General features: G+C 71.5%; 98 protein-coding genes, 5 tRNA genes, 1 other RNA gene, 3 pseudogenes and 1 riboswitch (2 of these 108 running past the window's edge). Of the genes and pseudogenes, 59 read left to right on the top strand and 48 right to left on the bottom strand.

Annotated features, from left to right (window positions below; genetic code table 11):
- The 8 genes from purF to purS all read right to left on the bottom strand — a co-directional run.
- Positions 1–147, bottom strand: partial view of an amidophosphoribosyltransferase gene (gene purF / locus R2B67_RS16790; RefSeq protein ID WP_030574482.1) — the beginning only. The gene continues 1,380 nt to the left of window position 1, outside the view; only the first 147 of its 1,527 coding nucleotides appear in the window; the start codon lies at positions 145–147; its stop codon lies beyond the left edge, outside the window.
- 353 nt (positions 148–500) lie between these two features.
- Entirely contained in the window at positions 501–1,391 is an 891-nt protein-coding gene (locus tag R2B67_RS16795; protein ID WP_317819187.1) for an META domain-containing protein, read from the bottom strand.
- Positions 1,392–1,463: 72 nt separating this feature from the next.
- Positions 1,464–2,267 (bottom strand): maleylpyruvate isomerase family mycothiol-dependent enzyme, encoded by an 804-nt coding sequence (locus R2B67_RS16800; protein WP_317819189.1) that lies wholly within the window; start codon positions 2,265–2,267, stop codon positions 1,464–1,466.
- 10 nt (positions 2,268–2,277) lie between these two features.
- Positions 2,278–3,132, bottom strand: a complete 855-nt coding sequence (locus R2B67_RS16805; RefSeq protein WP_317819190.1) for a M23 family metallopeptidase — start codon at positions 3,130–3,132, stop codon at positions 2,278–2,280.
- Between the two features lie 54 nt (positions 3,133–3,186).
- Positions 3,187–3,699, bottom strand: a complete 513-nt coding sequence (locus tag R2B67_RS16810; RefSeq protein ID WP_030574494.1) for an ArsR/SmtB family transcription factor — start codon at positions 3,697–3,699, stop codon at positions 3,187–3,189.
- Positions 3,700–3,824: 125 nt separating this feature from the next.
- The gene (gene purL / locus R2B67_RS16815; protein WP_317819191.1) at positions 3,825–6,074 is read right to left on the bottom strand and encodes a phosphoribosylformylglycinamidine synthase subunit PurL; all 2,250 of its coding nucleotides are present in this window, start codon (positions 6,072–6,074) and stop codon (positions 3,825–3,827) included.
- Complete coding sequence (gene purQ, locus R2B67_RS16820; protein WP_018513563.1) at positions 6,071–6,751, bottom strand: phosphoribosylformylglycinamidine synthase subunit PurQ; 681 nt, start codon at positions 6,749–6,751, stop codon at positions 6,071–6,073. Before purQ ends, purL begins: the two co-directional genes overlap by 4 nt.
- Complete coding sequence (gene purS, locus R2B67_RS16825) at positions 6,748–6,999, bottom strand: phosphoribosylformylglycinamidine synthase subunit PurS (RefSeq protein WP_010056446.1); 252 nt, start codon at positions 6,997–6,999, stop codon at positions 6,748–6,750. The genes purQ and purS overlap by 4 nt, the downstream gene beginning before the upstream one ends.
- A gap of 421 nt (positions 7,000–7,420) precedes the next feature.
- On the opposite strand from purS, the gene R2B67_RS16830 reads away from it, so the two are divergent.
- The 8 genes from R2B67_RS16830 to R2B67_RS16865 all read left to right on the top strand — a co-directional run bounded on the left by R2B67_RS16830 (position 7,421) and on the right by R2B67_RS16865 (position 12,317).
- The gene (locus R2B67_RS16830) at positions 7,421–7,756 is read left to right on the top strand and encodes a histone-like nucleoid-structuring protein Lsr2 (RefSeq protein WP_317819193.1); all 336 of its coding nucleotides are present in this window, start codon (positions 7,421–7,423) and stop codon (positions 7,754–7,756) included.
- Positions 7,757–8,009: 253 nt separating this feature from the next.
- Positions 8,010–8,081, top strand: a tRNA-Gly gene (locus R2B67_RS16835).
- Positions 8,082–8,160: 79 nt separating this feature from the next.
- Positions 8,161–8,233: transfer RNA gene (locus R2B67_RS16840), tRNA-Gly, on the top strand.
- Between the two features lie 145 nt (positions 8,234–8,378).
- Complete coding sequence (locus tag R2B67_RS16845; protein ID WP_317819195.1) at positions 8,379–9,401, top strand: ABC transporter ATP-binding protein; 1,023 nt, start codon at positions 8,379–8,381, stop codon at positions 9,399–9,401.
- Positions 9,398–10,210: an ABC transporter permease gene (locus R2B67_RS16850; protein ID WP_317819197.1), complete on the top strand. Its 813-nt coding sequence runs from the start codon at positions 9,398–9,400 to the stop codon at positions 10,208–10,210. The genes R2B67_RS16845 and R2B67_RS16850 overlap by 4 nt, the downstream gene beginning before the upstream one ends.
- Before the next feature lie 26 nt (positions 10,211–10,236).
- Positions 10,237–11,562 (top strand): sensor histidine kinase, encoded by a 1,326-nt coding sequence (locus R2B67_RS16855; RefSeq protein WP_317824884.1) that lies wholly within the window; start codon positions 10,237–10,239, stop codon positions 11,560–11,562.
- Entirely contained in the window at positions 11,559–12,218 is a 660-nt protein-coding gene (locus tag R2B67_RS16860; RefSeq protein WP_317819199.1) for a response regulator, read from the top strand. Before R2B67_RS16855 ends, R2B67_RS16860 begins: the two co-directional genes overlap by 4 nt.
- 23 nt (positions 12,219–12,241) lie before the next feature.
- A tRNA-Gly gene (locus tag R2B67_RS16865) sits at positions 12,242–12,317 on the top strand.
- A 64-nt stretch (positions 12,318–12,381) separates the two neighbouring features.
- Here R2B67_RS16865 and R2B67_RS16870 read toward each other — a convergent pair.
- The 6 genes from R2B67_RS16870 to ffs all read right to left on the bottom strand — a co-directional run bounded on the left by R2B67_RS16870 (position 12,382) and on the right by ffs (position 20,996).
- Positions 12,382–13,296 carry a phosphoribosylaminoimidazolesuccinocarboxamide synthase gene (locus R2B67_RS16870; RefSeq protein ID WP_317819200.1) on the bottom strand — a complete coding sequence of 305 codons (915 nt, stop codon included), beginning with the start codon at positions 13,294–13,296 and terminating at the stop codon, positions 12,382–12,384.
- Between the two features lie 131 nt (positions 13,297–13,427).
- Positions 13,428–14,882, bottom strand: coding sequence for a N,N-dimethylformamidase beta subunit family domain-containing protein (locus R2B67_RS16875; RefSeq protein WP_317819201.1), 1,455 nt, complete (start codon positions 14,880–14,882; stop codon positions 13,428–13,430).
- 167 nt (positions 14,883–15,049) lie between these two features.
- The gene (locus tag R2B67_RS16880) at positions 15,050–16,714 is read right to left on the bottom strand and encodes a M48 family metalloprotease (RefSeq protein ID WP_317819203.1); all 1,665 of its coding nucleotides are present in this window, start codon (positions 16,712–16,714) and stop codon (positions 15,050–15,052) included.
- 334 nt (positions 16,715–17,048) lie between these two features.
- Entirely contained in the window at positions 17,049–18,299 is a 1,251-nt protein-coding gene (gene purD, locus R2B67_RS16885; RefSeq protein WP_317819205.1) for a phosphoribosylamine--glycine ligase, read from the bottom strand.
- A gap of 166 nt (positions 18,300–18,465) precedes the next feature.
- Entirely contained in the window at positions 18,466–20,754 is a 2,289-nt protein-coding gene (locus R2B67_RS16890) for a DNA polymerase III subunit gamma and tau (protein ID WP_317819207.1), read from the bottom strand.
- Between the two features lie 145 nt (positions 20,755–20,899).
- Positions 20,900–20,996: signal recognition particle sRNA small type (ffs, locus tag R2B67_RS16895), an RNA gene on the bottom strand.
- Positions 20,997–21,127: 131 nt separating this feature from the next.
- Between ffs and R2B67_RS16900 the strand changes: the two genes are divergently transcribed.
- A tRNA-Ser gene (locus R2B67_RS16900) sits at positions 21,128–21,215 on the top strand.
- Positions 21,216–21,382: 167 nt separating this feature from the next.
- Here the strand turns inward: R2B67_RS16900 and R2B67_RS16905 are convergent.
- From R2B67_RS16905 to R2B67_RS16925, 5 genes are all read right to left on the bottom strand, one after another.
- A complete protein-coding gene (locus R2B67_RS16905; RefSeq protein WP_317819208.1) occupies positions 21,383–21,970 on the bottom strand; it encodes a class IV adenylate cyclase in 588 nt (195 codons plus the stop codon).
- Positions 21,971–21,990: 20 nt separating this feature from the next.
- Entirely contained in the window at positions 21,991–22,644 is a 654-nt protein-coding gene (locus tag R2B67_RS16910) for a class I SAM-dependent methyltransferase (protein ID WP_317819209.1), read from the bottom strand.
- Positions 22,562–23,206 carry a P-loop nucleotide/nucleoside kinase family protein gene (locus R2B67_RS16915; RefSeq protein WP_317819210.1) on the bottom strand — a complete coding sequence of 215 codons (645 nt, stop codon included), beginning with the start codon at positions 23,204–23,206 and terminating at the stop codon, positions 22,562–22,564. The genes R2B67_RS16910 and R2B67_RS16915 overlap by 83 nt, the downstream gene beginning before the upstream one ends.
- Entirely contained in the window at positions 23,199–24,101 is a 903-nt protein-coding gene (locus tag R2B67_RS16920; protein WP_317819211.1) for a radical SAM protein, read from the bottom strand. The genes R2B67_RS16915 and R2B67_RS16920 overlap by 8 nt, the downstream gene beginning before the upstream one ends.
- A gap of 107 nt (positions 24,102–24,208) precedes the next feature.
- A complete protein-coding gene (locus R2B67_RS16925; RefSeq protein WP_317819212.1) occupies positions 24,209–24,901 on the bottom strand; it encodes an HAD family hydrolase in 693 nt (230 codons plus the stop codon).
- A 98-nt stretch (positions 24,902–24,999) separates the two neighbouring features.
- Between R2B67_RS16925 and R2B67_RS16930 the strand changes: the two genes are divergently transcribed.
- Together R2B67_RS16930 and R2B67_RS16935 are read left to right on the top strand one after the other, a co-directional pair.
- The gene (locus R2B67_RS16930) at positions 25,000–25,773 is read left to right on the top strand and encodes an XRE family transcriptional regulator (RefSeq protein WP_317819214.1); all 774 of its coding nucleotides are present in this window, start codon (positions 25,000–25,002) and stop codon (positions 25,771–25,773) included.
- The gene (locus R2B67_RS16935) at positions 25,760–26,227 is read left to right on the top strand and encodes an NUDIX hydrolase (RefSeq protein ID WP_317819215.1); all 468 of its coding nucleotides are present in this window, start codon (positions 25,760–25,762) and stop codon (positions 26,225–26,227) included. Before R2B67_RS16930 ends, R2B67_RS16935 begins: the two co-directional genes overlap by 14 nt.
- Here the strand turns inward: R2B67_RS16935 and R2B67_RS16940 are convergent.
- Positions 26,215–26,778: an HD domain-containing protein gene (locus R2B67_RS16940; RefSeq protein WP_317819217.1), complete on the bottom strand. Its 564-nt coding sequence runs from the start codon at positions 26,776–26,778 to the stop codon at positions 26,215–26,217. The two genes, R2B67_RS16935 and R2B67_RS16940, sit on opposite strands and share 13 nt — an antisense overlap.
- Positions 26,779–27,046: 268 nt before the next feature.
- Here R2B67_RS16940 and R2B67_RS16945 point away from each other — a divergent pair, with 268 nt between their 5' ends.
- Positions 27,047–28,261: a PIN-like domain-containing protein gene (locus R2B67_RS16945; protein WP_317819219.1), complete on the top strand. Its 1,215-nt coding sequence runs from the start codon at positions 27,047–27,049 to the stop codon at positions 28,259–28,261.
- A gap of 323 nt (positions 28,262–28,584) precedes the next feature.
- Here the strand turns inward: R2B67_RS16945 and R2B67_RS16950 are convergent, their stop codons facing one another.
- Positions 28,585–29,847: a competence protein CoiA family protein gene (locus tag R2B67_RS16950; RefSeq protein ID WP_317819220.1), complete on the bottom strand. Its 1,263-nt coding sequence runs from the start codon at positions 29,845–29,847 to the stop codon at positions 28,585–28,587.
- 151 nt (positions 29,848–29,998) lie between these two features.
- Here R2B67_RS16950 and R2B67_RS16955 point away from each other — a divergent pair, with 151 nt between their 5' ends.
- Positions 29,999–31,498, top strand: a complete 1,500-nt coding sequence (locus R2B67_RS16955; RefSeq protein WP_317819224.1) for a hypothetical protein — start codon at positions 29,999–30,001, stop codon at positions 31,496–31,498.
- A gap of 45 nt (positions 31,499–31,543) precedes the next feature.
- Here the strand turns inward: R2B67_RS16955 and R2B67_RS16960 are convergent, their stop codons facing one another.
- Positions 31,544–32,101: a hypothetical protein gene (locus R2B67_RS16960; RefSeq protein ID WP_317819225.1), complete on the bottom strand. Its 558-nt coding sequence runs from the start codon at positions 32,099–32,101 to the stop codon at positions 31,544–31,546.
- Positions 32,102–32,238: 137 nt separating this feature from the next.
- Between R2B67_RS16960 and R2B67_RS16965 the strand changes: the two genes are divergently transcribed.
- A complete protein-coding gene (locus tag R2B67_RS16965; protein ID WP_317819229.1) occupies positions 32,239–32,823 on the top strand; it encodes a TetR/AcrR family transcriptional regulator in 585 nt (194 codons plus the stop codon).
- Positions 32,824–32,841: 18 nt separating this feature from the next.
- Here the strand turns inward: R2B67_RS16965 and R2B67_RS16970 are convergent, their stop codons facing one another.
- Positions 32,842–33,789, bottom strand: coding sequence for an FAD-dependent oxidoreductase (locus R2B67_RS16970; protein ID WP_317819232.1), 948 nt, complete (start codon positions 33,787–33,789; stop codon positions 32,842–32,844).
- Between the two features lie 90 nt (positions 33,790–33,879).
- The gene (locus R2B67_RS16975) at positions 33,880–34,242 is read right to left on the bottom strand and encodes a helix-turn-helix domain-containing protein (RefSeq protein WP_317819236.1); all 363 of its coding nucleotides are present in this window, start codon (positions 34,240–34,242) and stop codon (positions 33,880–33,882) included.
- A gap of 190 nt (positions 34,243–34,432) precedes the next feature.
- Between R2B67_RS16975 and R2B67_RS16980 the strand changes: the two genes are divergently transcribed.
- From R2B67_RS16980 to R2B67_RS17035, 12 genes and pseudogenes are all read left to right on the top strand, one after another.
- Complete coding sequence (locus R2B67_RS16980; RefSeq protein WP_317819238.1) at positions 34,433–34,792, top strand: Rossmann-fold NAD(P)-binding domain-containing protein; 360 nt, start codon at positions 34,433–34,435, stop codon at positions 34,790–34,792.
- A gap of 278 nt (positions 34,793–35,070) precedes the next feature.
- Positions 35,071–36,910, top strand: a pseudogene (locus R2B67_RS16985) (lysyl oxidase family protein).
- A 444-nt stretch (positions 36,911–37,354) separates the two neighbouring features.
- The gene (locus tag R2B67_RS16990) at positions 37,355–38,065 is read left to right on the top strand and encodes a Crp/Fnr family transcriptional regulator (protein WP_128847014.1); all 711 of its coding nucleotides are present in this window, start codon (positions 37,355–37,357) and stop codon (positions 38,063–38,065) included.
- A 150-nt stretch (positions 38,066–38,215) separates the two neighbouring features.
- Positions 38,216–38,983: a nucleotidyl cyclase domain-containing protein gene (locus R2B67_RS16995; RefSeq protein WP_317819243.1), complete on the top strand. Its 768-nt coding sequence runs from the start codon at positions 38,216–38,218 to the stop codon at positions 38,981–38,983.
- Positions 38,984–38,985: 2 nt separating this feature from the next.
- Entirely contained in the window at positions 38,986–41,529 is a 2,544-nt protein-coding gene (locus R2B67_RS17000) for a hypothetical protein (RefSeq protein WP_317819245.1), read from the top strand.
- Positions 41,522–42,643: a hypothetical protein gene (locus R2B67_RS17005; RefSeq protein WP_317819247.1), complete on the top strand. Its 1,122-nt coding sequence runs from the start codon at positions 41,522–41,524 to the stop codon at positions 42,641–42,643. Before R2B67_RS17000 ends, R2B67_RS17005 begins: the two co-directional genes overlap by 8 nt.
- Positions 42,640–43,206, top strand: coding sequence for a Pycsar system effector family protein (locus R2B67_RS17010; protein WP_317819249.1), 567 nt, complete (start codon positions 42,640–42,642; stop codon positions 43,204–43,206). Before R2B67_RS17005 ends, R2B67_RS17010 begins: the two co-directional genes overlap by 4 nt.
- 138 nt (positions 43,207–43,344) lie before the next feature.
- Positions 43,345–45,627 (top strand): vWA domain-containing protein, encoded by a 2,283-nt coding sequence (locus R2B67_RS17015; RefSeq protein ID WP_317819251.1) that lies wholly within the window; start codon positions 43,345–43,347, stop codon positions 45,625–45,627.
- A gap of 109 nt (positions 45,628–45,736) precedes the next feature.
- Positions 45,737–49,288, top strand: coding sequence for a tubulin-like doman-containing protein (locus R2B67_RS17020; RefSeq protein WP_317819253.1), 3,552 nt, complete (start codon positions 45,737–45,739; stop codon positions 49,286–49,288).
- Positions 49,285–52,011, top strand: coding sequence for a hypothetical protein (locus R2B67_RS17025; RefSeq protein WP_317819254.1), 2,727 nt, complete (start codon positions 49,285–49,287; stop codon positions 52,009–52,011). The genes R2B67_RS17020 and R2B67_RS17025 overlap by 4 nt, the downstream gene beginning before the upstream one ends.
- Positions 52,008–54,053: a hypothetical protein gene (locus R2B67_RS17030; RefSeq protein WP_317819255.1), complete on the top strand. Its 2,046-nt coding sequence runs from the start codon at positions 52,008–52,010 to the stop codon at positions 54,051–54,053. The genes R2B67_RS17025 and R2B67_RS17030 overlap by 4 nt, the downstream gene beginning before the upstream one ends.
- Positions 54,050–55,927: a hypothetical protein gene (locus R2B67_RS17035; protein WP_317819256.1), complete on the top strand. Its 1,878-nt coding sequence runs from the start codon at positions 54,050–54,052 to the stop codon at positions 55,925–55,927. Before R2B67_RS17030 ends, R2B67_RS17035 begins: the two co-directional genes overlap by 4 nt.
- Here the strand turns inward: R2B67_RS17035 and R2B67_RS17040 are convergent.
- Both R2B67_RS17040 and cobN read right to left on the bottom strand, forming a co-directional pair.
- Positions 55,920–57,068 (bottom strand): hypothetical protein, encoded by a 1,149-nt coding sequence (locus R2B67_RS17040; protein WP_317819257.1) that lies wholly within the window; start codon positions 57,066–57,068, stop codon positions 55,920–55,922. The two genes, R2B67_RS17035 and R2B67_RS17040, sit on opposite strands and share 8 nt — an antisense overlap.
- A 79-nt stretch (positions 57,069–57,147) precedes the next feature.
- Entirely contained in the window at positions 57,148–60,753 is a 3,606-nt protein-coding gene (cobN, locus tag R2B67_RS17045; protein ID WP_317819258.1) for a cobaltochelatase subunit CobN, read from the bottom strand.
- Positions 60,754–60,872: 119 nt separating this feature from the next.
- Positions 60,873–60,958: riboswitch (cobalamin riboswitch) on the bottom strand.
- A gap of 222 nt (positions 60,959–61,180) precedes the next feature.
- Here cobN and R2B67_RS17050 point away from each other — a divergent pair.
- From R2B67_RS17050 to R2B67_RS17060, 3 genes are read left to right on the top strand one after another with little or no spacing between them, the layout of a single operon-like run.
- On the top strand, positions 61,181–62,494 hold the full coding sequence (locus tag R2B67_RS17050) for a ferredoxin-like domain-containing protein (protein ID WP_317819259.1): 1,314 nt from the start codon (positions 61,181–61,183) through the stop codon (positions 62,492–62,494).
- A 45-nt stretch (positions 62,495–62,539) separates the two neighbouring features.
- Complete coding sequence (locus R2B67_RS17055) at positions 62,540–63,166, top strand: precorrin-8X methylmutase (protein ID WP_161264625.1); 627 nt, start codon at positions 62,540–62,542, stop codon at positions 63,164–63,166.
- A gap of 3 nt (positions 63,167–63,169) precedes the next feature.
- Complete coding sequence (locus tag R2B67_RS17060) at positions 63,170–64,702, top strand: precorrin-2 C(20)-methyltransferase (RefSeq protein WP_317819264.1); 1,533 nt, start codon at positions 63,170–63,172, stop codon at positions 64,700–64,702.
- Here R2B67_RS17060 and R2B67_RS17065 read toward each other — a convergent pair.
- On the bottom strand, positions 64,687–65,454 hold the full coding sequence (locus tag R2B67_RS17065) for a cobalt-precorrin-6A reductase (protein WP_317819269.1): 768 nt from the start codon (positions 65,452–65,454) through the stop codon (positions 64,687–64,689). The two genes, R2B67_RS17060 and R2B67_RS17065, sit on opposite strands and share 16 nt — an antisense overlap.
- A gap of 30 nt (positions 65,455–65,484) precedes the next feature.
- Here R2B67_RS17065 and R2B67_RS17070 point away from each other — a divergent pair, with 30 nt between their 5' ends.
- Entirely contained in the window at positions 65,485–66,594 is a 1,110-nt protein-coding gene (locus R2B67_RS17070; RefSeq protein WP_317819271.1) for a cobalt-precorrin-5B (C(1))-methyltransferase, read from the top strand.
- A gap of 13 nt (positions 66,595–66,607) precedes the next feature.
- Here the strand turns inward: R2B67_RS17070 and R2B67_RS17075 are convergent, their stop codons facing one another.
- The 4 genes from R2B67_RS17075 to R2B67_RS17090 form a co-directional block, all read right to left on the bottom strand.
- Positions 66,608–67,828: an oxidoreductase gene (locus R2B67_RS17075; RefSeq protein ID WP_317819273.1), complete on the bottom strand. Its 1,221-nt coding sequence runs from the start codon at positions 67,826–67,828 to the stop codon at positions 66,608–66,610.
- Between the two features lie 381 nt (positions 67,829–68,209).
- A complete protein-coding gene (locus tag R2B67_RS17080) occupies positions 68,210–69,271 on the bottom strand; it encodes a hypothetical protein (RefSeq protein ID WP_317824885.1) in 1,062 nt (353 codons plus the stop codon).
- Between the two features lie 241 nt (positions 69,272–69,512).
- The gene (locus tag R2B67_RS17085; RefSeq protein ID WP_317819275.1) at positions 69,513–69,884 is read right to left on the bottom strand and encodes a hypothetical protein; all 372 of its coding nucleotides are present in this window, start codon (positions 69,882–69,884) and stop codon (positions 69,513–69,515) included.
- Positions 69,885–69,899: 15 nt separating this feature from the next.
- Positions 69,900–71,153: an NsdA family TPR-like regulatory protein gene (locus R2B67_RS17090; RefSeq protein ID WP_317819277.1), complete on the bottom strand. Its 1,254-nt coding sequence runs from the start codon at positions 71,151–71,153 to the stop codon at positions 69,900–69,902.
- A gap of 409 nt (positions 71,154–71,562) precedes the next feature.
- On the opposite strand from R2B67_RS17090, the gene R2B67_RS17095 reads away from it, so the two are divergent.
- The 4 genes from R2B67_RS17095 (at position 71,563) to R2B67_RS17110 (ending at position 74,056) form a co-directional block, all read left to right on the top strand.
- Positions 71,563–71,889 carry a hypothetical protein gene (locus tag R2B67_RS17095; RefSeq protein ID WP_317819279.1) on the top strand — a complete coding sequence of 109 codons (327 nt, stop codon included), beginning with the start codon at positions 71,563–71,565 and terminating at the stop codon, positions 71,887–71,889.
- Positions 71,877–72,995: a radical SAM protein gene (locus R2B67_RS17100; protein ID WP_317819281.1), complete on the top strand. Its 1,119-nt coding sequence runs from the start codon at positions 71,877–71,879 to the stop codon at positions 72,993–72,995. Before R2B67_RS17095 ends, R2B67_RS17100 begins: the two co-directional genes overlap by 13 nt.
- Positions 72,992–73,129, top strand: a complete 138-nt coding sequence (locus R2B67_RS17105; protein WP_317819283.1) for a hypothetical protein — start codon at positions 72,992–72,994, stop codon at positions 73,127–73,129. Before R2B67_RS17100 ends, R2B67_RS17105 begins: the two co-directional genes overlap by 4 nt.
- 105 nt (positions 73,130–73,234) lie before the next feature.
- Positions 73,235–74,056 (top strand): aminoglycoside phosphotransferase, encoded by an 822-nt coding sequence (locus R2B67_RS17110; protein WP_317819285.1) that lies wholly within the window; start codon positions 73,235–73,237, stop codon positions 74,054–74,056.
- Positions 74,057–74,158: 102 nt separating this feature from the next.
- Here R2B67_RS17110 and R2B67_RS17115 read toward each other — a convergent pair whose 3' ends face one another.
- From R2B67_RS17115 to cbiE, 5 genes are all read right to left on the bottom strand, one after another.
- Complete coding sequence (locus R2B67_RS17115) at positions 74,159–76,345, bottom strand: tetratricopeptide repeat protein (protein ID WP_317819287.1); 2,187 nt, start codon at positions 76,343–76,345, stop codon at positions 74,159–74,161.
- The gene (locus tag R2B67_RS17120) at positions 76,342–76,767 is read right to left on the bottom strand and encodes a hypothetical protein (RefSeq protein WP_317819289.1); all 426 of its coding nucleotides are present in this window, start codon (positions 76,765–76,767) and stop codon (positions 76,342–76,344) included. The genes R2B67_RS17115 and R2B67_RS17120 overlap by 4 nt, the downstream gene beginning before the upstream one ends.
- A 453-nt stretch (positions 76,768–77,220) precedes the next feature.
- Positions 77,221–77,925: a class I SAM-dependent methyltransferase gene (locus R2B67_RS17125; RefSeq protein WP_317819291.1), complete on the bottom strand. Its 705-nt coding sequence runs from the start codon at positions 77,923–77,925 to the stop codon at positions 77,221–77,223.
- Between the two features lie 127 nt (positions 77,926–78,052).
- On the bottom strand, positions 78,053–78,802 hold the full coding sequence (gene cobM / locus R2B67_RS17130; protein ID WP_317819293.1) for a precorrin-4 C(11)-methyltransferase: 750 nt from the start codon (positions 78,800–78,802) through the stop codon (positions 78,053–78,055).
- Positions 78,799–80,079 (bottom strand): precorrin-6y C5,15-methyltransferase (decarboxylating) subunit CbiE, encoded by a 1,281-nt coding sequence (gene cbiE / locus R2B67_RS17135; protein WP_317819294.1) that lies wholly within the window; start codon positions 80,077–80,079, stop codon positions 78,799–78,801. The genes cobM and cbiE overlap by 4 nt, the downstream gene beginning before the upstream one ends.
- Positions 80,080–80,318: 239 nt before the next feature.
- Between cbiE and R2B67_RS17140 the strand changes: the two genes are divergently transcribed.
- From R2B67_RS17140 to R2B67_RS17155, 4 genes are all read left to right on the top strand, one after another.
- Positions 80,319–80,726, top strand: a complete 408-nt coding sequence (locus R2B67_RS17140; protein WP_018513613.1) for a YciI family protein — start codon at positions 80,319–80,321, stop codon at positions 80,724–80,726.
- Positions 80,727–80,839: 113 nt separating this feature from the next.
- Complete coding sequence (locus R2B67_RS17145) at positions 80,840–82,072, top strand: RNA polymerase sigma factor (protein WP_317824886.1); 1,233 nt, start codon at positions 80,840–80,842, stop codon at positions 82,070–82,072.
- A 127-nt stretch (positions 82,073–82,199) separates the two neighbouring features.
- A complete protein-coding gene (locus R2B67_RS17150; RefSeq protein ID WP_317819295.1) occupies positions 82,200–82,886 on the top strand; it encodes an HhH-GPD-type base excision DNA repair protein in 687 nt (228 codons plus the stop codon).
- Positions 82,887–83,084: 198 nt separating this feature from the next.
- Complete coding sequence (locus R2B67_RS17155) at positions 83,085–84,623, top strand: M28 family metallopeptidase (RefSeq protein ID WP_317819296.1); 1,539 nt, start codon at positions 83,085–83,087, stop codon at positions 84,621–84,623.
- A gap of 79 nt (positions 84,624–84,702) precedes the next feature.
- Here R2B67_RS17155 and R2B67_RS17160 read toward each other — a convergent pair whose 3' ends face one another.
- On the bottom strand, positions 84,703–84,876 hold the full coding sequence (locus R2B67_RS17160) for a CsbD family protein (protein WP_076967709.1): 174 nt from the start codon (positions 84,874–84,876) through the stop codon (positions 84,703–84,705).
- Positions 84,877–85,012: 136 nt separating this feature from the next.
- Complete coding sequence (locus R2B67_RS17165) at positions 85,013–85,333, bottom strand: hypothetical protein (protein WP_317819297.1); 321 nt, start codon at positions 85,331–85,333, stop codon at positions 85,013–85,015.
- 245 nt (positions 85,334–85,578) lie between these two features.
- Here R2B67_RS17165 and R2B67_RS17170 point away from each other — a divergent pair, with 245 nt between their 5' ends.
- Together R2B67_RS17170 and R2B67_RS17175 are read left to right on the top strand one after the other, a co-directional pair.
- Entirely contained in the window at positions 85,579–85,875 is a 297-nt protein-coding gene (locus R2B67_RS17170) for a type II toxin-antitoxin system VapB family antitoxin (protein ID WP_003967677.1), read from the top strand.
- A gap of 185 nt (positions 85,876–86,060) precedes the next feature.
- On the top strand, positions 86,061–86,690 hold the full coding sequence (locus R2B67_RS17175; protein ID WP_317824887.1) for a LytR C-terminal domain-containing protein: 630 nt from the start codon (positions 86,061–86,063) through the stop codon (positions 86,688–86,690).
- A gap of 96 nt (positions 86,691–86,786) precedes the next feature.
- On the opposite strand, the gene upp is transcribed toward R2B67_RS17175, so the two are convergent.
- A complete protein-coding gene (gene upp / locus R2B67_RS17180) occupies positions 86,787–87,422 on the bottom strand; it encodes a uracil phosphoribosyltransferase (RefSeq protein ID WP_018513622.1) in 636 nt (211 codons plus the stop codon).
- Between the two features lie 102 nt (positions 87,423–87,524).
- On the opposite strand from upp, the gene R2B67_RS17185 reads away from it, so the two are divergent.
- The 4 genes from R2B67_RS17185 (at position 87,525) to R2B67_RS17200 (ending at position 89,373) form a co-directional block, all read left to right on the top strand.
- Positions 87,525–87,767 carry a hypothetical protein gene (locus tag R2B67_RS17185; protein WP_317819301.1) on the top strand — a complete coding sequence of 81 codons (243 nt, stop codon included), beginning with the start codon at positions 87,525–87,527 and terminating at the stop codon, positions 87,765–87,767.
- Between the two features lie 241 nt (positions 87,768–88,008).
- Positions 88,009–88,611 (top strand): tRNA adenosine deaminase-associated protein, encoded by a 603-nt coding sequence (locus R2B67_RS17190; protein ID WP_317824888.1) that lies wholly within the window; start codon positions 88,009–88,011, stop codon positions 88,609–88,611.
- 178 nt (positions 88,612–88,789) lie between these two features.
- Entirely contained in the window at positions 88,790–89,218 is a 429-nt protein-coding gene (gene tadA / locus R2B67_RS17195) for a tRNA adenosine(34) deaminase TadA (RefSeq protein WP_317824889.1), read from the top strand.
- 67 nt (positions 89,219–89,285) lie between these two features.
- A tRNA-Ser gene (locus tag R2B67_RS17200) sits at positions 89,286–89,373 on the top strand.
- Between the two features lie 959 nt (positions 89,374–90,332).
- Here R2B67_RS17200 and R2B67_RS17205 read toward each other — a convergent pair.
- The 3 genes and pseudogenes from R2B67_RS17205 to R2B67_RS17220 all read right to left on the bottom strand — a co-directional run.
- A pseudogene (locus R2B67_RS17205) lies at positions 90,333–90,764 on the bottom strand (tyrosine-type recombinase/integrase); the annotation flags it as partial.
- A gap of 140 nt (positions 90,765–90,904) precedes the next feature.
- Entirely contained in the window at positions 90,905–92,008 is a 1,104-nt protein-coding gene (locus R2B67_RS17210; protein ID WP_317819303.1) for a methyltransferase domain-containing protein, read from the bottom strand.
- 343 nt (positions 92,009–92,351) lie between these two features.
- Positions 92,352–92,651 (bottom strand): hypothetical protein, encoded by a 300-nt coding sequence (locus R2B67_RS17220; protein ID WP_317819311.1) that lies wholly within the window; start codon positions 92,649–92,651, stop codon positions 92,352–92,354.
- Between the two features lie 414 nt (positions 92,652–93,065).
- Here R2B67_RS17220 and R2B67_RS17225 point away from each other — a divergent pair, with 414 nt between their 5' ends.
- From R2B67_RS17225 to R2B67_RS17235, 3 genes are all read left to right on the top strand, one after another.
- Positions 93,066–94,184 (top strand): helix-turn-helix domain-containing protein, encoded by a 1,119-nt coding sequence (locus R2B67_RS17225; protein ID WP_317819316.1) that lies wholly within the window; start codon positions 93,066–93,068, stop codon positions 94,182–94,184.
- A 12-nt stretch (positions 94,185–94,196) separates the two neighbouring features.
- Positions 94,197–94,778, top strand: a complete 582-nt coding sequence (locus tag R2B67_RS17230) for an HD domain-containing protein (protein ID WP_317819320.1) — start codon at positions 94,197–94,199, stop codon at positions 94,776–94,778.
- A 522-nt stretch (positions 94,779–95,300) separates the two neighbouring features.
- On the top strand, positions 95,301–96,311 hold the full coding sequence (locus R2B67_RS17235; RefSeq protein ID WP_317824890.1) for a MarR family transcriptional regulator: 1,011 nt from the start codon (positions 95,301–95,303) through the stop codon (positions 96,309–96,311).
- A gap of 78 nt (positions 96,312–96,389) precedes the next feature.
- Here R2B67_RS17235 and R2B67_RS17240 read toward each other — a convergent pair whose 3' ends face one another.
- Together R2B67_RS17240 and R2B67_RS17245 are read right to left on the bottom strand one after the other, a co-directional pair.
- Positions 96,390–97,664, bottom strand: a complete 1,275-nt coding sequence (locus tag R2B67_RS17240) for an APC family permease (RefSeq protein WP_317819321.1) — start codon at positions 97,662–97,664, stop codon at positions 96,390–96,392.
- A gap of 155 nt (positions 97,665–97,819) precedes the next feature.
- Positions 97,820–98,355, bottom strand: a pseudogene (locus tag R2B67_RS17245) (P-type ATPase); the annotation flags it as partial.
- A gap of 404 nt (positions 98,356–98,759) precedes the next feature.
- On the opposite strand from R2B67_RS17245, the gene R2B67_RS17250 reads away from it, so the two are divergent.
- The 5 genes from R2B67_RS17250 (at position 98,760) to R2B67_RS17270 (ending at position 102,570) form a co-directional block, all read left to right on the top strand.
- Positions 98,760–98,924 carry a hypothetical protein gene (locus tag R2B67_RS17250; RefSeq protein WP_018513651.1) on the top strand — a complete coding sequence of 55 codons (165 nt, stop codon included), beginning with the start codon at positions 98,760–98,762 and terminating at the stop codon, positions 98,922–98,924.
- A gap of 19 nt (positions 98,925–98,943) precedes the next feature.
- Complete coding sequence (locus tag R2B67_RS17255; protein WP_030562785.1) at positions 98,944–99,237, top strand: Dabb family protein; 294 nt, start codon at positions 98,944–98,946, stop codon at positions 99,235–99,237.
- A gap of 279 nt (positions 99,238–99,516) precedes the next feature.
- A complete protein-coding gene (locus R2B67_RS17260) occupies positions 99,517–100,452 on the top strand; it encodes an RNA polymerase sigma factor SigF (RefSeq protein ID WP_381074371.1) in 936 nt (311 codons plus the stop codon).
- A 234-nt stretch (positions 100,453–100,686) separates the two neighbouring features.
- Positions 100,687–101,553, top strand: coding sequence for an RNA polymerase sigma factor SigF (locus R2B67_RS17265; RefSeq protein ID WP_018513654.1), 867 nt, complete (start codon positions 100,687–100,689; stop codon positions 101,551–101,553).
- A 504-nt stretch (positions 101,554–102,057) separates the two neighbouring features.
- The gene (locus R2B67_RS17270) at positions 102,058–102,570 is read left to right on the top strand and encodes a hypothetical protein (protein WP_317819325.1); all 513 of its coding nucleotides are present in this window, start codon (positions 102,058–102,060) and stop codon (positions 102,568–102,570) included.
- A gap of 92 nt (positions 102,571–102,662) precedes the next feature.
- On the opposite strand, the gene R2B67_RS17275 is transcribed toward R2B67_RS17270, so the two are convergent.
- Positions 102,663–102,878, bottom strand: coding sequence for a hypothetical protein (locus R2B67_RS17275; protein ID WP_018513656.1), 216 nt, complete (start codon positions 102,876–102,878; stop codon positions 102,663–102,665).
- A 244-nt stretch (positions 102,879–103,122) separates the two neighbouring features.
- Between R2B67_RS17275 and R2B67_RS17280 the strand changes: the two genes are divergently transcribed.
- The 5 genes from R2B67_RS17280 (at position 103,123) to R2B67_RS17300 (ending at position 108,758) form a co-directional block, all read left to right on the top strand.
- A complete protein-coding gene (locus R2B67_RS17280; protein ID WP_317819327.1) occupies positions 103,123–103,635 on the top strand; it encodes a MarR family winged helix-turn-helix transcriptional regulator in 513 nt (170 codons plus the stop codon).
- Between the two features lie 31 nt (positions 103,636–103,666).
- On the top strand, positions 103,667–106,177 hold the full coding sequence (locus tag R2B67_RS17285; RefSeq protein WP_317819328.1) for an MFS transporter: 2,511 nt from the start codon (positions 103,667–103,669) through the stop codon (positions 106,175–106,177).
- A 270-nt stretch (positions 106,178–106,447) separates the two neighbouring features.
- Positions 106,448–107,263, top strand: a complete 816-nt coding sequence (locus R2B67_RS17290) for a YceI family protein (RefSeq protein ID WP_317819330.1) — start codon at positions 106,448–106,450, stop codon at positions 107,261–107,263.
- A gap of 62 nt (positions 107,264–107,325) precedes the next feature.
- Positions 107,326–107,796, top strand: a complete 471-nt coding sequence (locus R2B67_RS17295; RefSeq protein ID WP_317819331.1) for a PPOX class F420-dependent oxidoreductase — start codon at positions 107,326–107,328, stop codon at positions 107,794–107,796.
- A 5-nt stretch (positions 107,797–107,801) separates the two neighbouring features.
- Entirely contained in the window at positions 107,802–108,758 is a 957-nt protein-coding gene (locus R2B67_RS17300) for an NAD(P)-dependent oxidoreductase (RefSeq protein ID WP_317819333.1), read from the top strand.
- 11 nt (positions 108,759–108,769) lie between these two features.
- Here the strand turns inward: R2B67_RS17300 and R2B67_RS17305 are convergent, their stop codons facing one another.
- Both R2B67_RS17305 and R2B67_RS17310 read right to left on the bottom strand, forming a co-directional pair.
- On the bottom strand, positions 108,770–109,645 hold the full coding sequence (locus tag R2B67_RS17305) for a TetR/AcrR family transcriptional regulator (protein ID WP_317819334.1): 876 nt from the start codon (positions 109,643–109,645) through the stop codon (positions 108,770–108,772).
- A 90-nt stretch (positions 109,646–109,735) separates the two neighbouring features.
- On the bottom strand, positions 109,736–111,265 hold the full coding sequence (locus R2B67_RS17310; protein WP_317819335.1) for an MFS transporter: 1,530 nt from the start codon (positions 111,263–111,265) through the stop codon (positions 109,736–109,738).
- A 174-nt stretch (positions 111,266–111,439) separates the two neighbouring features.
- Between R2B67_RS17310 and R2B67_RS17315 the strand changes: the two genes are divergently transcribed.
- Entirely contained in the window at positions 111,440–112,279 is an 840-nt protein-coding gene (locus R2B67_RS17315) for an endonuclease/exonuclease/phosphatase family protein (RefSeq protein ID WP_317819336.1), read from the top strand.
- 214 nt (positions 112,280–112,493) lie between these two features.
- Entirely contained in the window at positions 112,494–113,735 is a 1,242-nt protein-coding gene (locus R2B67_RS17320) for a serine hydrolase domain-containing protein (protein WP_317819338.1), read from the top strand.
- Positions 113,736–113,772: 37 nt separating this feature from the next.
- Here R2B67_RS17320 and R2B67_RS17325 read toward each other — a convergent pair whose 3' ends face one another.
- A protein-coding gene (locus R2B67_RS17325; RefSeq protein WP_317819340.1) for an ArnT family glycosyltransferase crosses the window boundary here: on the bottom strand, positions 113,773–115,078 show its 3' portion. 860 nt of this gene lie beyond the right edge of the window; 1,306 of the gene's 2,166 nt are visible here — the last part of the coding sequence; the start codon falls outside the window, past its right edge; it ends in the stop codon at positions 113,773–113,775.

A 115,078-nucleotide genomic window follows, 5' to 3' on the forward strand; every position in this document is an offset into this window, starting at 1 on the left:
GCGGTGCTGCAGGGCATACAGTCCGAAATAGGTGAGCTTGGCGACCTCTTCACCCGGAGCCCAGACACCGAAGACGCCACAAGCGTCCTGGGGGCCTTTCTCTCCGGGGAGCAGGTCGTGGTTGAGTCGTCCATCACCACGGGGCACGAAACCGAGTGTAGGCGAGATCGACCACTGGTCCGAATTGGGTACCGGTCGGCAAAGCAGGTACGGAACACGGGGAACGGTTCGACGGGACGCGGAGGTGACGCGGGGAACGGGTGATTCGCGGGGCTTCGGGTGGTCACGTTGCGTGATCGCCGGATGGGCGCCACGGACCCCGCCGAGCGGGTGCGGCGCTCACTGCCGGGCCCGGAGGCCGGTTACCGGCAGGTAGGGGCGGTGGGCGGGGACCCGGCGGCGGCCGTCCGGCCGTGGCGCTCGGTGAACCCGCCCCGAACCCGCCCCGGCCGTCGGCCGAACGCTCGTTTCGTGGTGAGCCTCACACCGAGGGGCCGGATTCAGCCGTGCTCCTGGGTGCCCTCGGTCGACGGTGTGCCCTCGGTCGACTGTGTGCCCTCGGTCGTCGTGGGGGTGGCCGTGGCGCCGATGCCCTTGCCGTCCTTCGACGTGACGGTGAGCGTGGAGCCCTTGATCGTGTACGTCGCCGGGCCGTCCAGGGCCGCGAGGACCGCGCGCTCCGTCTCCATCTCGGCCTCCGGGCACATCTTCCGGGTGCCGGCCGGCGGGCCGAAGGTGATCGTGGAGCCCTTGACCTCGGCCTTGCCGTGGAAGGAGTTGCAGCCGGAGTTGCCGTGCACGGTGCCGTCCTCGCCGAAGGTCAGGTGGGGCACCCGGTCCTTCGGGAGGCCGGCGGGCACGGAGGCCGCCGTCTCGCCGCTGAGCAGGGTGGTCACCGCCCACCGGGTGCCGGCCAGGGCGGCCGGCTTCTCCTCGCTGAGCGCGAAGGTGTCGCCGCCCTCGGTGGCGAGGGTCAGCTTCTCGCCGGAGAGCTTTGCGGTGACCTCGCCGTCCATCGCGGCGAGGGCGGCCTTCTCGGCCTTCTCGGTGGCCTCGTCGCACGCCATCTGCGTGGAGACGGGCTTGCCGAAGGTGATCCGGTCGCCCTTGACCTGGGCGTCCGCGCTGATGTGGTTGCACCCGAAGCCGGCCTTGGCCCGGCCCTTCGGGTCGAACTCCAGCCGGGAGCCCTCCGGGACCTCGGTCTTCTTCCCGTCGACGGTGAGGGAGTCGACGCTCCACGCCACACCCGTGACGGGCACATCGCTCTGCACGGTGTCGCTGCCGTCCCCGCCGTCGCCGCCGGAGCCGGAACCCGGCTCCGTACCGCAGGCGGCGAGGGTGAGGAGGGCCAGGACGCTGACGCTGACTGCCATACGTTGTGTGCGCATGGCGATGTGACGGGACGGGCCCCCGATCCGGTTCCGTCGCCTCCAGTTCCGTCGCTTGCGCTACGAGGCGGCTCAGCCCATCAGGGGTAGCAGCTCCGCCAGATCGGCGCGCTCGCCGCTCGCGCTGACCTCGGCGTCCGCCAGGGCCCGCGCCCACTCCGTACGCCCGGTGGCGAGCCGGATCCAGGTCAGGGCGCCGGTCTCCACGACGTTGGGCGGGGTGCCCCGGGTGTGCTTGGGGCCGCCGATGCACTGGACCACCGCGAACGGCGGGACGCGCACCTCGACCGAACCGCCGGGCGCCCGGTCGGCGAGGGTGTCCGCCAGCAGCCGGACGCAGGCCGCCAGCGCCTGCCGGTCGTACGGGATCTCCAGGCCGAGCGCCTCGTTCAGGTCGTCCGTGTGGACGGTCAGCTCGACGGTCCGGGTGACCAGGAAGTCGGCCAGCCGCATGGACCCGACCCGGGTGGTCAGCAGCCGGTCCCCCGTGCCGGAGGCCGGGACGTCCGCGAGGAAACCCGCCTCCACCTCCGCGTACAGCGCCGCGAGATCGGGGCGCCCGGTCGCCAGGTCCTCGACGTCCTCGTCGATCCGGGCGGCGTACGCGGAAGTGGCGGGCGGCCACTGGAGGAGGGTGAGCCCGGGCTTCGGTCCGGGCGGCTCCGGCAGGGCCAGGGCCCGGCTCACCCCGCCCAGGACCATCGCCACATGCGCGGCGAGCTCGCGCACCGTCCAGTCGCCGAGCCGGGTCGGCTGGGCGAGCTGCTCGGGCGTCAACGCGGCGACGGCGTCGCGGACATGGGCGAACTGGGCGAGAACCGCGGTCCGGGTCCTGAAGTGGTCGTAGGCGCGCGGGCGCTTCTTGGCCGGGGGCATGGGGGCGAGACTAACCGGCCGCACCGACATCGGTGCCGACGGTGAACGTCTCCCCGTTCGCGGGTACTCCGACGCCCCGCCAGGTGAACGGGACACCCCGGGCGTCATCGGGGTCGGGGCCGTCCATCAGGTGGAAGTGGAGGTGGGGCTCGGTGGTGTTGCCGGAGTTGCCCACGCGCCCGATCTCCTGGCCGGCGCGGACCCGGTCACCGGCAGCCACCTTCAGCGAGCCGCGCCGGACGTGGGCGTAGGCCGCGTACGTACCGCCGCCGAGGTCCAGGATCACGTGGTTTCCGAGGACGCGGTGCACGCCGAGGACCGAGCGGACGCTGCCCTCGATGACCATCAGATAGGCGAGGGCGGGCAGCGAGGTGCGGCTGAAGTGGTCCCGCTGTCCGTCGCTCGCCCGGACGACCGTCGCGTCGGCCACCGCGAGCAGCGGGGCGCCGAAGGCCGGGAAGGCGCGGTTGCGGCGGAAGAGCGGCCACACCCAGCGGAATGGCGGCCGGGCGGGGGGCTCCCCATCCCCAACCTCGGGCTCGGCCACGATGTCGATCGCGTACGCCTGCCCGTACACGTGTACCCCGTGGCTCGGGACCTTGTCGGCCGGGCTGTTGAGGGCCGTCCAGCGGCCGGTCACCGGCGGGGCGACCTCGACCGGGTCACGCGGCTCGCCCCGGGGCGCTCCGGCCCCGGCCTGGAGCGCGAGCACCGCCATCAGGAGGAAGAAGGCCAGCGCCGCCGGCAGCACCGTGGTCACCCAGCCCGGGCCGGGCAGGTCCACGAAGAACTCGGCGACCACCAGCGCGATCAGCACCATCCAGGCGATCCGGTGGGCCTTCTCCACAACAGTGCGGACGGACATGTCTCCCCCATGGCGTCGTGTCGGTCGTTCATGGCGTCGTGTCGGTCTCTGCGGTCAGGGCCGCGCCGCCGTCAGCACCACCAGCAGCGGCACGACCCGGGCGGGCGGCACCTCGTACCTGCCTCGTCCGGCCGCGTGCAGCCAGCCCGCGCCGGTCAGTTGGCGCAGGTGGTGGTAGATCTGGCCGGTGGTGCCGGCCCCGTCGAGCGCGGCCAGTTCGGCGGCCGTCCTCAGGCCGCCGAGGATCTCGCGGAGCAGGCGCAGCCGGACCGGGTGGCCCAGCGCGGCGAACGACTCGGCGGCGTCCGCCCAGTCCCCGTCGAACAGGGCCTCGGTGAAGGCGCCGTACTGCCACCCGTACTGCTCACCGGTGGGCAGCCGGACCGAGCCCGTGTAGAGCACTCCCCCGTCGGCCCCGGCCTCCCCGGCGTCGGCGAGCTGCTGTTTCAGCCCTTCCAGCGCCCAGAAGTCGCCGTCTCCCAGGCGGGGAGACGCGGACTCCGGGTCCTGCCGCTCCAGTGCCGTGAGCCGCCTCTCCAGCTCGGCGACACGCTGCTCCAGCTCCATGACACCAACCTTACGTAATTACGTAATTTGCATCAAGAGGTCCGTCAAGGGGGTTCGGGGGAAGGCCGAAGCCCCCGCCCGGACGGCCCGGGCGGGGGCTTCGCAGACGCCGGTCGGCGCGCGGCTCAGGCGAGCAGCGCCGGGATCGTCGCCTCGTGCGCCGTACGGAGCTCGCTCAGCGGGATGGCGAACTCGCCCTGGAGCTCGATCTCCTCGCCGTCCACGACACCGATCCGGGCGACGGGCAGACCCCGTGCGCCGCACATGTCGTTGAAGCGGAGCTCCTCGCTGCGCGGGATCGAGACGACCGCGCGCCCCGCCGACTCGGAGAAGAGGAACGTGAACGCGTCCAGGCCGTCCGGCACGACCAGCCGGGCACCCTTCCCGCCGCGCAGGCAGGACTCGGTGACCGCCTGGATCAGGCCGCCGTCGCTCAGGTCGTGCGCGGCGTCGATCATGCCGTCGCGCGAGGCGGAGATGAGGATCTCCGCGAGCAGCTTCTCGCGGCCGAGGTCCACCTTGGGCGGCAGGCCGCCGAGGTGGTTGTGGACGACCTCGGACCAGGCCGAGCCGCCGAACTCCTCGGCCGTGTCGCCCAGCAGGTAGAGGAGCTGGCCCTCTTCCGCGAAGGCGACCGGCGTACGCCGGTTCACGTCGTCGATCACACCGAGCACGGCCACGACCGGCGTCGGGTGGATCGCCGTCTCACCGGTCTGGTTGTAGAGCGAGACGTTGCCGCCGGTGACCGGGGTGCCCAGCTCCAGGCAGCCGTCCGCGAGACCACGGGTGGCCTCGGCGAACTGCCACATGACGTCCGGGTCCTCGGGGGAGCCGAAGTTGAGGCAGTCCGAGATGGCGAGCGGCTTGGCGCCGGAGGCGGCGACGTTGCGGTACGACTCCGCCAGCGCGAGCTGCGCGCCGGTGTACGGGTCGAGCTTGGCGTACCGGCCGTTGCCGTCGGTCGCCATCGCCACGCCCAGGTTCGACTCGGCGTCGATGCGGACCATGCCCGCGTCCTCGGGCATCGCCAGCACGGTGTTGCCCTGCACAAAGCGGTCGTACTGGTCGGTGATCCACGCCTTGGAGGCCTGGTTCGGGGAGGCGACCAGCTTGAGGACCTGGTCCTTCAGCTCGGCGCCGTTCTGCGGCCGGGGCAGCTTGCCCGCGTCGTCCGCCTGGAGCGCGTCCTGCCAGGACGGGCGGGCGAACGGGCGGTGGTAGACCGGGCCGTCGTGGGCGACCGAGCGCGGGGGTACGTCCACGATCTGCTCGCCGTGCCAGAAGATCTCCAGCTGCGAGCCGTCGGTCACCTCACCGATGACGGTGGCGATGACGTCCCACTTCTCGCAGATCCCCAGGAAGCGGTCCACGTGCTGCGGCTCGACGATCGCGCACATGCGCTCCTGCGACTCGCTCATGAGGATTTCCTCGGGCGAGAGGGAGGAGTCGCGCAGCGGCACGGTGTCCAGCTCGACGCGCATGCCACCGGAACCGGCGGAGGCCAGCTCGCTGGTGGCGCAGGAGAGCCCGGCGCCGCCGAGGTCCTGGATGCCCGCGACGAGCTTCTCCTTGAAGATCTCCAGGGTGCACTCGATGAGGAGCTTCTCCTGGAACGGGTCACCGACCTGGACCGCCGGACGCTTGGCGGGGCCGGTGGACTCGAAGGTCTCGCTCGCCAGCACCGAGACGCCGCCGATGCCGTCGCCGCCGGTACGGGCGCCGTACAGGATGACCTTGTTGCCGGGGCCGGAGGCCTGCGCGAGGTGGATGTCCTCGTGCTTCATCACGCCGATGCAGCCGGCGTTGACCAGCGGGTTGCCCTGGTAGCAGGCGTCGAAGACGACCTCGCCGCCGATGTTGGGCAGGCCCAGGCAGTTGCCGTAGCCGCCGATGCCCGCGACGACGCCCGGCAGGACGCGCTTGGTGTCGGGGTGGTCGGCCGCGCCGAAGCGCAGCGGGTCGACGACCGCGATCGGGCGGGCGCCCATGGCGAGGATGTCGCGGACGATGCCGCCGATGCCGGTGGCCGCGCCCTGGTAGGGCTCGATGTACGAGGGGTGGTTGTGCGACTCGACCTTGAAGGTGACCGCGTACCCCTGGCCGACATCGACGACGCCGGCGTTCTCCCCGATGCCGACGAGCATCGCGTCGTTGGCGGGGACCTTCTCGCCGAACTGCTTGAGGTGGACCTTGCTGCTCTTGTACGAGCAGTGCTCCGACCACATCACCGAGTACATGGCGAGTTCGGCGCCGGTGGGACGGCGGCCCAAGATCTCGCGGATCCGGGCGTACTCGTCCTCCTTGAGGCCGAGCTCCTTCCAGGGCTGCTCGGCGTCCGGGGTCTCGGCCGCGTGCTTGACCGTATCCAGGCTCATGCGTTGACCAGCTTCTTGATGATCGAGGTGAAGAAACCGAGGCCGTCGGTGCGGCCGGTGCCGATGAGCGGCTCGACGGCGTGCTCCGGGTGCGGCATCAGGCCGACGATGTTGCCCGCGGCGTTGGTGATGCCCGCGATGTCGCGGAGCGAGCCGTTGGGGTTGCCGTCCAGGTAGCGGAAGGCGACGCGGCCCTCGGCCTCCAGCTCGTCGAGCGTGTGCTCGTCCGCGGTGTACCGGCCGTCCATGTTCTTGAGCGGGACCTTGATCTCCTGGCCGGCGCTGTAGTCCGAGGTCCAGGCGGTCTCCGCGTTCTCCACCCGCAGGCTCTGGTCGCGGCAGATGAAGTGCAGGTGGTTGTTGCGCAGCATCGCGCCGGGCAGCAGGTGCGCCTCGGTCAGGATCTGGAAGCCGTTGCAGATACCGAGGACCGGCATACCGGCCTTGGCCTGTTCGATGAGCGGCTCCATCACCGGCGAGAAGCGCGAGATCGCGCCGGCCCGGAGGTAGTCCCCGTAGGAGAAGCCGCCGGCCAGGACGACCGCGTCGACCTGGTGCAGGTCCTTGTCGCGGTGCCACAGCGATACGGGCTCCGCGCCCGCGATGCGGACGGCGCGCAGGGCGTCCTGATCGTCGAGGGTGCCGGGAAAAGTGACGACGCCGATACGGGTGGTCACTTCTCCTCCTCCACCTTCACGACGAAGTCCTCGATGACGGTGTTGGCGAGGAAGGTCTCGGCCATCTCGTTAATACGGGCGAGGGCGGCGTCGTCCACCGGCCCCTCGACCTCCAGCTCGAAACGCTTTCCCTGACGAACGTCCGCGATTCCCTCAAAGCCGAGACGGGGCAGCGCACGCTGCACCGCCTGTCCCTGCGGGTCGAGGATCTCCGGCTTGAGCATGACGTCGACTACGACGCGTGCCACTGGCACTCCCGGTGTGGTGGTGTGGTGCGGCTGTCTCTCCGGGGGGTTCCCCAGACCCCCGCGGGTCCACTCAGCGTACCTGGCCGAAAATTCTACGCGGGTAGATATCGGACGGAACGGACGCGGCGGCAAGAGGGCGGGGGCTCGGCGCAGATCACGCCGGGATATCGGCCGCGACAACGTGCGGGAAAAGTCCTGGGAAAAAATCATGCGCCGGATTGCGCACGGACACGCGGATGTAATTGGCTGGGCTTCACAATGCGGTACCTACCGCTGTACAAATGATTACCGGGGAAAGCAGCATTGCCCCGGGAACACCGGAACAGTCGACTCCAGTCGATCCGTATCCGCCTAACAGCCGGAAGGCCGGCCCATCGGCGCACGCCCGACGCGCCGACGCCGTAGGAAAGGACCGATATCCGTGGCCCAGCGCGTAGTGGTTACGCTCTCCGACGACATCGACGGGGGAACAGCGGCGGAAACGGTCACCTTCGCCCTGGACGGGAAGACGTACGAGATCGACCTCAATCCCGCCAACGCGAAGAAACTGCGGAAGGCTCTGGCCCCTTACGTGGCGGCCGGCCGAAAGCAGACAAATGCCGGTAAGCACGGCAGGACCCCCGCGTCGTACCACCACACCTCCCTCGCCCCGGACCCCGCGGCCGTCCGCGCCTGGGCCCGCTCGCACCGGATGGAGGTGCCGGCCCGCGGCCGGATCCCGAAGAAGGTCTACGAGGCGTTCAACGCGGCGGGCTGAGCCGGGGCGCCTCCTGGGGCGCGGCCCGGGGACGCACCCTGGCGGCGCGGGCGTCCGTCCGGCGTGCGGCGGACGCTCCGTCAGGCGGGGTGCGGGCAGGGTGCGCAGGAGCGGGACGGGGGTGCGGACGGCCGCCTTCCGCCCCCTCCGGCGAGACCCGCCGGGAGCCGACTTGCGCGACACCCCCGCAGGTCGGCTAGAGTCTGGAGCACGCCGAGGGGCGAGGCCGAAAGGCCGGAACCCCGAGCCGCGTGCGGGTGTAGTTCAGTAGTAGAACATCCCCCTTCCAGGGGGAAGGCGCAGTGTGCAATTCCTGTCACCCGCTCTGCACGACTCTTCAGACCACTCCGTTGGATCAGGTAGAGTAGTGCTCGCTCCACCGGTGAAAGCCGAGTGGGTGCACTGCGGACGTAGCTCAGTTGGTAGAGCGCAACCTTGCCAAGGTTGAGGTCGCCAGTTCGAACCTGGTCGTCCGCTCAGCAGATACAAAGGCCCTGATCGATTTCGATCAGGGCCTTTGTCGTTCGTCCGGCTTCCGCTCACCACTGCTCATGACGTTTGTCATGAGCAGTGGTGACAGCGCGCACTGCTCGCGGGCCCGCTCCGGCGGAAAACTCGAAGCATGACCAGCGACGACTTTCTCAGCGACCGAACGACAGGTGGCACGGCAGACGCGGAGACGGTGATCGCGGCGGACGGGGTCCACCGCAGCTACAAGGACGGCTTCGAGGCCGTTTCCGGGGTCTCCTTCTCCGTGGCCCGCGGCGAGCTGTTCGCCCTGCTCGGGACGAACGGCGCGGGCAAGACCTCCACCGTGGAGCTCCTCGAAGGGCTGGCGCTCCCGACCGCCGGGACCATCAAGGTCCTCGGCCACGACCCGTACCGCGAACGCGCCGCCGTCCGGCCCCGGACCGGGGTGATGCTCCAGGAGGGCGGCTTCCCCTCCGATCTCACGGTGCTGGAGACCGCGCGGATGTGGTCGGCGTGCACCACCGGCGCCCGCCCCGCCGCCGAGGCCCTGGAGATGGTCGGCCTCACGAGCCGGACGGGGGTGCGGGTCAAGCAGCTGTCCGGCGGGGAGAAGCGGCGCCTGGACCTGGCGCTGGCCCTGACCTCGCGGCCCGAGGTGCTCTTCCTGGACGAGCCGACGACGGGGCTGGACGCGGAGGGGCGGCGCGACACCTGGGACCTGATCCGGGCGCTCCGGGACGGCGGCACGACCGTACTGCTGACCACGCACTACCTGGAGGAGGCCGAGGCGCTCGCGGACCGGCTGGCGATCATGCACCAGGGGCAGATCGTGACGGCCGGGACGACCGCCGAGGTCACCGCGTCGCAGCCCGCCAGGATCCGGTTCACGCTGCCCGACGGCGTACCGGCAGGGCACCTTCCGCTCTCGCTGCGGGCGGCGGCGGAGGGGCAGCGCATCGAGATCCGTACCTCCGGACTCCAGGAGTCGCTGCACGAACTCCTCGGCTGGGCACGGGAGTCGGGCGTGCAGCTGCTCGGTCTTGACGCCCGTTCCGCCTCCCTGGAGGAGGCGTTCCTCCAGATCGCGAACACCCAGCTCCGCTCCCGCGCCGACGACCCGCGCCGGGCGGGGACCAAGCCCACGGACGACACGAAGAAGAAGGTGGCGGCATGACGACCACGACCGTCCTCACCGGCCCCCGCAAGTCCCCCTCGAAGGCCTCCGCGTCCGCACGGCGGCTCACCGCACTCGCCCGCGCCGAGCTGATCCTGCTGCTCCGCAACCGGTCCGCGATCTTCGTCGCGCTGGTGCTGCCGGTCGTGATGATCTTCTCGATCCGGGCCTCGCTCCAGCAGATCGACCTCGCCAGCACCGGCCTCTCCATCGCGGGCGCCGCCCTCACCGGCGGTATCGGCATCGTGCTGGTCCAGGTCGTCTACATGACCCTCGTCACCGGGTACGTCACCCGGCGCGAGGAGCTCGTCCTCAAGCGGCTGCGCACCGGCGAGGTCACCGACCGCGAGATCCTGGCCGCCAACGCGCTGCCCGCCGTCGCGCTGGCGCTCCTCCAGGTCGTGCTGCTGGTCGCGGCCGGCGCGGTCGCCTTCGACCTGAGCGCGCCGAAGCGGCCCGAGATCTTCCTCGCGGGGCTGCTGGTGGGTCTCGTGATGATGTCCGGCCTGGCCGCCGCGACCTCCGCGGTGACCCGGACGGTCCAGACCTCGCAGCTCACCACGTTGCCGCTGTTCTTCGTCTCGCTCTTCGCCTCCGGGATCTTCGTCCCGCTGGAGATCTTCCCGGACGGCCTGGCCTCGGTCTTCGAGCTGCTGCCGCTGACCGGCGTGATGACCCTCGTCCGGCACGGCTGGCTCGGCGGTGTGGAGGGCGGCGACCTGCTCACGGCCACCGTGGCGGCGCTGGCCTGGACCGCGTTCGCGGTGTTTGCTGTGCAGCGGTGGTTCCGCTGGGACCCGCGGGGCTGAACGCGGCGGTGCGCCACGGGGACGACATGAAGGAGCTGGACGAGGTGATCGGGCGAGTACGGGGCTGGCGGCGCGGCTGGACGGAGCGGACCAAGCTCCAGCGCATCGACCTCTACACCCGCCTCACGCTCTGCGCGCTCCCCTGGGTCTTCCTCGTGACCTGGGGCCTGCTCCCGCTCGGCAAGGCCTTCGGCCAGGGCCCGCTGCCGGTGTCCCTGGCGGCGGCTTTCCTCGCGGTGAACGCCGCCCAGTGCGTGCTGAGCAACCGGAACGTGGACCCCGCCTTCGCTCACTACCGGGGCGTGGAGCCGTTCCCGCTGCGGCGGCTGCGGCTCCCCGCCGTGCTGCTGGCGGTGCTGACCGGCCTGCTGGTGGCCCTCGCGGCGGTGGGCGGGGTCGAGGACGCGGGGCTGAGCCTGCTGGTGCTGGACCTGCCCCTGGCGTTCGTGACGCCGTACGTGCTCCTCGTCCCGGTCCGGACGTACCTGCTCCGCTGCGCGGCCTGCGCGGTGGCGGTGGTGGCGCTGCTGGCGGCCGTCGGGGTGCCCGGCCGCACGCTGTTCGGGTCGGCCGTCTCGCTGCTCGTCGGCACCGTGCTGGTGCTCGTCTCGACCCGGCCGAGCGCCTGGAGCCTGTCCGTGATGTGGCAGGCGGAGGAGGCCCGGGACATGCAGGCGCGGCTGGCGGTGGCGGAGGAGCGGCTGCGGTTCGGCCGGGACATGCACGACGTGCTGGGCCGGAACCTGGCGGTGATCGCGCTGAAGAGCGAGCTGGCCGTGGAGCTGGCCCAGCGCGGGAACGCGACGGCCGTGGACCAGATGGTCGAGGTGCAGCGGATCGCCCGCGCCTCGCAGCAGGAGGTACGTGATGTCGTACGGGGCTACCGCGAGGCCGACCTGCCCACCGAACTGCTCGGCGCCAGGGGCGTGCTGGAGGCCGCCGGGATCACCTGCACCGTCGAGGGCGCCGATGGCCCGGCGGGCATCGGGGCACCCCCGGCCGTCCAGGCGGCCCTCGGCTGGGTGGTCCGTGAGGCGGCGACCAACGTCCTGCGCCACGGTGATCCGCGGGTGTGCGTGATCCGGCTCCGGACGGTGGCGGGTTCGGTGGTCCTGGAGGTCGAGAACGACGGGGTGGCCGAGGACGACCGGGTGGCCGGGAACGGCGGGGCGGGGGCGGCCCTCGCCGGGGAGGGCGGCTCGGGTCTCGCCGGGCTGCGGGAGCGGCTCGCGGCCCTCGGCGGGTCGCTGGAGGCCGGGGCGGCCGGGGACGGCCTGTTCCGGGTCACGGCGACGGTCCCGCTGACGGCCCCCCGTAACCGCTCCGACGCCGCTTCTTCGGACGAACGATGACCACCGAGGGGAACATGACCACCGAAGACTCCGAAGGCCTTGAAGGTCGGCCCCTGCGGGTCCTGCTCGCCGACGACGAGCACCTGATCCGGGGCGCCCTGGCCGCGCTGCTCGCCCTGGAGGACGACCTCGTGGTGGTCGCGGAGGCGGCGAGCGGCCCCGAGGCGCTCGCGATGGCCCTCGCGCACCGGCCCGATGTCGCCGTCCTCGACCTCCAGATGCCGGGCGCGGACGGTGTGAAGGTCGCCACATCGCTCCGCAGCGAACTGCCCGGCTGCCGCACCATGATCGTGACCAGTCACGGCCGCCCCGGGCACCTCAAGCGGGCGCTGGCCGCCGGCGTACGCGGGTTCGTGCCGAAGACCGTCAGCGCGCGGCGGCTCGCCGAGATCATCCGTACCGTCCACGCCGGAAACCGTTACGTCGACCCGGAGTTGGCGGCCGACGCGATCTCCGCCGGGGACTCCCCGCTGACCGCCCGGGAGGCCGAGGTGCTCGAACTGGCGGCGGACGGGGCACCGGTCGCGGAGATCGCGGAGCGGGCCTCGCTCTCGCAGGGGACGGTCCGCAACTACCTCTCCTCGGCCGCCTCCAAGATCGGTGCGGAGAACCGGCACACGGCGGTGCGTCTCGCCCGCGAGCGGGGTTGGGTATAGTGAGCATCGCGCTTCGGCGCAACGCGGACGTAGCTCAGTTGGTAGAGCGCAACCTTGCCAAGGTTGAGGTCGCCAGTTCGAACCTGGTCGTCCGCTCCAGATGATCAGAAGGCCCCGGTCGATACCGACCGGGGCCTTCTGCGTACCTGCTACTGCATCTCTCCTACGACCAGTTGGAGCCGGTCAGGACCTCGTACGCCTCGATGTACTTGGCGCGGGTCGCGTCCACGATCTTCTGCGGCAGCGCCGGCGGCGGCTGCTCGCTCGCGCGGTCCCAGCCGGAGGCCGGCGAGGTCAGCCAGTCCCGGACGAACTGCTTGTCGTAGGACGGCTGCGCGCTCCCCGGCTTCCAGGTGGCGGCGGGCCAGAAGCGCGAGGAGTCCGGCGTCAGCACCTCGTCGGCGATGATCAGCCGCTCGCCGCCGTCCTCGGTGGACTCGAAGCCGAACTCGAACTTGGTGTCGGCCAGGATGATCCCGCGCTGGTGCGCGATGTCCCGGGCCCGGCGGTAGACGTCGAGCGTCGTCCGCCGCAGCTCGGCGGCGGTCTCCACGCCGACCTCGCGGGCGATCTCCTCGTAGCTGACGTTCTCGTCGTGGTCGCCGACGGCCGCCTTCGTGGCCGGGGTGAAGATCGGGCCGGGCAGCTCGGAGCCGTCGACCAGGCCCTCGGGGAGGCCGATGCCGCACACCGTACGGGAGGCGTTGTACTCGGTGAGCCCGGAGCCCGTCAGATAGCCGCGGGCCACGCACTCGACCTGGACCATCCGCAGGGACTTGCAGATGAGGGTGCGGCCCTCCCAGTCCGCCGGAGCGCCGGGGGGCAGCTCGGTGGAGAGGACGTGGTTGGGCACCAGGTCGGCGAGCTGGTCGAACCACCAGAGCGAGAGCTTGGTGAGGACGCGGCCCTTGTCGGGGATCTCGGTCGGCAGGACCCAGTCGTACGCGGAGATACGGTCGCTGGCGACCATGACGAGGTCGCCCGCCTCGTTCCGGTACAGGTCACGCACCTTGCCGGTGTGCAGGTGGGTGAGGCCCGGAACCTGTACGGGCTCGGGCTTTTCTACAAAACCGGACACGGTGCCTCCGCGTAGATTGATCCAGGAGCGGTTCCGATTGTCCCGTATCCGCGGCCCGGTCTTCGCCCGGGGCCCGGCCTGATGTCCCTCGCGGTGTACGGGCCCTGGGTCGATCCCTCTTGCAGATGCGGTCAGTCGCGCTTGCAGATCCGGTCGAGGAGGTTGGCCGTGGCCCGCTGGATCCGGGGGTCCGTGTGCCCGGGGCGGTCCAGGGCCGGGGACCAGGCGAAGGTGCCGGAGGCGAAGACGAGCGCGCCGGAGGGGGCCTGGTAGAGCGAGGTCTCCTGGTGGCGGACGGCGCCCTCGGAGTCCTGGTACGGGGAGTGGGCGAGCAGGATGCGGTTGTCGTGCTCCGGCAGGCTCGTACGGGGGAAGTAGCGGTCGGCCTCACCGGCGACCAGGCCCGGGACCTCGTCGCCGTCGGCCGCGCCCGTGGCGTCCCAGAGCCAGTGCTCGGCGTTGCGCACGACCAGCGGGCGGGGCTCGGGCACCCGGCCCGCGTACTGGATGCCCAGGAGCTGCTGCTCGGGCCGGTCCACCTCGCGCCAGAGCGCGGACTTTCCGGGCCCCCGGCGCTTGCGACAGGTCAGCAGGCGGTCGGGGATGCCGGAGGCGGAGGGGGCGAGGCCCACCTGCCAGTACATGGTGTTGGCGGAGAGGAAGACCAGCGAGGTGCCGCAGTCGCGGGCGCGCTCGGCGGCCCGGCGCATGGGCGTCGACCAGTACTCGTCGTGGCCGGGGAAGACCAGGCCCCGGTAGCGGCTGGGGTCGATGCGGCCCGCGTGCAGGTCGCGGGCGTCGGCGTAGGCGAGGTCGTAGCCGTATCTCTCGGCCCAGCGGATGAAGTCGTACGCGTGCCCGACGTGCAGCGGGAGCCCCGCCCCGGCGTACGGGCGGTCGAAGGAGATCGTGACGGCGGCGTCCTCCTCGCCGAGCAGCCGCCCCCGCTCGTCCCACGCGTGGTAGAGGCTGGCGCCGGTGCGGCCGTCCTCCGGATAGAGGTTGTACGCCTGCCAGGTGATGTCCGGGAGCAGGAGCAGCAGGTCGGCGGGGTGGTCGTGGCGGACGGTGAACGGGATGTGCGAGCGGTACCCGTCGGCGGTGGTCAGGACGGCCACGTACGCGCCGACCGACCAGTAGCTCGGGATCTGGAGCCGCCAGGACATCCACCAGTGGTGGCAGGAGACGGTCCGGTCGGCGGCCAGCGGCGGCGGCTGGACGATGCCGGAGAGGCGCGGGCTCGTGGTGATCTTGGCCGCGCCGTCGCCGCCGTAATGACCGATCCGGTAGACGTCCACGGAGAACTGCTGGGGCGGGTCCACGGTGATGTGGAAGTCGATGGCCTCGCCGGGGGCCGCCGCTCCGGGCGAGACGAAGCCCTTGATCTGCCGGTGGACGTCGTCGGCGGTGCGGGTGCCGCCGCCGGTGGAGCGGGCGAGGTCGGCGTACCAGGGGACGACCTGGCCGGTGTCGTCGAAGTAGTTCTCACTGCCGCGCAGCCAGGGCAGCGGGCCCTGCCCGAAGGGGTCGCTCACCGCATGCGCGAGGGCGCCCGACTCCCACCGGCGAATCTGCTCCGCCCCCATGCCGCGCCCCTCCCTCAGATCCCCCGGACAACTCCGGCGCGCACGATGTCAGCGCCGGTCCCCAGCACATCACATAACGCACGCACTCCGTCACCCTTCGTCGCTAATTGACGTGAACGGAACCACCCCTTCCGGCTCGTGCATGTCCTGTCTTCAGGTCTTCAGGGTCACACCAGCCGTACGGGCTTGTCGGAGCGGACGCCCACCTCGGCCAGCCAGGACCGCAGCGGGTCCGGGTCGCCGTCCTCGACCAGGCTGAGGACCGGCACCGCGAGGTCCGCCCGGCGCTCGCCGTCGACGAGCAGCGCGGGACCGTCCAGCCAGTCGAGGCCGGGGGCCGCTCCCGCCGTGTCCACGGCCGCGCAGCAGACCATGGCGGCGACGTGGTCGGCGAGCAGCTCCGTGCCCGTACGCGGCGGCTGAAGCGGGAAGAGGGGGAGCGGGTCGGGACCCCAGAGGTCGAGGGTGTCGGCGCCGGCGGCGGATGCCGTCTGCTGGGCCGGTCCTGGCGCCGGGGCCTGGGCGTCGTCGCGGGCGACCGCCGCCCCGATGCCCGCCGCGAGCTCCTCCCCGGGCCCGCCGGGTCCGCCGGGACCGGCCAGGTGCTCCATGACGCGGGCCAGGGTGGGCACCGCCGGATCGGCCACGGAGGCCGGGGGGACGCCCATGGCGTCGAGCACCCGGTGCAGCCGGGCCGCCTCCGTACGCCACTTCCGGTCGACGACCTCGTCCGGATACTGCTGCCAGTCCACCGGCGCCCAGTCCGGACCGCTCTCCGCCGGGCCGCCGTGGAAGAGGCGGGCGGCGAGGAGGGAGGTGGCCTCGTCGGCGATGCCGGGCTCCTCCAGCAGGTCGCAGGCCGGGCGTTCGCCGAGGCGCGAGGTGAAGCCGTCGGCCAGCCGGTCCCGGCGGGAGAGCTCGGTGAGGGCGGAGACCACTCCGGCGTCCAGCCGGGAGGGCCAGCGGCCCATCCGCCAGGCGGGCAGCGCGACCCGGGTCAGCAGCCGGTCCCAGCCCGCGTAGGCGAGGCCGACCTGCTCCTGGGCGGCGATGCGGAGGGCGTAGTCGACGCCCTGGGCGCGCATGGAGGCCGTGGCCGCCACGCACCGCTCCATCTCGGCGGCGTGCTCCCGGCAGGCGCGCAGCAGCAGCCGGGCGACCCAGCCGGTGAAGGCGGCGGGGACGGCGCGGAGGGCGCCCCGGCCGGGGGCGGCTCCGTCGGCCACGGCGGCGTCCAGACCGCGGACGAAGCGCCGGGCGGCGGCTATGTCGGGGTGCGCGGACGAGTCGGTGCCCGCCACGACGGGGGCGAGGACGGCGCGGAGCTCGGCGACCCGCATCCACCACAGGAAGGGGGAGCCGATGACCAGGACGGGGGCGGTGTTCCTGGCCTCCCGCCCGGCTCCTCCCCGGTGGGCGCGGTGCGTACGGTCCTCCAGCCAGCTGTCGCAGTCCGGGGTGAGCGCTATGGCCGAGGGCGCGGGGACGCCGAGCCGGTCGGCCAGGTCCCGGACCAGCCGGTAGAGATCGGGGGCCCCCTCCTCCGCCACGGGGACGGTGGGGCTCACGGCGGGCCGGGCCCGGGCGACGGCCACCGCGACGGCGGCGGCCACCAGCAGGACCACGACGGCGACCCCGAGCACCGCCCAGCGGACGCCGTCCCAGACGGGCCCGCCGAGGTGCCCCTGGGCGCCCGCGGCGAACAGCACGACCGCCACGGCCGCGGGCGTGATCACCACGGCCAGTGCCCTGCTGCGGATCCGCAGCAGGGCGAGCGCTCGGGCCTGTGCGGCCCGTGCACCCAGCTCCTCACCCACGTCGATACCGGACACGGCCGGATGTCACCCCCTCTGCCCTCTTGGCTCTCGCGGCGGTGTTGCTCACTCCCCCACTGTGGCACCCGCCACCGACATCGCAATGCCGGTGGGCCAAGTGCCGGAACGCTTGCGCCGCACCCTAGTTGGGGCTTCGGCGGGCGTCATCCGTCTGGCCCAGTCGTCACCCGATGGAATGGCTTTGGGCAAAGCTGCTGACGTGTCCGCGTCCGTAGGGCAGGGCTGCTGCTACGCGCCCCGCACGGGACCGGCCCCTCGCGCCTGCCCCGCGTACGCCGGTGGCGTTCGGGGGCGGCGTGAGGGGCCGGGTGGAGCGTGTCCGACCGGCGGATCAGCCTCCGGCGGCCTTCAGGGCGATGTCCGTCCGGTGCTGGGAGCCGTCGAGGCGGATGCGGCCGAGCGCGGTGTAGGCGCGCTCACGGGCCGCTGCGAGGTCCTTGCCGGTCGCGGTCACCGAGAGGACCCGGCCGCCCGCGCTGACGACGGCGCCGCCTTCCGTACGGGTCCCCGCGTGCAGGACGTACGCGTCGGGCGCATCCTGTGCCGCGACCTCCGCGAGCCCGTCGATCGGGTCGCCGGTGCGCGGGGTGTCCGGGTAGTTGTGCGAGGCGATCACGACGGTGACGGCCGCGTCGTCGCGCCACGTGAGCGGCGGGAGGACGTCCAGGGTGCCGTTGGCGGAGGCGAGGAGGACCCCGGCCAGCGGCGTACGGAGCCGGGCCAGGACGACCTGCGTCTCGGGGTCGCCGAAGCGGGCGTTGAACTCGATGACCCGCACGCCGCGCGAGGTGATCGCGAGCCCCGCGTAGAGCAGCCCGGAGAAGGGCGTGCCCCGGCGGCGGAGCTCGTCGACGGTCGGCTGGAGGACGGTGTCGAGAACCTCGTCGACCAGCTTGGGGTCGGCCCACGGGAGCGGGGAGTAGGCGCCCATGCCGCCGGTGTTCGGGCCCGCGTCGCCGTCCAGGGCGCGCTTGAAGTCCTGGGCGGGCTGGAGCGGCAGCACGGTGGTGCCGTCGGTGATGGCGAAGAGGCTGACCTCGGGGCCGTCGAGGAACTCCTCGATCACCACGCGGTCGCAGGAGAGCGCGTGGTCGCGGGCGGCGGCGAGGTCGTCGGTGACGACGACGCCCTTGCCCGCCGCGAGGCCGTCGTCCTTGACGACGTACGGAGCGCCGAAGGCGTCGAGGGCCTCGTCGATCTCCGCGGGGGTGGTGCAGACGTAGCTGCGGGCGGTGGGGACCCCGGCCCCGGCCATGACGTCCTTGGCGAACGCCTTGGAGCCTTCGAGCTGGGCGGCTTCGCCGGAGGGGCCGAAGCAGGGGATGCCGACCGCGCGCACGGCGTCGGCGACCCCGGCGACGAGGGGCGCCTCCGGGCCGACGACCACCAGCTCGGCGCCCAGCTCGGTCGCGAGGCGCGCGACGGCGTCACCGTCGAGGGCTTCGACCGGGTGCAGTTCGGCCACCTCTGCGATGCCGGCGTTGCCGGGGGCGCAGTACAGAGCGGTGACATCGGGGTCGAGGGACAGAGAGCGGCACAGGGCGTGTTCGCGGGCGCCGCCGCCGATGACGAGGACCTTCACGGGGTGCAGCCTAGCCGCCGGGGGCGGTGGGCCCGGACGGCCGCCGGTCCGTGGACGGCTCACGGCGCCGGTCCGCTCCGATCACCTGGCTGATCGCCGGCGTCACTGCTCGCCGGCGTCACTGCTCGCCGGCGTCACTGCTCGTCGGCGTCACTGCTCGTCGGTCTCACTGCTCGTTGGTGAACTCCTCCACCACGGTGGCGCCCAGCTCGCGGACGATCAGCTCGTGGCCGGAGAGGGCGGAGTCGACGAGATCCGGATCGTCGGCCTCCGCGGTGTCGTCCTCGGGGGCGACGGCGTACCCGCCGTGGGAGGGCTCGGGGGCGGAGGGAGCGGTGCCCCGGCCCTGCTGGGCCTGGTGGGACTGCGGCGACTGCTGCTGCCCGGAGGAGGACGGGGCGGCGGTCTGCTGGGACTGCTGCTGGTTCGGCTGCTGGTGGTTGTACTGCTGGTTCGGCTGCTGATTCGGCTGCTGGGGGGCGTGCGCCGGGGTGCCTTCGTACGCCATGGGGGTCGGGGCGGTGGGTGAGGGCGCCGGGGCGGGCGTGTACTGCGGGGCCGGGCGTCCGCCGACGGGGGCCGGGGGGGCCGCACCGCCGCCGGAGGTGTCGACGACCGCTTCGACCCGCCACTGGGCGTTGAACCGCTCGGCGAGTGCCTGCTTGAGGACTTCCTCGCTGCCGCTGCTGGCGAAGTTGTCCCGGGCGCCCGCGTTGATGAAGCCGATCTGGAGGGTGGTCCCGTCGAACCCGGTGACCTGGGCGTTCTGGCTGAGCAGGATCCAGGTGAAGCGGCGCTTGTTCTTGACCGCTTCCAGGATGTCGGGCCACATGTTCCGGACCTGGCCGGCGCCTTGGGCCATACCCTGTCCGCCCGCCGCCGGGGCGGCCGGTGCGGAGGGGGCCACGGGGGTGGCGGGGGCCGGTGCGGGTGCGGCGGGGGGCGGGGCGGCGGGGCCGCTGCCGGGGGCGGACGCGGTGGGCCAGCCGCCGGGGCGCCGGGCCTGCTCGCCTCCTGCGGCGGTGGGCCAGGACCCGGGCCGCTGGGCGGGGGCCGGGGCTTCGGCGGTGGGCTGCGGAGCGACGGGCTCGGCGGCGGCGGGCGGCGCATAGGCAGCAGGCGCGGGGGCCGGCGCCTCACCTCGTACGGCGGCACGGGCGGCGTCCGGGCCAGCGGGGGCGACGGGTGCGGCCTGAGGCGCGTGGCCCTGCGGGGCGTGGGCCTCGGGCCCGGGAACGTACCCCATCGGAACCGCGGCGGCAGGCGGGGCCGCGAACGAGGCGGCAGCGGCGGCGGAGGCTCCCCGCTCCAGCCGGTCGAGCCGGGCCTGCATCGACCGCTCGTCGTCGAAGGCGGCGGGAAGCAGCACCCGGGCACAGATCAGCTCCACCTGGAGGCGCGGCGAGGTGGCGCCGCGCATCTCGGTGAGCCCGTCGTTGACCAGGTCGGCGGCGCGGCTGAGCTCGGCGGCACCGAAGACGGAGGCCTGGGCCTGCATGCGCTCGACGACATCGGCGGGGGCGTCGATGAGCCCCTTCTCCCCCGCGTCCGGCACGGCGGCGAGGATCACCAGATCGCGCAGCCGCTCCAACAAGTCCGCCACAAACCGTCGCGGGTCGTTGCCACCCTCGATGACCCGGTCCACGACCTCGAAGGCGGCGGCCCCGTCACCGGCGGCGAAGGCGTCAATGATCGAGTCGAGGAGTGAACCGTCGGTGTATCCGAGGAGTGCGGTCGCCATGGCGTATGTCACACCGTCGTCGCCCGCACCGGCGAGCAGCTGGTCCATGACGGACATGGAGTCACGCACGGACCCGGCGCCGGCCCGCACGACGAGCGGCAGGACCCCGTCCGCGACGGCGCTGTTCTCCCGCCCACAGACGTCGGCGAGATAACTGCGCAGGGTCCCGGGCGGAACGAGCCGGAACGGGTAGTGGTGCGTACGCGACCGGATCGTCCCGATGACCTTCTCGGGCTCGGTGGTCGCAAAGATGAACTTGAGGTGCTCCGGCGGCTCCTCGACCACCTTCAGCAGGGCGTTGAACCCGGCCGGGGTGACCATGTGGGCCTCGTCGATGATGTAGATCTTGTAACGACTGGAGGCGGGCCCGAAGAACGCCTTCTCGCGCAGATCACGGGCGTCGTCCACACCACCGTGCGAAGCGGCATCGATCTCGATGACATCGATGGACCCCGGCCCGTTGCGCGCGAGGTCCTTGCACGACTGGCACTCCCCGCACGGGGTCGGCGTGGGCCCCTGCTCGCAGTTCAGACAGCGGGCGAGGATGCGCGCACTGGTCGTCTTTCCACAGCCACGCGGCCCGCTGAACAGGTACGCGTGATTGACCCGGTTGTTCCGCAGGGCCTGCTGGAGCGGGTCAGTGACATGCTCCTGACCGATGACCTCGGCGAACGACTCGGGGCGGTAGCGGCGGTACAGCGCAAGGGACGACACATCTACGAGGTTATCGGGGCGGACTGACAACCAACCCCACACGGCCCACGCGCAGGCCCCCGGCCCAGCTCAGCCACCGGAACACAACCCCGGAAGCCACCGGAACCCCCGCACCCGGCCCCGGCCCTGGCCCCGGCCCCGGAACGCAAAGGGCCCCCCACGCACCCGCCAGAGCCAACCTACCCTTGCTGCCTTCCGGCCCTGGGGGAGTTCAGTCAGATAGCGCCACGTGAGGGGCTGACGCCCACCTTAGCGGATCCCCACCCCGTCCGGTCCACCCACCCGCCCCGGCGGACGACCTGCACGGCCCCTCCGGACGATCTTCGGCGAACGTGTTCGCGAGCACCCTCCAACGTCTTGTATTGTTTGCGGCGGAGGATTCGCCTAGTGGCCTAGGGCGCACGCTTGGAAAGCGTGTTGGGGGCAACCCCTCACGAGTTCGAATCTCGTATCCTCCGCCATTGCTCTCACCGGGCAATACGTTGAAGGGCCCCACCGTTCGCGGTGGGGCCCTTCGGCGTTGGCGGTCCCCGCTCCGGTTTCAGTCGGACGGGCCCGAGATCTGGCTCCGCCACGGGGTGCGGGTACAGCAACGACGGGTTCTGGAGACAGAGCCCGGCCCCCAAGGTCACTCGCTTGGGACAGTTGTCCTGATCGCAGCCTGCTTGTCGGCGTCGGCGAAGAGGAGCGTGGGCTCGGCGAGGATGTCCCGACCGGACTCGCTCTTATAGATCTCGTCGACGCTGCCGAACCGGGCCTGCGCGTAGTCGAGGTCGAGCAGATCTGCCGCCTGTCGGACCGATGCCTCGTCGGGTCCTTCGATCTCGAGGAAGGTGGGGAGGTCCGGCCAGGTGTCGAAGTCGAAGGCGACCTCGCCCAAGCGCCATTCCTCGCGGTAGTTCTCCTGGTAACGGACCTCGCGCAGGCCGATGGTGCGGAGGATCTCGGCCATGGCGTGCAGGTCGGACACCTCGGTCTCGATCTCGGTGGTGCCGTCGATCGTCGTGGAGTCGGTGACCTGCTTCACCGTGAGGGTGGAGCGGGTGGCCTCGTCCCTCAGGCGAACCCAGGCACCGCCTTCGAGGGCGTCGCTCTCGAAGATCTTCCGGGTGAGGAGAGTGCGCGGAAACGCCTGGACGGCTCCGAGCGCCCTCAGTTTGGCCTGGAGGCCGTCGACGTCGACGTCGAGGAACTTGGCCTCGTACTCGTGCTTCATAGGTCCTGCTTCCCGTGGTTCTAGGAGGGGGTGGACGCACGGGCCGCGAGAAGGAGGCCCATGCGGTGGTTGTGGTTCTGCAGCTGACCGACGTGCGCCTGCTCGGTGAACTCGTTGGTACGCAGGGTGAGCAGGACGTCCCAGTCCCCGATGAAGTAACGCCGCAGCTTCTCGGGGGATGTGTAGTGCTCCAGCACGTGGTGGCGTTGCGTGAGGGGCATCATGAACTCCGCGCCGAACAGACCGCCGGGCCGAACCAGACGCTGCATGCGGTCGACGAACTCGCCCAACGGCCGGTGGTGGTTGGCACTGTAGTGCCACGAGCAGCTCGTCCAGGCGGCATCACAGGAGGCGGTGACGGGTTCGGAAGCGAGGAAGTCCTCCTCCACGACCTGGACACGGTCGTTAAGCCCTTCCTGCTTCAGCCGCTCGATCATGCCCGTCGCGTGACCGGTCCTGCCGCCCGGAAATCGGACCTCGCCGCCGTGGAGGGCGAGCGGGTCGCGCTCGATGGCGACGACCCGGTAGCCGGCCGCAGCCAGTGGCACGACGAGTCTGCCGTCGCTCGCACCGATGACCGTCACGGTGGAGTCAGGCTCCGTACGCTCCCTCAGCGCGGCGAGGAACTGAGGGAAGAAGGTGAGGGTGTGCGGCCACATGCTGGGTGTCTGCACTGGCTTGCTCTCCTTGCGGGTGGGTGCTGCTCAGGACGGCTCGGAGTGCCTCGTCAGGGGTGAGGCCGGAGGTATTCACGCGGTGCATCGGGAACAAGGCGTAGGCGTCGGTGATCTTGTCTGCGGTGATCTCGGCGAGGGCGTCCCAACGCGAGACAGGCTTGTCGCGCCTGATGAGTCGGCGCTGTCGCTCGTCCTCCGCGCAGACGAGGTAGTAGGTAACGGGACGCGGGATGCCCGGCGGCAGGGATACGGAGAGGTCGGCTCCGAAAGCGCGGTGGTTGGCCAGGCACCGCGCGAAGTAGCTCTCGACGACGACCGCAGTGCCGGCGGACAGGTACCGCTGGATCTGATCGGTGGCGGTGAACAGGGCCGAGAGGTAGAAGCACATACGTGCCTCAGCGTTTCCCAGCCGGTCGACCTCCTGCCGCAGTGCCTGGTAGGCGGGTGGCACGGTCGGGACCAGCACTGCGCCACGTGCGGCCGCGAGCATGGGGGCAAGGGTGGATTTGCCGGTGCCGCGGAGCCCTTCGACGCTCTCGAACGACGCCGGGTCAGACACGTCCGTACACCACGTCCGGCACCGCGAGGGTGAGTTCGTCGGTGGCGGACGGCCGGTGGTCGATGTGGTGGGCGCGCTTGTCGTACCAGAAGGCGTGCGAGTCCTTGCCGACGGCCTTGCAGGACATGGTCAGCGCGCCGCGCGGGTCGGCCTCGATCCGCTCGATCTCCACAAGGCCCCCGGCAGGGAGGCAGGCGTCCGGCGCACCGAGCTCGGACAGGTCTTCGTCGAGGATCACCTCGATGTCGAGCTCGGCCGAGGCCAGGCGCTCCCGCAGACCGGTGTAAGCCGTGGCGTCGCTGACGAGGAGCTCGGGGTGATCAGCTGCGTTGCCGACCGGTCGGAGGCAGTGGAGTTTCAGCTGCTCCACTCCGTAGTGCTGCAATGTGCGGGCGAGCGGCAGGATCTCGTCGATGTTGTGTGAGGTGACCGTCATGGTCGCGCCGGCGCGGACACCGAGTTGCTGAGCGATTTCGAGGGCGCTCAGGGCACTCCGGTAGCTTCCGGCCTTGCGGATCTTGTCGTTGGTCGTGCCGATGCCTTCCAGCGACACCCGGAGCAGGTCCAGGTCGGGGGCGATCTCGGTGAGCCGGCGCTCGATCCGATAGCCGTTGGTGCAGATCTCGACCTGCATGCCCAGGTCTCGCTTGGCGTACCGGACGACCTGGGCTAGGTCTCGATAGACGAACGGCTCGCCGCCCAGCAGGGTGACGGCCTCGGTGCCGTATTCGTCGCGCATCAGCGTGAGGAGGTTGACCGCCTCGTCCGCGGAGAAGGCGTCGGCGTGCTGGAGCCGCTTGCCGTGGAAGCAGTGCAGGCATTCAAAGTTGCAGCGGTAGAGCAACTGCAGGTACAGCATCCGGATCCTGCGGATCCCGGTGACTTCGCTGATCACGAAGGCCTCCTTCGGGCACTTGCCTGGTGGGAGACCTCATGTTGGCGGGGGAGACACGGACCTCGTCACCGCGTATCGGGACGCTCCGAGGACGTCCTGGGACGTTTTCAGCGTGCGGAGAGCGCGTCCAGAATCCCGAGTACACGGCTGGTGTCCATCAGATCGGGCAGAACCGTACGGGCGCCGGCGTCTGCCAGTTCTTGGGTACTGTGGACACCGGAAGCGACCGCGATGATCTCGGAGCCGGTGGCGAGTGCTGCCTCCACGTCCCTCGGAGTGTCTCCGACAAGCACCACCGGCACGCCATCCGGGGCGCCCCGCAGCCGCTCGGCACGCTCCCGGGCGACGGCGACCAGGTCGGGGCGCTGAAGGGCGTCGGCCCCGTAGGCGCCAACTGCCAGGTCGAGGAGGGAATCAAGGCCGAAGGCCGCGACCTTCACGCGGGCGTTGTCCGCGATATTGCCGGTGAGCACCGACGACACCCAACCGCTGTGCACGGAAGCCTCCTTCAGGACTTCGCGCACGCCAGGCAGGGCCGTTCCTCGCAGGCTGAGAGTGTGGAGACGCGCCTCCCCTGCGTCGGCAAGTGCCTTCTCGACAGAGGCCCAGTCCGGCTCGGCCAGGCCGTTCCGTTGGAACATGTCGCGCATGATCAGCCGGTCCGTACGCCCTTCGGTTCGCGCCGGCTCCGCGGGCACCCGTCCCGCCAGGGCCGTGAAGGCGGCGGCGTAGATCTCCTTGCTGACCCCGGCGTTCTCGATGAGGGTGTGGTCGATGTCCCACAGGACGATGAGCTCCATGCGTCCAGCGTAAATACGGCGGTCATGGCCCCCTTCCTTCTGTGGGACGTCCCGAAACATCCTTGCTGCGCCTGGCCGTCTCGGCTTGTATGGCGCCTGTGAACGAGCGATTGCACTCCGTGCTCGCCCAGCGCGGAATCCCACCTGAGTCACTCGCCGAAGTCTGCGAGGTGGACCCCAAGACCGTTGGCCGGTGGCTCGGTGGGCGCGTCCCCCACCCGCGCCACCGCTTCCGCGTCGCCAAGCACTTACGGGTCGAGGAACTGTTCCTCTGGCCCGCACCGGTGCCGAGCACTTCGCAGCAGCTCTCAGGGGCAGGGCAGGAGCTGGCCGGGGCCTACCAGAATCGGGCGAGCGTCCCGCGAGACACGTGGCTGTCGCTGCTCAATGGCGCCCAGGAGCAGATCAGCGTCCTCGTCTTCTCCGGCACCTTCTTCGCCCAGTCCAACCCTCACGTCGCCAAGATGCTCGCCGAGCGCGCATCAACCGGAGTGCAAGTGCGGCTCTGCTTCGGCGACTCGAGGGGCCGGGCCGCAGCAATCCGAGGCCACGAAGAAGGAATTGGCGACACCCTCGCCGCCAAAATCCGCGCCTCCCTCACCTACTATCGGCCCCTGTTGTCCGAGGCCGGCTGCGAGGTGCGCCTGCACGACACCACGCTCTACACCTCCATGTTCCGGTACGACGATGATCTTCTGATCAACCCGCACGTCTGGGGCCAGCCGGCCAGCGCCAACCCCCTCCTCCATCTCCGCAGAGCAGAAACGGCGGGCTGGTTCGACAACTACGCTCAGAGTTTCGAAGCTGTCTGGGCCACCGCACGGCCCTGGACACCAGACCAGGAGGGGCCCTCGCCGCATGGGCAGGACTGAGTACTACAACGACCCCAAGGCTCCCAAGGCGAACACCCTCATCCCCGCCAACAACCTGCTCGTCGTCGACGACAGCGGCGCCATACTCCTCCAACGCCGCAGGGACACCGGCCAATGGGCCCTGCCCGGAGGAGCCCAGGACATCGGCGAGACCGCCGCCCAGTGCGCCGTGCGGGAATGCCTGGAAGAGACCGGCATCATCGCCGAGATCACCGGCTTCTTGGGTGTCTACACGAACCCGAACCACATCGTGGCCTACACCGACGGCGAGATCCGCCAGCAGTACGAGAACACCTACATCGGCCGACCAGTGGGTGGGGAGCCCACGATCAACGACGAGGCCGACGACGTCCGCTACGTCCAGCCGAGCGACCTGGACCAGTACGACATCCACCCCAGCATGCGGCAGCAGATCGGCGACTTCCTGGCCGGCACGTACCCCTACCTGGGCTGAGCCGCCAAGGCCGCCTCCACCCGGTTCACTGCGGCGAAGATGTCCGGCGACGCGCGACGGATGAACCGCCCCACCAGGCTGTCTGCACCGTAACGCTCCATGATCTCCTCGAGCCGAGCCTCGGCAGACGTGCCGATCCCGTCAGGCGTCGTAGTCATGTCGCAATACACCAGGGCATCCACGAGCCGGTGGTCGTCGAGCAGCGGAAACTCGGCTTCCAGATCACCCCGCAGCCCGCGCTCCTCGGCCTCCAGCAACGCCAGCGAGTGGTTCGCCACCAACCGCACCAGCCGCTCATCCGCAGCATGGTCGTCACGAAGAAACCGCGCACCATCCAGCGGATGAAAGCCGGTTACGGCGAGCCGCGGAGCGTAGCCCACATCGTGCAGCACGGCGGCAGAAGCCAGCAGGTCCGCGTCAGCACCCACGAGTTCAGTCAGTTGGGCCGCGCGCCGCGCGACCCCTTTCGAGTGCATCCATCGACGAGGAAGGGACTCACGCAGCTCCGCTTCGGCCACCGAACACGCCCACTTCGCCATCGATCCGTTCATGCTCATTGCGTGCCCCAGCAGCAGCCCTCCCAGTCTCAACTGAAGCGATCAGAGCGTGCCTCGGCAGCGGCGGTCAGGAGAATCCGACAACACCAGCACACAGCGGCGCCCGCTGTAGCAGGATCAGGATGTGACTGAATCCACCGCTAGAGACTCCTCTGCCTCAGAACCTGCCCGGCCACAGTCGGCACGGGGCATCTTCGACGGGTTCGAGAGCTATCGGTCGCCTTCCGACACTGACCTGGCGGAGGTGATGCAACATGGCCTCGTGGCCGCCGACGCCAACGTCCTGCTTGACCTCTATCGGTACACAGAACAGGGGCGCAATCTTCTGCTGTCGGTACTAGGCAAGCTCGGCGGGCAACTCTGGATTCCCCATCAGGCCCTGGTGGAGTTCTGGCGCCATCGCCTGGAGACCGTGAGCGCACCCAAGTCATCCGCCTCAACTGCGATCAGAGAGCTCGGAGACCTCAAGGGTCGCGCAACCGGCGTTCTGCGCAACTGGGCTGGGCGCTTCGCCCTCCCGGACGATGAGTTGGCCAAGATCTTCGACGACCTGAACGCTGGCTTCGATGCAGCGACCCAGGCCGTGAATGCCCTGGTCACAAAGCATGCCGGTCCTGCCGACCGGGACACCGCCGCAGATCCAGTCGTCGCCGCGCTCGCAAAGGCCCTGGAGGGGCAGGTGGGGCCCTCGCTGTCGCAGGCGGATCACGATGCAGCCGTAGTTGAAGGCCAGCGTCGCATCACGATGAAGATACCGCCGGGCTACATGGATGCGGGCAAGGGGGACAACGCCGTCGGTGACTACCTGGTGTGGCGGCAAATCCTCGACGAGGCACAGAGTCGCAAATGTGACGTCCTGCTGGTCACTGGCGACGTGAAAGAGGACTGGTGGCGCAAGGACAATCGGCAGGCCAGCGGGCCGCGGCAAGAGCTCATCGACGAGCTGTCGCGTGAGGCCGGAACACGGCTGTACATGCTGACGCCGAGCCAGTTCACCGCTCTGGGCGCATCCGTCTTCGAAATCGATGCCGCCGAGACAGGTCTGGAGGACATTGACCGAGTGGACCGCTCTCGGGAGGAGGATTCAGCCGATGAAGTCGCCCCCTCCGAGCAAGGTCACTGGAACGCACCGGCCGTCGAAGCGCTCTTCGAAAGGCTCTCATTGGCAGGTTATGACGACCGTGTCGCGGTCATCCGGTGGGCTGCCGATAACGAAGGCTTCGTAAGCCAGGAAGTCATCCGAGAGCTCTGTCACTACTCACCTGAGGTCAAGCTCAATGGCATGGCGCGCCCTATCAGCCGATTCACAGCTGAACTCCAGGCCGCGAAGCTACTGCCCGAAGCCGTCGCGCCACTGCTCAAGGCTGTCTACGATCCCGAGCACAGCTACGTAAAGGCTTCCGGATTCCGCCTCCATGCCTCGGCAGAGCCACTGGTACGGGCCATGGCCGAGGCCGAAGGGGACGATCCACAGTGAGGGGTCACCACTAACCGATCGCGGATGCGCGGTTCCACAGAGTCATGGTGACGTGCAGGCACTGGCCAGACTCCGGTCTCAGTTCCGGTCTCATTCGCTCCCGTGCAGCGGCATCCATCGCCTGCCCGGCGCTCCATTCCATGGCAGGTCAGGACGCACACGCTCCCCCCTGGGCTTCCGGGCGAACATTTGGAAAGCGTGTTGAGGGCAACCTCTCACGAGTTCGAATCTCGTATCCTCCGCCATTGCTCTCACCGGGCAATACGTCGAGGGCCCCCGCAGCGAGCTGCGGGGGCCCTCGACATCGGCGGTTGCCGTTCCGCTCACCGCCCGTTGAGGGTGGCCCGGCAGACGTTGCAGTACATGGCCGCGTTCGGTCCGTACCGGCGCATCATCTGGCTGCAGTCGGCGCACAGTCCGAGTTCCCAGGGCGGGCAGCCCAGCGCTGCGGAGGCCGCCGCCCGCTCGACGGGAGTAATCCGGGTCGAGTCGCCCGGGCGCTGGGGCGGAAGGCGAGGAAGAGTGAAGCCGCCGGTCGGCTGGGCGAGATCGCGGAGAGGGCGGGCGTCGCTGGCGAACCAGCCGTCCTGGCCTCCCCGGCAACTGCGGTCGATCTCCTGCTCGGCGAAGGTGATCACGTCGTCGTCCTCGTCGGCCGGCGCCGTGGGCAGGGGCGTCTTCTCGTGGACGATCTCCTCCCACAGCGCGCGATCGGCCGCCGACACCCACATGTGCCGTCCGGCGCGGCCGCTCCCCCGACTGGGTACGTAGACCGGAACGCTCTCCCCCGTAGCGCTCCGCAGGACCAGGTCCTCGATGAGGACCGGCTTTCTCTCCGGGAGGCACAGCGCCGGCACGAACCAGTCCGCGTGGATCGCGCCACAGTGGCCGGCCCCCTCGCTGACGAGGCAGTGGCGCTCGCTGCTCGGGACGCACTTCCAGACTTCGAGGTGCCGGTACCCGCCACGGATCACCATCTCCTTGCCGTCGGCGATGTCCCTCCACGGCATGTCGTCCACGCGCGCCCACGGGGCCCGGTCGATCAGGGAAGCCGTCCGGTCCTTCGCCACCCAAAGCGGAGTGATGCCGCTCTCCACGGCGTTGACCGAACGCCGGTGCACGCTGCTGGGGCTGAGATGGTGGTACTGGATCTCCCAGCCGACCCTCAGTCCGGCGGGGCCGGTGACGACGGCGTCCGAGACGCTCCGCCGGTTGGCGACGGGAACCTCGGCCGCGGCGTCCAGGCCGTACCGCCCTGCGGTCGCGACGACTCGCTCCTTGGTTGCCTTGTGCTGGGCGCTCTCCTGTGGAGTCGCCTTGTGCGTGATCGGCAGATGCGAGGCGACGAGCGGCCGCCGGCCGCCGACGCGCCCTCGGCGGATGAACATCCAGGGCGACTTCCCACCCGACTCCGACAGGCACTCGCGCTTGTCATGGTGCGCCAGGCATTCGAGCAGCTGTGGGTCGCGCTCGGAGACACTGGCGGTGATCTCCCGGAGGAGATCGGGACGGTACGGGTGCCCGAGGTCGGGCAGAGACAGATTGATCTCTATGCCATATCCGGTGTGCCACACCCCATTGGCCATCTCTCAACCGTAGGGATGGTGGCCGACATTCAACAGAGTGCCGCCGAGTGCACGTTCCTCCACATGCTCCCGAAGGCATGGAAATTGCCAGAAAACCACCCTGCCGAACCGGAGTTGCGTCACCATCCACATATGAGCCAGGGACAGACACATGGGTAAGCGCGAACGCCGCCGCAAGCGGGAACGGGGCAAGAACCCATCACCACGGCAACCGGTTACTCCGGAGCCGATCGTTCGCGAGTTTCCCTTGGACGCTCCCCGCCTCCGCGTCGTGATCGAGCACGATGCTCCGGAGGACGCCCAGAGAATCAGTGCCCTTTACTGGGAAATCAAGGACGACGGAACCTGGGCCCGGACCGTCGGCAGCATCGGCGTGGTCGGCGACATCGGCGCGCTGGTCGCAGCACACTCGTACGCCACGCTCCTCAACTGCCCGTGCGCGAACTGCTCCGAACCGATCACCGTCACCAACCGGTCCTGGGCCAACAAGGTCGGCGGGAAGAACCTCGACGTGGAGGCTCCCGCGTACCTCTGCGGAGAGTGCACGAAAATCCGGCAGCAGGAGGAGACCGAGCGGCAACAACGCGCCGCCGAACAGAAGCGCATCGAGCGGGAACATGAGCAGCGGCAGGCGGAAAGGCTCCAGCGTCTGGTGGCTAACGTCCTTGCGGACGAGGGGAGAAAGGCCGAGCCGGCCGATCCCCTCCCGAAGGACAGCCCTCTGGCCCTTGCCCTCTACGTGGCGTTGATCAGCTATGCCACACGTAATCCCGGCAAGCCGCTTCCCAGTCTCACGAGTACCGGCCCCTTGGGTTGGACAGGTGATGCCGAGCAGGACAGAGAACTCCTGTCGGACCTCTACCACGCGAAACTGCTGGCCCTCGCGCCGGAGAGTCCGCCGCAGGCGTTCACTCTCTCTCAGGACGGCGACGGCATCGCCTTCTTCTCCACCGAAGTCGCGTGGCGGGTGGTCGGTGGCCTGACCGCCGCGCAGGAGCGCGTCACGAAGATCGAGGATGACCTCCGGACCCGGCCCGGTCCTGAGCCGGCTGAGGCGCGTGAGGCCTTCACCGCGCTGGTGGACCGGCTGGAGGTCCTCAGCATCTCCGGTTATCTCGACAACCTGCTCACCAAGAAGTACGGCTATCCCGCGGTGCCCGAAGCGAGGCGCGAGGAGCTCGCCGACGTGATCCGCAAGGGCTTCGCTCACGGGTACACCTCCGGTCAGATGATCTGCTTCGCCTGGCGGGCCGCCGACTCCGCCGCGGCCTGGAAGGAGCGCAATCCTCGGATGGGGCCACCGGAGGCTGCGTCCGCCTCGGTGACCAGCCTCAGCGGCAAGATCGACAAGGCGATCGAGCTGCACCATTCCATCCCCGAGTACGAGGCCCCGCGTTGGCACGCATCGCCCCTGGCGCTCGCCTGTTTCCGGCGGCTGCACGCCGACATCCGCCGGGTGTACGCCCGCGAAGTCATTGATGCGTGCACCCAATGCGACCACCTCGGCCTCAAGGAGACCGTCCACCCCGAGACCGGCGCTGACACCGTGTGGCGATGCACCCATCCCGTCGAGATCGAGATCCCCGCCCAACCCCATGGAGAGGAAGAGCCGAGCGGCCGGGATGACGCGCCCGACCCTGCCGGCGTCTGATCTCAGGGCTCCCTCGACGTCGGCGGACTCGGTCGTGGCGGGGCCTCACACCTCGCGGGTCCGTCCCAGGCGGAGGGCGGAGACCAGGAAGAAGACGCCGCCTAGGAAGGCGTAGCCGGCCAGGTTGGCCAGGGAGGCGTCGTCCGCGCCGGCCTGGGCGTAGAACGAGGCGCCGGCGAGGGTGGAGATCGCTCCGCTGGCGATCATCGCCCACTGGCCGCCGAGGTGGCGTCGGGCGGCGCCGACGAGGAGTTGGACGATGCCCGCGGTGATGGCCCAGACGCCCCAGACCCGCAGGACTGCGGGGATGCCGGACGTGGCGGCGACCGCGAGGCCGATGGCGGTGAGGGTGCTGAGCACGATGTTCACGTACAGGCCGCGTGGCAGTTGGGCGTTCGCCCCGGCGGACCTCAGGTCGATGACCGCGCAGGCCACGTCGAACAAGGGGTAGATCACCAGCAGCGTGGCCGTGAGCGCGCCCAGGGTGTCGGCGGTCGCGAACAGCAGGGCCGCCCACACCGCGGCGAAGCCGAAGCGCAGGAGGTACAGCTTGCGCAGGGCAGCGGGGACGCCGGTGGGAGCGGTGGCGGTGAGAGTGTCCACGGAGGTTCCTTTCAGGAGGGAGAGGCGTCACCCTCCTCAACGCGAGGGAGAACGTTCGGTCTCTTTGTATTGAAGGAGTTGAGAGCTGTGCTGTCAAGACCGAACGTTCTCCCTCATTCGTGCGGTAGCCTGGCCGCATGAGTGAGGGCACGGGAGGAAGCAGCACGTCGGCGGCGCGGGCGCGGCTGCTGGATACGGCGACGCGCATCTTCTACGCGGAGGGCATCCACTCCGTCGGCGTCGACCGGATCATCGCGGAGGCGCAGGTCACCCGCGCCACGCTGTACCGGCACTTCACCGGCAAGGAAGAGCTCGTCCTCGCCTACCTCGACCAGGCCGACCGGGGCATCCGGGCGGGCATCGAAGCCGCGCGGACGGGCGAGGAGTCGGCGGCCGACGCGGTCCGGGCGATCGGCCGGTTCGTCACCGGAGGCATCCAGAGCCCCGGCTTCCGCGGCTGCGCCTTCCTCAACGCGGTGGCCGAATACCCCGACCCCGCCCACCCCATCCACCAGGCCGTCCTGGCCCACCGCCAGTGGTTCCTGGACACCGTCACCGAGTTGCTGGCCCAGGTCGGCGACCGGCCCGCCGACGAAGCCGGCCGGCACCTCGTCATGCTCCGCGACGGCGCCATGGCCGCCGGCTGCCTCTCCGACCCGAAGCCGATCGCGGAGACCTTCCTCCTGGGCGTGGAGGGAATTCTGCGGGCGCGCGGCGCCTGAGCTCTTGCCTGCCGGCTCCTACAGAAGATCCCGCGCCGCGTAGTAGGCGCGCAGTGCGGCCTCGCTGCCGGAGCCCATGGCCGTCATGATCCGCTGGAAGCGGGCCGAGCGCAGGTCTCCTGCCACGATGATGCGCGGGTGCTGGCGGTCCGGCGGGCAGTAGCCGTCGGTGTCCCGGACCAGGTCGCCCGCGGGGGCGGTGGGCGCGCTGCCGAGGCTGAGGTGGGCGGTGTCCGCCGTGATCGTGCGCCGGCCGCCGCCCCGATTCCGTACGTCCGCGGTCACCGTGCCTCCTTCGGAGGCGCACAGTGTCAGGTGCTCGACGGGCAGCAGCGTGACGCGCGGGTCGTCGCGGATCTCCTCGGTCTTGTACGCGTCGGTCTGCGGGTACGCCACGAGCAGGCGGGTGGCGGTAGCCGGGTGGGCGCGGAGGAAGGTGCCGATCGGGCGGTCGCCGCCGAGGACGAGGAGCGTACGGCCTTCGGCGTCGTCCGGGCCGGCCTGCCAGAGCGGGGGCAGGGTGAGTCCGGCAGGGGCGGTGATCCAGGGGACGTCGCCGGGCTGGAGGGGGCCGACTCCGGTGGCGACGACCGCGTAGGGGGCCGTCAGGTGCCGACCTGTGTCGAGGGTGATGGTGACCTGGTCGTCGGCGGCGCGGAGTCGGACGACATGGCGGCCGAGTTCCAGGCGGCACAGCTCCGTCTCTGCCAGTTCCACGGTGATGGCGTCCGCCAGCGCGGGGCCGCTGGTGTGGCCGCCGAGGACGTTGTTCAGGGCTGGGTTGCGGTAGAGGTTGCGGCAGAGGGTGTCCGGCTCGATCAGGACCGAGCGCAGGCCCACACTCGCGGCCGTGCGGGCGGCGGCACAGCCGGCCGGGCCGCCGCCGATGACGATCAGGTCGGTGGTGGTGTGGGTGGCGGTGTCGGTGTCGGTGGGCGGGGCCGAGCGGGGTGGGGTGGTGGCCATGGGGCTATTCCAGCACCGGGGGGCCCCGCGCACTCGGAGCCTTGTCCCACCCTGTGGCCCGTGCTCGGCGGTGACGAGCTTGGCCGACGGCTACCGAACCGGCGTCGTGGACGTCCCCGGCGCCGCACTCCCGCCCTGCCGGGCCCGTTCCCGGTAGGCGCGAGGGGTGAGGCCGACTCGGCGCAGCAGGTGGTGGCGCAGGGAGTCCGCGCTGCCGAGGCCGCTGCGTTCGGCCACGCGGTCGACCGGGAGATCCGTGACTTCGAGGAGTTCGCGGGCGCGGTCCACCCGTTGTTCGAGCAGCCACCGCAGCGGCGTGAGCCCGGTCTCCGCCTGGAAGCGGCGGGTCAGCGTCCGCACGCTGGTGTGCGCGTGAGCGGCCAGCTCTCCCAGTGGGAGCGCACGGGTACGGCGAGGTGCACCGTCCGATGACCGAGGACCTGCCGATGGCACCGGTCTCGGCCAAGGGCCGGGTGCGGGCCCGGATGTGGCTCGACGCCCTGGACGCGCACCGGGCCGGGCGGGCCCGCGTCACCGAGGTCCGCGCCGCCGCGCTCCTCGGCGCGGGCGCCCTCAGCACGTTCACCCTGGGCATCGCCCCGCAGGTACTCGCGGGGCAGGTGGCTACCCCGGCCGGACCGACGTGCCCCACAGCTGGTCGTACGTCGGTGACGTCGCGGCGACGCTGGTGGCGGCCGCGCATGACGACCGCTCCTGGGGCCGCGCCTGGCACGCGCCCGCCGCCACCGCCTCCGCCGGGGAGCTGGCCGAGCGGTTCGCGAAGCTGACGTATGCGCCGGCGCCCCGGCTGGAGCGCCTGGACCGGAGCGCCCTCGCCTCTCTGGCGGTGACCACTCCGGTACTGGGCGAGTTGATCGAGATGCTGTACGCCACCGAGCACCCGCACATCCTCGACTCCGCCGAGACCCGGCGCACGCTCGGTCTCACCCCCGCTGATCTGGATGCGGCACTCCTCGACACGGTGCGCGGCCTGCACGGGTAGCCGTCGGGGCGGGCCGGGGAGGGGTGGGGGCGGGCCGGAGCGGGTGGGGGGCGTGCCTGGGCGGGTGGGCCTGGGCGGGTGGGCGGTGGGACGCCACCGTACGGGGGAGAGAACAACCCTTTTCGGACAACCCTGGGCCAGTCGGGGGACACGAGACAACCCGATCCACCCCCGGCCCCCTCTCACAGGGCGGACACAGCGTCGCCACAGGTGAGTTGGGGCTGTGCTGTTCGTCCGCGTCCCGTCACGCACCCGGAAAGCCGGAAGTACGAGGAATGATGACCAGATCCCAGCAAAGCCGCACCAGCCGCCTCACCCGCCCCTCGGTCGCCATCGCCGCGGCCGTCGCCGTGACGGCGGGGGTCGTCGCCGCCGCGCCTGACGCGAAGACGGCGGCGGTGGCAGGGCCCAAGCTCAGCCTGATCGCCGCCTCCAAGTCGGTGACGCTCGACTCGTGGAAGGAGGAGCCCGGGGTCTATCTCGATCTCGGGACCTACCTCACCTCCGAGAAGGGCGCCTTCGAGTTCAAGGTGACCCGCAAGTCCTACAAGGACCCGGTCGTCGCCTCGCAGATCATCCGGAACGGGAAGAAGACCACCACCAAGGCGCTTCCCGCGGGGCTGGTGAAGGACTTCTCCGGGCTGCCGGGCTTCATGGAGGTCAATGTCGTCGACGCGGCGGGGAAGTCGGTGCTGAAGAAGACCGAGAGCTTCTGCCCCAACAACGCCTCCGGGCGGGTGCGGCCCGATGCTCCGGCCCAATCGAAGTATCCGCAGAGCTGTCCGGTCAACCCCTTCACCCTCGGCTCCGTGTGGGGCGTGGAGAACGGGTGGGCCGCCAACACCTATGCCGGTTACTACTCCGCGCCGGTCCTATGCCGGTTACTACTCCGCGCCGGTCCAGCTGGCCGCCGGCACGTACACCGCCAAGGTCTCCGTGACCAAGAAGTACCGCGATCTCTTCGGAATCGCGAACAAGCCGCAGAGCGTCAAGCTCACGGTGCGCGAGCGTAGTTGGGAGGCACCGGAAGGTGATTCCGGTGGCGCTGCCGCCAAGGTCGCCTCCAGCTCCCTGCACTCCGGTCATGCCGGGCATGCCGGGCACCAGGCCGCCGCCGACCCGGCCCCCTCCGGGCACGCCGGCCACGGCGCCCCCGCCCGTACCGACGCCCCCGCCTCCGCGACGACCGGGGCCGGGGCCACGTTCAACGTCGGTCACGGGCCCTACCCGCCGGCGCCGCCCGCCCTCCCCTGGGCGCTCAAGAAGCAGGCCGCCGAGAAGCAGGCCGGGAAGGACGCCTTCGGGGCGCAGGGGTTCTCCGCCGCTCGGGTCGGTGACCGGGCCGGGCAGACCGACGGGTCGCGTCAGGCGCCCGGCGCGCAGCCCAACGCCAAGCGGCCGACCGGCAAGGCGGCCGTGCCCAACGTGCCCAAGCCCGACCTGCGCTCGCTGCCCGCGTACGGCATCACCGTCAGCGACGGGTACGAGGACGTGCCCGGCAAGGACTACCTCGCCTTCAGCGCCAACGTGTGGAACGCAGGTCCGGCCAAGCTCGTCGTGGACGGATTCCGGTCGCCGGGCGCGGAGTTGATGGACGCCTACCAGTACTTCTACGACGCCAAGGGCAAGCAGGTCGGCTACACCCCGACCGGCACCATGGAGTGGGACCCGCGCCCGGGTCACGAGCACTGGCACTTCACGGACTTCGCCAGCTACCGGCTGCTGAAGGCCGACAAGAAGGAGACCGTGCGCAGCGGCAAGGAGGCCTTCTGCCTCGCCAACACCGACGCCGTCGACTACACGGTCAAGAACGCCAACTGGCACCCCAGCAACACGGACCTGTCCACCGCGTGCGGCCAGGAGAACTCGATCTCCGTCCGTGAGGTTCTCGACGTCGGCTCCGGTGACACCTACACCCAGGACCTGCCCGGCCAGTCCTTCGACATCACGAACCTGCCGAACGGCACGTACTACATCCAGGTCCTCGCCAATCCGGAGAACCGCCTCAAGGAGACCAACCACAAGAACAACAGCGCGCTGCGCAAGGTCGTCCTCGGCGGCAAGAAGGGCGCTCGTACGGTGAAGGTCCCCGCCCATCACCTGGTGAACGCCAACTGACCTTCTCCCTGAGTTGGTTGTCGTCGGCCCCGGGAGCTTCTCCCGGGGCCGGTCGCATGTGCGGCGGCACATACGCCTCTCCTCCCTCCCCTGCCGGCCGCCTCTGCCGGGGACCAAACCTGACTTCTCGCCAAGTCGACCGGTACCCGTAACTTCTGGGCCAGGGACTCCGCGCACCACCCTCGCCGCCCCTTCCCTGTGCGATCTCCCCGGTCAGCGCGGTGGGGGAAGGTTTGTCCGGAACCCGTGGGTTGTGAACGTTTTTCCGGGCTGCCGAGTAGTCGGAGCATGTCGTCGGGCGGCTGCACCATCGCTCACCTGGCCCTGCATCAGTTACCTGTGCGTAGTGCATATGTGGCGCAATTCACTCCACCCGAAAGAGGGCTCTGGGAGCATCTACGCCAACGAGATCGGGCCATACAGACCGCCGCGGGGGGAGTGGCCATGGGGCTGCTCGGCGATGAGCTGGCCTTCGGGCGGGCGCTGACCGCCCCGGAGTACGAGAGCGTCATGGCACTGGGACACCGCAAGGAGTACCCGGCCGACGCCCCGCTCCTCACCGAAGGCGACCGGACCGGCCACGTCGTGATCATGCTGCGGGGCTGGGTGACCGTCTCCTGTGCCACCGACCGGGGCGCCACCCGGCTCATACTCGGGCTGCGGGGGCCCGGCGAACTCCTGGGAGAGATGGCCGCGTTGGACAACCACCCGCGCAGCGCCACCGTGCGGGCGCTGGGGCCCACGGAGGCGGCCGTCATCGGCGGTGACGCCTTCCGTCGGTTTCTCGCCACCCACCCCCGGGTCAGCGGACTGGTGATCCGGCAGCTGACCTTCCGGCTGCGCAGCGCGGACCAGGAGCGCTCCGCCCTCGCCTCGCTGACCGTCCTGCAACGGCTGGCCAGCCGGCTCACCGAGCTCTCCCGGGTCGAGGCCTCGGGCCCCTACACACCCAGCGCGCCGGGCCCCGCGCACGCCGGCACCGTCGTCCACCTGGCCCAGGACGAGCTGGCCGCCACCGTCGGCGCCACCCGCGAGGCGGTCGCCAAGGCGCTGCGGCTGCTGCGCACCCAGAAGGTCGTGCGCACCGGTACGCGGATGGTGGAGATCCTCGACCCCGCGCTGCTCGCCCTCCTCGCGGAGGGGCACCGCGAGTAAACCCCCGCCCTGCCGTGTGTAAACGGCTACAGACGGCCTTCGCCCCGGGCCGGAAGCTTTAGGGGACGGCAAGCGGAGAAGAGCGGGGGGCGTGGGGTGGAGCACGACGCGTTGGATGCCGGTGAGGCACGCTACGAGCTGGTAATCAGCGTGGACGCCAGAGGTTCCGGGCAGTACAGCGACGCCGAGAAGCCGCTGATGCGCCGGCAGATCTACGAGGTCCTGGAGACGGCGTTCGCGCAGGCCGGGGTGGGCCGGAACGCCGTTCACCTGGAAGACCGCGGGGACGGCGTGCTGATATCCGTTCCCGGGCGGATCGCGGTCGCGCGGCTGCTCGGCCTGTGGATGACGGAGCTCCACGAGAAGCTGCGCCTGGACAACCGCCGCGAGCGCCGGCCGCTCGGGCTGCGGGTGGCCATGCATGTGGGCCCCGTACGTCACGACCGCGAGGGCATCTGCGGAGACGCGGTCAACCTCGCCTGCGGGCTGGCCGACTCGTCCGTCGCCCGGCACCTCCTGGAGCGTGAGCAGGCCGACCTGGTCCTCGCCGTCTCCGAGTCCCTCTACCGCGAAGTGGTCGCCCCCGGGGGCAAGTTCATCGATCCCGACCGCTTCGCCCCCGCGCGGATCACCCTCAAGGGGGGCGAGGTGACCGCCTGGTTCCAGCTGCCCGGGCGGCCGGCGCCCGCCCTCGGGCGGACGACCGCGTCCGGCATCTCGACCACCGCCGCCTCCGGAAGCCCGGCCGCCGCCGAGGAGGAGGACGGTTACGAGGACGGGGAGAGGGACGGTTACGAGGACGGGGACGGGGCCGCCGCATACCGGGCGGGCAGGGACATGAACGTGTTCCGGGACACCACCTTCGAGCGGTCCGTGCACATCGGCCACAACATCGGCACCGACCGCCGGAAGGACTGAGCATGGCTGACGAAGCAGTGGCCGAGCGGGCGGCCGAGCCCGCCTCGCATGATCCGCAGAAGCCGCAGGGCTCCCGGTCCCCCGAAGCCCCTCCGCGTGGCCGGGAACGTGGCCGGGAAGGTGGCGGAGAACGTGGCGGGGATCGCGGCGACGGGCAGGCCCAGGGTGAGGCCGAGGCCCACGACGGGCCGGAGGCCGGGGACGACGAGGCGGCCGAGCGGGCGAAGGAGCGCGAGCGCGCCGCGGACCGTATCAAGGACCTGACCCGCGACCCGCTCGCCGAGGAGGACGGCGAGGACGGGCCGACCGACCTCGCCGCCGCCGCCCGTGCCCGCCGGGCCGGGCGCAAACTCCTCACCAGCGGGCGGGACTTCACCAGCTTCGACCGGTCCCGCATCGGCCACGCCCACATCGGCGACATCAACGTCTCGCTGGACGCCCGGCGTTCCGGTGTCGCGATGCGCGGCGGCCCGGTCCCCGAGGAGGAGCTGCGGCGGCTGCGCCGGGCCCACGTCGAGCCGGCCGGTTACATACGGCTGCGCCGGGCGCTGGAGTCGCGCCGGCTCCTGGTGCTCGGCGGCGCCCCCGGCACCGGCCGCACGTGCACCGCCCTGGCCCTGCTGGACGAGGTCACCCGCGACGGCACGGGGGACGGCGGCCGGGTGCGCCGCGTCGATCCCCACCAGGGAGAGGGTGTGCGCGGGCTCGTCGGCGAGATGAACGGCGGTGAGGGCGGTGAAGGCGGTGAGCGGCGCGGTACGGGGTATCTCCTGGAGCTCGCCCTGGACCGGCCCGGGACGCTGCCGCCCGACGAGATGGACCTGGACCAGCTGGCGTCGACGCTGGCCGAGGGGGACGCGTACGCGGTGGTCGTCGTGAGCGTCGGCTCGGCGGCCAACCCGCTGCTGGCCGGCCGGTACGGCATGGTCTGCCCGCCCGCCCCGAGCCAGGAGCTGGTCACCGTACGGCTGCGCGAGCGGCTGGAGGAAGCGCGCGACCATGAGGCGCTGGAGCGCGCGGCGCGGATCGCCGAGGACCCCGAGGTCATCGAAGCGGTGGGGCTCGACGATCTGCGGCCCGCCGAGGCCGAGCTGCTCGCCTCGCTCCTGGCCGAGCACCTGCTGGGGTCCCTCACCCGCGAGGAGTTGCTGGCCGGCTGCCGCGGCATCGCGGCCGTCCAGGCCCATGAGTGGTTCGCCGGGGTGGACCGGGCCCTGGCCGCCGCCCCGTCCTCCGGCGACGGGCGTACGCCGGTGCGCTCGGCCACGGCCGCCCTCTTCCACCCGGTGGCGTTCCGGATCGCGCTGGCGGTCCTCGGCGGCGGGTCGCACAGCGCGGTGTCCGCCGCCGCCCACCTGCTGACCTGGGAACTCTCCGTACAGAGCGATCCGGACAGCACCCCGTCCCGCCCGCTGTTCTGTGACGACCCGGAGTCCGACCGGGCGCTCTCACGGGCCCGTTCGGACAACGGGGCCATCGACGTGGCGGGCGCCGAGGTGGCGGGGCAGCTGATCTTCTACCGGGGTTCCGCCCTGCCGGCCGCCGTGCTGGCCGAGATCTGGGACCGGCACTTCCCGGTCCGCGCCCCGGTCGTCCGCTGGCTGCGGCTGCTCGCCGACGACCCGCGGCCGCAGGTGTCGGTGCGCGCGGCGGTGGCCGCCGGGGAGCTCTCCGTACGGGACTTCGAGTACGGGTTCGGCGAGCTGGTCCGGCCGCTCGCCGAGGCGTCCTCGCCGCGCCGCAGGGTCTTCGCCGCCACAGCGCTGGACCAGGTGGCCGGGCACGCCTCGCACCGCAAGGCCGTACGCAAGGTGGTCGACGACTGGTCCCGGTACGGCACGGCCTCCCTGCGCTGGACGGCCGCCATGACCCTGGGCCACGGGCGGGCGGCCGACTCGGTGGACGCCGCCCTGGACGCGCTGGCCCGGATCGGCGTCCGCGACCAGGGGCGGCAGCTGGCCGTGGCCTCCCTGAACGTGGTCCGGCTGCTGACGCTTCCGGAGTGCGCGACCGTGCTGCGGCGGCTGGGCCAGTGGGCCGAGCACCGCCGTGAGGAGTACCAGGATCTCGCCCTGGTCACCATCGTGCGGCTGGCGACGACCGGTGTGGACGAGGTCCTGGACGACGAGCCCGGCACCCCGCTGGGCGACCGGGGGGACTGGCCGCTGCTGCTCGCGCTCGCGGTGACCCGGCCCGAACTGACCGGGACGCTGGCCGACCTGCTCTGGACGGCGCTCAACACCGCACGCTCCAGGGACGTCGCGTTCGACGCCCTGGAGGCCCTGCTGCGCTCCGCCTCGCACGGGGAGGGCAGTGAGCGCGGGGAGAGCCGTGAAGGCGGCGGCGACCGGATGCGGCCGGGGCTGGCGGCGCTGCTGCCCGCCCTGACCTCCGACGAGCACGACCGGCAGCAGCTGGAGTGGCTGCTGCGCCGAATGATGAGGGATCAGGACCGACCGCTCACCACCGAGCAGGCGAGCGCCTTGTGGCGGCTCGCCGTGCCGGCCCGGCAGCGGCGGTCCGACGAGGAGGAGAGTCATGGCTGAGGAGAACGGCGTGGCGGGAAACGACACGGCGACCCCTGCCGGCCCGTTCCTGCGGGAGTACGCGCCGACCGGCCCGTTCCGGCACAGCAGCACCCGGACCACATCCGTGCTGTTCTACCGGAACGGCGGCCACAGCGTGGCCGGCGTCTCCGGCGTACGGCACTACGACAAGCGGGCGCTGGCCCGGCCGCACACCATCTGCGAGATCGCCACCGGCACCTTCGTCACCACCCTCCAGATGGAGCTGCCCGCCGCGGGCGGGGCGACGTTCTTCAAGGCGGAGGTGGACATCCACTGGACCGTGGAGGACCCGCACCTGGTGGCCGTCCAGGTGGTCACCGACATCGCCCAGCGGCTCACCGCACCGACGAAGGAACGGTTGTGGGAGATCTCCTCCCAGTTCCCGGTGAACCAGGCGGAGCAGGCCAACACCGCCATCACCCAGCAGTGCGTCTCCGGCAGGTGGAGCGATCTCGGCACCGACCTCGGACTGCGGGTGCGGCTGTACGTACGGCTGCGGGTGGACGACCGGACGATCGGCCACGTGGACGTCATCCGTGACTACCAGGCCGCCACGCATCTGACGGACCTCCGCCAGCAGAGGTTCCGCACCATGCTGATGGGCGGGGAGCTGGACCAGCTCAGCTACATGCTGGCCGCGGAACCGGAGTCGGCCAAGGAGTTCCTGGAGAAGATCCGCCAGGAGGGCCGGCAGGAGGAGAAGGAGCGCGTCGACAAGCTCTTCGCCCTGGTCGCCAGCGGCGATATCGCCTCCAGCCAGCTGGAGCTCCAGACGCTCGCCTACCTCAACCGTGAACGCCGCAGCGTCCAGGGCCCCATCGGGCCCGGCCCCGCCCGCCGCGCCCCGCAGGAGCTGGAGCGCGGCCGCGAGGAGCCGCTCACCCCCGACTGGGTGACGGACGCACCCGACACGCGGCCGGCCCGGAGGCCGGTGCGGGACGCGGACGGGTGGGACGCCGACGTACGGGACGCCGATGCCTGGGACTCCGGGCCCCGGAACACCGACGTACGGCACACCGGCCCCGACACACCCGCCCCGCGCGGCCGCACCCGCGGCCGGGACGACGGGTGGGACTGGGCGGAGGACGAATGACCTCCGACCACTCCCCCGTCGGCACCACCACACAGACTTCCCCCGCCCCGACCGGCCCCGTGCCGAACGGGGGTCCGCGCGGGACGGACAGGGCGGGGGAACGCATCGCGGAACGGCTCCTGGTCACCGTCCGGGAGGACCTCGGCCGAGCCGACTCCAAGGCGGCGGTCCTGCTCTCCGGGGCGCTCGCGCTGCCCGCCTTCCTCATCGGGCGGCACGGCTCCCCGGACTGGCAGGGCCCCGGTGACCTGGCGCTGGTCCTCGCGGGCCTGCTCTGGGTGGTCGCGGTGGGCGCCCTGGTCCGCGCGCTCATGCCCCGTACGGGGACGGTCCGCGACCAGGAGGGCGTGACCTACTTCGGGGACCTGCTGGCCCCCTTCGACTACGACCGGCTGGCCGGGAGGATCGCCGAGGCGGGCCGCGACCCGGTCGGCTGGCTGCTCGTCCAGGCCGTGGACGTCAGCGCCATCCTCGCGGCGAAATACCGGGCGATCCGCTGGGCGGTGGCCACGCTCTCCCCCTCGGCCGCGCTGGCCCTGGCCTGGAGCCTGATGGCCCGCTGACCGATCACCGACCGACAACTGACCCACACCACCAGCACCACGAGCACCACGAGCACTAAGGGCACCACCTGACACACCAGCGCGACTACTCAGCGTAATCATGCAGACACACAGCAACGACAGTAAAAGGGGACGGTCGTGCGAACTGACCGAAGAAGAGACCCGTCCGGCATCAGCCGGGCCGGGCGGGCGGCGCTGGCGGTCATGGCCGGTGCGGCCGTGCTCATCTCCCTGACGGCACCGGCACCCCCGGGCGCGCAGCCGGCCGCGCACGCCGCGCCCGCCACGCCCGCCTTCACCTCCGTCAACTACGCGGTCGCCGTGGACCAGTCCCACAGCCTGGAGCCCGGGGACATCGAGGCGGAGAAGGCCGCGGCCACCCGGATCGCGCTCGGCAACGTCTCGGCGTCCTCGCACATCACCGTGTTCGGCTTCGCCTCGGCCGACAACGACACCCAGCGCGCCGTCGACCCCGCCTGCCCCCGGACCAGACTCGACGCGGCGGGGCGGGAGTCGGTCGGGGCGTGCGTGGACAAACTGCGCCAGCGCAAGGAGAACGAGGGCACCGGCACCGACTTCCCGGCCGCGATACTCCAGGGTGTGCACGAGCTGACCTCGGGCACCGACCCCTCGGTCCCCCGGGTCCTGTTCCTGCTCACCGACGGAATCCTGGACGTCAGCACCAGCGAGAGTTACGGCGCCGAATCGCATCGCGAGGACGAGGGGAAGCGGCGGCTGGAGCTGGCGCTGAAGAGCGCGGCGGCCAAGAACGTACAGATCTGGCCCCTCGGATTCGGCCCCCGCCCCGACCAGGCGCAGCTCGACCGGATGGCCGCCGGGGGCTACCAGAAGGGCTGCGTCGACCTGCCGTCGGCCCGCCCCACCGCCCGTAAGGTCTCCGGTGCCCGGGACGTCGGCCCGGCCCTGGAGCGGGCCTTCGCCGCCGCCCACTGCCTGCGCTACCAGCCGGGTCCGAGCAAGCGGCCGCCCGCCACCCTGCCGATCACCATCTCCCCGCTGGCGACCGTGGGCAGCATCGTCGTCGACAAGGGCGACCCCGAGGTGACCGTCACCTACACCGACCCGCTCGGCAACAAGGTCCCCACGACGGGGAAGTTCGCCGGGTCGGAGTTCGAACTCGCGGGCGGCGGCTCCACCGTGGAGGCGCTGAAGATCATCGACCCGGTGCCCGGCAAGTGGAAGGTCGATGTGAAGGCCCCCGAGGGCCACCGCTCGCTGCCCGTCGCCGTCAGCGTCCTGTGGCAGGGCGAGCTGCGCGGCACCATCACGATGGACCCGCCCTCCCCGCAGCCCGGGCAGCGGACGACCGTGACCATGCGGCTCCAGACCCGCGACGACTACGAGATCAAGGACCCGGCCGACTACGCCGGTCTGAAGGTCCGCAGCGAACTCACCGGGGACGGCTTCACCCCCCAGCCCCTGCGCCTGGCCGACGACGGCAAGGGCCCCGACCCCAAGGGGAACGACGGCTCCTTCACCGGCACGGTCACCGTCCCCAAGAGCGCCGACGGGGCACTGAAGGTCCGCGGCACCCTCACCGCCTCCGGGCTCAGCGCCGACACCCGCAGCGAGGGCGGCCAGGTCGCCCCCGGCACCCTGCCCGTCACCACGGCGCTCGGCCCGGTCCGGGGCTCCGGGCACCCCGGCGGGACGGTCACCGCGAACCTCGCCGTGACCAACTCCTCCGACGCCCCGCACACGCTGCGGCTCTCGCTCGCGGACGTACGGGCGGGGCTGCTCACCCTGAGCCCGTCCGAGATCGTGGTGAAGCCGGGCGCGTCCGCGTCCCACGAGGTCACGGTCCGGATCGGCCCGGCGAAGGCCTTCGAGGGGCGGCTGGACGACGAGGAGCCCATCGGCGTCGGCGGGACCGTCACCGTCCAGGACTCCACCGACGGCGACCGCGTCCTGGTGAGCACCCCGCTCTCCGTCCAGGTCACCGCCGAACCCACCCTCCTGGACCGCTACTGGTGGGTGCTCGTCATCGCCGCCGTCCTGCTCGTCGCCGGTGTCCTGCTGGCGCTGGCCTGGCTCCGGCAGCGCCGCCGCCGCCGCGACCCGGACGGGCTGATGCTCCATCTCATCGCCGAGGACGGCACGGTGCTCGGCGTCCACAAGGCCGGACACGGCCAGAAGCAGTGGTACGCCTTCGACATCGCCGAGGCGCACAGCAACCCGCGCATCGAGCGGCGCACCCACGGCCTGTACGCCGTGCAGCGCAGCCCCGAGGGCGGCGCGGTGCTCCGCAGGCGCGGCGGCGCCCGCACCCGGCTCACCGCGACCGGCCGGGCCGACCTCACCGACCAGCTGAGCCTGGCACTCGGCGAGGACTCCGTACGGTCCGGGAGCCCTGGGATTCCCGACCCGGTGTCCACCGGAGCGCACGACGACTACCTGTGACGCACACGCCGCCGCCCCCGGCACCCCGTACGGGTGCGAGGCCTCGCACCCGTACACGTAAGCCCCTTGACGAACCGGCCCCCATGCGGCCGACAGCAGGAGGAACCCCATGAAGACCTACCAGCCGACGCTCTTCGTCGGCCTGGGCGGGACCGGTGGCCTGGTGGGCGCCGAGCTCGAACGCAGGCTGCGCGTCGATCTGTGCGGCCCCGACGGCACGGCTCTCCAGCACATCGGCGGCCTCGCCCCCTACCAGCTGCCCGACCATCTCCAGTTCGTGTACGCGGACTTCAGCGAGTCCGACCTCCGCCGGCTGCCCCAGTTCAACGTGGACTCCTCGCTGCGCGCCGCGTACGCCCGTACCTCGCGGGCCACCCACAACCTGCTGCCGAACTTCGACAGTTCGCCGGAAGTGACGCAGATGCTGCGGGCGAGCCTGCGCGACGAGGTCGCCGGCTGGCTGCCGCCGCAGGACTCCGAGCCGCGCGTCACCCCGCTGCGCAACGGCGCCGGGCAGCTCCCCACGGTGGGGCGCGCCGCGCTCTTCGCCACCCTGCGGCACTCCCTCCAGCCGGTCCTGGAACCCCTCCTCCACGCGATCGACGCCATCGCCAAGTCCGGCGGCTCCGTGAGCGGGGCGGGCGGCGGGCGGGTCACGGGCTGCGATGTCTTCGTCGCGTTCTCGGTCGCGGGCGGCACCGGGGCCGGGATCTTCCTGGACTACCTCCACCTGATCAACGACGCGTTCAAGCGGCGCAAGTTCGACGGCGTGAAGATCTACCCGCTGGTCGTCATGCCGTCCTCGTTCCCCGCCTCGACCGGTGGTGGGCGCGAGGCGGACCTCAACGCCGCACGGGCGCTGGTCGACCTGTTCCGGCTGGTCGACGGGCAGAACGCGCCGACCGCCGGCACGGAGATCGGCGACCTCGACCACGACAGCAGCCTCGGCATCCGCTACCCCGGCACCGTCCCGGTCCGGCTGCGCACCGGCATCCTGCCGACCGCGTTCCTGTTCAGCCCGACCGCGGGCATTCGCCAGGACGACCTGCGCCGCTCCATCGTCTCGCTGGTGATGTCGCTGATCGGCACCGAACTGGGCGACAGCCGCTCCCGCGGCCGGTCGATGGCGGCCGACGACGACTTCCAGACCTTCGCCGCCAGCTTCATCAACCGGGGCGTGCACCGCAGCGCCCTCTCCCCCACCGGCATCGGCCGGCAGGGCGTCTCGACCAGTCTCGTCGCCTCGATGACCGCCCCCATGGACCAGCTGGCCGACCTGGTGGCCGGGCGGCTGCTGCGGGTGGCCGTCACCGAGCTGGCGGAGCGGCCGCGCGGCACTGCGAAGGACGACACGCTCCCGCTGATCCGCCGGCTCTTCGCCGACTCCCACCTCGACGAGCTGTGGGAGCGCAAGCAGCTGCCCGTCGAGGACCCCCAGCCGCTGCCCCGCGGCGGCAAGGCGATCGAGGAGGCGCTCAACCAGCGCGTCGGGGACATGCAGCGGCTCCTCTCCGAGCTCCGGTCCCTCGCCGACCGGCAGGCCGCCGCGATGGCCGCCCGGTTCAGCCCGCGCCCGGCGGTCGACAACCTCCTCCAGAGCGTCGACCCGTTCCTCGCCGAACGCCTGGTCCGGGGCGTCCCGGACAGCGAGGACGAGATCACCCGGCTCGGCTTCCTCGGCATGCTCGCCGCCCGGGCCCGCTCCCCGAAGCGGCCGGGGGGAGTCAGCGACCAGCCGCCCAAGGTGCCGCGGATCAAGGGCCGGATCGCGGGGATGTCCCCGGCCCGGTGGGGCGACGACGACGTACGGGCCGCGCTCCAGGCGCAGGACAGCTGGTACCGCTGGCGCTGCCGCGCCGTGTGGCACGAGGCCTGGCGCGAGCAGCAGCAGCGCTGGCAGCCGCAGGCGGACACCGCGGGCGCCGACCTCGGGCGGCTGGTCAACGCCTTCCGCAAGCAGGCCGACCAGGAACGCAAGCTCGCCGACCACAAGCGCCAGGAGCTGTACGAGGAGCGGACCGGCATCTCCTACCTGCTGCCGCCGCAGCGCACGCTCAACCACTTCTACGAGGACGTCATCACCCGGCTCGTCCGCGGGGAGGGGCTCCGCGAGAGCGACGACGAGGCGTCGCTGCTGCTGCGCCTGATCGACGGGGACACCTGGCGGAGCGTCCACGCGCAGAGCCACCGCAACCCCGACGGGGCGGTGGCCGCCGTCAAGGCCCGGCTGGAGGGTCGGATCACCCGGCTGTTCGCCGAGAGCGGGGCGCAGTTGGAGGAGCGGCCGCTGCTGCCCTCCATGAGCACGCTGCTGGCGGCCGCCGCCGGTGACGCCGACGCCACCGACCAGGTCAGCAAGGAGGCGCTGGACCTGTTCAGCCGCAAGCTCGCCGGTCTGCTGCCGGTCGGGTTCACCCCGGAGGGCACCGGGCCGCTCCAGGTCCTCGTCACCCACCCGCGGGTCCAGGCGGTGGAGGAGGTGCAGGAGTACCTGGCCAAGGCGGTGCACCTGCCCGCCGACGCGAAGCAGCCGGTCGAGTACCGGGGGGTGGAGAGCGACTCGATCACCGTCGTCCTCTTCCGCAGCGAGATGAGCCTCACCCAGGTGCCGGAGGCCCGCAACGTGCTGCGCCAGTGGGCCAGGGCCAAGGACGACGAGCAGGCCCAGGACGTGCTGCGCTGGCGGCAGCGGCTCGGCTACGAGGACGACTGGATGATCAGCAGCGAGGAGGACCGGCGCACCATCCTGCACCGCCTGCTCTGCTGCATGTGGAACGGCCAGGTGGACGTCCTGGACGGCGAGAGCGCCTCGCCCTCCCGGGTGCGGCTGCGGCTGTTCCCGGGCGAGGGGGCCGACATCCCCGGCGTACGGCTGCGGCTCGGGGACTTCCCCGGCGGCATCTCCAGCTGGTCGGAGCTGCTGCGCGCCTACGAACGCTGGATCGTGCTGGACGACGAGCGGACCGTGGAGGACTACTGCAAGAAGCTGATGTCGGCCCAGCCCACCGGGCTCGCCCGGGCAGGCACCGCGCCGCACCCGATGTTCACCGAGTTCGTCGAACGCGTCGCCCCGCGCCAGCTGGAGCTCCTGGAGGAGCGCCGGGAGCGCGGCGGACCGCGCGTGGACGGCTGGATCCGGCCGCTGTGGGAGTTCTGGGCGGTGACCCTGCCGGCGGCGCTGGACATGGAGTTCGGCGACCAGCGCGCGATCCAGCCCACGCTGCGGACCCTGCTGGAGCATGTACGCGGCGGCTCGCCGGTACCGCCCCGGTCCCGGCCCGCCGCCACGGAGCGCCGGCGGCCGGCGGCGGACGAGGACGACTGGGGGACGTCGGGGCCGGTGTCGGCCCCGGCCCCCGTCCCGGCCCCGGTCACGGACGCGCGGGGGCGGGATGAGCGCCTGCCCGGGCCGCGGAGCGGGGGGTACGACGGGACGCGGGAGGAGCGATACGAACGCGAGGAGCGGTACGGCTCCGACGCGCCTCGCGCCGACGACCGGTTCGCCGACGACCGGTTCACCGATGCCCCGTTCACCGACGACCCGTTCACCGGAAACCGGCCCTCCGACCCCCGCTTCGGCGGAGACGGCTCCGGCCGTGACCCGTACGCGGACGACGACGCCTCCGGGCCGCGCTCCTTCCGGAACGGGAGCGCACAGTGACGTTCCCCGAGAGCACCACCGCCGTCGTCCACATCGACCTGCGCACCGGCGCCCCCTCCCTGACCACCGCGCAGGCCGTACGCGACCGGGTCGCCGAGCAACTCGGCCGGGCCGGGCTCCCGGAGCCGGACTACCCGTTGCTCCTGGTCACCGACACCCCGGCCGGACTGACCGGCCACCAGCTCCAGTACGAGCTCCTCTCCAACTACCGGGCCGTGGGCGACACCCGGATCCTGGTGCTGCTGGTGGGCAGCTCCCCCGGTTCGTACGCCGGCGGGGAGGAGGCGTACGGGCCGGACCGCCGGCTGGTGCGCCCCGCCACCCTGCGGGCGTCCACGATCGGCCTGGTGTGGGCCGGTGATCTCCGCTCCGCCCGGACCGCTCTGGAGCGGCCCGAGCCGGACGACCCCGCCTCGCTGGCCGTCCTGGTGGACCTCCTGTCGGTCCCGGACGTCTTCGTCCGGGTCCTGGAGGACCTCGGCGGGCTGCCCGACTCCGTCGCCGCGCCCGGCGTCCAGCTGCTGGAGCAGGACCTGCCGCCCGAGGTCAGGGACCGGGCCTGGCGGGACGCGCTGAGCCGGTTCGCGGGCGAGGACGGCGGGGGCGCGAGCCCGGTGACCCTGCCCCCGGCCGCCCGGCTGCCCGAACCGCTGGGGGCGCTCGTCTCCGGCCGCGAGGGCCGCCCCCACGGGCACCGGCAGCCGAACGGCCCGGCGGACCTCGCGCACCGGACGTGCGCGGAGTCCCTGGACCGCGTCGACGACGACCTCGTGGCGCTGCGGGCCCTCCCCGGTCTGCTGAGCCCCGCGCGGCGGGAGGCCCTGGAGTCGGACCTGGACCAGGCGCGCGGCCACCTGGACGAGTTCCGCGCCCTGGTGGAGCGGGCGCTCCAGGGCAGCGGCAGCGGTGCGGCCGCGGAGGCCGCCGCCCGGCTCGGCGCGCTCGGGCTGCGGGTGCCCCCGGCCGAGAGCGCGGGCGAGCGGGTCGGGGAGGGCCTGCGCGAGCTGGCGCGCACGCTGCTGGACGAGGGGCTGGCGCTGCGGTCGGTGGCCCAGCACTTCACCGCGCTGGCCGGACGCGTCGAGCCGGTCCCCGGCACCGCCCTGCTCCACCGGCTCGACGACCACTCCGAGGAGGCGGTGCACCGCGGTTCGGCCACGGAGTACGCCGCCCCGCCCCGGACCCCGGCCGCGCCCCTGGTCCTGGCGGGCGCGGCGGGTGGGCTGGGCGGCCTGTGGCAGGGGGCCCTCCTCCCGCTCGCCCTCGTGGTGCCGGTGGTGTTCGTCGCCGTCGCCATGTGGGGTGCGCGCAGGCTCCGTACGGGCCGCCGGACCGCCCGGTGGACAGTCGGCCCCCGGGTCGCCGCCGTCGCCGGGGCGGTGGCCGGGGCCGCAGCCGCGTACGCCACCGCCCCGCCGGCCTGGCTCGGCGTGACCGGTCTGCTGGCCGGTCTCGGCCTCACCGCCGAGGCCGTCCGCCGGCTCTGGCGGGGCGTGGCCACGTCCTGGGCGGCAGGTCGCGGCACGACCGCGCTGCGTACCGCGCTGGACGGACTCGACGCCCTGCTGGCGGAGTTGGTGCGCGAGCACTGGGCGGCGGAGGAGCGGCTGTACTGCGCCGACGCCGCCCGCTCGGTGGCCGGGATGCTGCGGGCGACCGCGGCGGCGGCCGATGCCCAGGCCGTACCGGAGCCGGCGGCTCCGGCGGGGGCGAGCGCCTCCGGTCCGTACGGGGACGAGGACTGGCTCTCCGCCCCCTCCGCGCTGGAGGACCCGGGCGCCGAAACCGCTCACGACGGGGCGGACGACGGCGACTGGGCCGCCGCCTACACCTGGGAGAGCGGCCCGTCCGAAGACCGGGACGACGCGTTCGCCGCACCGGCCCCGGAGAACCCGTACGCCGCACCGGCCCCGGCCGACCCGTACGCCACCTCTGCCCCTGACAACCCGTACGCCACCCCAGCCCCGGACGACCCGTTCGCCGCCCCCGCCCCGAAGGCCGCATCGGCGGACGCCGCCCCCTGGGAGGAGACCGCCGCCCGCACCCCGCGCTGGCTCGACCGGGAGATCGGTGAGGGCGGGCCGGACCTGGTCGCCACGCTCGCCGGGGACCTCCGCGCCACCGTGATGGTCGCCATGAAGCCGTACTGGGGCGCCGTCGAACGCGGTCAGGCCGGGGCCCTCGCCGTACGGCGGACCGAGGAACGGGTCCGGGACGTCCTCTCCGACGCCCGCCACCACCTGTGGCACAACGGGGTGCTGGCCCCGCCGCGCCACCCGGCCGAACACCGCGCCCGCACCTCCGCGGCCGGGCTCCTGGGCACCGACTCCCTGCGGGTCGCCGAACTCATGGGGCAGGACGCGGACGGGCAGGCCGTGGTCCAGCTCTCCTCGCCGGAGCAGGGGTCCCTCCTCAGCCGGGACCCGGAGGCCGCCCGGTGGATCCCGTTCGCCCCGAGGACCCTCCAGGGCGAGGTGGAGACGGCCTGGCACAAGAACGGTTCGCCGCCGCCCGACGGGGCGCTCTGGACCTCCTCCGGGAGGTACGCGGGGCTCATCCGGCTGACCCCGCTGCGGATGGGCGTGGTCGACACGGTCCTGCCGAGGCAGAGCAGAGGCGGCAGCACCCGGCCCGACCACCCCGACGACTCCGACCACACCGATGGCGCTCGCGGCACCTACAGCAGCGCCGGAACCGAGACCGGAGGGGACGAAGGGTGGTGACCGCCTCGCACACCGGCCGGGCGGAACCGGCGGGCGCCCGGAGCCCGTACCTCACGTTCACCGAACCCTCCGGCCGCCGCCGCACCGCCCCGGCCCGCTTCGGCAAGCCCTCACGCCGCGATCCGGCGCTGCCGCAGGGCGTCCGCAACGGGCTGCTCGACGACCAGGGGCAGCAGTGCGTCCAGGTCTTCCTGCCGGCGGCCGAGGCCGCCAACCCGGCGGCCCGCGCCCTGCTGGACACCGAGGCGGGCACCGCGCTCCAGCTCGCCCGGGCCCTGGAGAACACGGCGTACGCGCGCCTGTTCCCCACGCTCATCGGCTACGAACTCGACACCGCCGAGCCGTTCCTGCTGTACGCGGCCCCGCGCGGCATCCCCGCCGGACGCACCCATGTGATGTCCGCGACCGACCAGCGGGTCTTCGCCCGGGATCTGACGCTGGCCCTGTGCCTGCTGGACGGCCAGGGCCTCGTGCCGCGCGGCGTCTCCCCCGCCACGGTTCTCTGGGACGGCGCGTCGGTGCAGCTCTGGGGGCTGGAGGGGGTCGCCCGCGCCGGGCGGCCCCGGACGCCGTGGGGCCGGGCCCCGTACTGCTCGCCCGAACAGCAGCGGGGCGAGGGCCTCGTGGACGCGCGGGACGCGGTGTGGTCCGCCGCCCAGGTGCTCTACCAACTGGTGACGGGGCGCCCGGGCCCGGCCGACCGCGCCCCCGCCGACCTCGCCCAGCACCGGGTGCTGGCCGGGACGCTCCCCGGTGCCTTCGCCCCCACGGCCGGGGCCCGCCCCTCCCCCGCCACGCTCCTGGAGCTCCTGGCCCCCGGGGAGGCGGGGCGCGTCGCGCTCACGGCAGCGGCGGACGGGGCGCGCCCGCACCAGGAGGCGTACGCCCAGGCGCTGCGCGCCAAACGGCGGGCGGCACCGGCCCCCGGGGAGGAGGCCGAGGAGGAGAAGGCCCACGGCGAGGTGCTCTGCCCGTACTGCCTGGAGGGCATCCAGCTCGACCTGGGCAGGCTGTTCGTCCCGGACGACCGGATGCAGTACCAGCCGCTGGACCTGTCCCGGATCACCAACCCCGTACGCCGCGAGGACGTCATGCGGGGCGCGGTGCAGCAGTGCACCGCCGACCCGGACTTTCCCGAGCACCACATCCCGGTGCCCTACCTCACCCACGGGCGGCCCCTGACGGTCGCCATGATCGGCCAGTCCAGCACCGGCAAGAGCCACCTGCTGACGCAGATGATCGCCGAGATCACCGACGGCGGCCTGGACCCCCACGGGGTGGGCTGGCAGTCCGTCAGCCCCGAACAGCACGCCCGTTTCGTACGGGAGCGGGTGCAGCCGCTCCGCGGCGGCCAGGTGCTCGACCACACCGGCGGGGTGGGCCTGGACGGCTTCGCCCGCTTCGTGGAGTCGCTGCTGCTCACCGACGCGCGCGGGCGGGTGCGGCCGGTCGCGTTCTTCGACCTCGGCGGCGAGGACCTCGTCCGGACCGACGGGGCGCTGCGCTTCCTGCTCGGGATCGACGCCCTCGTCTTCGTCGTGGACCCGGCGCTCGCCCTGCCGCTGCCCCAGCTCGACGAGGCCAGGCGGCGCGTCGGCAGCCAGGTGGACCGGGACGGCGACGCGGCCTTCGGCACCGTGCTGGACCGGCTGCCGCGCAAGGGCCCGTACCTGGAGACACCGGCCGCGATGGTGCTCGGCAAGTCCGACCTGCTCCGGTTCCAGCCGCCGGTCGACCGCTGGCTGGGCGAGGGCCGGCCCGCCGCGCTCGGCCCGGACCACTTCCTGGAGGAGAGCGGGGACGTCTACGCGTTCCTGCGCCAGTACGCCGGGCAGGCCTGGCTGCGCCCCTTCGACGCGTTCCGCCGGTGCACCCTGCACATCGCCTCCGCCACCGGGGGCCAGGAGAACCTGGGGCGCTTCCCGGCGGGTACGGGACCGCGCCGGGTGCTGGAACCGCTGCTGTCGCTGCTGGCGATGCACGGGATCATCGAGGCGCCCGGGGGCGCCGCATCATTCGGCGTGGGAAGGGAAGCGCAGTGAACGACGCCCTCGATCAGGTGGTCTTCCGCTGGGACGGCAACCAGGGCCGCTCCAGTACGGGCATGGCGGCGGTGGCCCACTCCTGCCCCCCGGAACACGCCGACGCCCTCGGCCGCGAACTCGGCCCGCTCCTGTGGGTATCGGGCCCCTCCCCCCGCCCGAGCAGCGTCCGGGTCCGCTCCCGGTCCGGCGCGACCCTGCTCGTCCAGCGGTGGCCGGTCACGGACCGGGGCGGCCGGCCCAGCACGGCCTGCCAGGTGCTGATCGGCGACGGCAACACGCTGAACCCCAGGTGGTGCCTGGGCCTCGGCGGCACCGCGTGGAGCGACCCCACCACCGCCGGGACGGCATCGGGCCGCTTGCCGGTCCTCGACAGCGCCCAGCTCGGAGCGGCGGCGAAACACCAGCTCACCGCCATGACGGAGCAGCTGCCCTCGGTACGGGAGCCGCTCGTCACCGTCGTAGCGGAGTGGCTGCGCGCCCCCGGCCGACGGCTCTCCCTCCTCGCCGAGGAGGACACCCTGCCCGGCTGGCCCCAGCAGAACACGGCGCCCCTGCTCTACCTGGGGCTGCTGTCGCTCTTCGGCAACTGGACCGGCCAGGACTGGAGTTACGCCACCTACGACACCGAGGACACCCATCCGCTGCGCCTCACCTGCGTGCCCCGGTGGTCCTCCCAGGCCGCGGGCTCCGGGGCGCCGGGCCGTATCCGGCTACGGCTCCCCGCCGAGCCGGACATCGAGGCCCGGGCGGCGATGGAGATGGTCGACTACATGCTGGCCCGCCCCGGCGCGCGCCCGGGAGTGCCGCATCTGGCCGGTGAGCTGACCCACGGGGCCCGCATGGACCGGCGGGACCGCCGGGAGGCACTGCGCCGAATGCTGGACACCGGCCACCGGCCGGTCCAGCAACCACCGGCACCGCGCATGGAGGCACCGGCACCGCAGGCGTCGGAACCGCAGGCGCAGCAACCTCCGAACCACCAGGACCACAAGGAGCGGCAAGACCACCAGGAGCGACAGGAGCGGCAGCAGCGGCAGGAGCGGCAGGAGCGTCAGCCGGACCCCCACACCAGACAGCAACTCCAGTACCTCCTCACCGAGTTGCTGCACCATCAGCGCGCCGACACCGCAGGTGCCACGCGCCTGGCCGCCCGCCTCCAGGACCTCCCGGACCGCCCCCTGCTGACCCTCCTGGGCGCCGAGGACCTGCCCTGGGCCTCCCTGGACCTCCTCCTCACCGAGCTGGGCCACTCCGGCCGCCTGCGCATCCGCGACGACGAGACCGCGCACGATCTCTGCACCGAGGTGCTGCGGAACAACCTCTACGTCAGACAGCACCGCCGGCACCCGGCGGACAGCCCGTCGGTGGCGGAGATGCGCGAACGGGCGGGCGACCTCTTCTCCTGGGCGGTCGCCCCGCTCGTACGGGACCCCCGCCACACCCTCGACCTGGGCGAACTGCTCAACCTCATGGTCCTGGAAGGCCGCACGACCGGCCAGGACCAGCTGCGCCGGATCCTGGTCTCACCGCCGGGCGGCCGGGCCCCGGACCTGCCTCCGCAGCTCTGGCAGCAGGTGGTGAAGGCCTTGCTCGCCCCCACACCTGCCCCGGCCCCGTCCTCGCCCCCTCCACCGTCCCCTCCGCCGCCTCCCCCACCGCTCCCCGCCGCGTACGCCCCGGCCTCGCCGATGCCTACGCCCCCGCCTCCGCCCCCGACCCCGCCCTCACAGCAAGAAGAGGAGCGGGAGGGGAGCCGCTTCCAGTTCCCCGAGGTCTCCGAACTCGTCTACCAGACCTGGTTCATCATCACGGTCGCCGCCCTGGGCCTGACCGGCGCGGTCATCACCCTCACGGCGATCGTGATCAACTGACCCCCACCGCCCGCCGATCCGTGATCCGCCCCGTCACGTCCGCGTCCAGGTGGGCCGTCCCCTCCGTGCCGCTCACCGTGACGCGCACTCTCGGCCCCACCCCGGCGCCGCCGCCCGGGGTGACGTCGATGCGCCAGCTGTCGGCCTCGCGGACACCCAGGGTGGCGCGGGCCTCACGGACCAGGCCGGGGAGGAGTTCGTACGGGAGGGACGGGAGGTGGACCGTCTCGGCGAGCGGGCGGGCGGAGTCGCCGCGCACGGCCATGCGGTGGTCCTCGATGCGGAGGGAGGTGACGTACGCGCTGTCCACCCGGGCCTCCAGCTCCATCGCGGTCACCCGCATCCGCCCGAAGGTGAGCAGGGAGGAGGAGGGCCCGGAGACGGTGGTGGAGGTGGAGAACGTACGGGAGGCGGACGAGGACGAGGCGGACGAGGACTCCTTCGCCGCGCCCCCGCCGGCGTCCCCGGACGCGAACAGCTCCCCCCGGAAGGACAGCACCACCAGCGCCGCCCCCGCCAGCAACCCGACCAGCACCAGCAGGCACCACGCCCCCGCGCCTCCGTCCGGGTCCCTCACCAGGGTGGACTCGGGCGCGGAGTCGATCTCCGCCTCCTCGGCCCGGCGGCTCCACTCGGGGGTCGGCCGGGTGACGATCCGTACGTCCCAGGGCTTCTCCGGGTGGTACTCCACGACCGCGATCCCGCGTGGCCGGTAGGCGGGGATGTCGACCAGGTTGATGGACTGGCTGATCTTCACGCGGTAGGCAGGCCGCTCGTCCTCCGGCTCCGGTGCCACGGTCAGCCGGAACGTCACCGGCACGTCGGCTGTTTCGCCGCCCGTGGCCCGCAGGTCCTCGATCCGGGCCAGGGCGGTCCGGCGGGCCGGTGGCGCGTCGCTCCCCGCGCCCCGCCGCCCACCGAGAAAGGCGAGCAGGACCAGGAGAGCCAGGACCCCGCCCCCGGTGGCGAGGACGGGCACGTCCTTGAGGATCACGCCGACGACGAGGGCGGCGAGCGCCGCGCCGATCACCGCCGAGACGACCGTCAGGCGAAGGGCGACCAGGACCCGCCCGACACCCGAACGCCTTTGCTCCACAGGCCCGTTGAGTTCACCCGAATACCGCTGCCCCGTCATCCCCATGACGGCGATTGTGCCGCTCGGGGGAACAACGGGGCAGGGGACGGAAGAAGAACGGTAGGAGCAGTTCAGGACGAGGAGGTCAGTCCTCCCCCTCCAGATTCCCCTCCGTCTCCAGGTAGACCTGGCGCAGCGCCTCCAGCACCGCCGGATCCGGCTTGGCCCACATGCCGCGCGACTCGGCCTCCAGCAGCCGTTCCGCGATGCCGTGCAGGGCCCAGGGGTTGGCCTCCTGGAGGAACTGCTTGTTCTCCGGGTCGAGTACGTACGTCTCGGTGAGCTTGTCGTACATCCAGTCGGCGACGACGCCGGTCGTGGCGTCGTACCCGAAGAGGTAGTCGACGGTCGCGGCCAGCTCGAACGCGCCCTTGTAGCCGTGGCGGCGCATCGCCTCGATCCACTTCGGGTTGACGACCCGGGCGCGGAAGACGCGGGAGGTCTCCTCGACCAGCGTGCGCGTGCGGACGGTCTCGGGGCGGGTGGAGTCCCCGATGTACGCCTCCGGGGCCTTGCCCTTGAGCGCGCGCACGGTGGCGACCATGCCGCCGTGGTACTGGAAGTAGTCGTCGGAGTCCGCGATGTCGTGCTCGCGGGTGTCGGTGTTCTTGGCGGCGACCTCGATGCGCTTGTAGGCGCTCTCCATCTCCTCGCGGGCCGGGCGGCCGTCGAGCTCGCGACCGTAGGCGTAGCCGCCCCAGACCGTGTAGACCTCGGCGAGGTCGGCGTCGGTGCGCCAGTCGCGGGAGTCGATGAGCTGGAGGAGCCCGGCGCCGTACGTACCGGGGCGCGAGCCGAAGATCCTTGTCGTGGCGCGGCGTTCGTCGCCGTGCTCGGCCAGGTCGGCCTGGGCGTGGGCCCGTACGTAGTTCTGCTCGGCGGGCTCCTCCAGCGAGGCGGCCAGCCGTACGGCGTCGTCCAGCAGCCCGATCGTGTGCGGGAACGCGTCCCGGAAGAAGCCCGAGATGCGGAGCGTCACATCGATACGGGGACGGCCCAACTCCTCGTACGGGATGGCCTCCAGGCCCGTCACGCGGCGCGAGGCGTCGTCCCAGACGGGCCGGATGCCGAGCAGCGCGAAGGCCTCCGCGATGTCGTCGCCCGCCGTGCGCATCGCACTGGTGCCCCAGAGCGAGAGGCCGACCGAGGTGGGCCAGTCGCCGTTGTCGGTGCGGTAGCGGGTCAGCAGGGAGTCGGCGAGGGCCTGTCCGGTCTCCCACGCCAGCTTGGACGGAACGGCCTTCGGGTCGACCGAGTAGAAGTTGCGGCCGGTCGGCAGCACGTTCACCAGCCCGCGCAGCGGCGAACCGGACGGACCGGCCGGCACGAAGCCACCGTTCAACGCGTGGACGGCGTGGGCGAGTTCATCGGTCGTGGCCGCCATGCGCGGGACCACCTCGGTGGCCGCGAAGGTGAGGATGTCGGCCACCGCGTCCGGCAGCCCGGAAGCGACACCGGCCACCGCCGCCGGGTCCCAGTCGGCGTCGTCCATCGCCTGGACGAGCGCGCGGGCCTGCTCCTCGATCGCGTCGGCGGCGGTACGCGTGGCGGCCGACTCGTCGAGCCCGAGCGCTTCACGCAGCCCCGGCAGCGACGCCGTACCGCCCCAGATCTGGCGGGCGCGCAGCACGGCGAGCACCAGGTTGACCCGGTCGTTCCCGGCGGGCGGGTTGCCCAGCACATGCAGGCCGTCGCGGATCTGAACGTCCTTGATCTCGCAGAGCCACCCGTCGAGATGCATGATGAAGTCGTCGAAGCCCTCGTCCTCGGGCCGGTCCGCCACCCCGAGGTCGTGGTCGAGCTTGGCGGCCTGGATCAGGGTCCAGATCTGCGCGCGGATCGCGGGCAGCTTGGACGGGTCCATCGCGGCGATCTGCGCGTGCTCGTCGAGGAGTTGCTCCAGGCGCGCGATGTCGCCGTAGCTGTCGGCGCGGGCCATCGGCGGCACCAGGTGGTCGATCAGCGTGGCGTGGACGCGCCGCTTGGCCTGCGTGCCCTCGCCCGGGTCGTTGACGAGGAACGGGTAGACGAGCGGCAGATCACCGAGGGCGGCGTCCGGACCGCAGGCGGCCGACAGACCGGCGTTCTTGCCGGGCAGCCACTCCAGGTTGCCGTGCTTGCCCAGGTGGATCATGGCGTCCGCGCCGAACCCGTTGTCCTCGGCGGAGGCGGCGATCCAGCGGTAGGCGGCCAAGTAGTGGTGGGAGGGCGGGAGATCGGGGTCGTGGTAGATCGCAATCGGGTTCTCGCCGAAGCCGCGCGGCGGCTGGATGAGGATGAGGAGGTTGCCGCGTCGCAGAGCGGCCAGGACGATGTCGCCCTCCGGGTTGGCGGACCGGTCGACGAACATCTCACCGGGCGCCGGACCCCAGTGCTCCTCCACCGACTCCCGGAGTTCCTGCGGGAGTCGGGCGAACCAGCGGCGGTAGTCGGCGGCCGGGATACGGACCGGGTTCTTCGCCAACTGCTCCTCGGTCAGCCACTCCTGGTCATGGCCGCCCGCCTCGATCAGCGCGTAGATCAGCTCGTCGCCGTCCCCGGAGACCAGCCCCGGAATGTCGGCCTCGGGCCCGAAGTCGTACCCCTCGGCGCGCAGCCGCCGCAGCAGGGCCACGGCGCTGGCGGGCGTGTCGAGCCCGACCGCGTTCCCGATCCGCGAGTGCTTGGTCGGGTAGGCGGAGAGCACGAGCGCGATGCGCTTCTCGGCGTTCGGGATGTTCCGCAGCTTGGCATGCCGTACGGCGATCCCGGCGACGCGGGCCGCGCGCTCGGCATCGGCGACGTACGCGGGCAGCCCGTCCTCGTCGATCTCCTTGAAGGAGAACGGAACGGTGATCAGCCGGCCGTCGAACTCCGGCACCGCGATCTGGGTGGCCGCGTCCAGCGGGGAGACGCCCTCGTCGTTCTCCTCCCACGCGGAGCGCGGGCTGGTGAGGCAGAGCGCCTGGAGGATCGGCACGTCGAGCCCGGTCAGCGCGCCCGCGTCCCACGACTCGTCGTCGCCCCCGGCCGAGGCCTCGGCGGGCTTGGTGCCGCCCGCCGCGAGGACGGTGGTCACGATGGCGTCGGCGGCACGGAGGGCGTCGATCAGCTCGGCCTCCGGCGTACGGAGGGAGGCGACGTACAGCGGGAGCGGCCGGGCCCCCGCGTCCTCGACCGCCGTGCACAGGGCGTCGATGAACGCGGTGTTCCCGCTCATGTGGTGAGCGCGGTAGTAGAGGACGGCGACCGTCGGCGCACCCTCGGGCACCGCACGGGCGGAACGTTCCAGCGGGCCCCACGCGGGGGCCGGGGCGGGCGGCTCGAAGCCGTGGCCGGTCAGCAGCACGGTGTCGGAGAGGAACCGGGCCAGCTGCTCCAGGTTGGCGGGTCCGCCGTGCGCGAGGTAGGCGTGCGCCTCGGCCGCGATCCCGATCGGCACGGTGGAGGCGGCCATCAACTGCGCGTCCGGAGCCTGCTCACCGGTCAGCACGACGACCGGCCGCCCGGTGGCCAGCACCGCGTCGAGCCCCTCCTCCCACGCGCGTACGCCGCCGAGGAGGCGGACGACGATGAGGTCGACGCCGTCCAGGAGCGCCGGGAGCCCGGCCAGGTCGGTGCGGGAGGGGTTGGCGTACCGGTAGCTGACCGGCCCCTCGGAGGCTCGGGCGCTCAGGAGGTCGGTGTCGGACGTCGACAGGAGCAGGATCATGCTGCGTCAGGCCTTCCTCGGGGTGTCCACGCCCCGGGCGGTGTCGGAGGGGTCTCCCCGCATCCGGCTCCAGGAACCGGGCGCCGCACCCGGCTCGGAGACCGGGTGCTCGGGGAAGGGAGTTCCTGACTCGTCCGGCAGCCGGTGGTGGCGGCGTCCGGACTCACAGTGGCGGGACCGCGCCGGAATCTCACCGGGCTTCCTCCCCTGTCGCCGTCTGGCGATGGCGGCCTGAACGGACCACCGCCTGCATCCTAAGCGGCGGGGGTGGGGGCGGGGCAGGGGGCGGGGGTGCGGTGGTGATCACTGTTCGCGCCCTTCGCCGCACGCGGGGCAGGAGCCCTGTCCCGCAGGTCACAGACGCGAGCCGGAGCCCTGTCCCGCAGGTCACAGACGTGACCCCGCCGCCGGGACCGGCCCGGTCGGTATGCTCGCCGCCATGCCCGATTCCGCCCCCTCGCCCCTTTCCGCGGGCGGCGCCTCCCCCCGCGACGGCGGCGCGGCACGTGCCGCGCCCCGCGCCGGTGGCGACGCCTGCCCGGGAACGCTGCGGCTGCACCGGGCGGACGACGGGGCGCTGGCCCGCGTACGCATCCCCGGCGGCGTGCTGAGCGCGGACCGGGCGGAGGCGCTGCTGACGGCGGCGGCCCGGTTCGGGGACGGTGAGCTGCATCTCACCTCGCGGGGCAACGTACAGCTGCGCGGCCTCGGTACGGAGTGCGGCGGCGAGCTGGCCGGACTGCTCACGGACGCGGGCCTCCTGCCCTCCGCCGCCCACGAACGGGCCCGCAACATCGTGGCCTCGCCGCTGGCCGGCCTGGACGGCTCCGGGGGGCTCGGGGCGTGGCTGACCGAGCTGGACCGGCTGGTGTGCGGTTCGCCGGCCGCCGCCGCCCTCTCCGGCCGCTTCCTCTTCGCCCTGGACGACGGCCGGGGCGATGTGGACGCCCTCGGCGCGGACGTGACGCTGATCGCGGAGGGGCCTGCGGGGGCGGGGGCGGCCCTGCTGCGGATCGGGGCGGCCGACGAGGTGTTCCGGGTGCCGGCCGCCGAGGCCCCGCGCGCGGCGCTGCGGGCCGCCGAGGAGTTCCTGCGCGCGGCCCGGGACTCCGGCGCGTGGCGGGTGAAGGATCTGCCGGACGACGTACGGGCGGAGCTGGTGAGGACCATCGGCTCGGCGTCGGGCCCGGCGGTCGCCCGCCCCCGCCCCCGTACGGCGACACCCCCCGCCCCCGGCCTCGTCGGCACCGCGGCGATCACCGCCGATGTCCCCCTGGGCCGCCTCACCCCCACCCAGTGGCAGCTGCTCACCGACACGGCCCGGCGGTACGGCGGCGAGCTGCGGCTCACCCCGTGGCGCGGGATCGTCATCCCCGGGCCGGTCCCTCGGCCGGAGGCGGCGGACGCACTCCGCACGCTCTCCGCGTCCGGCCTGATCACCGCCCCCGACTCCCCCTGGACCGGCGTCGGCGCCTGCATCGGCCACCCCGGCTGCGCGAAGTCGCTGTCCGACGTCCGGGCCGAAGCGGGGGCCGCTGTCGGGGTGCCCGGCCGGCTACCTGTGTACTGGTCCGGGTGCGAACGCCGCTGCGGCCACCCCCACGGGGAGTGGATCGACGTGGTCGTCACGCCGGACGGACACCGGATCTCCCACGTACGGGGAGAGCGCCGGGACCCTCCGACGACTGTGGGGAACGACTCGGCGCGGCTGGCGGCAGCGGTGGCCGAGGCCCGCGCCTGAAAACCCCTCCTTGATCAGCTCACGGCAGAAGAAAGCGACAGCACTGTGCACCAGTACGAGAAGGACGGACCGGCGATCTACCGCCAGTCCTTCGCCACCATCCGCGCGGAGGCGGATCTGGCCGGGCTGCCCGCCGACGTCAGCCAGGTCGCCGTCCGGATGATCCACGCCTGCGGCATGGTCGACCTCGTGACGGACCTCGCCTTCTCGCCGAACGCCGTGGCCGACGCCCGCGCGGCCCTGCGCTCCGGCGCCCCGATCCTCTGCGATGTGGCGATGGTGGCCAGCGGGGTCACCCGCAAGCGGCTGCCCGCCAACAACGACGTGGTGTGCACGCTGTCGGACCCGTCCGTGCCCGAGCTGGCCGCGAAGATGGGGACGACCCGCAGCGCGGCGGCGCTGGAGCTGTGGCGGGACCGGATGGAGGGGGCGGTGGTCGCGGTCGGCAACGCCCCGACGGCCCTGTTCCGCCTGCTGGAGATGATCGAGGAGGGCGCCCCGCGCCCCGCCGCCGTCATCGGCGTCCCGGTCGGCTTCGTCGGCGCGATGGAGTCCAAGGAGGCCCTGGCGGAGCACGCGTCGGGCCTGGAGCACCTGATCGTGCGCGGCAGGCGCGGCGGCAGTGCGATAGCGGCGGCCGCCATCAACGCCATAGCCAGCGAGGAAGAGTAAGCAGTGAGCGAGATCAGCGGAAACGGCAGCGGCGACGACGGCAGCGGCCGCCTCTACGGCGTCGGGCTCGGCCCCGGCGACCCGAACCTGATGACGCTCCGGGCCGTCCAGGTCATCGGCGAGGCCGACGTGATCGCGTACCACAGCGCCCGCCACGGCCGTTCGATCGCCCGCTCCATCGCCGCGGCCCACCTGCGCCCCGACCACATCGAGGAGCCCCTGGTCTACCCCGTCACGACGGAGACCACGGACCACCCGGGCGGCTACCGGGGCGCGCTGGAGGAGTTCTACAAGAAGGCCGCGGCCCGGCTCGCGGCGCACCTGGACGCGGGCCGGACGGTGGCGGTCCTCGCCGAGGGCGACCCGATGTTCTACGGCTCGTACATGCACATGCACAAGCGCCTGGCCGACCGGTACGCCACCGAGGTCATCCCCGGCGTGACGTCCGTCAGCGCGGCGGCGGCCCGCCTCGGCACCCCCCTGGTCGAGGGCGAGGAGATCCTCACGATCCTCCCCGGCACCCTCCCGGAGGAGGAGCTGACGGCCCGTCTCGCCGCCACGGACACGGCGGTGGTGATGAAGCTGGGGCGGACGTTCCCGGCGGTGCGCGGGGCGTTCGAGGCGTCGGGGCGGCTGGCGGAGGCGCGGTACGTGGAGCGGGCGACGATGGCCGGGGAGCGCACGGGCGACCTGGCGGACATCGACCCGGCGTCGGTGCCGTACTTCTCGGTGGCGGTACTGCCGAGCCGGGTGGACGCGGTCAGGCCTTCCGGCCGGGCCGGCTCGGGCGAGGTCGTCGTCGTGGGCACCGGCCCGGCGGGCCCCCTGTGGCTGACGCCGGAGACGCGGGGCGCGCTGGCGGCGGCGGACGCACTCGTCGGCTACACCACCTATCTGGACCGGGTCCCGGTCCGCCCCGGCCAGGCGCGGCACGGCTCGGACAACAAGGTGGAGTCGGAACGGGCGGAGTTCGCGCTGGACCTGGCCCGCCGGGGCCACCGCGTCGCCGTGGTCTCGGGCGGCGACCCCGGGGTCTTCGCGATGGCGACGGCGGTGCTGGAGGCGGCGGCGCAGGAGGAGTACGCGGAGATTCCCGTACGGGTCCTGCCCGGGGTCACTGCGGCGAACGCCGCCGCAGCCCGCGCGGGCGCACCGCTGGGCCACGACTACGCCACCATCTCCCTCTCGGACCGCCTCAAACCGTGGGAGGTCATCGCGGAACGGCTCCGCGCCGCGGCCTCCGCCGACCTGGTCCTCGCCCTCTACAACCCGGGCTCCAAGTCCCGTACGTGGCAGGTGGGCAAGGCCCGCGACCTGCTCCTGGAGCACCGCTCCCCGGACACCCCGGTGGTGCTGGCCCGGGACGTGGGCGGCCCGACGGAGAGCGTCCGTACGGTACGGCTGGCGGACGTCGACCCGGCGGAGGTGGACATGCGGACGCTGCTGATCGTGGGCTCGTCGCAGACGCGCTGGGTACGGCGGGGCGAGTCGGGCAGGTCCATCGTGTGGACGCCGCGCCGCTACCCGGAGGCGTAGAGCTTCCGTACGACCCACTCCCCGGCCTCCTCGGGCGTGGCGGCCACCGGCACCCCTTCCGGAACCGGTGGCCGCCGCACCACGACGACGGGAATCCCGGCCTCGCGGGCGGCGGTGAGCTTGGGGGCGGTGGCGTCGCCGCCGCTGTCCTTGGTGACGAGCACATCGATCCCGTACTGCCGGATGATCTCCCACTCCCCGTCAAGGCTGAACGGCCCCCGATCGAGCAGGACGTCCATCTTCCTCGGGCAGGGCGGCTCCGGCGCATCGACGGACCGCACAAGAAACCACAACGCATCGAGACCTTCACCGGCAAAGGCGGCGAGCCCCATCCGCCCGGTGGTGAGGAAGACCCGCTCACCGAGTGTCGGCAACAGGTGCGCGGCCTCGGCGAGCGAGGCGACGGAGTGCCAGCGGTCGCCGTCCTGGGCGACCCAGCCGGGCCGGCGGAGGGCGAGGAGAGGAACATGGGCCTGCGCGGCGGCCAGGACGGCGTTCCGGCTCATGGTGGAGGCGAAGGGGTGGGTGGCATCGACAAGAGCGTCGACGCGGTGCTCACGTACCCACGCCGCGAGCCCGTCAGCCCCGCCGAACCCACCGACGCGCACGTCACCGGGCGGAAGCCGGGGAGCGGCCACGCGCCCGGCGAGCGAGGTGGTGACGCGCAGGCGCGGATCACCGACCAGGCTCTCGACGAGCCGGCGGGCCTCGGTGGTCCCTCCCAGAACAAGAACATGCTTCACGTGCATCATCGGAACGGACTCTTCTCATGAACGACGCTCATGACCGCTGAGGCGCGGGGCGGTCGCAGTGCCCAACTCAAACACACCGGCCTGCGCCCCGGCTGGACGACCGGTGCGTGTGCGACGGCGGCGACGACGGCCGCGTACACGGCCCTGCTGACCGGCGACTTCCCGGACCCGGTGAGCATCACGCTGCCCAGGGGCCAGACACCGGCGTTCGCGCTGGCGGTGGAGGAGCTGGGGCCCGGGCGGGCGAGCGCCGGGGTGGTGAAGGACGCGGGGGACGACCCGGACGTGACGCACGGGGCACTGGTGAGGGCGACGGTACGGAGGCTGCCGCCGGGCTCCGGGGTGGTGTTCCGGGCGGGCTCCGGCGTCGGTACGGTCACCCTCCCCGGTCTGCCGCTGGACGTCGGGGAGCCCGCGGTGAACCCGGTGCCGCGCCGGCTGATGCGCGAGCACGTGGAGCGGGTGGCGGCGGAGCACGGGGAGGCGGGCGACGTGGAGATCACCGTCTCGGTCGACGACGGCGAGGAGATCGCGCGCTCGACGTGGAACGGCCGGCTGGGCATCCTGGGCGGCCTGTCCATCCTCGGCACCACGGGCGTGGTCGTCCCGTACTCCTGCTCGGCCTGGATCGACTCGATCCGCCGGGGCGTGGACGTGGCGAGGGCGGCGGGCCTGGAGCACGTGGCGGGCTGCACGGGCTCGACGTCGGAGAAGACGGTGGTCGCGGAGCACGACCTCCCGGACATAGCCCTCCTGGACATGGGCGACTTCGCGGGCGCGGTCCTGAAGTACGTACGCCGCCACCCCGTCCCCCGCCTCACGATCTGCGGCGGCTTCGCCAAGCTCTCCAAACTGGCCGCCGGCCACCTGGACCTGCACTCGGCCCGCTCCCAGGTGGACAAGCCCTTCCTGGCGGACCTGGCCCGACAGGGCGGCGCGACCGAGGAACTGGCGTCCCGGATCGCCACGGCCAACACGGGCCTGGAGGCACTCCGTCTCTGCGAGGCGGCGGGGGTGCGGCTGGGCGACCTGGTGGCGGCCCGCGCCCGGGACGAGGCACTGGCGGTGCTGCGGGGCGCCCCGGTGGAGGTGGACGTGATCTGCATCGACCGAGCGGGGACGGTGGTAGGAAGGGCCTAGGTACTCATCCCCCCTAACTCTTCTGGAGAGCACGGGTGACACCGGCGACGATGGCGGTGGTCAGCACCCAGCCGAAGGCGATCAGCAGATAGGCCAGCCACTGAACGCCGCCGTCCGACCAGTACCACCCGGAGCGCTGCCCCAGATCGCCGATGGGGACCAGAAGGTCAAGCGTATAGACGAAGGGCTGGAACGGACTGCCTTCGCCCTCCTTGACCGCGCTCGGCGTGTGCGTACTGAAGACCACCGTGCCCAGCAAGGTCAGCGCGAGGAGCCAGACACCGGCCATCCAGGGCCGGTAGCCGTAGCCCACGGTGACGTCGAGCAGATGCCCCCACACCCGCGCCGGCAGGGACAGGGTGAGCCGCCGGTGCCGCTGCTTGGCCAGGAGCACCCGGCGGGCGTCGTCGTCATGGCCGAGCTGCCGGTACCAGCCGGCGAGTTGCTCGTACGGCTGTGGGGCGTAGCCGGGATTCCGCCGGATCCAGCCGAGCCGACGGGCCACCTCGTCCCGCGCCCGCGTCCCGTCGGCGCCTGCCACGGCCGGGTCGCCGCCGGACCGGATGGACCCGTAGGTGAACCCGTCCAGGAGCACCTTCTCGGGCCAGCTCTGCTCGCTGTCCCGGAACCAGGTGGTCTGGGCGGACCGGAGATCCACCAGCCCTGAGGGCGGGGCCGCGAGCCGGTGGTCGAATTCCCCCACGGACATGGATACACAGTCCAGGGCGGTACCAGTACCGCCCCCGTCCAGATGTGCGCCCTCGAAGGTCAGCAGCCCACCTATTCGGGTCCTCGGCAGCCGCACCTCCCCCTGCGCCGTGAACCCCTGCGAGCAGTCCACGGACGAAGCGACCACGGCACCTCCGGCCAGGGCGACGCCACCGGGGTTCTCCAGCCGTGCGCCGGGCAGGAACAGCCCGTTGAGCAACTGCGCGCCGGGCACCCGCAGCCCGCCCCGGGTCACGAGCCGCTCGCCGAAGACACTGCCCTCCAGGACGAGGCCGCCGGCGAGCACCGCCCACTCCCCCGGCCCCGAGACCTCGGCATCCTTGACCACCAGATTCGCAGCCATACGGGCATTGATGAGGTTGAGAGCACCGCCCGCAACAGTCGACCGCCGCAGGTCCAGATCACCCCCGATGCGCGCGAGTTCGGCGTCGACGCCCGGAACCCAGCTGTCCGCGATCACGATCGTCCGCGTCGCAGCGCCGTACAGCTGGACCGGCTCATCCAACCGACAGCCCTCCAAGGACAACGTGTGGGGGATCTCCGCCCCTGACAGATCGAGCCGCCCACTGACACGCGCCCCCACGAGCCGCAGGGCAGCCACGGCGCCGGACCGCTCCTCATCGTTCGCACCGAGCAGCAGCGCCGCGACAACGGCGGCACGAACGGTACGTCCGGCCCCCCACCGAGCACCGTCAGCCGGATCATCCGCCTCCGCCACCCCGGTACGCAGATCAACGCGACGCCCCTCGGGAAAGGCGTCCCACAACGCACGCTCCGGCGGGGTCAACTCCTCATATGACAGCACCAGTGCAGCGTAATGATCTGGGCGCCGGGGGCCTGGCTGTCAGCCACGAATTCCCCCAGCACACCCGCACAGCCCCCGCAGCTACTGCTCGGCAGCGGCAGCGGCAGCGAGCCGAGACCGCCACCCATCCGGATCCCGCCCGGCCTCCACGGCCTTGGCGGCATCCTCGGCAAGATCAACCCCCAGATCGGCGGCACGCCGCTCGGCCCACCGCGCCCAGGCGGCAGCCTGCTGGCAGTCGGGACACAAGGTCGCCCCGCCATAAGCCCGGAACACATGCTCATTCCCGGGCCCCTCACAGGTCACAAGAGGCGCAACGCGGGAAGGAACGGGAGGCGGCGCATCAGGCACGCCAGGAGGCACGGCCTCAGCAACGGAAGCGGACTCAGGCGCGGGCGCCTCGGGCATCTTCATCTCCAGCCGATGCCGCAGGAACCCCACAGCGGACCGCACCCCCTTAGCAGGCAACCCACTGCTCAGCACCCGCCGAAGCTCACCGGCAGACACCCCCCGCCGCAACCACTCAACGGCCAGCCCGACCAGCTCACGAGCCTCACGAACCCCGAGACGCAACTGCCGATCGGAGTTCCGCAGGGACAACAACACCCGCTCGGCCTCAGCTTCTTGAGGCGAGAGCTTCACCACCTCCACGTCCACGCCCACGCCTTCGCCTTCGCTGGGCGCTTCGGTGGGTGGGCGGGATGAGTTCTCCCCCAGTTCTTCGTCTACCGGTAGTTGATGACCGACGGTCCGAGGCCCCGGCTGACCGACGGTCGGAGACTGCACACTCGGAGAAGCCCCCGCCCCCACACCGGCCTCCCGCCACACCACAAGGGCATCGGCATCGGTCAACGGCACATTGGAGACCAACTGATGGGTGGCCCACAACCCACGCTCCCCAGCAGCCCGCCGCTCATGAACGAACCCGTTCACGACCAACTGCTCCTTAGCCCGCTGAAACGCACGCCCCTTGATGCCGAGCTTCTGCCCATGCTCGGACAACGCCACATGGGTCTGGTCGTCGGGCAACCCCTGCACGTACAGCAGCAGGATCTTCGCGTCACTGCACAGACGCGGATGACGCACGACATCGTGCGAGGCCTTCGTGTAGCGCCGAACAGGCGCGATAGCATGCCAAAGCATCCCGGTGGATTTCCGTTCCACTAGTTGGGTGAAGGCCCTCGGCTAGGTGCTAGGAACACCTCCGGGGGCCGCCCCATGCACACGAGGTGCACACAGAGCGTGATGACACGATGACGGTACCGCAGCCTCGAAGCGCCGAGCGGACAATCCGCCGAACGGGACGGCCAGACAAACGCAGATCAACCCATACGAGTGCAAGGCCAGTTCACATTGACGCACTAATGGCCGCGGCCCCATCGGGTCAACTCGTCGCCTTCTCAATGGCATCGAAGATGTCGGCATCGGTTTCCTGCTGCCAGACGGGCAGGTCGGCCCAGTCCGCCACGTAGCCCGGCTTCGGGTCGTCGAAGTGCTTGAACATCTGGGCGGTCCAGCAGATCGCGACGAAGCGCCCGCGCTGCTCACGTGACAACCGCGACGTAAGCCCACCACTGACGGCGACGAACTGACGCACCTGCTCGTACACGCCCCCTGCCGCCTCGCGCTCCCACTGCGGGGTGTCATCCCAAGGAGTCACGTACCCAGCCTTCGGCTCCCCGGGAAAGTGCCGCCGAACCCCCGAGATCCAGGCCTCCCGGAAAAGTCGTGCACCCTCGTTCTCGGTCTGCGACATGCCATCCCCTTCTCGTCACGGCGTCCTCAACGTGGCGATCTCCGCCCCCAGCTCCGCCACTCGGTGGTCACGGCTCAAGGGACCGAACTCGTCGCACAAGCCTTGAAGTCTATGGGTGACGTACCCCGATCCTGAGGCGCGAGCCAGGCTGATCGCCTCCTTGCCGTACGCGACGACCTGGTCGGCATCCCGCCTCTTCGCCCCGATCGCCGCCATGTCCGTCAGCACCGCACCTCGCCGGCGGTAGGACTGTCCCGGCGCCAGCGCGGTCTGCTCCAGCGCCCGTTCCAAGGCCTCCTCCGCCAGGTCGAGACGGCCGAGCTGTACGTATCGCGATCCCCGTTCCTCCGCCAGCCGCGCACCGTCGAACCGGAGCCACCCGCCGTTGACGCTGTCCGCGCTGAGATCGCGGACAGCCTCCGCACGCTCCATCGCGTGCTCGCACGCGTCCAGGTCACCGAGAGCTGCGTACGCCTCGGCCTGAACCGAAGCGACCCAATGACGGGTCGAAAGGTTCCTGTCACCCCGGATTGCCAGGCGCTCGGCCGCCCCGAGCATCTGCTCCGCCTGGTGGTAGCGGCGCTCGGACATGTCGACGTACGCATGCCGGACCAGCGCGCACGCCCACAGGTCGTACGCCTGGGCGTCCTTGCTGACCGAGGCCGCGAGTGCGTACGAAGCGGAGGCATCGGCATACCGGTTCGCGTCGAATGCCACCTCCCCGGCCAACTGGAACAGGTCTGCCGCCGCATTCAACAGCGGGCGGGGGCTCCCACGATGACCGGCCAAGGCCTCATTCAGCGTGGCCAACTGGTCGCGTACAACCGGGTAGACAGCCCCCTTGGAACGGGACAGTTGGTAGACCTGCCACAGATGACTGTTCATCCGGGCGAAATCGGCAGGAACACCGCCTCGGACTCCCTCGGCGAGGGCTTCCGCCTCATCTACGGGCAGCGCGGTCAAGGCACCGCTGACGGTCAGTATGCGGAGGAATGCGCGGCGGATCATGTCGTCAGGGTCTCCCGCGTTCGGGGGCTCACTGGACTGGTGCCCGACGGTTTCCCGGGCTGCGCTTCGTAGGGGGGCGAGAAAGGCGTCCAGCTCTTCGAGGCTGACTTCGAGGGCGGCAGCCAGGCCCCGCCGCTGGGGTGGCTGCGGATAGACCCTGCCGCTTTCCCAGCGTCCGACCGTTGTGCGATCCACACCGAGTAACTGGGCCAATTCTTCCTGACTGTAGCCCAAAGCCCTGCGCCGTTCCGCCAGTCCCATGGCACCCACTCTCGCGCAGCTCCGGCCCCTCTGGCATCCGTGCACAGATCTGCTTCAAGAGTGCCGCACCGATGCCGTGGATACCCCCGACTCCAGGCGATTTCCTGGTTGTTGACCCGGACGAGTGCCGGGACAGGTGAAGGAGTCCGGCAATGACCACGAGAGACGAGACCCCGGTGCACCAGTCCGGAGACCACACACAGGCCGACCACCTCAGCGCCGAACCGCGCATTCTCCTGAGGCTCAGAGTCTCTCGTGACTCGGGCCGGACGTGGGGGCCGGTCACGGAAGTACGAGAGGACGAGAATCTGCCGCTCCTGGACAACCCCAGCGCTCTCCCGCCCTGCACGTGCCCGCGCTGCACCGGACGCGACTCGGGCGCCGGGGCCCTTCTTCAAGGGGTGTCGTGATGCGGTGCAGGCACTGGCGCCGGGTTCCGCTGGACCTGTCGCAGGAGGCTCGGCAGAAGGCCCCGTCCGGCTGCGTCGACCGGGCCGTGCAGTGCCAGCTGTCCGCCCACGAGGGCGACGAACACCACGGCCTGCTGGCCGAACTCGACACGTACGACACCGCCCTCTGGCTCCGCTGGCGCGGGGACTACGTGGACCTGGTCGTGCTGCGGGACTGCCCGGTGGTCGGGCCGGGGCCCGGCGGGGAGGGCTGCTGCCTGTTCGCCGACCACCCCGAGCAGCACACCTGGGAGAACACCTCGGAGGAGGTCCTGTGCACCAGCTGATCGCGAGCCCGTACAACGGTACGTTCCTGATCGCCCGCCCCGGCTCCAAGGGCGGCATGCGCATCCCCCGGACGCTGTACGAAGAGCTGGCCGCGACCGCCGAAAGCAGCAGCCCTCTCCCGGCCTGGCTCCTCGGCCAAGCCCGCACGGCCTGGGGCCTGGACCTGGCAGATGCGGTGATGCGGGGCACCGTCCTCGTACGCTCCGGTACCGGTCTCGGCTACGGGCGAGCCACGTACGAGATCAACAAGGGCTGCAACTTCAACTGCGAGCACTGCTACCTCGCGGAGCGAAAGTTCGAGGGACTGCCCTGGCCGGACAAGGCCCGGCTCCTGCACCTGCTGCGGGATGCCGGGGTGCTGTGGCTCCAGTTCACCGGCGGTGAGCCGCTGATCGACCGGGACTTCGTGGACGCGTACACGCTCGCTCACCGCTCCGGAATGCTGATCGAGATCCTGACCAACGGCTCCCGGCTCCACCGCCCCGAGATCATCGGCCTACTGCGCGACCTGCCACCGCACAAGGTGACCGTCTCCCTCTATGGGGCGACCTCGGACAGCTTCGACACGCTCACCCGCAAGCCAGGAGCGTTCAAGCTGGTCGAGAAGGGGCTCGTCGCTGCGCGCGAGGCCGGACTCGCGCTGGAACTGGCACTGATCATCACCCGACACAACGCCCACGAGCTGGACGCCATGCGCGCCCTCGCGGAGCGGTACGGGGCGAGCCGCCAGGAGTACGGCACGATCTCCCCCACGTACTCCGGCACGCCCGAACCGCTGGCCGCGCAGGCGCCCGGCTTCCTGGACAAGGCCAGCGTCTTCAAGGGCTGCCCCGCCGGCCACACCTTCTTCTACGTCGACCCGCACGGCCTGGCGACCATGTGCAAGGTCGGCCGGGAGAACCCCATCGACCTGATGACCGAGGGCCTGGACGGACTCCTCCGTCTGCCCGGCATCGCCGATGCCCAGATGCTTCGCACCGGTGGCTGCGGCGGCTGTCAGCTCTCCGGCACCTGCCGGGTCTGCCGTCCGCTCGCCAAGGCGTACCAGGAGGCGAAGGCACCACTGAACACCTACTGCCAACACGGAAGCGAGGAAGCATCATGACCGCTGTCATGGTGGAGATCAGCCCCCGACCGCCAGCCCTGGAGGAGCCCGAGGGAGTGATCCTCCTGGATGACCTGGAGGTGCTGGCCGAAGGGGCCATCCCGGGCTGCAACGAGGACAACCCCTACCGGTAGACAACCGGCCGCACAGAACCGCGGGGGCTTCTGGACGTTCTTCCGCCCGAAGCCCCCGCACCAGTGCGCACCCACATACCCGCCCCCATGGAAGAGTGAAGCCCCTTGGCGACCACCCGCATCGGCCTCGACCGACTGCCACCCGCCGCCCGCTCCGCCGTAGAAGCGCACACCGGCCCCCTCCTCACGGTCGAGGAGACCGCCGAAGGCTTCAACAGCGAGATCGCGGCCCGCGTCACCTCCGCCACGGGCACCTGGCACATCAAGGGCCTGCGCACCGACCACCCCCGCGCCTGGACCCAGCGCCGGGAAGCCGCCATCGCCCCCTTCCTCACCGATCTGGCCCCCTCCCTCCGCTGGTGCGTCGAGACCGCCGGTTGGGACCTCCTCGGCTTCGAAGCTCTGGACGGCCACCACGCCGACTACGCCCCCGGCTCCCCCGACCTCCCCGAAGTCGCGAACCTCCTGCGCCGCCTCAACGAGACCCCCTGCCCCGGCATCGAGCTGCGTCGTGCCGAACAACGCCTGAAGCACTACGTCGCCCACCCCGACGACCTCCGCTACTTCGCCGGGCCCCACCTGCTCCACACCGACCTGAACAACGCCAACGTCCTCGTCGACACCGAGGCTCCCCAGGGCGCCCGGGCCCGCCTGGTCGACTGGGCCTGGGCCACCCGTGGAGCGGCCTGGCTCGACGCCGGCTACTGGATCATCTGGCTCATCGCGGCCGGGCACACCCCCGCATCCGCCGAACACTGGGCCGCCGAGACCCCCTCCTGGCGCACAGCCCCCGCCAAGGGCATCACCGCCTTCGCCACCGCCAACGCCAACCTCTGGACCGAGATCACCAACGCCGACCCCGACCCGTGGCCCCTGCGCCTCGCGACTGCCGCCACCGCCTGGCACGCGCACCGCAGGACTGGCTGAACAACAATCCGCCGTTGCCAGGAGCTGCGCCGCCAAGACAAAGCCAGGATCCGAACCTGCAACCTTCTGGTCCGTAGCTTTAGGTAGATCGGCCAGAGAGGCTCATACAGGTCGCTCAGAAGTTCCTGAAGAGGGTTGTTGACCGGTGTTGGTTGCTGGGGTTGCGGTGTCTAGTTGCTGTGCGGTCTGAACGAGTTCACGCACCCTGGCGAGGTTGCTGCGGCTGGTCAGGGTGTTGGGGTGGGTCTCACCCAAGACCTGCTCGCGCTGGGCGAGAGTCACCTCGAACAGAGGAATGGCCCGCTCCAGATCACCCGCCACCCGGTAGGCGGCGGCGAGGTTGTTGCGGCTGCTCAGGGTGTTGGGGTGGGTCTCACCCAAGACCTGCTCGCGCTGGGCGAGAGTCACCTCGAACAGAGGAATGGCCCGCCCCAGATCACCCGCCACCCGGTAGGCGCCGGCGAGGTTGTTGCGGCTGCTCAGGGTGTTGGGGTGGGTCTCACCCAAGACCTGCTCGCGCTGGGCGAGAGTCACCTCGAACAGAGGAATGGCCCGCCCCAGATCACCCGCCACCCGGTAGGCGCCGGCGAGGTTGTTGCGGCTGCTCAGGGTGTTGGGGTGGGTCTCACCCAAGACCTGCTCGCGCTGGGCGAGAGTCACCTCGAACAGAGGAATGGCCCGCCCCAGATCACCCGCCACCCGGTAGGCGTAGGCAAGGTTGTTGCGGCTGCTCAGGGTGTTGGGGTGGGTCTCACCCAAAACCTGCTCGTACTGGGCGAGAGTCACCTCGAACAGAGGAATGGCCCGCCCCAGATCACCCGCCACCCGGTAGGCGTAGGCAAGGTTGTTGCGGCTGGCCAGAGTGTCGGGGTGGGTCTCACCCAAAACCTGCTCGTACTGGGCGAGGGTCGCCTCGCACAGGGAGATAGAGCGTGCGGTGTGGCCTTGCTGGTGAAGCCGATCACCGGCAGCTATGTACGCGTCGGTGAGTGGTGGATTGTGGTGCTCGGATGGTCTGGTGGCGGCGAGGGTGACGAGGTGGGGCGTGAGGGCGTCCCACTGATCCTCGGTGGGGGTGTCCTGGCCCGGCGGCGGGGTCAGGTGGTGAAGGGCTGCTTGTTCGGCGCGGTCACGTCCTTGCAGGTGCCGGGTGGATTGACTGCCGTTGGTGTGCTGCGGGGTACGCAGGACGGTTTGGACCATGCGGTGCAGGCTCAGTGTGGTGCCGGTGTCGGTGACCATGCTGTACGCGGCCAGGGTTCCGACAGCCTCGGCGATGTCGTCCGGGTCGGCGCCCGGCGGGGTGAGCAGGCTGTGGGGAATGTCGTCAGGGGCCAGCCAGGCAGCGGTGTACAGCAGCTCCACGGCCAGCGGGTCAGCCTGCTCCAAGGTGTGGAGGGTGACGCTCCAGATGCGGGCGAGGGTGCGTTCGGCGTCGCTGCCGTGGGCGGTCTTGGCGAGTTTGGAGTCAAGGCGGCGGCGGTAGGCGTCGCAGCTGATACCGCGATTCTGGGCCAGGTAGGCGCCGGCCTGTTTGATTGCCAGCGGAAAGTATCCCAACTCACGGGTGAGAGCTCGGGCGTCGGCTTGCTGGCGCGCGGTGGGGGTGACGTCCTTGAAAACAAGTTGGCACAGCAGAGTGGTGGCGTCGTCAGGGTCGAGGTTGCCCAGCATCAGGGTGGGGGCATTGTCGGGCCAGCCTGTGGTGCGGCGGCTGGTGGCGAGGTGATGGCCTTGGTGGAGTGCGCCGGTGTAGGGGGTGAGGTCGTCGGGGTTCTCCACGTTGTCGTAGACCAGTAGCCAGCCCGGATGCCAGGCGAGCCACTGCATCGCCCACGCCACCTGCGCCACCCGGTTGGCCTCGGCGGCCCAACTGGGAACCAGAGTGTGGGTGAGGGCGGTGAGAGAGGTCTCGATCTCGTCGGGGGACGCGGCGTTGATCCACCAGATCAAGGAGTAGTCGCCACGGTAGCGATGGGCGTAGTGCAGAGCGAGCGTGCTCTTGCCGATCCCGCCCAGACCGTGCACCGCCCCGCTCTGCGTGATCGCGCCCTCGCGCCGACTACTCAGGATGCGCCGCAGCCGGTCCAGTTCCTCCTCCCGCCCCAGGCAGAGGACGGCCGGAGGCAGGTTGGAGCTGCCCGGAGCTGCGGAGACCTTCTCGGGCGTGAGCAGTGCCTCGGCCGGCAGCACGTCACCGGTGTAGGCGTCTCTGATGCGCTGGGCAGCGATCGATCCCGGTCCGGCCGTTTCGATCCGCAGCCGGGCCGGCTCGTCGTCGGTGCTCACGGCCGTGGCGTGGCGTGACCGTCACCGGTGTAGGCGTCCCTGATGTGCTGAGCGGCGATCGACCGCTCACCGGATGCCGTGATGGTGATGGAACCGGCCCCTGGAGCCGGCAGGAGTGCGGACAATTCCGCGCGCAACTCGGCATCGTCCTGCAACGCCCGGCGGAGCAGCCTGCCCAGCACTGCCACCGTGTAGGACTCGTCCTGCTCGTCGGCGGCCTCGTCCACCACACGCTCCAGCTCCGCCTGACCCTCCTCGTCCCGGCGCCGCCACACTGCCCCAAGGATCCGCTGACCCAGCGTGACCGTGGCATCTGCCGCCACGTCCTCCGCCCGGGTGAGGACCGCCGCCCCGTACGCACCGACCGCGGCCGTCAGATACGGACTTGCCTGCTCGACCAACTGCACGATCTCAGCACTCATTTGTTCCCCCGACCACTGCGGCCCCGAAAGAGACCAGCGTAGGTAAGCCAGACCCTCTGTGGAGTCAGAACGTCCGAAGCGCTCACAGCGGTTCCCTGCGCTCCCATCCCTGGCACTCGCGAACAGTGCCCCTTTCATCCTGGAGTCCGAGCGCCCCCGCCGGAGGCATCCTCTTGAAACCGCGGGCCTGATGCTCGTCTCATGCCCTCCGGGCCTATCCAAATGGTGGGCGAGCGTCGGCGTCGGCGTCGGCGCCGAGCGGGCCGAAGGCAGGAGCGCGGGCGCAGCCAGAGCCGGGAAGCGCGCCCGGCGGAGCGGAGCGCAGCCGGGTGCTGAAGTAGAGGTGTGTTCTCTGGCGGGAACGCACACCGGCGGGAAGCCGCCCCAAGGCGGCCCGTGGCCGCCTGCGGGCTCGGCCGTGAAGCAAGACTTCATCGTGGGGCGGAGTGAAGGCTAGAACCCGCGCTTCTTCCTTGCGCGGAAAAGGGTCGTGGTCACCGGCGCCTCGCCCTCCCGCCCTGGGTCGTGGACGGTATGGCAATGCATGACGTCGAACCCCGACTCGACCAACAGCTCTTTCCATATCGGGGAGTTCAGCACCCACCGCTGCATCGTGCCGGGGCTGCCGTCAGGCCTACGGGTCGGGATGTCGGCGGGTCGGCACTCGGTCTCGGGCGGTGCTCCGTTGCGGTAGTGGGCAAGCGTGGAGAACACCAGGACACCACCGGGGCGGAGCGCCAGCGCGGATGCTGGGAGCAGGATCTGCGGATCGCTGAAGTCAACCGCGCCAAAGATGCTGTAGGCAATGTCGAGACTGTCGGGGTGTGTCTGGAGGTAGGCGGCGGCGTCGCTGTAGACGAAGTCCAAGCCGCACACGTCTACGTAGAAGTCGCGACCGCGGGTGTGCTGAGCGGATGAGCTGTCGATCGCGGTGACCCGGACGGCACCCAACTCGGCGGCGACATAGGCGGCCTGGTGGCCGGCTCCCGCACCCAACTCCGCGACGGTGCGACCGGTGAGGTCGCCCAGGAGTTCGTCCCCAGGCCCGATCCGCTGGTACCAGTCCCAGTGGAGGCGGCTGATGGAGCGGCGCACGTGTGAGGAAGCTCCGTAGTGGTGCCAGAGGTCGGGCCCGGTGGTCGGGGAAGTCGAGGTCACAGCCGACATCCTGGCCCGCTCCTCGTGATCGGTTCGGAGTTCTCTCCGTATTCACCCCAACGCGGGCCGGACCCATCTCAGGGACTGCGGTGCTGCCCTTGCCTCCGTGAAGCGCTGGCCCCGCCCGTCAGCACCCGCCCCGGTCGCGCCCCACCGCGTACAAGTGGCTGTCCCGGAACTGCTCGGCCCCCAGCGTCCGCCCCACCATGATGACCGCCGTCCTGATCACCCCCGCCGCCTTCACCTGCTCCGCGATCGAGTCCAGAGGGCCGCGCAGGATGATCTCGTCCGGGCGGGACGCCATCGCGACCACCGCCGTCGGGCAGTCCGCCCCGTAGTGCGGGGTCAGCTCCTCCACCACCCGGTCCACGTAGCGGGCCGCCAGGTGGAGGACGATCAGGGCGCCGCTGCGGCCCAGGGTGGCCAGGTCCTCGCCCTCCGGCATCGCCGTGGCCCGTTGCGCGATGCGGGTCAGGATCACCGTCTGGCCGACCGTCGGCACCGTTAGCTCGCGCTTCAGGGCCGCGGCCGCCGCCGCGAACGCGGGGACGCCGGGGACGACCTCGTACGGGATGCCCGCCTCGTCCAGGCGCTTCATCTGCTCGTTCACCGCGCTGAACACCGACGGGTCGCCTGAGTGCAGCCGCGCCACATCGTGGCCGTCCGCGTGGGCCCGTACGAGCTCCGCGGTGATCTGCTCGATGTCCAGGTTCGCCGTGTCGATCAGGCGGGCGTCAGGCGGGCATTCCGCCAGCAGCTCCACCGGGACCAGGCTGCCCGCGTACAGGCAGACCGGGCTGGCGGCGAGCAGGCGCGCGCCGCGCACCGTGATCAGGTCGGCCGCGCCCGGGCCCGCGCCGATGAAGTACACCGTCATGTTCGATCTCCTGAGACTGAGGGTTTGCGTACGGACCACTGCGTCACCGGCATCGCCTGGCGCCAGCCCGTGAATCCGCCCACCGGGACCGCGTGCGCGACCGCGAGGCGGGTCAGCTCGCCGCCGTACGCTCTGTACCGCTCGGCCAGCAGCGCCTCCGACTCCAGCGTCACCGTGTTCGCCACCAGCCGGCCCCCGGGCCGCAGCGCCTCCCAGCACGCGTCCAGCAGGCCCGGTGCCGTCAGGCCGCCGCCGATGAACACCGCGTCCGGCACGTCCAGTCCGGACAGTTCGGAGAGTTCGGAGAGTTCGGGCAGGGATGCGGGGGCCGGGCCCGTAATGACCCGCAGGCCCGGGACTCCCAGGCGGTCCGCGTTCCTCGCGATCCGCTCCGCCCTCGCCGGGTCCCTCTCCACGCTCACCGCCCGGCAGGTCGGGTGCGTGCGCATCCACTCGATCGCGATCGAGCCGGAGCCTCCTCCCACGTCCCACAGCAGCTCGCCGGGCGCGGGTGCCAGCGCCCCGAGCGTCGCGGCCCTGATGTGGCGCTTGGTGAGCTGGCCGTCGTGTTCGTACGCCTCGTCCGGCAGGCCCGGTACGGCCCCGAGGCGTAGCGCGTCCCGCGACGCCCGGCAGTCGATCGCGATGACGTTCAGGCGGTCCCCGGGCGCGTGCGTCCACGTCTCCGCGACGCCCTCCACGTACGCCTCCGCCTCGCTGCCCAGCTGCTCCAGGACGCGCATCCGGCTCGGGCCGAAGCCGTGGGCCGTGAGCAGGGCCGCCACCGTCGCGGGCGTCGAGGCGTCCGCGCTCAGGGCCAGCAGCCTGCGGCCCTCGTGGAGGGATACGGCCAGGCGGGACGCCGGGCGGCCCACCAGCGTCACGACCTCCGTGTCCTCCAGGGGCCAGCCGAGGCGCGCGCAGGCGTACGAGACCGAGGACGGGTGCGGGAGTACCCGGAGCGCCTCCGGGCCCAGCTCCTCCGCCAGCGCGCGCCCGATCCCGTAGAACATCGGGTCCCCGCTCGCCAGCACCGCGATCCGGCGCTCCCGGTGCTCGGCCAGCAGCCGGGGTACGGCGGGGCGCAGCGGCGACGGCCACGCCACCCGTACGCCCGCGCACTCCGGCGGCAGCAGGTCCAGCTGGCGCGCCCCGCCGATCACCACCTCCGCCTCCCGCAGCGTCTCCCGCGCCCCGCCGGACAGCCCGGACCAGCCGTCCGCGCCGATCCCCACTACGGAGACGGGAGGCGGGGGCAGGGCTGGAGAGGGGGACACGGGCCGGGAACCTCGTCGTTCGGAAGGGGAGGAAAGCAGTGGCAGCGAGAGGGGGCGAGTGGGAGCGAGTGGAAGCGAGACGCAGCCGAACTTTACTGAACGTGCCGTTCCGACCCCTCCAGCGGGTGAATCCCGAAAAGAATCCGCGCGTCGTGTCGAGAACCCCGCCCCGGCCCCGACGTCCCCTGTGTAAGCGGAGAAGAAGAGAACGAAGAGCGAGCTTCCAGGAGGCGACGGTCATGAAGTATCTGGTGATGGTCCAGGGCAGCCAGGCGGACTACGACGCGCAGGCCGGCAAGGGGTCGGCGGACAGTCCGGCCTGGGACGAGAAGGCCATGCAGGAGATGTTCGCCCACATGGGCAGCATCAACGACGACCTCGCCGAGTCGGGTGAGCTGGTGACCGCGTACGGGCTCACGGAGCCCGCGCAGGGGCGGGCCGTCAGCCTCGACGCCGAGGGGCGGCCGGTGGTGTCGGACGGGCCGTACAGCGAGACCAAGGAGCTGCTCGCCGGGTTCTGGATCCTCGAATGCGAGAGCCTGGAGCGGGTGACCGAGATCGCCGCCCGCGTGGCACGCTGTCCGCAGCCGGCCGGGGCGCCCGAGTACCCGGTGCTCATCCGCACCGTCGGCGGCGGGATCGACTAGCTCGACCGGGAGCAGACCTCGACCAGGAGCGACCACTGAGGGTGGACCGTACGAGCGACGACGACGCGGACCGTGCGACCCACGACGACACGGACCGTACGACCGACGACGACATCGAGGATCTGCTGCGCCGCCACGCGCCGCAGGTCCTCGGCGCGCTCGTCCGCCGTTACGGGCACTTCGACCCGGCCGAGGACGCCGTCCAGGAGGCCCTGATCGCGGCCGCCGCGCAGTGGCCGGAGGACGGCGTTCCGGAGAATCCGCGCGGCTGGCTGATCCGGGTCGCCTCCCGCCGCCTCACCGACCGGTTGCGCAGCGACGAAGCCCGTCGGCGGCGCGAGGAGACCGTGGCCGCCCTCACCCCGGCGGACGCGTTCGTCGCCCCGCCGCCCGGGGAAGGCCCCACCGGCCAGGGCGGGCGGGCGCCCTCCGAGGACGACACCCTCACCCTCCTCTTTCTCTGCTGCCACCCCGCCCTCACCCCCGCCGCCCAGATCGCCCTCACCCTCCGCGCGGTCGGCGGGCTCACCACGGCGGAGATCGCCCGCGCCCACCTCGTGGAGGAGGCGACGATGGCGCAGCGGATCAGCCGGGCGAAGCGGGCGGTGCGCGGGGCGGAGTTCCGGCGGCCGGAGCCGGAGGACCGCGACCGGCGGCTCGCGGCCGTCCTCCAGGTCCTCTACCTGATCTTCAACGAGGGGTACACCGCCACCGCGGGCCCCGACCTCCACCGCACCGACCTGGCGCGCGAAGCGATCCGGCTCACCCGTTCCGTACGCCGGCTCCTCCCCCACGAGGGGCGCGTGACCGGGCTGCTGGCGCTCATGGTCCTCACCGAGGCGCGCACTCCGGCGCGCACCGGGCCCGACGGCGAGCTGGTCCCCCTCGACGAACAGGACCGGGCCCTCTGGGACCGTACGGCCATCGCCGAAGGCACCGCGCTGGCCGAGGAGGCGCTGACCCAGGGGCCGGCCGGGGACTACCAGCTCCAGGCCGCCATCGCCGCCCTGCACGACGAGGCCGGGCGCGCCGAGGACACCGACTGGCCGCAGATCCTCGCCCTGTACGAGCTCCTCGTGCACCGCACCCCCGACCCCGCCGCCGCTCTGGGCCGCGCGGTCGCGGTGGCCATGGTGCACGGGCCCCGCGCCGGGCTGGTGGAGGTGGACGCGCTGGCGGGGGCGTCGGGCGGCCACTACCGGCTCGATGCCGTACGCGCCCATCTCCTGGAGCGGGCCGGGGACCACGACGCCGCCCGTACCGCCTATCTCGCCGCCGCCGACGGCACCCTCAGCGAACCCGAGGCCCGCTATCTGCGGGCGCGGGCGGACCGGCTCGCCCTGTAGCGCCCGTACCCGAACACGTACGGCGACGTCACGACCACCTCGCGTACCTCCTCCAGCGCCAGGGCCATCGGCGCGACTGGCGTCACTGGAGTCGCCGTCGCCGCCCGCCCTCGGGATCATCGAAGGTATGACCAAGAGCGACAGCGGCAAGGACCTCACCCTGCGGATCGCCCAGCAGCCGGCGGCGGACGAGCTCCTCGCCCGCAGCCCCCTGGCCGCCCTCGTCGGCATGCTGCTGGACCAACAGGTGCCGATGGAGTGGGCGTTCACGGGCCCGTACACGCTGGCGGAGCGGATGGGCTCGGACGACCTGGACGCGGCGGAGATCGCCGCGTACGACCCCGAGGCCTTCACCGCCCTCTTCACCACCAAACCGGCCCTCCACCGCTACCCCGGCTCCATGGCCCGGCGGGTGCAGCAGCTGTGCCAGTACCTGGTGACGGAGTACGGGGGCGACGCGAGCGCGGTGTGGCGGGACGCGGGCACCGGGGAGGAGCTGCTGCGTCGGCTGAACGACCTGCCGGGTTTCGGCACCCAGAAGGCGCAGATCTTCCTGGCGCTGCTCGGCAAGCAGTTCGGCGTATGTCCCACGGGGTGGCGGGCGGCGGCGGGGGCGTACGGGGAGGACGGCTCACGCCGGTCGGTCGCCGACATCACCGGACCCGAGTCGCTGGCGGAAGTGCGCGCGTACAAGCAGGAGGCCAAGGCAGCGGTTAAGGCGGCCAAGGCGGCCAAGGCAACGAAGGCAACGAAGGCAACAAAGACAGCCAAGGCGGCGAAAACGGCCAAAGGCTCGCCCAAGGCCAAGGGCTGACCGGAATGCACAGCTCAGCACGCAGCCGGACAGAACACCCGGCGGAAACGATCAAAATCGGCCACTGGTGTTCCCAGGGGCCACCCCACTCGCTAGCTTTCGCAACAGCTTTCGCAGCACGTTCGTTCGCACTTCCAGGCGCACCTCCGTCACGTCTCGACCGGAAGGACTCTTGTGCACGCAACACGTCGCAGAGCCATGGCAGTTGTGGCCGCCACCGCTCTGGCCACGCCGCTCCTCCTGGGCGCAGCCCCGAACCACGGGCCTTCGCACGGGTCAGGCCACTCGAAGGGCGCCTCGAAGGAGGCGGTCAAGCTGTCCCGGGAGCTGGTGAAGAACGCGTCCGCACGGGACGCCTACCGCCACCTCCAGCAGTTCCAGGCGATAGCCGACTCGGCCGGCGGTCACCGCGCGGCGGGATCGCTCGGCCACGACGCCTCGGCGGCGTACGTCTACCGGCAGCTCCAGCGCTCCGGGTACCAGGTCTCGTACCAGACCTTCCGTTTCCCCTACACGGAGACGCTGGCCGAAAAGCTCGCCGTGGTGTCGCCGACGCCCCGCGATGTGACGATCAAGGCGATGACGTACACCCCGTCGACCAGGGTCGGCGGCCTCACGGCGGGACTCGTTAACGTCCCCGTCGACGACACCTCGGGCTGTGAGGCGTCCGACTACGCCTCCGCGAACTTCACCGGCAAGATCGCGCTCATCAAGCGCGGCGGCTGCCCCTTCGCCGACAAGCAGGCGGCGGCAGCGGAGGCCGGCGCGGCCGGCGCGGTCATCTACAACAACACCGAGGGCCTCCTCTCCGGCACGCTCGGCGACGCCGCGGCGGGCCGCATCCCGACCGGCGGCATCAGCCAGGCGGAAGGCGAACAGCTCGCCGCCGACCTGGCCGCCGGCGAGGTCACCGTCTCCTTCGAGGTCCGCCAGCTCCAGGAGGAGCGCACCACCCGCAACGTCATCGCGGAGACGCGCGGCGGCAAGGCGGCGAACACCGTGGTGCTCGGCGCCCACCTCGACTCCGTCACCGAGGGCCCCGGCATCAACGACAACGGCTCGGGCTCGGCCGGACTCCTCGAAGTGGCCCAGGAGCTGGCCAAGTCGAAGAGCAAGCCCGCCAACAAGGTCCGCTTCGCCTGGTGGTCGGCCGAGGAGAACGGCCTGCTCGGCTCGGAGGCGTACGTCGCCGGGCTCTCCGAGAAGCAGCGCCAGCAGATCAAGCTCTACCTGAACTTCGACATGATCGCCTCGCCCAACGGCGTCCAGTTCGTCTACGACGGCGACGACTCCGACGGCGTCGGCGCGGGCCCCGGCCCGGAGGGCTCGGCCCAGCTGGAGCGGGACATCAACAAGTTCCTGGACAGCAAGGGCAAGAAGCACGAGGGCACGGACTTCACCGGCCGCTCGGACTACGGCCCGTTCATCGAGGTGGGCATCCCCTCCGGCGGTACGTTCACGGGCGCCGAGGGCATCAAGACGGCGGCCCAGGCACGGACCTACGGCGGCCAGGCGGACGTCGCGTACGACCCGTGCTACCACGCGGCCTGCGACGACCTGAGCAACATCAGCATGCGCCACTTCGACGTCAACATCGACGTGATCGCCAACGCGGTGGGCACGTACGCCCACGACCTGCGCTCGCTGACCCGCCCGGTCGAGCCGGTCCCGAGCACCGGCACGCCGGGCAGCGGCGGCGGCCTGCACGACGGCCACGGCCACGAGGTCACGGAGTAGGCCCACGTCACGGAGTAGGACACAACATGGCCCCGCAGGAGCAGTCTCCTGCGGGGCCACCGTGGTCCGGGACCGGACCTCAGTCGGTGAGAGCGTCCTTGACCTTCTCCTTGGCCTGGCGGATGTCGCCCTTGGCCTGATCCGCCCGGCCCTCGGCCGTCAGGCGCTCGTTGCCCACGGCCCGCCCGGCCGCTTCCTTGACCTTGCCCTTGGCCTGCTCGGTCTTGGCCTGGGCCTTCTCATCGGCAGCCATGTCACTCACACCCTGATCGCTCGGCAATGTCTCTCCCCCCGCCTGACCCGCTCCGTCCGGTTCAAACACACCGGAGCCCGTCACGCCACGGAACCCGTGATCGGTGGACATCGCTTCAACAGGCCACAGAAACAGGTCACAGACCGGTGACGTCCCGCGCCCTCTTCAAGACGGAGCCGAGCTTGTCCACAGCCGCACCCTGCCGCTTCGCGCGCGCCGCGACGTCCGCCGGCACCAGCCGCTCGGCGGTCCGCACGGCATGGGCGTCCGGGTCTCCGTAAGCGGTCTGCGGGCTCTCTCCCGTATCCGCGCAGTGCGTCGTGACTTCCTTGACCGCCTGGAGCACCACGGCCCGGTCCACCCCCGGCTGCATGGCCAGCCGCACCTGGAAGCGGGCCATCCACTTCTCGCGGGCCTTCTCCTCCGCCGCCTCCGCCGTCCGGTCCTTCCTTGCCACGCGCCCTCCCTGGATGGTCGACACAGCCGTACTACGTCAGGAGGTCAGACGCCGGAGCAAGGGAAAAGGTTCACGGGCAGGAAGCCGATGCCGGGGGACACCACCCCGCCCGCGGCCAGCGCACTCGTACGGGCGAACCCCTGTCCCGGTATCCAGCGCTATGCGGCGCTCTACAACGTTTCGCAGGCCACCGCAGTGGGGTTCCCTGGCTGCGCCCGGCGCCCCTTGCCCGGTAGGCTTTCCGTGTGATCTTCAAGCGCATCGGAAATGGGAAGCCATACCCCGACCACGGCCGGGAAAGCACCCGACAGTGGGCGGATGTCGCGCCGCGTCCGGTTCGCCTGGACCAGCTCGTGACCACCAAGGGCCAGCTGGACCTGGAGACCCTCCTCGCCGAGGACTCCACGTTCTACGGCGACCTCTTCGCCCACGTCGTGAAGTGGCAGGGCGACCTGTACCTCGAGGACGGGCTGCACCGGGCGGTCCGCGCCGCGCTCCAGCAGCGCCAGGTGCTGCACGCACGCGTCCTCGACCTGGGCTGACGCCGCCCCTCGCTCTCCGCGCGTCCGTTCGTACCACCCTCATAACAGCCACCCGGCGGCCGCACGCGAATTCGGGCCTTTCGGGTGCTTTCGCGCTCATCCGGGTGCCATACGTTGATCATTTAGTACGCAGCATCACCGGGCCGCACTACGCTGCGTCCATGAGCATGCTCACTCCCCCCGGCATGGGCGGAAAGTACCGCATCACGGGCGACACCTACCCCCGCATGCGCCGCCCCCGGCACCGCCGCAGGATCGTCCTCGCGGGCGTCTCGGCCGTGGTGGCCCTCGGCCTCGCCGGCTGGGGAACACTGCAGCTCATCGACGTCTTCACCGGCGGCGACAAGAGCGCGAGCGCCGCCGGCCACCAGCGAAACTGCCCCACGCCGAAGCCCGCGGCCCCGGCGAAGGCGCTCCCGAAGCCGGCCGCCATCAAGGTCAACGTCTACAACGCGACGACCACCAGCGGGCTGGCCAAGGCCGCCGCGGACGAGCTGAAGAAGCGCGGGTTCACCGTCGGCGAGGTGGGCAACGCCCCGGAGGCGTACGACAAGAAGGTGCCCGGCCCCGGTGTGCTGCTCGGCTCCCCGACCACGGCGGCCGGCGGCAGCTTCACCGTGCTGGGTACGCAACTGCCGGGCACGGTGCAGAAGACCGACAAGCGCAAGACGGCGGAGGTCGACCTGATCCTCGGCGCGAAGTTCAAGGCGTTCAGCACCCCGGCGGAGGCCACGGCCGCCATGACGGCCCTCACGAAGCCGTCCCCGGCACCGTCGGCGTCCTGCGCGCCGACTCCGAAGACGAAGAGCGGCTGAACAACGCACGCAGACACGCGCAGACGCACCGGTGCCCCTTCCGCAACGTACGCGGAAGGGGCACCGTGCTGTTCTGCCGTCGGGCCGTACGGCTGGCTACTCCGCGGTCCCGTACATCCGGTCACCCGCATCGCCGAGGCCCGGCACGATGTAGCCGTGCTCGTTGAGCCGCTCGTCGACGGAGGCGGTGACGACGGTGACGGGGGTGCCCGCCAGCTCGCGCTCCATCACCTCGACGCCCTCGGGCGCCGCGAGGAGGACGACGGCGGTGACGTCGTCGGCGCCGCGCTTGATCAGCTCGCGGATGGCCGCGACGAGCGTGCCGCCGGTCGCCAGCATCGGGTCGAGGACGTAGACCTGGCGGCCGGAGAGGTCCTCGGGCATCCGGGTCGCGTACGTCTCCGCCTGGAGCGTCTCCTCGTTGCGGATCATGCCGAGGAAGCCCACTTCGGCGGTGGGCAGCAGCCGCACCATGCCGTCCAGCATGCCGAGGCCGGCGCGCAGGATCGGGACGACGAGCGGCCGGGGGTGCGAGAGCTTGACGCCCGTCGTGGGCGTCACCGGGGTCTCGATGTCGACCTGCTCGGTCCGCACATCCCGGGTGGCCTCGTAGGCGAGAAGGGTGACCAGCTCGTCGGCGAGACGCCGGAAGGTCGGGGAGTCGGTGCGCTTGTCGCGCAGCGTGGTCAGTTTGTGCGCCACCAGCGGGTGGTCGACGACGTGGATCCGCATGCGTCAACAGTAACCGCGCCTTCCGGCACCCTGCGCTGGCATCAACCACCTGTTCGGGGGGAAGGTGGGGGCATACGGACCCAGCGTTGGGGTGATGTGTCGATGGCGGACGGGGAACAGCCGCGGAACGCGGGCTCACACGGAGTGAGCGACGCGCGCGAGCCGCAGGGCGCGACGGGTGACGTCACGGACGCGCAGGAGAGTGACGCGGCTCGGCGCCGGCGCCGCGCGCAGTTCCTCCGTGAGCTCCACGAGGCCAAGCAGCTACGGGACCGGGTGCAGCCGCGGCGGGCCCGTGCGGCCCGTATGCGGCAACAGATGCGGATGCGTACGTTCCGCTGGTGATGCCGGTGAGGCCCTCCCGTACCACCGGCGCACTCCCCCGCCGATCGGGTCACCGACCGGCCTCGTCAGGGAGACACCCGACCAGGCACTCCTGGAACTGATGGCCGACGCAACGGCCGAAGAGGTCTCGCTCGGCGCTTGTTTCTGCCACGATGCCGATTGGGCGGGGCTCAGAGCAGACGGACTTTCCCGTCTGCCCTCCCGTCGGACCGATTCACCTATGACCAGTGGGAGAGTCACGGTGTACTTCGCCGCACTGCTCGCGCGCACCGAAGACGGGTGGGAAGCGAGCGATACAGAGCTCGACGATGTGGAGACCCTGTCCGACCTGACGGATCTGGCCCAGGAGGCCTCGGTGGACGAGGACACGGTCCTGGTCTACATCGAGCAGGAGGACGCCTGGTTCGGCATCCTCCGGGTGGACGGTGAGGAGGACCCCCGTATCTACGTCTCGGACGCGTCCGCCGCCGCCCGCTCCTCGTACGGGGAGATCCTGCTCACCGACGAACTGCTCGGCCGCGAACCAGGGGCCGAGGACGAGATCGCCGCGCTGGAGGAGCTCGTCGACCTCGACGGCACGGAGGACGGCGAACCGGACGGTTCCGCTGCCTCATCCGCAACGACCACCGACCGGACCACCACCCGCGACGCGGATACGGACTCCGATCCCGATCCCGATTCCCACTCCGACCCCGACTCCGTGCCGGCGGGCCCGATCGGCGAGCTGGGCATCCTCGCCGACTTCGGGGTCTCGGAGAAGGACCTGCTGACGCTGCGAACGGACGCGCTGACGGAGATCGCCGACGCGCTGGGAGCATCCGAGGTCCTGGAGGCGGTCCGCTAGGGGCTGTCCGGCGGCCTGAGCGCCGGACGCTCTCCCGCCTCCTCCCCTTCCCGTCCGTTAGGGTCCGCGGGTGACCGCAAGCCCGCCGAACCCGTCCCCCACCCCCCGGCCCACCCCGGATCCCGTACGCGTACCTGTGCCCGGCCCCGACCCCGTACGCGATCCGTGGCAGGCCCCGATGCGCCGTGCCCTGGCCGAGGCCGAGCGGGCGGCGTCGGCCGGCGACGTTCCGGTCGGTGCCGTCGTGCTCGGCCCCGACGGCACCGAGCTGGCCGCCGCCCACAACGAGCGCGAGGCCACCGGCGACCCGACCGCGCACGCCGAGATCCTCGCCCTGCGCCGGGCGGCCGAGGCGGTCGGCGAGTGGCGCCTGACCGGCTGCACGCTGGTGGTCACCCTGGAGCCCTGCACGATGTGCGCGGGCGCCCTGGTCCAGTCCCGGGTGGCCCGGGTCGTCTACGGGGCCCGCGACGAGAAGGCGGGCGCGGCCGGCTCCCTCTGGGACGTCATCCGCGACCGCCGCCTGAACCACCGCCCGGAGGTCATCGCGGGCGTGCTGGAGACCGACTGCGCGACCCAGCTGACGACGTTCTTCCGCACACTCTGACCAGCCACGGCCCCGCCTCCGAGAACCGATTTCTGTGCACGCCCCGGGATGGTCTAAGCTCTCTCTCGGTAGCGTGTCCGAGCGGCCGAAGGAGCTCGCCTCGAAAGCGAGTGTGGCGTAACCCGTCACCGTGGGTTCAAATCCCACCGCTACCGCTTGAAGAAGGGGCGTCCGACTGACATCAGTCGGACGCCCCTTCTGGCGTCCGTCTCAGTTTCCGTCTCAGTTGATCAGCTGGCGGCCCCCGCAGGACTCCGCCGCCATCATCTGATGTCACCGATGCTCCGTATTTGGCGATCCGCCCTCCTGTACCCATGAGACCGCCATAGGCTGCCATCTGGGTGGCCGCACGCCACGCCATCAAGTTCCCCAGATCGCGTCCATGCCCGGCTCACGGGCTTCGATCTGAAGGAGATACATGGAAGGCAAGAAGTGCGCACCTCCCCCCTCCGAGCCGTCTCGGAAGACAGAGACGCCCAAGGAGGAGAAGAAGGGCCTGAACTGGGCTGCGGGCTCATTCGTGCTCACCGCGTGGCGCACACTGCGCGACGCGTTGAACGCAGGTGAGTAACCGAGGCCTCAGCTCAGGCCCATCCAAGGTGACTGCGTAAGCAGTCCGCCTGCTGCAAGGCAGGCTGAACGCGTCAGGCCCGACGCGTTCGGAGGCCGCACGCCGAACGGCGCTGCGGCCTCCGTCTTTGGAGGACGGCGTTAAGCGAGGGTGAGCTAACGGCATGGTGGCGGACGCGATGCCCGTTGGCGGTGTCCTTCGTTCGGGGTCTCCCTGGTTGCTCTCCAGAGAATTGCTAAGCCCTTGCGTTAGTAAGCGACACAGGGCTTTCACGGTCAGAGTAGCGGTCTCACCTCCCTTGCGAGGGAGGAAGGACCCACAAAGTTGCTATGAGATATGCGTTCGCGGGACCGCCGTTTGAGCCGTAGTGCCGCTGTGACCAGCGTGAACGGAGCCGCGTAAGTCGACTTACGCGGCTCCGTTCACGCGCGGGCTCGTCATGCCAGCCCCGGCGCCCAGCGAGGATCCCGTTATTTACTGTCGCCGCTGGCCTACGTGAGTGGACTAGTCCAGCAGACCTCCCGCGTTCTCCACAGCACGGTCTCAGATGAGTCCGTCGACCTGTCGCGCCACGTCCGTGCGCACGGTGTCGACCATGTGCTGGTACCGCGCCGCCATAGCGGTGGTGGACCACCCCATAAGCCCCATGACAGCGCGCTCAGAGACACCGAGGATCAGCAGCACGGTTGCGGCGGTGTGGCGGGCATCGTGCAAGCGGCCGTCCCTGACTCCGGCGGTGGCCAGTAGCTCCTTCCAGTCGTCGTAGTCGGTGCGCGTCGAGGTCCCGCGTCCATCAGGCGTGGCGAACAACCACCCCTCATCCGCTCACCTGTCGCCTGCCTTCAGACGCTCGGCTTCCTGGTTCATCTGGTGAGACACCAGCAGATCCAAGAGCTGTGGCGGCAGACCGACCACCCGACGCCCGGCGCGCGACTTCGTGTCGGCGGTCTCCGGGTTGGTGCGCTTGCGCTGAGGGGGCGTCCGACTGAGACCAGTCGGACACCCCTTCTGTCGTTTCGTCTGGCGTCTCCGCAGCCATGGCAGTGGGCAACCAGCCATGGGCCCCAGGACTGCCTGCTCCAGGGCTCCGGAGATTAGCGGGGCCACTGCGGCTGTTACGCCCTGGCGGGCCGGATGACCGCCGACGGGTCCCGTAGCCATACCTGCTGTCCCCGGTCGGTCACGGTGAGCCCGAACTGTTCGGCGTCGGGCCGCCCGACGGTCTCGTACTCCCACCAGACCTGCTCGATCTCCTCCCACAGGAACCCGGGCCCGTACTGCCACACCTCCTCCCCCGTGGCAGCCGTAGCAGCGCCCCCGTCCTCGTGGGTCGCCCACACCTGGACGCCGTCCGGGGTGTCCTGGTGGATGAGCCGTACACCGGGCAGCCGCGCCCCCGCATACAGGGCGAACCCGAGATCGAGGACCAGAGCGGGGTCCAGACCGGCGGCCCGGGCCCGCCCTCTGCCCCGCACCTCGTGGAGGTCGGGGGCACGGTGGGACCGCATCGGCATGTACGTCGCCCCGCCGCAGAACGGGCCGGTCGCGGTGCCGTCACCCTGGACATGGAGCTGGACCAGCGCCCCGGACCAGAACTCCCGGGCCAGCGGGGCCACAAGAACTCCGCCGGGCCGCACCTGCCGCAGCAACGCGTACGGAACGTGGCGGAGGGCGCAGGTCGCGATCAGCCGGTCGACCGGGCCGAGGCCGGGCCAGGGCTGCTCACCGTCCCCGACCCGCAGATACGGCCGGTACCCAGCCTCCGCCAGCGCGTCAGCAGCCTGCCGGGCCACCACAGCATCCACTTCGATGCTGTGGACGAGGTCGTCGCCGAGCCGCTCGCAGAGCAGCGCGGCCACATATCCCGTGCCGGTCCCTACCTCCAGCACCCGCTGCCCATCCTCCACAGCGAGGAGCCCGAGCATCCGGGCCACCATCGACGGCATCGAGTTCGACGACGTCGCCACACCCGGCCCGCCCCCGGCCCCGTCATCGAGCTGCGTGACAACGGGTTCGTCACTGTTGACCAAGGCGAGCCACTGCTCCGTCCCGACGACGGGCTCACACCGGTCGGCCAACTGCCGCCACACCTGCGCCGGAACGAACCGACTACGCGGCACAGCCTCGAACACCCGCCGCCACCGGCCATCCACCAACCCCCGATCAGCAAGACCCTGAACCAGCGCCGGGTAAGTAGGGGTGGGATGCGCGGTACTCACGGCTGCGGGACGAACTTAGGACGGCTGCCATCCGGAGACGGCTTCGGCTCCGAAGGCGGCGTCCACGGCTTGTCCGAAGGCGGCCCACCATGCTTACCGTCATCGACCAGTGCGGTGCTGCTCATCATGCATCTCCTTCATGGAGTGGAGTGGTTCGGCTGCACCGGGCGGCGCAGCCGGTAGATCCCGTACGGCGGGAAGAGGTCGACCCGGCGCGGACAACCGCCCTCAGCACACCCCCGGCAGAGCAGATCCCGACCGTCTACGGTGCGCCGAACAGCCGTGACCGACGCGCGCCAGCACGCCTCGCAGATACGGACACCCGTCGGCGACAACCTCACGCTCATCCGGTCTCCTGGAGGGCGGTGGCGGTCACGTGACACGAACAGCCACAGTCCGGCTGCCGGCAGACCGCGTGGGCGGCGGCCAGGCCCGAGACCGAGGCACCACGGCAGACCACGCTGTACGGACCGTCCGCCCCGGCCGTCAGCCAGCCCCAGGAGGCGTCCGCCTCTTCGGCCAGATCGGCCCCGGTGATCGGCTCACCACGCCAGAGCAACGTCACGCCATGCTCCGGGCAGTAGGCCCCGGTGTCGTCCTGGAACGGGAAGTCGTGGGCGTCGCCCTCCGCGTAACACCTCACCTGCGGGCCTCCCGCCAGACCCGGCCGAGCTTGACGGCCGTCGGACACGAGACCCCGGTAAGACAGACCGGGCAGTGCTGGGTGTGCCCGAGCCAGGTCTTGTAGGCGGTGTCGCCTGGGCAAGTGATCTTCACGAGGCTCCCTCGGAACAGGTGAGGCATGCGCAAGCGGGGTACTCCGGCGCGTACTCCGGTCTGTCCAGTGGCGCCACTTCGGCTTCCGGGCGGATCACCCGGGTACCGCCCTCGCGGTTCACCTCATACACCTTGATCGTCATCGTCACGACACATGCCCTTCCACTACGCTCAGTCGCCTGGTCGTCACTGTGACTACGACGGTAGGGAGCGGGAGCCACCGCTTGAACTGACCGCGAGTACGAGTGTCCGGCTGCGGTCGACAGGCAAGGGGGACACCATGGACAGCGGCTCACGCACTTCCCTGACCGGCGGTCAGGGAAGGCAGCAGAGGAGCCGTGGCGGCACCGTGTCCGGTTACGTGTTCCGTCTGATTCGCGAGCAGTTGGGCCATACCCAGGATTCCCTCGCGGAGCAGCTGCGACTTTCGCCTGACACCGTCGCCGGCTGGGAGTCGGGACGCCGCCCCCTGATCGCTGTGCCGGTCGGACAGATACTCGTGTACCGCCATCAGCTCTTACGGCTGGGTAGTGCGACGGCCTTGCTCCTGACTCTGGAACGGGCCATGGAGGCCGACGTACTGCTGGGAGCGGCTCTCGACGAGGACGCCCCCGCGCGTGACAGCCCGCTCGGTGCGTGGGTCATGCAGCGCGAGCTGGTCGAGGTGCTGTCCTGGCCGCTCAACGGCGTGACTCCAACACCATTGCGCACGCTGCCCGACCCGCCGCGACCACGCCGGGGCCCCGTACCGCGAGGACCGGAGCTTCCCGCCGCCGACCGCAGGCGCTTCTTTTCCCGCATGCGTCAGGTGGCAGAGCAGGCGCATGGCAGGGACCGCTTTCTGCTACGCCGCCAGGCCCTTTACCTGGCCGGGTACGACGCCGCGTCCGACACTTCCGAGTGGCTGTCCCAACAGCAGCGGGCCGAGCGCCCGGACGGCTGGCTGACCGACTGGCTCAACGCCCGTTCGGTCGCGGCCGTCGCCGCCAGGCAAGGCGATCGGGACCGGATGGAGCACTTCATCACCACGGCCCTCACCGATGACGACGCGGGCGAGGCAGCGAACCTCAACTACTGGGCGTACTGGATAGGAGAGGCACCGCATATCCAGCTGTCCGACGACTTCATCGCCGAAGCGAACCCAGGCCCTTGGCCGGGCGACAAGCTGATGCGTCACCTCGTGCGGGGCTTGACTCCGGACCACGGATTCTTCGATCTGAACGTCCACACTCTGTGGGCGCTGGTCGCCGCCCGCCCGAACCTGCTGCGGCCCGGAACGGTGATCGGGAACGAGCTACGCGCATCGCTGCCCGTGATGTTGGATGGTCGGGAGCTGTCGGTGCGATCGCGCCGGGAGTTGGAGGGCATCCGGTACGCGATTCGCCTCGCCGAGGCGTGAGAGGAGGACGTCGTGGCTGACGACCTGTCCGCGGTGGGCCGCTTCCTGTACGAGGCGGGCACGCTCAAGCAGACGCGGCGCACGGGTTGGTGGATGGCCGGGGTCCGTGACCCGGAGAGTGTTGCCGAGCATTCGTGGCGTACGGCACTGATCGCCACGATCATCGCGAAGCTGGAAGGCGCCGACCCCGCCCAGGCCGCCTACCTCGCCGTGTGGCACGACACGCAGGAGAGCCGGACCGGGGACGTGAACCACCTCGGGAAGAAGTACGCGCCCGCCGGTGACCCCCAGGAAGTCACCGCCGACCAGACGGCGGGCATGCCCGAGCTTCTGGCCTCGGCGGTCCGCGAACTGGTCGCGGAGTACGAGGCGAAGGAGACGCCCGAGGCAATCTGCGCCCGCGACGCGGACAAGCTGGAGTGCCTCCTCCAGGGCATCGAGTACAAGGCACAGGGCTACGAGAACGCCCAGCGATGGATCGACAACAGCCGCAGCCGCCTCACCACCGGGACGGCAAAGCGACTGGCCGACGAGCTCTTGGCCCAAGGGTCTCTCGACTGGCTGCGCACAGCTCTCGGAGAGGGCAAGAAGTAGCCCTGGCTCAGAGGGCGGGAGACGAACAGCTCCATCGCTCGTGGTGCGCTCCGCCCGCGCTGGGTCGCAGATCAGGGATGTGCCCGGGCGGCATGGCGATACGGATGGCGGTCCGAAGCTCGGGGACCAAGCCCCGGGCTTCGAGCGTCGGGACCGGTCGGTTCACTCTTGCGAGGGTACGGAGTTGGGGTCCGGCCCGAAGCTCGGGCCCCGGGACACGGGCGTCGGGATGCGAGCTTCGAGGTTCGAGCGCCTTCTTTAACTGGCAGGTAGGTAGAGGGGTTTGGGAAAACCTCCCCTACCTCCCTGACCCGTAACGGCGAGCAAGTATGACTAATCGTGACAGCTTGCGGCGGAGCGTCACGAGTGCTTACGGTTCGAGAACTAAGCGACCCCGACGCGGTGTTTGGCGCACCAGGCCGGGGTCTGACCGCAAGATCGAAACCCTAGAAAGACGATCCCGTGGCTACACAGCACACTAGCTCCGCCCTGCACGCCCCCGCACTTCCCTCGACGTACCCGATGGCCAACCCCGGCTACGGCAAACGCTCCGCACTCGACCAACGCCCGCGCACACCGCGGGACTTCGCGCTCCTGCCGACGCGCGAGCGGTACGTCGCCGGGTTCATCGACCACCTCCCCGAGGGCGCCGCCATGAGCGTGAAGCAACTCGCCAAGCAGCTGCCGCTCTACGGGCAGCAGGCCGTCTCCTCGGCGCTGACGGCCCTGTCGGTGGCGGGCCATCTGCGGCGCGTACGGTGTCCGGTCGGCGCGGGCGACGAGATGCGGTGGGTGTTCCGCACGTTCTGGTCCCGCACCGCCCGCGACAACGAGTGGTGGACCACCTACCTCGCCACCGAGACCGCCACCCAGGCGGCGGGCCCGGAACCGGAGGCGACCACCCCGCCGCCGCCCTGGGTACCGGAGGAAGAGCCCCCGCCCGCACCGGAGGACCCCGGTCCGGAACAGGGCCACGAATCCACCGCCGTACCGCAGCAACGCACCCCGGATCAGGCACCGGACGCAGAACCCGCGCCTCCCGACCCGGACGCGGTCCCGGCAGCACCCCAGGCCCCCGAAGCGGGCCCGTCCACCGCCTACCTCGTCCTGGCCCGCCTCGGCCGCAGCGACCACCGCCTCGCGCTCTCCGCCGCCGACTGCGCCGCCCTGGAAGCCCAGGCGGCCGAATGGCTCGCCCGAGGCGTCAGCGTCGACTACCTCACCAGCGCCCTCACCGCAGGCCTCCCCGCCCAGATCGACTTTCCCGTCGGCCTCCTCCGCCGCCGCCTCACCGACAAGTTGCCGCCCCGGCTTCCTGCCGAGGACACCGCACCCGACAGCCCGGCCCCAACCGTCCGCCGCATCCTCATGGAATGCACCGAGTGCGGCCGCCCCGGCCAACCGGAAGCCCTCCCCGACGGCCTCTGCCGCCCCTGCCGCACCACCCACCAACCTCCCACCACCGAGGCCGCCGAGGCCGCCGACGTAAAGGCACGCATGGCCGACCTTCGCGGTCTGCTCAGAGACGTCTGACGACGGCAGCGACGGATCACCTCGGGCAGGGGGAAGTCCGTACGTCCGGGGAGGGGTACGGGGTGCCGGTGGCGCGAGCTACTGGCGGCGGGCCGTCGCACGGCGGGTGCCGTAGGCGGCGGCGCCGACGACGAGTACGGCGGTCCCGGTGACCACGGAGGAGAGCGGCAGGGCGAAGGCGAGGACGAGGCAGCCGGCCAGGCCGAGTGCGGGGATGATCCGGGCCGGGCGGCCTTCGGCAGGGGTCAGGGTCCAGGCGGATGCGTTGGCGATGGCGTAGTAGGCCAACACCCCGAAGGAGGAGAACCCGATCGCTCCGCGCACGTCCCCGGTGGCGGCCGCCACGGCGACGACGGCGCCGACAAGCAGCTCCGCCCGGTGAGGGACCTTGAACTTCGGATGTACGGCAGCCAGCGCGTGGGGCAGGTGACGGTCGCGGGCCATGGCCAGCGTGGTGCGCGAGACGCCGAGGATGAGGGCGAGCAGCGAGCCGAGGGCGGCGACGGCTGCGCCGATGCGCACGACGGGTACGAGCCAGTCGGCTCCGGCCGCTCGCGCAGCGTCCGTCAGCGGTGCCCCGGCCGCGGCCAGGCTGCTCGGGCCGAGGACCGACAGGACGCCGACGGCGACCGTGGCGTAGACGACGAGGGTGATGCCGAGGGCGATCGGGATGGCACGCGGGATGGTGCGGGCCGGGTCGCGGACCTCTTCGCCGAGGGTGGCGATGCGGGCGTAACCGGCGAAGGCGAAGAACAGCAGTCCCGCGGCTTCCAGCACGCCACCGGCTGTCGCGTCGGAGCCGATCTCCAGACGTGCCGTATCCGCGGCCCGGGAGGTGAGGGAGGCGACGACGGCGGCGGACAGCACCGCGAGGACGGTCACCACGATGACTCGGGTGAGCAGCGCGGACTTCTGAACGCCGGTGTAGTCGACCCCGGTCAGGACAATGACGGCGGCGACGGCGACCGCGTGCGCCTGGCCGGGCCAGAGGTAGGTGCCGACGGTCAGGGCCATGGCCGCGCAGGAGGCGGTCTTACCGACGACGAACGCCCAGCCGGCCAGGTAGCCCCAGAAGTCGCCGAGGCGCTCCCGCCCGTAGACGTAGGTGCCGCCGGACTCCGGGTAGAGGACCGCGAGCCGGGCGGAGGACGTCGCGTTGCAGTAGGCGACGACGGCGGCGAGGGCGAGACCGATCAGCAGGCCGGAGCCGGCCGCGCGGGCCGCCGGGGCCAGGGCGGCGAAGATCCCGGCACCGATCATCGATCCCAGCCCGATCATCACCGCGTCCGGCACCCCCAGGCGCCGTTGAAGCCCGTCCGGTCCCCCGGACGCAGGTGAGAGCGTGTCGCTCACGTGGGTCCCTCCTTCCCGTCTGCGTACCACGGACAGCCTCCGCGGTGCGCAGGCACGATAAGGGACCGAACCGAACACCACGTGGTCCACCCGGCCTGTGGGACGGGGCCGGACGGACGGACGGGGAGTGCTGGGCGGGCGTGCGACCGGCCTGTGGCACGGAGCAGAGCGGCCCGCAGGTCCTCGCCGAGGGTGAGCGGGATCGCGAACACCGCGAGGGTCGCGATGACCATGCCGATCGAGTAGCGCTGCTCGATCTTCTCGATGAAGAGCTGGGCGGGCGCCTTGGTCTCGGAGGCTTCCTCGACCATCTTCACGATCCGGGCGATCACCGAGTCCGCCGGTCCCGCTCGACACATACGCGCAGGGCGCCGGCGCCGTTGACCGTGCCGGCGAACACCTCGTCGCCGGGCTGCTTGGCCGCCGGGAGAGGTTCACCGGTGACGGTGGCCTGGTCGACGTCGGACACCCCGGCGATCACCTGGCCGTCGGCACCGATCCGCTCACCCGGCCGAACCAGGATGGTGTCGCCCACCCTGAGGGAGTCGGCGGACACCGTCTCCTCCCCGCTGCCGGGCAGCAGCCGGACCGCCGTGGCGGGGGCCAGATCGAGCAGGCCGCGTACGGAGTCGGCGGTACGGGAGGTCGCGACCGCCTCCAGCGCGCCGGAGGTGGCGAAGATGACGGCGTCAGCGACTCCCTCACAACCGCCACCGCCACCGCGTCCGCGTCGGGAGAAGTGATGAGGTCGGGGGAAGCGGCGTCGGGGGGGACAAGCCGCTTCCCCCGAGGAGAACAGGGCCTCCGAGGCAGCCGTCGCGGTCAGGGGGGAAGTCGCGCGGCGGTGGCCCCGTGGTGAGGGCCTGTTCCGGCCCTCCGGTTCCTGCCAGGGCCGGAGGGCTCGCGTCCATCCTGCCGGGGCGCAGAAGCCGTACGGGTGGGCAAAAGGCCTCGATGGGCAGGGCCTAGGTCCCTAAAAGGCGCATCAGTGATCGAGAGCGACCCCTGGATACGGCCATACGTGCGGATACAATCTGCCGATCGCACGCCAGGTCGCACGCGGCGTGAAGCGGGGTCTACGGGGAGGCAAGGGCAGTGGCGCAAGCGAAGAAGATCGCGCTCTACATAGTGGTGGTCTTCGTGCTGTACTCGATCATCACCATCCCGGAACGGTCCACTGAGCTCGTAGGGGTGGCGTTCGAAGCCGTCTCCACCGCTGCTCATAGCGTCGGCGACTTCATGACCGAACTGGTGAACTAGCGAAATAGCAGGGGTACTGATGATCCGCCACCTGGTCCTGTTCAAGCTGAACGAAGGCGTCGAGCGGGACGATCCGCGCGTCGTCGCCGGGGACCGCGCCTTCCGGGAGCTGGAGGGGCAGGTTCCGGAGCTGGAGTTCTGGGAGTGCGCCTGGAACATCACCGACCGGCCGATCGCGTACGACTACGCCATCAACTCCGCCGTCGCCGACGAGGCCGCCCTCAAGCGTTACATCGAGCACCCGGCCCACCAGGCCGCCGCCGGCCAGTGGCGCGAATTCGCCACTTGGGTGATCGCGGACTACCCCTTCTGACCCCTCTCTGATCCCTTCCTGACCCTCTCCTGATCCCCTTCCGATCTACTCCTGGCCCTTCCCGTGTGCAGATGCCGGACCCGTTCCGGCCGACCCCTCGCCGTTCAGGCGAGGGGTTTCTTTGTGCCGTTTAAACCTTTATGACCTCAACACGGCATTTTGCGGTGCTTGCACACAGTGGACATGTCTTGTGATGCTATGACCGCTTTTGACGGATGAGTTGACCGTAGTTGACCGCGAAGGGGTGGCGTCACCGTGCCGGCCAGTACAGCGCCTCAAGTGCCTCCCCAGTCCGTCCAGCCGTCCCCAGCCGTCTCGCAGAGCGCCTCGCAGAGCGCCTCCCCCGGTGCCACCCAGGCGGCCCCCCAGGGCGGCACCCAGGGCGTCCAGGCCGCTCCTCCCGACGAGATCCAGACCGAGACCCCGGACCCCACCACCCCGCCCGCCAGAACCCGCGGGGCGGACACCAGGGCCCTCACCCAGGTCCTCTTCGGTCAGCTCAAGAACCTGGAACCCGGTACCCCGGAACACGGCCGCGTCCGGGCCGCCCTCATCGAGGCGAACCTTCCGCTCGTCCGGTACGCCGCCGCCCGCTTCCGCAGCCGCAACGAACCGATGGAGGACGTCGTCCAGGTCGGCACCATCGGCCTGATCAACGCCATCGACCGCTTCGACCCGGAACGCGGCGTCCAGTTCCCCACCTTCGCGATGCCCACCGTCGTCGGCGAGATCAAGCGCTACTTCCGCGACAACGTCCGCACCGTCCACGTCCCCCGCCGGCTGCACGAGCTCTGGGTCCAGGTCACCGGCGCCACCGAGGACCTGACGACCGCTCACGGGCGCTCCCCCACCACCGCCGAGATCGCCGAGCGGCTGAAGATCTCCGAGGACGAGGTGCTCGCCTGCATCGAGGCCGGGCGCTCGTACCACGCGACCTCCCTGGAGGCCGCCCAGGAAGGCGACGGGCTGCCCGGACTGCTCGACCGGCTCGGTTACGAGGACCCCGCCCTCGCCGGTGTCGAACACCGCGACCTCGTACGCCACCTCCTCGTCCAGCTCCCCGAGCGCGAGCAGCGCATCCTCCTCCTGCGCTACTACAGCAACTTGACCCAGTCTCAGATCAGCGCCGAACTAGGCGTCTCGCAGATGCATGTGTCAAGGCTTCTGGCCAGAAGTTTCGCCCGACTGAGGTCCGCAAACAGGATCGAGGCGTAACCGGAACGGGTAGACCCTTCAGAGACCGGTTCTGACGGCATAAAAGCCCTACACCCCTTGTTTCCAGGGCGGATTCAGCGCTGACTTGTCGACATGTCACTACAGCGTGTTGCCGACATGTGACATTCTGCTCGAAGCGCGTTTGCCGCAGCCCCGCCTCCGGTATTCAGGTGGAGGCTGCGTTCCTCCGATGGTCGCGGCCACCGCGACCGTCCGCGACCTCAAGGGGGTGGCATGTCCGCAGAACAGGGCAGCTCGAAGGTGCTCACGCTCACGAAGAGCGTGCCGGCACCCGCCGTGCTCACCAGCTCGCCGGAAGCCATCGACACCCGTACTCTGTCCCGCTCCCTGTTCCTGCGGCTCGCCGCGCTCGGCCCCGCTTCGGGCCCCGAGGGAACGGACAGTCCGGAGCGGACCTATGTGCGGGACACACTCATCGAGCTCAACCTCCCGCTGGTGCGTTACGCCGCGGCGCGGTTCCGGAGCCGTAACGAGCCGATGGAGGACATCGTCCAGGTCGGCACGATCGGCCTGATCAAGGCGATCGACCGGTTCGACTGCGAACGGGGCGTGGAATTCCCGACGTTCGCGATGCCGACCGTCGTCGGGGAGATCAAGCGCTTCTTCCGCGACACCTCATGGTCCGTACGGGTGCCCCGGCGCCTCCAGGAGCTGCGGCTCGCGCTGACGAAGACCAGCGACGAGCTGGCTCAGCGGCTCGACCGCTCCCCGACCGTCCCGGAGCTCGCCAAGGCGCTCGGGGTCTCCGAGGAGGACGTCGTCGACGGCCTCGCCGTCGGCAACGCCTACACCGCCTCCTCCCTCGACTCCCCCTCGCCCGAGGACGACGGCGGCGAGGGCTCCCTCGCCGACCGCCTCGGCTACGAGGACGCGGCGCTGGAGGGCGTCGAGTACCGCGAGTCGCTGAAGCCCCTGCTGGCCAAGCTCGCCCCCCGCGAGCGCCAGATCATCATGCTGCGGTTCTTCGCCAACATGACCCAGTCGCAGATCGGCGAGGAGGTCGGCATCTCCCAGATGCACGTCTCCCGGCTGCTCACCCGCACCCTCGCCCAGCTCAGGGAAGGGCTCATCTCCGACTGAGCCGAGCCCCGAGTGGGCGAGTCGTGCACGAGGGTTCTTAATTGACGGTACGTCAGACACACTGGCGCGATGCGACGTCAGACTCGTCAGGCTCGTCAGTCATGCGGACCCCCCGGCCGCCGAGGCACCGTTATCGCCGCCTCGGCGGCCGCGCTGTGTCTGGCCGGCGGCCTCCTGACCGGCTGCGGGGGCGGCCCGCAGGACGGTTACGCGGCGGTGGGCGCGGCCGGTGGCGGGGCCTCGGGGGGTTCAGGGTCCTCAGGGCCCTCGGGACCCTCGGGGAAGGTGACGCTGGTCCCGTTGGACGGCGAGGGTACGGAGGGGGGCTCGGGGCGACCTGGTGCCGGCCCGGCTCCGGGGGCCGCCTCGCCGCCGCCCGCCGCAGGCTCCGGTGGACCTGCCGCTGTCCATGGGCCTACGGGAGGTCCCTCGGCCCGCACCCCGGGGTCCGGGGCGGGAGGCGGCGGGGGCGGGAGCGGGGGCGGCAGCGGAGCGCGTACGGGAGTGGCCGGCGGTGCCGGAGCAGGAGGCGACGGTGCCGGAGACGGGGTCGGGGTCGGGGTCGGGACCCAGCCCGGGAAGCCCGCCCAGCCGCCCAAGCCCCCCGGGCCCTCCGCCCCCGGCAGCGGGTCCCAGCCCGGCGGCGGCGGGGACGGTACGACCAAGCCTCCGCCCAGCCCCCCGCCCGGCAAACCCGCCCCTCCCCCGGCCCCCGCCGCCCTCACCCTGAGCGCCCCGCAGCGTGCGCCGGCGGACAAGCGGTGGTGCGAGAAGGTGACCGTGGAGTTCCGCAACACCGGCGGCTCTCCGGCGCGTTCGGGCACCGTCACCTTCGCCACGCACATCATCGGGGCCCTCGGCGTCGACTGGGCCACCATCCGGTCCAGCCAGTCGCTCCCGACTCCCATCGCGGCCGGGGCCACGCGCTCGGAGACGTACACCGTGTGCGTGGAGTCCTGGCGCGTGCCTCTGGGGATGCGCGTCGAGACCCAGGACGTCTCCGCCGTGTGGGAGTGAGCCTCGGGCGTGCCGAAGCAGAAACGCCTGTGGGGCGGGCAGAGACCAGAGTCGTTGCCCGCCCCACAGGCGTTCAGGTCGTGGTCGGTGCGTCAGCCCAGTGCCAGCCACGCCACCGCGCCGAGGACGACGACGACCGCGACGACCGCCGCGATCACCCCGACTCTCGGCCCGGACGAGGTCGCGGCCGGCTGCGCACGGCGCTGCGGCTCGCCCTCGTCGACGAAGGCGCGGAACATCTGCGTGCTGCCCGCCGGATCAGGGGTGCCCTCGGGGCCCGGCTGAGGGGCGTGGGGGTTGTGTGCCATGGGGCAGGACCCTAGCGAACTCGGGCCTTCCGCCCAACCCCCGGGCCGCCGGACACCCCGCCCGACCAGCGCCGGAACGGCGGCGGAACAGGGGCGGGACGGGCTTGACCCGGAGCCTACGGAGGCTTTTGCGTTCCTTTACTTCTGCAAGGCCATTTTCGTTTGCCTGTAGCAACCAACGGCTTCTATGGTTGCCCTAAGCAACAACATAGTCAGGCTAGGCATCAGTGCGTTGGGGGTCCCGGTGGCCGCACGGAGTCGGTACGAGGAACTCGCCCGGCAGCTCAGCGCGGTCGGGGCCGTCAAGCGCGGACTCGCCCGCGCACTCCCCCCGGAGTGTCCCGGCGGCTCCGCCGCCGTGCTGACGCTCCTGGACCGGCACGGCGAGATGCGGATCAGCAGGCTCGCCGAGCTGATGGCCGTGGACCTCTCGGTGACCAGTCGCCACGTGGCCCATGTGGCCGAGTACGGCTGGATCGAGCGGTCCCCCGACCCGGCGGACAAGCGGTCCCGCATCCTGCGGCTGACCCCCGGCGGTCGCGCGCAGCTCGACGAGCTGACGCGGCGGACCACCGAGATGTTCGCCCGCAATCTCGCCGACTGGTCCGACGAGGACGTCGGCCGGCTCAACGCGCTGCTGTCCCGGCTGCGCGACAGCTTCGCCTGTCGCGGACCCGGTGGCTGTGCTCCCGGAAGCCACTCCGGCGAGTGCCGGAACGGGCTCGGCGACGACGCGTACACCCGTACACCTGTGTAACAGAAGCAAATACGCACGGATAAGGAACTCAATGGCTACGACCACACCGACCGGTGTGCGGGGCGGCCACGCCAAGCACGGAGGTCATGGAGGCCACGGAGGCCACAGCGGCTCCGGCGCCTCCGACGGCACACCCATGACGCACCGCCAGATCATGGAGGCGCTGACCGGGCTGCTGCTCGGCATGTTCGTCGCGATCCTGTCGTCGACGGTCGTCTCCAACGCCCTGCCCGAGATCATCTCCGACCTCGGCGGCGGGCAGAGCGCCTACACCTGGGTCGTCACGGCCTCGCTGCTGGCCATGACCGCCACCACCCCGCTCTGGGGCAAGCTCTCGGACCTGTTCAGCAAGAAGCTGCTGGTCCAGATAGCCCTGATCATCTACGTCCTCGGATCGGTCGTCGCCGGTCTGTCGACCAGCAGCGGCATGCTCATCGCCTGCCGCGTCGTCCAGGGCATCGGCGTCGGCGGTCTCTCCGCCCTCGCGCAGATCGTCATGGCCGCGATGATCGCTCCGCGCGAGCGCGGCCGCTACAGCGGCTACCTGGGCGCGGTCTTCGCCGTCGCCACCGTCGGCGGCCCGCTCCTCGGCGGCGTCATCACCGACACCAGCTGGATGGGCTGGCGCTGGTGCTTCTACGTGGGCGTGCCGTTCGCGATCATCGCTCTCATCGTGCTCCAGAAGACCCTGAAGCTCCCCGTCGTCAAGCGCGAGGGCGTCAAGGTCGACTGGACCGGCGCGTTCTTCATCAGCGCCGCCGTCTCGCTCCTGCTGGTCTGGGTCACCTTCGCGGGTGACAAGTACGACTGGCTGTCGTGGCAGACGTACGTGATGGTCGCGGGCTCGGTCCTGCTCGGCCTGATCTTCGTGTTCGTCGAGTCGCGCGCCAAGGAACCGATCATCCCGCTGCGCCTCTTCCGCAACCGCACCATCACGCTGGCGTCGATCGCCTCGCTCTTCGTCGGTATCGCGATGTTCGCGGGCACGGTCTTCTTCAGCCAGTACTTCCAGCTCGCGCGCGGCAAGTCGCCGACGATGTCCGGCGTCATGACCATCCCGATGATCGCGGGCCTCTTCCTCTCCTCGACCGTCTCCGGTCAGATCATCACCAAGACCGGGCGCTGGAAGGCCTGGCTGGTCACCGGTGGCTTCCTGGTCACGGCCGGGCTCGGACTGCTCGGCACGATCCGGTACGACACCGAGTACTGGCACGTCGCGGTCTACATGTTCGTCATGGGTCTCGGCATCGGCATGATGATGCAGAACCTGGTGCTCGCGACGCAGAACCAGGTCGCTCCCGAGGACCTCGGTTCCGCGAGCTCCGTCGTCACCTTCTTCCGGTCCCTCGGCGGCGCGATCGGCGTCTCGGCGCTCGGCGCCGTCCTGGGCAACCGCGTCACGCAGTACGTCAAGGAGGGCCTCGCCGACCTCGGTCCCGAGGGTGCCAAGCTCGGCCACGGCGGTACGGGCGGCGGGGGCATCCCCGACCTGGACAAGCTGCCCGAGCCGTTCCGCGTGGTCATGGAGGCCGCGTACGGGCATGGCGTCGGTGACGTCTTCCTTTACGCCGCTCCGTGCGCGCTCGTCGCCTTCATCGTGACCCTCTTCATCAAGGAGGTCGCCCTGAAGACCAGCGCCGCCAACGACGCCCCGGAGACCTCGGAGACCCTGGAGACCCCGGAGACCCTGGAGACCTCTGTGGTGGAGGCTCCCGTGCCCGCCACCGTCGGCGCCGTGACCTCGTACGAGAACGAGAACGAGAACGAGACGGTCCAGGGCACGCCCGTACGCGGTGTGGTGCGCGGTGCCGAAGGGGCTCCGGTCGCCCGTGCGGCGCTCACCCTGATCTCGCTGGGCGGCCGTCAGCTGGGGCGTTCCGTCGCCCGGGGCGACGGCGGCTACACCCTGGACGCGCCGGGCTCCGGCAGCTACGTCCTGATCGCCTCCGCCGACGGTTTCCAGCCGCAGGCGTCCACGGTGGTCGTCGGCGAGGAGCCGCTGGCCTTCGACATCCTGCTCTCCGGTACGAGCGGACTGGCCGGAACCGTAAGGGCCGCCGAATCCGGTACGCCGGTCGACGGCGCGATGGTCATCGTCACCGACGTCCGGGGCGATGTCCTGGCCACCGGGACCACCGGCCAGGCCGGGGAGTTCACGTTCGGCGAGCTGGTCCCGGGCTCCGTGACCGTCGCGGTCAACGCGGCCGGGTTCCGCCCGCTGGCGCTGCCCGTGGAGGTCGGCGGCCAGGGCGTCACCCGCGTCGAGGCCGCGCTGCGGGCCGGTGCGCTGGTGCGGGGCGTCGTCCGGGCCGGGTCCGCCCGGGGGCCGCTGGCCGACGCCCGGGTCACGCTGATCGACGCGGCCGGCAACGTGGTCGCCACCGCGACGACCGGCGAGGACGGCGCGTATGCCTTCACCGACCTGGACGCGGGCGAGTACTCGGTCATCGCGACCGGCTACCCGCCGGTGGCGGGCGCGCTGACGGTGACCGGTACGGGCGTCGACGGGCACGACATAGAGCTGGCCCACCCCGGCGAGTGACAGCCCGGTGAGTGACACCCCGGCGAGTGACAGCCCGCCGCGAGATTGATCCCTCCCTTATGTGCGCGCGTGTGCCTATAGGGATGCGCGTCAACACGTGAAGGGATCGCAAAGACCCCTGGTCGGACAGCACTTCTTGCGGAGAGGCTGTCGCGGCCGGGTGGAAATGGGCCCCGGAGGTGGGTACGGCAGGCAGGGGACGGCCTGCCGTGGCCACCCCGGGGCCCGACTCATGTGACCCAGCGTCATGGAGCTAGGAGAGAGATACGGATGGGACTTCGCGCACAGGTACGGACGCGGGACGGCTGGGCGGTCCAGCACGCCGTCGTGACGGTCACCGACATGACCGGCACCCAGGTGCTGCGGGCCGCGGCCGACGAGGACGGGGCCGTCCGCACGGACGGGTCCCTGCCGGCCGGCGCGTACACGGTGATCGTCACGGCGGTCGGGTACGCCCCCGCCGCCTCCACCGCCCTCGTCACGGCGAGCGGGCGGATCGAGGGCGGGCAGATCGTGCTGGCCCGCCAGGGCGGGGTGGAGCTCCCGCCACCGGGCGCCTGGTCGCTGGACCCGGTGCACTCCTCGGTCGGCGCGGTCGCCCAGCACCTGGGGATCTCCAGCGTGCACGGCCGGTTCACCGACTTCGGCGGCCGGATCACGATCGCCGAGGACGTCTCCCGCTCCCGGGTCGACGCGGTGATCACCGCCGCCAGCATCGACACCGGCAACGGCATGCGGGACAAGCACCTGCGCTCGCCCGACTTCCTGGACGTGGACCGCTACCCGGAGATCACCTACCGCTCCACCGGCCTCGCCCCGGCGGGCCCCGACCGCTGGACCGTCCACGGCGAGCTGACCATGCACGGCCTCTCCCGCCCGGTCGACCTGGACCTGACCTACCTCGGCACCGGGCCCGACCCGTGGGGCGGGGTGCGCGCCGCCTTCCACGCCGCGGCCGAGCTGCGCCGCGACGACTTCGCGATGAACTACAACCAGGTCGTCCAGGCGGGCATCTCCGCCATCGGGACCACCCTGCGCGTGGAGCTGGACATCCAGGCGGTGCAGGGCGACGCGCTGCCCGGGTAGGGCCGGTGAGAGCGTGATTCGCTGCCGGGGCGGTGTGCGTGCGCGGTCGTAGGGTGGTGGCCATGGCTCCCAACATCGCGACCAACACCGCCGTGGACCTCGACGAGTTGCTGGCGTTCGTACGGCCCCGGCACCGGGCGATCCTGCTCACCGCCCGGGCCGACGGCCGCCCCCAGGGCTCCCCGCTGACCTGCGGCGTCGACGACGCGGGCCGGATCGTCATGTCGACGTACCCGGAGCGCGCCAAGACCCGCAACGCCAAGCGCGACGAGCGGGTCAGCGTGATCGTCCTCTCGGACGAGTGGGACGGGCCGTGGGTGCAGGTCGACGGCGTGGCGGAGGTGCTCGACGCCCCGGACTCCGTGGAGCCGCTCGTCGAGTACTTCCGGAACATCTCCGGCGAGCACCCGGACTGGGACGAGTACCGGGCCGCCATGGTGAAGCAGGGCAAGTCGATCATCCGGGTCACGCCGGAGCGGTGGGGGCCGGTGGCGACCGGCGGTTTCCCGGCTCACCTCGCGCCCGGTCAGTGATAGCCGTGGTGCCCGGACCGGAGCTCCTCGCGCGGGCCCGGCTGCTCGTCGCGCCCGAGCTGAGTGGATCGCTCGTACGGGAGTTGGAGCGGATCACCGGGCGGGGCGCCGAGACGTTGGCGGACGAGGAGCCGGGCGACGGTCCGCTGCTCTGTGTGGGCGCCGCGTTGCCGGGCCCGGTGCGGGCGGGGCAGCGGCTGGTCTGGTTCCACAGCGTCAACGCCGGTACGGATCCGCTGCTCGCCGCCGGGGCGTGGCCGGCCGGGGCGCTGCTGACCCGGACCGTGGGGCGGATGGGCGAGCGGATCGCGCAGTACGTGGTGGGCTGGGTGCTCGCGGAGTGCCAGGCCGTCCCGGAGTACGCCGCCCAGCACGCCCGCGCCGAGTGGCGGCGGCTCCCCACGGAGCTGGTCGCCGGGCAGACCGCGCTCGTCTACGGGACCGGGCGCATCGGCGGGGCCGTGGCGGGGTTGCTGCGGCGGTGTGGGGTGCGGACGGTGGGGGTGGGCCGTACGGCGGGGAGCGGGCCGCCCCCGGTGGGCTTCGACCGGGTGGTCGGGGCCGGGGAGGACGCGGAGGCCGAGGAGTTGGCGAGGGCTCGGTGGGTGGTGGCCGCGCTGCCGTCGACCGGGGCCACGGAGGGCTTCTTCGGGGCGGGCCGGTTCGCGGCGGTGCGGGGTGCGACGTTCGTCAATGTGGGGCGGGGCGCGACGGTGGATCTGGCGGCGCTGGAGGACGCGCTGCGGGACGGTGGAGTGCGGCGCGCGGTGCTGGACGTGCTGGCGGAGGAGCCGGCCGCGCCCGACGACCCGGTCTGGCGGCTGCCCCGTACGGTGATCACCTCGCACTCCGCGGGGATCACCGCCGACGAGGACGTGGCCCAGGACTTCGCCGCCTGCTGGGAGGCGGTGCGGGAGGGCCGCCGGCCGGAGCTGGCGGTGGACGTGGGGCGCGGTTACTGAGGCTGCTGAGGTTACCGAGGTGGCTGAGGTTGCTTACCTCGGTGAGCAGCGGTCGTCGCGGAGCCCGTAATACGGTCGCACTTCGCCTCGATGCCCGCGATCAGCAGGTCCAGCGCGAAGACGAAGTCCCGCTCGCGCATCTCCTCCACCGTGTCGCCGCCCCGGGCCGCCATCAGGTCGTCGGAGGACTCGACGATCGCCCGCAGGTGCGGCTGGGCCCGGATCGTGCCCATCGCGTGCCGGTGGTACGCGTCCTGGGTGAGCCCCGTCGCGTCGCACCGCGCCTTGAAGTGGCCCTCGACGGTGCCGAATCCGTACACGAACTGGAAGACCGCCGCGAGCGCGCCCGTCTGCCGTTCCAGGGGCAGGCCGGTGGCCCGGATGACGTCCATGACGGCGGACGAGAACAGGACCGAGTTCGGGCCGATGTTGAGGAAGGTCCCGGCGAGCGGCGAGATCCAGATGTGGCGGACGAGCAGTTCGCGGTAGCTGCGGGCCAGTTCGCGCAGCCGGTCCCGCCAGTCGGCGTCCTCGCGCGGCGGTGCGATCTCCGCGTAGACCGAGTCGAGCGCCAGCTCCAGGAGGTCGTCCTTGGTATCGACGTACCAGTAGAGGGACATCGCGGTGACGTCCAGTTCGGCGGCGAGCCGACGCATGGAGAACTTGGCGAGACCCTCGGCGTCCAGCAGCCGCACCGACGCCTCGGTGATCCGGTTCCGGTCCAGGCCCGCCGGGGACTCGGTCCTGCGGGTCCGCGAAGAGGTCCGCCGGTCGAGCCACACGCTGGTCCGCGCGGGGTTCGGCTCAGAGCCTTTGCCGACGGCCGCCTTGGGGCCTTTTCCGGAGTCGTTCCCGGAGTTCGTCGCGCGGTCGGACGCGGACACCATGGCGCACTCTCCTCGTCTCGCGGAGGCCGGAGCCCGGCCCGGCCTCCGCCCCGTACTGCCCCGTAACTGTCCGTCCTGCCTCCTCCGATGCTATGCCGCCGGTCCCACTGCCTCGGCCCGGCCTGCGGCCGCCTCCGTACGCTCCGCCCGGCGCAGCAGCATCGCCGCGAGCAGGCCGCCCGCCAGCACCGCGACCGCGCCGGCCAGCTGGCTGGTCTCCAGGCCGGAGGCGAACGCCTCCTTGATGGTCGCGCGCTCGCCCGGGCCGTCGGCGGCGGCCAGTGCGGCCGGAAGTGAGGCGGCCCCGACGGCGGCCGGTACGAGGGCGGCGAACCGGATGTTCAGGACCGCGCCGAGCACCGCGACGCCGAGCCCGTTGCCGAACTCCGCGAGCGTCCCGTTGACCCCGGCGCCCACCCCGGCCTTCTCCGGCGGGATGGCGCTCATGATGGCGTTGGCCATCGCGGGCATCGCGAGGGAGATCCCCGCGCCCATCACGACCAGGCCGAGCAGCATCCCGGTGTACCCGTCGCGCCCGAGCACCGCGATGGCCGCGAGACCGGCCGCCAGCGCGCTCATCCCCGCCGCGATCGTGGCGGGCGTGCCCGTGCTCCGGACCAGCCGGGCGCCCAGCCCCGTCAGGTTGAGGGCCACCACCGTGAGCGCCATCGGCGCCGTACGCAGACCCGCCTCCAGCGGCCCGTACCCGAGAACGAACTGAAGGTGCTGCGTGAGCAGAAAGAGGGAGCCGCCCATGCCGAAGGCAACCAGGACCGCGCCCGCCACCGCACCGATGAACTTCTGGTTCCGGAAGAAGTGCATGTCGAGCATGGGGTGCGGGATGTGCAGCTCCCACCGGACGAACCCGGCGAGGACCAGGACCCCGATGAACGCCGTCAGCAGCACCCGGCCCGACGTCCAGCCATGTTCGGGCCCGGAGATGATCGCGAACACGACCGCGGTCATCCCGACCGTGGAGAGCAGCGCGCCGAGCAGGTCAGGCCGCTCCCCGCGCGGGTTCTTGAACTCCGGTACGAGCCGGACGACGGCGACCAGGCCGATCACGGCGACCGGGATGTTGATGAGGAAGATCGCGCCCCACCAGAAGTGGTTGAGCACGATCCCGCCGACCAGCGGCCCCGCCGCGAAGCCGAGGGAGTTGACGGTCGCCCAGAGGCCGATCGCCCTGACCCGCTCGGAGTCGTCGAAGATCTGGACGACGACGGCGAGGGTGGTGGTGATCAGCAGCGCGCCCCCGACGCCCATGCCGGCCCGGGCCGCGGTGAGCTGGCCGGAGGACTGCGCGAGCCCGGCCGCCAGCGAACCGATGCCGAACAGGGCGAGGCCCACGACCAGCATCTTCTTGCGCCCGTAGCGGTCGGCTGAGCTGCCCGCGGTGAGCAGCAGACCGGACTGGACGAGCGAGTAGGCGTTGATCATCCACTGCACATCGGCGGTGGAGGCGTCCAGCTCCGTGGTGAGGGAAGGGATGGCGACGTTGAGGACCGTGTTGTCGAGCAGCACGGTGAGCTGGGCGAGGCAGATGACGCCGAGGATCAGCCAGCGCTGCGGGTGCCCCTGGGGGGCGAGGTCGGGTCGCGGTGCGGCGGGCGCCGTCATGCGGGCTCCTGGGTCTCCGGCGCGGCTTGCGGCCTTGACGGATCGATGAGTTCTACGGTGTAGAGGACGTGAGCGTTGTGCACCGTAAGGCAGCTCCTGTACGGCGTACAACTCGATTACGGCCTGTGTGCCGCCGCCGCCATCCCCTGCTGACTGCCTGCTGACTGGAGAGCCATGTCACCGCGTCGCCGTAGCCGTCTGCTCCTCACCGCGGTCCTGCTGGGCGCGTTACTCGGAGCGCCCCCCGCCGCCGCTGCCGCCTCCCCCGGCGTGCCGCTGCGCGTCGCCACGTACAACATCCATGCCGGTGCGGGCATGGACAACGTGTTCGACCTCGATCGGCAGGCGTCCGAGCTGCGCTCGCTGAACGCCGATGTGATCGGCCTCCAGGAGGCCGACCGGCACTGGGGGCCCCGCAGCGAGTGGCGCGATCTCGCGGGTGAGCTGGCCGAGCGGCTGGGCATGTACGTGTACTTCGCGCCGATCTACAGCCTGGACCCCGCCGAACCGGGCGGGCCACGGGCCGAGTTCGGGGTGGCGGTGCTGTCCCGGTACCGGATCGTGAGCGCCGACAACCACGAGATCACCCGCCTCTCGACCCAGGACCCCAACCCGTCCCCCGCCCCGGCGCCGGGGTTCGGCGAGGCCGTCGTACGGGTGAAGGGGCGACCCGTGCACGTGTATGTGACCCACCTCGACTACCGCCCGGACCCCGCCGTACGCGTCGCCCAGGTCGCCGACACCCGGCGGATCATGGCCGAGGACCGGGGCCCGAAGGTCCTGCTCGGCGACTTCAACGCGGAACCCGGAGCCCCGGAACTGGCCCCGCTGTGGAAGGAGCTGACGGACGCCGATCCGGGGGCGCCGACCTTCCCTGCGCAGGACCCGGTCAAGCGGATCGACTACGTGGCGGTGTCGAAGGAGGCCGCGCGGGTGCGGCGTGCGTGGGTGCCGGAGAGCGTGGCCTCGGACCACCGGGCGGTCGTGGCGGATCTGGTGCTGCGGGGGCGGTGAGGGGGGGAGTGAGGGGCCGGCGAGGCGGGGGAGATGAGGGGCCGGTGAGGCGGGGGGAGGCTCCGGAGTCTCTTTTTTACTGTCGCGCCGCTTTCTTTCGGCCACCGCTGACGTCTTACAGTCCGAGCACCGCTCACGGACCGCTGCCCACGGGGGGACGCACCAAGGAGGGCGGACTCATGACCGAGCATGCGGTACCGGAGAAAGGCCGACCATGACCACCCCGCACAAACTGCAGGAACGACACGGGCTGAAGGAACTGCTGGACTCCCACATCGCCCGGGGATCGGCACCGGGCGCGGTGGCGCTGGTCGCCCGGGGCGATCGGGTGGAGGTGGCGGCGGCCGGCTCGGCCATGCTCGCGGGGACCACGGGAACCACCCCCATGCGGCGGGACTCCGTGTTCCGGATCGCCTCGATCACCAAGCCGGTCATCGCCGCGGCCGCCATGACCCTGGTCGAGGACGGCCTGATCGCCCCCGCCGACCCGGTCGCCGCGTGGCTGCCCGAGCTGTCCTCGCCGCTGGTCGTCCGGACCCCGCAGAGCCCGGTCGACGACGTGGTGTCGGCGGTCCGCCCGATCACCCTCCTGGACCTGCTGACCTCCCGGGCCGGGTACGGCTTCCCGTCCGACTTCACGCTCCCGGCCCTCGCCCCGCTGTTCGCCGAGCTGAAACAGGGCCCGCCCCAGCCGCAGGCCGTGCCCGGGCCGGACGCCTGGATGGCCGCGCTCTCCCGGATCCCGCTGCTCCACCAGCCGGGCGACGGCTGGCTGTACAACACGTGCTCCGACATCCTCGGGGTCCTGATCTCCCGGATCGCCGACCGCCCGCTGCCCGCGTACCTGGCCGAGCGGATCTTCGAGCCCCTCGGGATGACGGACACGGGGTTCGCCGTGGCACCCGGCGCGCTGGACCGGTTCACCGGCTACTACCGGGCCGGGGAGGGCGACGGGAGCGGGGACGGGAGCGAGGCCGGGAACGGGAACGGGACCGGAAGCGGGAGCGGCCTGGAGCTGGTCGACGCCCCGGACGGGCAGTGGAGCAGCCCGCCCGCCTTCCCGTCCGGCGCCGGCGGCCTGGTCTCGACCGTCGACGACTGGTACGCCTTCGGCCGGATGCTGCTCGCCGAAGGCCTGGCGGACGACGGCCGGCGGGTCCTGGCAGGCGAGTCGGTGCGGCAGATGGTCACCGACCAGCTGACCCCGGACCAGCGCGCGGCGAGCGGACTGTTCACGGAGGGCCAGGGCTGGGGGTTCGGCGGCTCGGTGGACGTCGAGATCACGGCCCCCTGGAACGTGCTGGGCCGCTACGGCTGGATCGGCGGCACCGGCACCACCGCCCACATCATCCCGTCCACGGGGACGGTCGCCGTCCTCCTCACCCAGGTGGAGCTGGCCGGACCGGTCGCACCCCAGGTGATGCGGGACTTCTGGACGTACGCGGCCGGGTTCTGACCCGGTCCCGGCCACCCGGCCGCGTACGCCCCCGCCCTCAACCGACCGGCTGCGTCAGGTCGTAGAAGGTGGCGCTGCCGACGGTGACCTCGGTGAAGTTCTCCGTCACCCAGGAGGAGATCTGGGACGAGGTCCCGTTGCCGCCGCCACCCATGCCGGCGCCGCCCTCCATACCGCCGCCGCCCGTTCCTCCGCCGCCGCCCATACCGCCGCTGCCGATTCCGCCCGACACGAAGTAGTGGATCTTCCCTTCCGCCACGTACTTCTTGAACTGGGCGAGCGTCGGGGACGGGTCGCTGCCGTTGAAACCGCCGATGGCCATCACCGGGTCGCCGGTGGCGAGCTGGTAGCTGGCCGCGTTCTGCGCGCCGACGGCCGCGGCGGTCCAGGTGTAGGCGTCCGCGTCCTTCTCCAGGAGCGCCTTCGCCTCGGCGGAGACGGACGCGCCGTTGAGCAGCCCGCCCATACCGCCGCCTCCGCCGCCACCCCTCATACCCTCGCCGAAGCCGGTGCCAGTGCCGGTGGGTGCGGTAGGCATTCCCCCGGGCGCGTTACCCGGCTGACCGCCCTGGGCCTGCCCCTGCCCCGGGAACTGCCCCTGACCGGCGGCCTGCCCGCCCGGCGGCTGCATCCCCCCGCGCTGCCCACCACCGTCACCGCCACCAGGTCCACCAAATCCCCCAGGACCGCCCCGGCCCCCGCCCCCAGGCCCGCCCATCCCGCCGCCACCCGAAGGCCCGGCGGTCACGATCGACCCCTGGTGCCCGGAGTTCAGGGTGCTGAGCGTGTACGCCGTCGGGCCCGCCAGCGACGCCGCGAAGCTGAGCCCGACCACCGCGAGGGCCAGCCCCCGCCCGCCGAACCGCCCCACGACCAGCAGCCCGGCCGCCCCCACCAGCCCGCCCACGAGCACCGCCCACCGCAGCCACGGCAGGTACTCCGGGGTCCGGCCCAACAGCACGAACGCCCAGATCACCGTCGTAACAACAGCCCCCGCGAGGACCGCCCTCGGCCACCAGGCCGCCCGCTCCTCCCAGAGCACCACGGCCCCCATGGCGACCAGCGCGGCCACATACGGGGCGAGGGCCACCGTGTAGTACTGGTGGAAGATCCCCGCCATGAAGCTGAACACCGCGGCCGTCATGACCAGCGCCCCGCCCCACGCCAGGAACGCGGCCCGCGCGGAGTCGGTCCGGGCCGCCTTCCGGGTCAGCCAGAGACCGGCCAGCAACAGGATCAGCGCGGCGGGCAGCAGCCAGGCGATCTGGCCGCCGACCTCGGAGTCGAACATCCGCCCGATCCCGGTCTCACCCCAGCCACCGCCCCCACGGCCGCCACCGCCT

Source organism: Streptomyces cyaneofuscatus, from assembly GCF_033109485.1.
Lineage (GTDB): Bacteria > Actinomycetota > Actinomycetes > Streptomycetales > Streptomycetaceae > Streptomyces > Streptomyces cyaneofuscatus.

Excerpts from the sequence above, each read along its gene's own strand:
- R2B67_RS16800 (WP_317819189.1), bottom strand. The coding sequence starts at position 2,267 with ATGCCCCCGGCCAAGAAGCGCCCGCGCGCCTACGACCACTTCAGGACC.
- R2B67_RS16935 (WP_317819215.1), top strand. The coding sequence starts at position 25,760 with ATGGGCAGGACTGAGTACTACAACGACCCCAAGGCTCCCAAGGCGAAC.
- R2B67_RS16905 (WP_317819208.1), bottom strand. The coding sequence starts at position 21,970 with ATGAAGCACGAGTACGAGGCCAAGTTCCTCGACGTCGACGTCGACGGC.
- R2B67_RS17150 (WP_317819295.1), top strand. The coding sequence starts at position 82,200 with ATGACCAAGAGCGACAGCGGCAAGGACCTCACCCTGCGGATCGCCCAG.
- R2B67_RS17175 (WP_317824887.1), top strand. The coding sequence starts at position 86,061 with ATGGGCGGAAAGTACCGCATCACGGGCGACACCTACCCCCGCATGCGC.
- R2B67_RS17010 (WP_317819249.1), top strand. The coding sequence starts at position 42,640 with ATGACCTCCGACCACTCCCCCGTCGGCACCACCACACAGACTTCCCCC.
- R2B67_RS16950 (WP_317819220.1), bottom strand. The coding sequence starts at position 29,847 with ATGGCCAATGGGGTGTGGCACACCGGATATGGCATAGAGATCAATCTG.
- R2B67_RS17160 (WP_076967709.1), bottom strand. The coding sequence starts at position 84,876 with ATGGCTGCCGATGAGAAGGCCCAGGCCAAGACCGAGCAGGCCAAGGGC.
- R2B67_RS17090 (WP_317819277.1), bottom strand. The coding sequence starts at position 71,153 with ATGGGACTGGCGGAACGGCGCAGGGCTTTGGGCTACAGTCAGGAAGAA.
- R2B67_RS16965 (WP_317819229.1), top strand. The coding sequence starts at position 32,239 with ATGAGTGAGGGCACGGGAGGAAGCAGCACGTCGGCGGCGCGGGCGCGG.
- R2B67_RS16875 (WP_317819201.1), bottom strand. The coding sequence starts at position 14,882 with ATGGGGGCGGAGCAGATTCGCCGGTGGGAGTCGGGCGCCCTCGCGCAT.
- R2B67_RS17310 (WP_317819335.1), bottom strand. The coding sequence starts at position 111,265 with ATGACGGCGCCCGCCGCACCGCGACCCGACCTCGCCCCCCAGGGGCAC.
- R2B67_RS17140 (WP_018513613.1), top strand. The coding sequence starts at position 80,319 with ATGAAGTATCTGGTGATGGTCCAGGGCAGCCAGGCGGACTACGACGCG.
- R2B67_RS16940 (WP_317819217.1), bottom strand. The coding sequence starts at position 26,778 with ATGAACGGATCGATGGCGAAGTGGGCGTGTTCGGTGGCCGAAGCGGAG.
- purL (WP_317819191.1), bottom strand. The coding sequence starts at position 6,074 with ATGAGCCTGGATACGGTCAAGCACGCGGCCGAGACCCCGGACGCCGAG.
- R2B67_RS16810 (WP_030574494.1), bottom strand. The coding sequence starts at position 3,699 with ATGGAGCTGGAGCAGCGTGTCGCCGAGCTGGAGAGGCGGCTCACGGCA.
- R2B67_RS17080 (WP_317824885.1), bottom strand. The coding sequence starts at position 69,271 with ATGCTTTGGCATGCTATCGCGCCTGTTCGGCGCTACACGAAGGCCTCG.
- R2B67_RS17105 (WP_317819283.1), top strand. The coding sequence starts at position 72,992 with ATGACCGCTGTCATGGTGGAGATCAGCCCCCGACCGCCAGCCCTGGAG.
- tadA (WP_317824889.1), top strand. The coding sequence starts at position 88,790 with ATGCGCCGTGCCCTGGCCGAGGCCGAGCGGGCGGCGTCGGCCGGCGAC.
- R2B67_RS17120 (WP_317819289.1), bottom strand. The coding sequence starts at position 76,767 with ATGAGTGCTGAGATCGTGCAGTTGGTCGAGCAGGCAAGTCCGTATCTG.
- R2B67_RS16925 (WP_317819212.1), bottom strand. The coding sequence starts at position 24,901 with ATGGAGCTCATCGTCCTGTGGGACATCGACCACACCCTCATCGAGAAC.
- R2B67_RS16990 (WP_128847014.1), top strand. The coding sequence starts at position 37,355 with ATGGGGCTGCTCGGCGATGAGCTGGCCTTCGGGCGGGCGCTGACCGCC.
- R2B67_RS17275 (WP_018513656.1), bottom strand. The coding sequence starts at position 102,878 with ATGGCACACAACCCCCACGCCCCTCAGCCGGGCCCCGAGGGCACCCCT.
- R2B67_RS16850 (WP_317819197.1), top strand. The coding sequence starts at position 9,398 with ATGACGACCACGACCGTCCTCACCGGCCCCCGCAAGTCCCCCTCGAAG.
- upp (WP_018513622.1), bottom strand. The coding sequence starts at position 87,422 with ATGCGGATCCACGTCGTCGACCACCCGCTGGTGGCGCACAAACTGACC.
- cobN (WP_317819258.1), bottom strand. The coding sequence starts at position 60,753 with ATGATCCTGCTCCTGTCGACGTCCGACACCGACCTCCTGAGCGCCCGA.
- R2B67_RS16970 (WP_317819232.1), bottom strand. The coding sequence starts at position 33,789 with ATGGCCACCACCCCACCCCGCTCGGCCCCGCCCACCGACACCGACACC.
- R2B67_RS16855 (WP_317824884.1), top strand. The coding sequence starts at position 10,237 with ATGAAGGAGCTGGACGAGGTGATCGGGCGAGTACGGGGCTGGCGGCGC.
- R2B67_RS17020 (WP_317819253.1), top strand. The coding sequence starts at position 45,737 with ATGAAGACCTACCAGCCGACGCTCTTCGTCGGCCTGGGCGGGACCGGT.
- R2B67_RS16795 (WP_317819187.1), bottom strand. The coding sequence starts at position 1,391 with ATGCGCACACAACGTATGGCAGTCAGCGTCAGCGTCCTGGCCCTCCTC.
- R2B67_RS17285 (WP_317819328.1), top strand. The coding sequence starts at position 103,667 with ATGGCTACGACCACACCGACCGGTGTGCGGGGCGGCCACGCCAAGCAC.
- cobM (WP_317819293.1), bottom strand. The coding sequence starts at position 78,802 with ATGACGGTGTACTTCATCGGCGCGGGCCCGGGCGCGGCCGACCTGATC.
- R2B67_RS17265 (WP_018513654.1), top strand. The coding sequence starts at position 100,687 with ATGTCCGCAGAACAGGGCAGCTCGAAGGTGCTCACGCTCACGAAGAGC.
- R2B67_RS17305 (WP_317819334.1), bottom strand. The coding sequence starts at position 109,645 with ATGGTGTCCGCGTCCGACCGCGCGACGAACTCCGGGAACGACTCCGGA.
- R2B67_RS17155 (WP_317819296.1), top strand. The coding sequence starts at position 83,085 with ATGGCAGTTGTGGCCGCCACCGCTCTGGCCACGCCGCTCCTCCTGGGC.
- R2B67_RS17040 (WP_317819257.1), bottom strand. The coding sequence starts at position 57,068 with ATGGGGATGACGGGGCAGCGGTATTCGGGTGAACTCAACGGGCCTGTG.
- R2B67_RS17255 (WP_030562785.1), top strand. The coding sequence starts at position 98,944 with ATGATCCGCCACCTGGTCCTGTTCAAGCTGAACGAAGGCGTCGAGCGG.
- R2B67_RS17085 (WP_317819275.1), bottom strand. The coding sequence starts at position 69,884 with ATGTCGCAGACCGAGAACGAGGGTGCACGACTTTTCCGGGAGGCCTGG.
- R2B67_RS17225 (WP_317819316.1), top strand. The coding sequence starts at position 93,066 with ATGGACAGCGGCTCACGCACTTCCCTGACCGGCGGTCAGGGAAGGCAG.
- R2B67_RS17065 (WP_317819269.1), bottom strand. The coding sequence starts at position 65,454 with ATGATGCACGTGAAGCATGTTCTTGTTCTGGGAGGGACCACCGAGGCC.
- R2B67_RS16845 (WP_317819195.1), top strand. The coding sequence starts at position 8,379 with ATGACCAGCGACGACTTTCTCAGCGACCGAACGACAGGTGGCACGGCA.
- R2B67_RS16955 (WP_317819224.1), top strand. The coding sequence starts at position 29,999 with ATGGGTAAGCGCGAACGCCGCCGCAAGCGGGAACGGGGCAAGAACCCA.
- R2B67_RS17320 (WP_317819338.1), top strand. The coding sequence starts at position 112,494 with ATGACCACCCCGCACAAACTGCAGGAACGACACGGGCTGAAGGAACTG.
- R2B67_RS17315 (WP_317819336.1), top strand. The coding sequence starts at position 111,440 with ATGTCACCGCGTCGCCGTAGCCGTCTGCTCCTCACCGCGGTCCTGCTG.
- R2B67_RS16860 (WP_317819199.1), top strand. The coding sequence starts at position 11,559 with ATGACCACCGAGGGGAACATGACCACCGAAGACTCCGAAGGCCTTGAA.
- R2B67_RS17050 (WP_317819259.1), top strand. The coding sequence starts at position 61,181 with ATGCTCGCCGCCATGCCCGATTCCGCCCCCTCGCCCCTTTCCGCGGGC.
- R2B67_RS16805 (WP_317819190.1), bottom strand. The coding sequence starts at position 3,132 with ATGTCCGTCCGCACTGTTGTGGAGAAGGCCCACCGGATCGCCTGGATG.
- R2B67_RS17070 (WP_317819271.1), top strand. The coding sequence starts at position 65,485 with ATGACCGCTGAGGCGCGGGGCGGTCGCAGTGCCCAACTCAAACACACC.
- R2B67_RS17295 (WP_317819331.1), top strand. The coding sequence starts at position 107,326 with ATGGCTCCCAACATCGCGACCAACACCGCCGTGGACCTCGACGAGTTG.
- R2B67_RS17185 (WP_317819301.1), top strand. The coding sequence starts at position 87,525 with ATGGCGGACGGGGAACAGCCGCGGAACGCGGGCTCACACGGAGTGAGC.
- R2B67_RS17005 (WP_317819247.1), top strand. The coding sequence starts at position 41,522 with ATGGCTGAGGAGAACGGCGTGGCGGGAAACGACACGGCGACCCCTGCC.
- R2B67_RS17235 (WP_317824890.1), top strand. The coding sequence starts at position 95,301 with ATGGCCAACCCCGGCTACGGCAAACGCTCCGCACTCGACCAACGCCCG.
- R2B67_RS17095 (WP_317819279.1), top strand. The coding sequence starts at position 71,563 with ATGCGGTGCAGGCACTGGCGCCGGGTTCCGCTGGACCTGTCGCAGGAG.
- R2B67_RS17000 (WP_317819245.1), top strand. The coding sequence starts at position 38,986 with ATGGCTGACGAAGCAGTGGCCGAGCGGGCGGCCGAGCCCGCCTCGCAT.
- R2B67_RS17290 (WP_317819330.1), top strand. The coding sequence starts at position 106,448 with ATGGGACTTCGCGCACAGGTACGGACGCGGGACGGCTGGGCGGTCCAG.